At 65.1% G+C, this 113,968-nt stretch carries 106 protein-coding genes and 1 tRNA gene (1 of these 107 cut by a window edge); 50 read left to right on the top strand and 57 right to left on the bottom strand.

Going from position 1 to position 113,968, the window contains the following annotated elements:
* Positions 1-198: 198 nt before the first annotated feature.
* The 3 genes from typA to JJ918_RS01605 all read right to left on the bottom strand — a co-directional run bounded on the left by typA (position 199) and on the right by JJ918_RS01605 (position 3,863).
* Positions 199-2,061 carry a translational GTPase TypA gene (gene typA / locus JJ918_RS01595; RefSeq protein ID WP_367277619.1) on the bottom strand — a complete coding sequence of 621 codons (1,863 nt, stop codon included), beginning with the start codon at positions 2,059-2,061 and terminating at the stop codon, positions 199-201.
* Positions 2,062-2,123: 62 nt separating this feature from the next.
* Positions 2,124-3,308: a hypothetical protein gene (locus JJ918_RS01600; protein ID WP_291882425.1), complete on the bottom strand. Its 1,185-nt coding sequence runs from the start codon at positions 3,306-3,308 to the stop codon at positions 2,124-2,126.
* A 69-nt stretch (positions 3,309-3,377) separates the two neighbouring features.
* Entirely contained in the window at positions 3,378-3,863 is a 486-nt protein-coding gene (locus tag JJ918_RS01605) for a MarR family winged helix-turn-helix transcriptional regulator (protein WP_291882428.1), read from the bottom strand.
* Between the two features lie 126 nt (positions 3,864-3,989).
* Here JJ918_RS01605 and hppD point away from each other — a divergent pair, with 126 nt between their 5' ends.
* Both hppD and JJ918_RS01615 read left to right on the top strand, forming a co-directional pair.
* Positions 3,990-5,081: a 4-hydroxyphenylpyruvate dioxygenase gene (hppD, locus tag JJ918_RS01610; protein ID WP_291882431.1), complete on the top strand. Its 1,092-nt coding sequence runs from the start codon at positions 3,990-3,992 to the stop codon at positions 5,079-5,081.
* A 127-nt stretch (positions 5,082-5,208) separates the two neighbouring features.
* On the top strand, positions 5,209-5,742 hold the full coding sequence (locus JJ918_RS01615) for a VOC family protein (protein ID WP_291882434.1): 534 nt from the start codon (positions 5,209-5,211) through the stop codon (positions 5,740-5,742).
* A 67-nt stretch (positions 5,743-5,809) separates the two neighbouring features.
* Here the strand turns inward: JJ918_RS01615 and JJ918_RS01620 are convergent, their stop codons facing one another.
* Positions 5,810-7,033, bottom strand: coding sequence for a DUF2254 domain-containing protein (locus tag JJ918_RS01620; RefSeq protein WP_291882437.1), 1,224 nt, complete (start codon positions 7,031-7,033; stop codon positions 5,810-5,812).
* A gap of 198 nt (positions 7,034-7,231) precedes the next feature.
* On the opposite strand from JJ918_RS01620, the gene JJ918_RS01625 reads away from it, so the two are divergent.
* The 3 genes from JJ918_RS01625 to JJ918_RS01635 all read left to right on the top strand — a co-directional run bounded on the left by JJ918_RS01625 (position 7,232) and on the right by JJ918_RS01635 (position 9,060).
* Positions 7,232-7,933, top strand: a complete 702-nt coding sequence (locus JJ918_RS01625; protein ID WP_291882439.1) for a hypothetical protein — start codon at positions 7,232-7,234, stop codon at positions 7,931-7,933.
* Positions 7,934-7,965: 32 nt separating this feature from the next.
* Positions 7,966-8,433: a LuxR C-terminal-related transcriptional regulator gene (locus JJ918_RS01630; RefSeq protein WP_291882442.1), complete on the top strand. Its 468-nt coding sequence runs from the start codon at positions 7,966-7,968 to the stop codon at positions 8,431-8,433.
* Between the two features lie 96 nt (positions 8,434-8,529).
* Positions 8,530-9,060: a DUF4199 domain-containing protein gene (locus tag JJ918_RS01635; RefSeq protein WP_291882444.1), complete on the top strand. Its 531-nt coding sequence runs from the start codon at positions 8,530-8,532 to the stop codon at positions 9,058-9,060.
* 7 nt (positions 9,061-9,067) lie between these two features.
* Here the strand turns inward: JJ918_RS01635 and JJ918_RS01640 are convergent, their stop codons facing one another.
* Both JJ918_RS01640 and JJ918_RS01645 read right to left on the bottom strand, forming a co-directional pair.
* A complete protein-coding gene (locus tag JJ918_RS01640; RefSeq protein ID WP_291882446.1) occupies positions 9,068-9,559 on the bottom strand; it encodes an SRPBCC family protein in 492 nt (163 codons plus the stop codon).
* A 25-nt stretch (positions 9,560-9,584) separates the two neighbouring features.
* Positions 9,585-9,929 carry a helix-turn-helix transcriptional regulator gene (locus JJ918_RS01645; protein ID WP_291882449.1) on the bottom strand — a complete coding sequence of 115 codons (345 nt, stop codon included), beginning with the start codon at positions 9,927-9,929 and terminating at the stop codon, positions 9,585-9,587.
* A gap of 152 nt (positions 9,930-10,081) precedes the next feature.
* Between JJ918_RS01645 and JJ918_RS01650 the strand changes: the two genes are divergently transcribed.
* Entirely contained in the window at positions 10,082-10,453 is a 372-nt protein-coding gene (locus tag JJ918_RS01650) for a BlaI/MecI/CopY family transcriptional regulator (protein ID WP_271186179.1), read from the top strand.
* A 95-nt stretch (positions 10,454-10,548) separates the two neighbouring features.
* Here JJ918_RS01650 and JJ918_RS01655 read toward each other — a convergent pair whose 3' ends face one another.
* The 3 genes from JJ918_RS01655 to JJ918_RS01665 all read right to left on the bottom strand — a co-directional run bounded on the left by JJ918_RS01655 (position 10,549) and on the right by JJ918_RS01665 (position 14,812).
* Complete coding sequence (locus JJ918_RS01655) at positions 10,549-11,484, bottom strand: alpha/beta fold hydrolase (RefSeq protein WP_291882453.1); 936 nt, start codon at positions 11,482-11,484, stop codon at positions 10,549-10,551.
* Positions 11,485-11,597: 113 nt separating this feature from the next.
* Positions 11,598-13,901 (bottom strand): TonB-dependent receptor, encoded by a 2,304-nt coding sequence (locus tag JJ918_RS01660; RefSeq protein ID WP_291882456.1) that lies wholly within the window; start codon positions 13,899-13,901, stop codon positions 11,598-11,600.
* Entirely contained in the window at positions 13,898-14,812 is a 915-nt protein-coding gene (locus JJ918_RS01665) for an alpha/beta hydrolase (protein WP_291882459.1), read from the bottom strand. The genes JJ918_RS01660 and JJ918_RS01665 overlap by 4 nt, the downstream gene beginning before the upstream one ends.
* 83 nt (positions 14,813-14,895) lie before the next feature.
* Between JJ918_RS01665 and JJ918_RS01670 the strand changes: the two genes are divergently transcribed.
* The 6 genes from JJ918_RS01670 to JJ918_RS01695 are packed head-to-tail and all read left to right on the top strand — an operon-like array spanning position 14,896 to position 20,246.
* Complete coding sequence (locus JJ918_RS01670; RefSeq protein WP_291882461.1) at positions 14,896-15,504, top strand: TetR/AcrR family transcriptional regulator; 609 nt, start codon at positions 14,896-14,898, stop codon at positions 15,502-15,504.
* Positions 15,501-16,292 carry an enoyl-CoA hydratase/isomerase family protein gene (locus tag JJ918_RS01675; RefSeq protein WP_291882463.1) on the top strand — a complete coding sequence of 264 codons (792 nt, stop codon included), beginning with the start codon at positions 15,501-15,503 and terminating at the stop codon, positions 16,290-16,292. Before JJ918_RS01670 ends, JJ918_RS01675 begins: the two co-directional genes overlap by 4 nt.
* Before the next feature lie 23 nt (positions 16,293-16,315).
* Positions 16,316-17,818: a long-chain fatty acid--CoA ligase gene (locus tag JJ918_RS01680; protein WP_291882465.1), complete on the top strand. Its 1,503-nt coding sequence runs from the start codon at positions 16,316-16,318 to the stop codon at positions 17,816-17,818.
* A complete protein-coding gene (locus tag JJ918_RS01685) occupies positions 17,815-18,192 on the top strand; it encodes a MaoC/PaaZ C-terminal domain-containing protein (RefSeq protein WP_291882468.1) in 378 nt (125 codons plus the stop codon). The genes JJ918_RS01680 and JJ918_RS01685 overlap by 4 nt, the downstream gene beginning before the upstream one ends.
* Positions 18,183-18,557 carry a phosphate acetyltransferase gene (locus tag JJ918_RS01690; protein WP_291882470.1) on the top strand — a complete coding sequence of 125 codons (375 nt, stop codon included), beginning with the start codon at positions 18,183-18,185 and terminating at the stop codon, positions 18,555-18,557. The genes JJ918_RS01685 and JJ918_RS01690 overlap by 10 nt, the downstream gene beginning before the upstream one ends.
* 57 nt (positions 18,558-18,614) lie before the next feature.
* Entirely contained in the window at positions 18,615-20,246 is a 1,632-nt protein-coding gene (locus tag JJ918_RS01695) for an NAD(P)/FAD-dependent oxidoreductase (protein WP_291882472.1), read from the top strand.
* Between the two features lie 307 nt (positions 20,247-20,553).
* Here the strand turns inward: JJ918_RS01695 and ppa are convergent, their stop codons facing one another.
* The 3 genes from ppa to JJ918_RS01710 form a co-directional block, all read right to left on the bottom strand.
* The gene (gene ppa / locus JJ918_RS01700; protein ID WP_271186169.1) at positions 20,554-21,087 is read right to left on the bottom strand and encodes an inorganic diphosphatase; all 534 of its coding nucleotides are present in this window, start codon (positions 21,085-21,087) and stop codon (positions 20,554-20,556) included.
* Positions 21,088-21,231: 144 nt separating this feature from the next.
* A complete protein-coding gene (gene gltB, locus JJ918_RS01705; RefSeq protein ID WP_291882475.1) occupies positions 21,232-25,761 on the bottom strand; it encodes a glutamate synthase large subunit in 4,530 nt (1,509 codons plus the stop codon).
* Positions 25,758-27,179, bottom strand: a complete 1,422-nt coding sequence (locus JJ918_RS01710; protein ID WP_291882478.1) for an NAD(P)-dependent oxidoreductase — start codon at positions 27,177-27,179, stop codon at positions 25,758-25,760. Before JJ918_RS01710 ends, gltB begins: the two co-directional genes overlap by 4 nt.
* Positions 27,180-27,587: 408 nt before the next feature.
* On the opposite strand from JJ918_RS01710, the gene moaA reads away from it, so the two are divergent.
* The 6 genes from moaA to JJ918_RS01740 all read left to right on the top strand — a co-directional run bounded on the left by moaA (position 27,588) and on the right by JJ918_RS01740 (position 33,493).
* Positions 27,588-28,607, top strand: a complete 1,020-nt coding sequence (moaA, locus tag JJ918_RS01715) for a GTP 3',8-cyclase MoaA (RefSeq protein WP_291882481.1) — start codon at positions 27,588-27,590, stop codon at positions 28,605-28,607.
* 6 nt (positions 28,608-28,613) lie between these two features.
* Positions 28,614-28,865 (top strand): MoaD/ThiS family protein, encoded by a 252-nt coding sequence (locus JJ918_RS01720; RefSeq protein WP_291882484.1) that lies wholly within the window; start codon positions 28,614-28,616, stop codon positions 28,863-28,865.
* A 1-nt stretch (position 28,866) separates the two neighbouring features.
* Entirely contained in the window at positions 28,867-29,340 is a 474-nt protein-coding gene (locus JJ918_RS01725; RefSeq protein WP_291882487.1) for a molybdenum cofactor biosynthesis protein MoaE, read from the top strand.
* A gap of 14 nt (positions 29,341-29,354) precedes the next feature.
* Positions 29,355-29,840, top strand: a complete 486-nt coding sequence (gene moaC / locus JJ918_RS01730) for a cyclic pyranopterin monophosphate synthase MoaC (protein WP_291882490.1) — start codon at positions 29,355-29,357, stop codon at positions 29,838-29,840.
* A gap of 93 nt (positions 29,841-29,933) precedes the next feature.
* A complete protein-coding gene (locus tag JJ918_RS01735; RefSeq protein ID WP_291882493.1) occupies positions 29,934-32,423 on the top strand; it encodes a zinc-dependent metalloprotease in 2,490 nt (829 codons plus the stop codon).
* A complete protein-coding gene (locus JJ918_RS01740) occupies positions 32,420-33,493 on the top strand; it encodes a hypothetical protein (protein ID WP_291882496.1) in 1,074 nt (357 codons plus the stop codon). Before JJ918_RS01735 ends, JJ918_RS01740 begins: the two co-directional genes overlap by 4 nt.
* A gap of 39 nt (positions 33,494-33,532) precedes the next feature.
* Here the strand turns inward: JJ918_RS01740 and JJ918_RS01745 are convergent, their stop codons facing one another.
* The 3 genes from JJ918_RS01745 to JJ918_RS01755 form a co-directional block, all read right to left on the bottom strand.
* Positions 33,533-34,198 (bottom strand): TorF family putative porin, encoded by a 666-nt coding sequence (locus tag JJ918_RS01745; RefSeq protein ID WP_291882499.1) that lies wholly within the window; start codon positions 34,196-34,198, stop codon positions 33,533-33,535.
* A 233-nt stretch (positions 34,199-34,431) separates the two neighbouring features.
* The gene (locus JJ918_RS01750) at positions 34,432-35,772 is read right to left on the bottom strand and encodes an ammonium transporter (RefSeq protein WP_291882502.1); all 1,341 of its coding nucleotides are present in this window, start codon (positions 35,770-35,772) and stop codon (positions 34,432-34,434) included.
* A gap of 574 nt (positions 35,773-36,346) precedes the next feature.
* Complete coding sequence (locus JJ918_RS01755) at positions 36,347-36,721, bottom strand: YbaN family protein (protein WP_291882505.1); 375 nt, start codon at positions 36,719-36,721, stop codon at positions 36,347-36,349.
* Between the two features lie 428 nt (positions 36,722-37,149).
* Between JJ918_RS01755 and ilvD the strand changes: the two genes are divergently transcribed.
* From ilvD to JJ918_RS01810, 11 genes are all read left to right on the top strand, one after another.
* The gene (gene ilvD / locus JJ918_RS01760) at positions 37,150-38,883 is read left to right on the top strand and encodes a dihydroxy-acid dehydratase (protein ID WP_291882508.1); all 1,734 of its coding nucleotides are present in this window, start codon (positions 37,150-37,152) and stop codon (positions 38,881-38,883) included.
* Positions 38,880-39,908: a ketol-acid reductoisomerase gene (ilvC, locus tag JJ918_RS01765; RefSeq protein WP_291882511.1), complete on the top strand. Its 1,029-nt coding sequence runs from the start codon at positions 38,880-38,882 to the stop codon at positions 39,906-39,908. Before ilvD ends, ilvC begins: the two co-directional genes overlap by 4 nt.
* A gap of 21 nt (positions 39,909-39,929) precedes the next feature.
* The gene (ilvG, locus tag JJ918_RS01770; RefSeq protein ID WP_291882514.1) at positions 39,930-41,648 is read left to right on the top strand and encodes an acetolactate synthase 2 catalytic subunit; all 1,719 of its coding nucleotides are present in this window, start codon (positions 39,930-39,932) and stop codon (positions 41,646-41,648) included.
* A gap of 2 nt (positions 41,649-41,650) precedes the next feature.
* A complete protein-coding gene (locus tag JJ918_RS01775; protein ID WP_291882516.1) occupies positions 41,651-41,950 on the top strand; it encodes an ACT domain-containing protein in 300 nt (99 codons plus the stop codon).
* Entirely contained in the window at positions 41,932-43,521 is a 1,590-nt protein-coding gene (locus JJ918_RS01780; protein ID WP_291882519.1) for a 2-isopropylmalate synthase, read from the top strand. Before JJ918_RS01775 ends, JJ918_RS01780 begins: the two co-directional genes overlap by 19 nt.
* 16 nt (positions 43,522-43,537) lie before the next feature.
* Positions 43,538-44,494 (top strand): branched-chain amino acid transaminase, encoded by a 957-nt coding sequence (locus tag JJ918_RS01785; RefSeq protein ID WP_291882521.1) that lies wholly within the window; start codon positions 43,538-43,540, stop codon positions 44,492-44,494.
* A complete protein-coding gene (gene leuC / locus JJ918_RS01790; RefSeq protein WP_291882523.1) occupies positions 44,484-45,914 on the top strand; it encodes a 3-isopropylmalate dehydratase large subunit in 1,431 nt (476 codons plus the stop codon). The genes JJ918_RS01785 and leuC overlap by 11 nt, the downstream gene beginning before the upstream one ends.
* A complete protein-coding gene (gene leuD / locus JJ918_RS01795) occupies positions 45,907-46,485 on the top strand; it encodes a 3-isopropylmalate dehydratase small subunit (protein ID WP_291882525.1) in 579 nt (192 codons plus the stop codon). Before leuC ends, leuD begins: the two co-directional genes overlap by 8 nt.
* Positions 46,482-47,540: a 3-isopropylmalate dehydrogenase gene (gene leuB, locus JJ918_RS01800; protein ID WP_291882528.1), complete on the top strand. Its 1,059-nt coding sequence runs from the start codon at positions 46,482-46,484 to the stop codon at positions 47,538-47,540. Before leuD ends, leuB begins: the two co-directional genes overlap by 4 nt.
* Positions 47,541-47,808: 268 nt before the next feature.
* Positions 47,809-48,177: a GFA family protein gene (locus JJ918_RS01805; protein ID WP_291882531.1), complete on the top strand. Its 369-nt coding sequence runs from the start codon at positions 47,809-47,811 to the stop codon at positions 48,175-48,177.
* Complete coding sequence (locus JJ918_RS01810; protein ID WP_291882532.1) at positions 48,178-48,315, top strand: hypothetical protein; 138 nt, start codon at positions 48,178-48,180, stop codon at positions 48,313-48,315.
* 105 nt (positions 48,316-48,420) lie between these two features.
* Here JJ918_RS01810 and JJ918_RS01815 read toward each other — a convergent pair whose 3' ends face one another.
* The 13 genes from JJ918_RS01815 to JJ918_RS01875 form a co-directional block, all read right to left on the bottom strand.
* Positions 48,421-49,158 carry a DUF3800 domain-containing protein gene (locus tag JJ918_RS01815; protein WP_291882533.1) on the bottom strand — a complete coding sequence of 246 codons (738 nt, stop codon included), beginning with the start codon at positions 49,156-49,158 and terminating at the stop codon, positions 48,421-48,423.
* A gap of 154 nt (positions 49,159-49,312) precedes the next feature.
* Positions 49,313-50,647, bottom strand: a complete 1,335-nt coding sequence (locus JJ918_RS01820) for a hypothetical protein (RefSeq protein ID WP_291882534.1) — start codon at positions 50,645-50,647, stop codon at positions 49,313-49,315.
* 263 nt (positions 50,648-50,910) lie between these two features.
* Positions 50,911-51,597 (bottom strand): hypothetical protein, encoded by a 687-nt coding sequence (locus JJ918_RS01825; RefSeq protein ID WP_291882535.1) that lies wholly within the window; start codon positions 51,595-51,597, stop codon positions 50,911-50,913.
* A gap of 157 nt (positions 51,598-51,754) precedes the next feature.
* Positions 51,755-52,918, bottom strand: coding sequence for a membrane dipeptidase (locus tag JJ918_RS01830; RefSeq protein ID WP_291882536.1), 1,164 nt, complete (start codon positions 52,916-52,918; stop codon positions 51,755-51,757).
* 133 nt (positions 52,919-53,051) lie between these two features.
* A complete protein-coding gene (locus JJ918_RS01835) occupies positions 53,052-53,963 on the bottom strand; it encodes a hypothetical protein (RefSeq protein ID WP_291882537.1) in 912 nt (303 codons plus the stop codon).
* Between the two features lie 110 nt (positions 53,964-54,073).
* Entirely contained in the window at positions 54,074-55,582 is a 1,509-nt protein-coding gene (locus JJ918_RS01840) for an alkaline phosphatase (protein WP_291882539.1), read from the bottom strand.
* A 188-nt stretch (positions 55,583-55,770) separates the two neighbouring features.
* On the bottom strand, positions 55,771-56,619 hold the full coding sequence (locus JJ918_RS01845) for an ATP-binding protein (protein WP_291882541.1): 849 nt from the start codon (positions 56,617-56,619) through the stop codon (positions 55,771-55,773).
* Entirely contained in the window at positions 56,616-57,800 is a 1,185-nt protein-coding gene (locus JJ918_RS01850) for a PP2C family protein-serine/threonine phosphatase (protein ID WP_291882542.1), read from the bottom strand. The genes JJ918_RS01845 and JJ918_RS01850 overlap by 4 nt, the downstream gene beginning before the upstream one ends.
* Positions 57,801-57,807: 7 nt before the next feature.
* Entirely contained in the window at positions 57,808-58,110 is a 303-nt protein-coding gene (locus tag JJ918_RS01855; protein WP_291882544.1) for an STAS domain-containing protein, read from the bottom strand.
* A gap of 36 nt (positions 58,111-58,146) precedes the next feature.
* Positions 58,147-58,476 (bottom strand): Hpt domain-containing protein, encoded by a 330-nt coding sequence (locus JJ918_RS01860; protein WP_291882547.1) that lies wholly within the window; start codon positions 58,474-58,476, stop codon positions 58,147-58,149.
* A gap of 76 nt (positions 58,477-58,552) precedes the next feature.
* Complete coding sequence (locus tag JJ918_RS01865; RefSeq protein WP_291882549.1) at positions 58,553-59,617, bottom strand: LacI family DNA-binding transcriptional regulator; 1,065 nt, start codon at positions 59,615-59,617, stop codon at positions 58,553-58,555.
* A 107-nt stretch (positions 59,618-59,724) separates the two neighbouring features.
* Complete coding sequence (locus JJ918_RS01870) at positions 59,725-60,399, bottom strand: ChrR family anti-sigma-E factor (RefSeq protein ID WP_291882552.1); 675 nt, start codon at positions 60,397-60,399, stop codon at positions 59,725-59,727.
* Positions 60,396-60,980: a sigma-70 family RNA polymerase sigma factor gene (locus JJ918_RS01875; RefSeq protein WP_291882555.1), complete on the bottom strand. Its 585-nt coding sequence runs from the start codon at positions 60,978-60,980 to the stop codon at positions 60,396-60,398. The genes JJ918_RS01870 and JJ918_RS01875 overlap by 4 nt, the downstream gene beginning before the upstream one ends.
* Before the next feature lie 201 nt (positions 60,981-61,181).
* Here JJ918_RS01875 and JJ918_RS01880 point away from each other — a divergent pair, with 201 nt between their 5' ends.
* The 7 genes from JJ918_RS01880 (at position 61,182) to modC (ending at position 69,423) form a co-directional block, all read left to right on the top strand.
* Complete coding sequence (locus JJ918_RS01880) at positions 61,182-62,534, top strand: NAD(P)/FAD-dependent oxidoreductase (protein WP_291882558.1); 1,353 nt, start codon at positions 61,182-61,184, stop codon at positions 62,532-62,534.
* Positions 62,531-63,301, top strand: a complete 771-nt coding sequence (locus JJ918_RS01885) for a DUF1365 domain-containing protein (RefSeq protein WP_291882561.1) — start codon at positions 62,531-62,533, stop codon at positions 63,299-63,301. The genes JJ918_RS01880 and JJ918_RS01885 overlap by 4 nt, the downstream gene beginning before the upstream one ends.
* Positions 63,301-64,530 (top strand): cyclopropane-fatty-acyl-phospholipid synthase family protein, encoded by a 1,230-nt coding sequence (locus JJ918_RS01890; RefSeq protein ID WP_291882563.1) that lies wholly within the window; start codon positions 63,301-63,303, stop codon positions 64,528-64,530. The genes JJ918_RS01885 and JJ918_RS01890 overlap by 1 nt, the downstream gene beginning before the upstream one ends.
* Positions 64,531-64,677: 147 nt before the next feature.
* Positions 64,678-66,816: an EAL domain-containing protein gene (locus JJ918_RS01895; RefSeq protein WP_291882566.1), complete on the top strand. Its 2,139-nt coding sequence runs from the start codon at positions 64,678-64,680 to the stop codon at positions 66,814-66,816.
* 123 nt (positions 66,817-66,939) lie between these two features.
* Positions 66,940-67,671, top strand: a complete 732-nt coding sequence (modA, locus tag JJ918_RS01900) for a molybdate ABC transporter substrate-binding protein (RefSeq protein ID WP_291882568.1) — start codon at positions 66,940-66,942, stop codon at positions 67,669-67,671.
* Positions 67,668-68,342 (top strand): molybdate ABC transporter permease subunit, encoded by a 675-nt coding sequence (gene modB / locus JJ918_RS01905; protein WP_291882570.1) that lies wholly within the window; start codon positions 67,668-67,670, stop codon positions 68,340-68,342. The genes modA and modB overlap by 4 nt, the downstream gene beginning before the upstream one ends.
* On the top strand, positions 68,332-69,423 hold the full coding sequence (gene modC / locus JJ918_RS01910; RefSeq protein ID WP_291882572.1) for a molybdenum ABC transporter ATP-binding protein: 1,092 nt from the start codon (positions 68,332-68,334) through the stop codon (positions 69,421-69,423). Before modB ends, modC begins: the two co-directional genes overlap by 11 nt.
* Here modC and JJ918_RS01915 read toward each other — a convergent pair.
* The 5 genes from JJ918_RS01915 to eda all read right to left on the bottom strand — a co-directional run bounded on the left by JJ918_RS01915 (position 69,420) and on the right by eda (position 77,469).
* Positions 69,420-70,811, bottom strand: a complete 1,392-nt coding sequence (locus tag JJ918_RS01915) for an efflux transporter outer membrane subunit (protein WP_291882575.1) — start codon at positions 70,809-70,811, stop codon at positions 69,420-69,422. The genes modC and JJ918_RS01915 overlap by 4 nt on opposite strands.
* Positions 70,812-70,813: 2 nt before the next feature.
* Positions 70,814-73,924, bottom strand: a complete 3,111-nt coding sequence (locus JJ918_RS01920; protein WP_291882578.1) for an efflux RND transporter permease subunit — start codon at positions 73,922-73,924, stop codon at positions 70,814-70,816.
* Positions 73,921-75,033 carry an efflux RND transporter periplasmic adaptor subunit gene (locus tag JJ918_RS01925; protein ID WP_291882581.1) on the bottom strand — a complete coding sequence of 371 codons (1,113 nt, stop codon included), beginning with the start codon at positions 75,031-75,033 and terminating at the stop codon, positions 73,921-73,923. Before JJ918_RS01925 ends, JJ918_RS01920 begins: the two co-directional genes overlap by 4 nt.
* Positions 75,034-75,153: 120 nt before the next feature.
* Complete coding sequence (locus JJ918_RS01930; protein ID WP_291882583.1) at positions 75,154-76,650, bottom strand: MFS transporter; 1,497 nt, start codon at positions 76,648-76,650, stop codon at positions 75,154-75,156.
* A gap of 189 nt (positions 76,651-76,839) precedes the next feature.
* Entirely contained in the window at positions 76,840-77,469 is a 630-nt protein-coding gene (eda, locus tag JJ918_RS01935; RefSeq protein ID WP_291882586.1) for a bifunctional 4-hydroxy-2-oxoglutarate aldolase/2-dehydro-3-deoxy-phosphogluconate aldolase, read from the bottom strand.
* A 190-nt stretch (positions 77,470-77,659) separates the two neighbouring features.
* Between eda and JJ918_RS01940 the strand changes: the two genes are divergently transcribed.
* The 3 genes from JJ918_RS01940 to JJ918_RS01950 all read left to right on the top strand — a co-directional run bounded on the left by JJ918_RS01940 (position 77,660) and on the right by JJ918_RS01950 (position 80,682).
* Positions 77,660-79,573, top strand: coding sequence for a copper resistance system multicopper oxidase (locus JJ918_RS01940; RefSeq protein WP_291882589.1), 1,914 nt, complete (start codon positions 77,660-77,662; stop codon positions 79,571-79,573).
* On the top strand, positions 79,573-80,352 hold the full coding sequence (locus JJ918_RS01945) for a copper resistance protein B (protein ID WP_291882591.1): 780 nt from the start codon (positions 79,573-79,575) through the stop codon (positions 80,350-80,352). The genes JJ918_RS01940 and JJ918_RS01945 overlap by 1 nt, the downstream gene beginning before the upstream one ends.
* A 253-nt stretch (positions 80,353-80,605) precedes the next feature.
* Positions 80,606-80,682 (top strand) — tRNA-Arg (locus tag JJ918_RS01950).
* Between the two features lie 183 nt (positions 80,683-80,865).
* Here JJ918_RS01950 and JJ918_RS01955 read toward each other — a convergent pair.
* The 4 genes from JJ918_RS01955 to JJ918_RS01970 form a co-directional block, all read right to left on the bottom strand.
* Positions 80,866-82,140 carry an FAD-dependent oxidoreductase gene (locus JJ918_RS01955; protein ID WP_230382920.1) on the bottom strand — a complete coding sequence of 425 codons (1,275 nt, stop codon included), beginning with the start codon at positions 82,138-82,140 and terminating at the stop codon, positions 80,866-80,868.
* A 25-nt stretch (positions 82,141-82,165) separates the two neighbouring features.
* The gene (locus tag JJ918_RS01960) at positions 82,166-82,576 is read right to left on the bottom strand and encodes a helix-turn-helix domain-containing protein (protein WP_080620529.1); all 411 of its coding nucleotides are present in this window, start codon (positions 82,574-82,576) and stop codon (positions 82,166-82,168) included.
* Between the two features lie 137 nt (positions 82,577-82,713).
* Positions 82,714-85,365 carry a heavy metal translocating P-type ATPase gene (locus JJ918_RS01965; RefSeq protein ID WP_155043645.1) on the bottom strand — a complete coding sequence of 884 codons (2,652 nt, stop codon included), beginning with the start codon at positions 85,363-85,365 and terminating at the stop codon, positions 82,714-82,716.
* Between the two features lie 127 nt (positions 85,366-85,492).
* Complete coding sequence (locus tag JJ918_RS01970; RefSeq protein ID WP_080620527.1) at positions 85,493-85,885, bottom strand: helix-turn-helix transcriptional regulator; 393 nt, start codon at positions 85,883-85,885, stop codon at positions 85,493-85,495.
* A 342-nt stretch (positions 85,886-86,227) separates the two neighbouring features.
* Between JJ918_RS01970 and JJ918_RS01975 the strand changes: the two genes are divergently transcribed.
* Both JJ918_RS01975 and JJ918_RS01980 read left to right on the top strand, forming a co-directional pair.
* On the top strand, positions 86,228-86,494 hold the full coding sequence (locus tag JJ918_RS01975) for a glutaredoxin family protein (RefSeq protein ID WP_155043644.1): 267 nt from the start codon (positions 86,228-86,230) through the stop codon (positions 86,492-86,494).
* The gene (locus tag JJ918_RS01980; RefSeq protein WP_080622751.1) at positions 86,494-87,510 is read left to right on the top strand and encodes a 2Fe-2S iron-sulfur cluster-binding protein; all 1,017 of its coding nucleotides are present in this window, start codon (positions 86,494-86,496) and stop codon (positions 87,508-87,510) included. Before JJ918_RS01975 ends, JJ918_RS01980 begins: the two co-directional genes overlap by 1 nt.
* Before the next feature lie 72 nt (positions 87,511-87,582).
* Here the strand turns inward: JJ918_RS01980 and JJ918_RS01985 are convergent, their stop codons facing one another.
* The 4 genes from JJ918_RS01985 to JJ918_RS02000 all read right to left on the bottom strand — a co-directional run bounded on the left by JJ918_RS01985 (position 87,583) and on the right by JJ918_RS02000 (position 90,182).
* Positions 87,583-89,034: a multicopper oxidase family protein gene (locus tag JJ918_RS01985; RefSeq protein WP_155043643.1), complete on the bottom strand. Its 1,452-nt coding sequence runs from the start codon at positions 89,032-89,034 to the stop codon at positions 87,583-87,585.
* A 36-nt stretch (positions 89,035-89,070) separates the two neighbouring features.
* Positions 89,071-89,460, bottom strand: coding sequence for a hypothetical protein (locus JJ918_RS01990; protein ID WP_155043642.1), 390 nt, complete (start codon positions 89,458-89,460; stop codon positions 89,071-89,073).
* A 120-nt stretch (positions 89,461-89,580) separates the two neighbouring features.
* The gene (locus tag JJ918_RS01995; protein ID WP_080620524.1) at positions 89,581-89,973 is read right to left on the bottom strand and encodes a DUF305 domain-containing protein; all 393 of its coding nucleotides are present in this window, start codon (positions 89,971-89,973) and stop codon (positions 89,581-89,583) included.
* A gap of 14 nt (positions 89,974-89,987) precedes the next feature.
* Positions 89,988-90,182 (bottom strand): heavy-metal-associated domain-containing protein, encoded by a 195-nt coding sequence (locus tag JJ918_RS02000; protein ID WP_080620523.1) that lies wholly within the window; start codon positions 90,180-90,182, stop codon positions 89,988-89,990.
* Positions 90,183-90,346: 164 nt separating this feature from the next.
* Here JJ918_RS02000 and JJ918_RS02005 point away from each other — a divergent pair, with 164 nt between their 5' ends.
* Together JJ918_RS02005 and cueR are read left to right on the top strand one after the other, a co-directional pair.
* A complete protein-coding gene (locus JJ918_RS02005; RefSeq protein ID WP_226341156.1) occupies positions 90,347-93,076 on the top strand; it encodes a heavy metal translocating P-type ATPase in 2,730 nt (909 codons plus the stop codon).
* Positions 93,077-93,137: 61 nt separating this feature from the next.
* The gene (gene cueR, locus JJ918_RS02010; protein ID WP_080620522.1) at positions 93,138-93,587 is read left to right on the top strand and encodes a Cu(I)-responsive transcriptional regulator; all 450 of its coding nucleotides are present in this window, start codon (positions 93,138-93,140) and stop codon (positions 93,585-93,587) included.
* A gap of 90 nt (positions 93,588-93,677) precedes the next feature.
* On the opposite strand, the gene JJ918_RS02015 is transcribed toward cueR, so the two are convergent.
* Complete coding sequence (locus JJ918_RS02015) at positions 93,678-94,862, bottom strand: MFS transporter (protein WP_080622749.1); 1,185 nt, start codon at positions 94,860-94,862, stop codon at positions 93,678-93,680.
* 116 nt (positions 94,863-94,978) lie between these two features.
* Between JJ918_RS02015 and JJ918_RS02020 the strand changes: the two genes are divergently transcribed.
* The 4 genes from JJ918_RS02020 (at position 94,979) to JJ918_RS02035 (ending at position 99,020) form a co-directional block, all read left to right on the top strand.
* Positions 94,979-95,254: a metal-sensitive transcriptional regulator gene (locus JJ918_RS02020; RefSeq protein ID WP_064790834.1), complete on the top strand. Its 276-nt coding sequence runs from the start codon at positions 94,979-94,981 to the stop codon at positions 95,252-95,254.
* Positions 95,255-95,271: 17 nt separating this feature from the next.
* Entirely contained in the window at positions 95,272-96,033 is a 762-nt protein-coding gene (locus JJ918_RS02025; RefSeq protein WP_080620521.1) for a MauE/DoxX family redox-associated membrane protein, read from the top strand.
* Positions 96,034-96,054: 21 nt separating this feature from the next.
* A complete protein-coding gene (locus tag JJ918_RS02030; RefSeq protein ID WP_080620520.1) occupies positions 96,055-96,558 on the top strand; it encodes a DUF305 domain-containing protein in 504 nt (167 codons plus the stop codon).
* Positions 96,559-96,623: 65 nt separating this feature from the next.
* The gene (locus JJ918_RS02035) at positions 96,624-99,020 is read left to right on the top strand and encodes a heavy metal translocating P-type ATPase (RefSeq protein ID WP_089389385.1); all 2,397 of its coding nucleotides are present in this window, start codon (positions 96,624-96,626) and stop codon (positions 99,018-99,020) included.
* 24 nt (positions 99,021-99,044) lie between these two features.
* Here the strand turns inward: JJ918_RS02035 and JJ918_RS02040 are convergent, their stop codons facing one another.
* The 3 genes from JJ918_RS02040 to JJ918_RS02050 all read right to left on the bottom strand — a co-directional run bounded on the left by JJ918_RS02040 (position 99,045) and on the right by JJ918_RS02050 (position 100,958).
* Positions 99,045-99,389: a helix-turn-helix transcriptional regulator gene (locus tag JJ918_RS02040; protein WP_080620518.1), complete on the bottom strand. Its 345-nt coding sequence runs from the start codon at positions 99,387-99,389 to the stop codon at positions 99,045-99,047.
* A 45-nt stretch (positions 99,390-99,434) separates the two neighbouring features.
* Positions 99,435-100,469, bottom strand: a complete 1,035-nt coding sequence (locus tag JJ918_RS02045) for a cation diffusion facilitator family transporter (protein ID WP_080620517.1) — start codon at positions 100,467-100,469, stop codon at positions 99,435-99,437.
* 279 nt (positions 100,470-100,748) lie between these two features.
* Complete coding sequence (locus JJ918_RS02050) at positions 100,749-100,958, bottom strand: heavy-metal-associated domain-containing protein (protein WP_080620516.1); 210 nt, start codon at positions 100,956-100,958, stop codon at positions 100,749-100,751.
* Positions 100,959-101,341: 383 nt separating this feature from the next.
* Between JJ918_RS02050 and JJ918_RS02055 the strand changes: the two genes are divergently transcribed.
* Entirely contained in the window at positions 101,342-102,325 is a 984-nt protein-coding gene (locus tag JJ918_RS02055; RefSeq protein WP_080620515.1) for a LysR family transcriptional regulator, read from the top strand.
* Here the strand turns inward: JJ918_RS02055 and JJ918_RS02060 are convergent.
* The 12 genes from JJ918_RS02060 to gcvA all read right to left on the bottom strand — a co-directional run bounded on the left by JJ918_RS02060 (position 102,258) and on the right by gcvA (position 112,985).
* Positions 102,258-102,497: a DUF2274 domain-containing protein gene (locus JJ918_RS02060; protein WP_291882631.1), complete on the bottom strand. Its 240-nt coding sequence runs from the start codon at positions 102,495-102,497 to the stop codon at positions 102,258-102,260. The genes JJ918_RS02055 and JJ918_RS02060 overlap by 68 nt on opposite strands.
* A 2-nt stretch (positions 102,498-102,499) precedes the next feature.
* On the bottom strand, positions 102,500-103,630 hold the full coding sequence (locus JJ918_RS02065) for a TrbI/VirB10 family protein (protein WP_080620513.1): 1,131 nt from the start codon (positions 103,628-103,630) through the stop codon (positions 102,500-102,502).
* The gene (trbG, locus tag JJ918_RS02070; RefSeq protein ID WP_155043641.1) at positions 103,627-104,655 is read right to left on the bottom strand and encodes a P-type conjugative transfer protein TrbG; all 1,029 of its coding nucleotides are present in this window, start codon (positions 104,653-104,655) and stop codon (positions 103,627-103,629) included. Before trbG ends, JJ918_RS02065 begins: the two co-directional genes overlap by 4 nt.
* Positions 104,652-105,341 (bottom strand): conjugal transfer protein TrbF, encoded by a 690-nt coding sequence (gene trbF / locus JJ918_RS02075; RefSeq protein WP_080620511.1) that lies wholly within the window; start codon positions 105,339-105,341, stop codon positions 104,652-104,654. Before trbF ends, trbG begins: the two co-directional genes overlap by 4 nt.
* Entirely contained in the window at positions 105,338-106,696 is a 1,359-nt protein-coding gene (gene trbL / locus JJ918_RS02080) for a P-type conjugative transfer protein TrbL (protein WP_080620510.1), read from the bottom strand. Before trbL ends, trbF begins: the two co-directional genes overlap by 4 nt.
* Before the next feature lie 2 nt (positions 106,697-106,698).
* Positions 106,699-106,986, bottom strand: a complete 288-nt coding sequence (trbK-alt, locus tag JJ918_RS02085) for a putative entry exclusion protein TrbK-alt (protein WP_155043640.1) — start codon at positions 106,984-106,986, stop codon at positions 106,699-106,701.
* 17 nt (positions 106,987-107,003) lie between these two features.
* A complete protein-coding gene (gene trbJ, locus JJ918_RS02090) occupies positions 107,004-107,783 on the bottom strand; it encodes a P-type conjugative transfer protein TrbJ (RefSeq protein WP_080620508.1) in 780 nt (259 codons plus the stop codon).
* Positions 107,780-110,290 carry a conjugal transfer protein TrbE gene (gene trbE / locus JJ918_RS02095; RefSeq protein WP_155043639.1) on the bottom strand — a complete coding sequence of 837 codons (2,511 nt, stop codon included), beginning with the start codon at positions 110,288-110,290 and terminating at the stop codon, positions 107,780-107,782. Before trbE ends, trbJ begins: the two co-directional genes overlap by 4 nt.
* 10 nt (positions 110,291-110,300) lie before the next feature.
* Positions 110,301-110,582, bottom strand: coding sequence for a VirB3 family type IV secretion system protein (locus JJ918_RS02100; RefSeq protein ID WP_080620506.1), 282 nt, complete (start codon positions 110,580-110,582; stop codon positions 110,301-110,303).
* Positions 110,582-110,911, bottom strand: coding sequence for a TrbC/VirB2 family protein (locus JJ918_RS02105; RefSeq protein ID WP_028710779.1), 330 nt, complete (start codon positions 110,909-110,911; stop codon positions 110,582-110,584). The genes JJ918_RS02100 and JJ918_RS02105 overlap by 1 nt, the downstream gene beginning before the upstream one ends.
* A complete protein-coding gene (gene trbB / locus JJ918_RS02110) occupies positions 110,908-111,906 on the bottom strand; it encodes a P-type conjugative transfer ATPase TrbB (protein ID WP_080620505.1) in 999 nt (332 codons plus the stop codon). Before trbB ends, JJ918_RS02105 begins: the two co-directional genes overlap by 4 nt.
* Positions 111,907-112,097: 191 nt before the next feature.
* Complete coding sequence (gcvA, locus tag JJ918_RS02115; RefSeq protein WP_080620504.1) at positions 112,098-112,985, bottom strand: transcriptional regulator GcvA; 888 nt, start codon at positions 112,983-112,985, stop codon at positions 112,098-112,100.
* 127 nt (positions 112,986-113,112) lie between these two features.
* On the opposite strand from gcvA, the gene JJ918_RS02120 reads away from it, so the two are divergent.
* Both JJ918_RS02120 and JJ918_RS02125 read left to right on the top strand, forming a co-directional pair.
* On the top strand, positions 113,113-113,817 hold the full coding sequence (locus JJ918_RS02120; protein ID WP_080620503.1) for an SDR family oxidoreductase: 705 nt from the start codon (positions 113,113-113,115) through the stop codon (positions 113,815-113,817).
* Between the two features lie 4 nt (positions 113,818-113,821).
* Positions 113,822-113,968 carry the beginning of a DMT family transporter gene (locus JJ918_RS02125; RefSeq protein ID WP_080620502.1) on the top strand. It continues 792 nt past the right edge of the window, so only the first 147 of its 939 coding nucleotides appear in the window; the start codon lies at positions 113,822-113,824; its stop codon lies off the right edge, out of view.

Genomic DNA, 113,968 nt, shown 5'->3' on the forward strand with positions numbered 1-113,968 from the left:
GTGCTGACACGCCATTCCTCCCCATTTCATGGGGAGGTGGATCGCCGCAAGGCGGCGAGACGGAGGGGCGCCGCGTCAGCGGCGTTATGTTGATGCCAAGCTCCACCGCCTCCCAGCGCTCCGCGCCGGCCCCTTCGACCCGCGGCTAACGCCGCGGCCCACTTCCCCACGGGGTGGGGAAGAAAGCGCGTAAAGCCCTTACCCGGCGCGGCTGGCCTTCTTGCGCTCGTGCTCTTTCAGCCAGATCTTGCGGATGCGGATCGACTGCGGCGTCACCTCGACGAGTTCGTCGTCATTGATGAATTCCAGGGCGTATTCCAGCGTCAGGCGGACCGGCGGGGTGAGGACGATATTCTCGTCCGTGCCCGAGGCGCGCATATTGGTCAGCTTCTTGCCCTTGGTCGGGTTGGCGATCATGTCCTCTTCGCGGGCATTCACGCCGATGATCATGCCCTCATAGACTTCCACGCCATGGCCGATGAACAGCTTGCCGCGTTCCTGCAGGTTGAACAGAGCAAAGCCCAGCGCCTTGCCGTCGATCATCGAGACAATCGCGCCGTTGTGCCGCTGGCCCAGCTCGCCCTGGCTGCGCGGACCGTAATGGTCGAACGTGTGGAACATCAGGCCGGAGCCGGAGGTGAGGGTCAGGAATTCAGAGCGGAAGCCGATCAGGCCGCGGGTCGGGACGATATAGTCGATCCGCACCCGGCCATTGCCGTCCGGCACCATGTTCTTCATCTCGGCCTTGCGCTGGCCGAGGCGTTCCATGACGGCGCCCTGGTTCACTTCCTCGACGTCGACGGTGAGGCTTTCATAGGGCTCCAGCGTCTCGCCGTTTTCTTCCTTCAGCACCACGCGCGGCCGGCCCACGGCCAGCTCGAAGCCCTCGCGGCGCATCGTCTCGATCAGGATGGAGAGATGCAGTTCGCCGCGCCCGGAGACGGTGAACTTGTCGGCATCGTCCTGCTGCACGACTTTCAGCGCCACATTGTGGATCAGCTCGCGGTCGAGACGATCCTTGATATTGCGCGAGGTCACGAACTTGCCTTCGCGGCCAGCGAACGGGCTGTCATTGACCTGGAAGGTCATCGACAGGGTCGGTTCGTCGACCGAGAGCGGCGGCAGCGCCTCGACATGATCCGGATCGCACACCGTGTCGGAGATTTTCAGATCCTCGATACCGGTGAAGGTGATGATATCGCCGGCCTGGGCGCTGTCGCGCTCGACCTTTTCCAGACCGTGGAAGCCGAAGATCTGCAGGATCTTGCCCTTCACCTTGCGGCCATCGGCCTTGGCGACGGTGACGAGCTGGTTCTTCTTCACCCGGCCGCGGGCAACGCGGCCGATACCGATCACGCCGGTGAAGGAAGAATAGTCCAGCGCCGAGACCTGCAGCTGCAGCGGGCCGTCCGGATCGACGTCCGGCTTCGGCGTGTGCGCCGTGATCATCTCGAACAGCGGTTTCATGTCGGTGCCGGTCTCGCCGGCCTCGTTCGACGCCCAGCCCTGCAGGGCGGAGGCATAGACGACCGGGAAGTCGAGCTGGTCCTCATTGGCGCCCAGACGGTCGAACAGGTCGAAAGTCTGGTCGACAACCCAGTCCGGACGGGCGGAGGGGCGGTCGGCCTTGTTGACGACCACGATCGGCTTCAGGCCGCGCGCCAGCGCCTTCTTCGTCACGAAGGAGGTCTGTGGCATCGGACCGTCGACCGCGTCGACAAGCAGCAGCACGCCATCGACCATCGACAGCACGCGCTCCACCTCGCCGCCGAAATCGGCGTGGCCGGGCGTGTCGACGATATTGATCGACCAGTCACCCCAGGTCACCGCGGTATTCTTGGCCAGGATGGTGATTCCGCGTTCCTTTTCCAGGTCGTTGGAATCCATCATCCGTTCGGACACATTGGCCCGTTCGCCCAGCGTACCGGACTGTTGCAGCAATTGGTCGACCAGCGTGGTCTTGCCGTGGTCGACGTGCGCCACGATGGCGATGTTGCGCAGCTTGTCGAGGGACGCGCTCATGGGCTCTACTTTTCCTGTGGTGAAAGGGCGCGCCCTCATACGCTGTGAGGCGCGGGCTGGCCAGTGCTTATTCCGTGGCAGGGCTTATTCTGTGCCGGTTGTTATTCCGGGGCCGCGTCGGTACGGGCCGCCGTCTGACCGGGCAGACGCAGGGCCGGCAGGTAGTGCCAGACCAGGCTGGCGAGCGCCGACACAACGAGCGCAGCGAAGAAGACGATCAGGAAGACCTGGCGCGTACGCCCGGAAACCGTCACCGCGATGTCGTCCAGCGGGACGACCGAGACAAAATACCAGTCCGGACCGGCCACCCGGCTGAAGGCGATCATCTGGCCCAGCGCCTCGGCGCGCACAATGCCGCGCGGCCGCGGATCGTCGGCGAGATAGTCAACCAGCGCAGCCGGATCGACGCGGACATCATTGTCCTGTTCCGCAGGACGACCACGGGCGATCACCTGGTGATCCCGTCCCAGCATCAGATTGACGCCGCCGGCCGGCGGTTCTTCCAGAGCCCGGGCAAGATGGTCGTTCATCATCATCGAGGTGCCGAACGCGCCCAGGAGGACATCGCCGTCCAGAACCGGCTTGCGGCAGGCCGTCGCCGAACGCTCGCCGGCATCGCGATAGACGAAGCGCGACAGCTGGGTGCACTGCATCACGCCGTCCGGATTGGTTTCGCGCGAGAACAGGCGCGGATCCTCGTCCGCCTGCAGCGGGAAGTCGGCCGGGGCCTCGAACCGGTAGAATTCCAGCCGGTCTTCGCGGTCGGGCGCGAACATCACCATCCGCCGGTCGGGCGTGAAATAGTAGAGGCTGGAGAATTGCTGCAGCCAGGCCTCGCCGACCGTGCGCACGACATGCAGCCCGGCCAGATAGCGCCGCTTCTCCTCCAGGGTCATGGCCTCGCCATCACCGAGGAATGCGCCGACACCATAGGTATGGTCGCCACCGCCCAGATCGGCTCCGTCGAACAGGTCCGGTGCGCTGCGTCGGGTACCGTCGCCATGGGGCGGGAAGAAGCGGTCGAATTCGGCCTCGACCTCGTCATCGCCCAGCGTTTCGAGCCGGCGCTCGAAGGCGGTCTCGGCAGCCAGGATGAAGGTCTCGGCGCGGTCGAACACCGCCTGCTCGCGATCGCCGCGCATGCGGATATAGGTCTGGAGTGTTTCGGCCCGGGCGGCGTGCAGCGCATCGCCGAGTATGCCCTGGACGCACGTCGCCGCCACAGCGGCAAGAGCCGCTGCGATGACAAGATGCATCACAGCGATGACGAGGTTTCTGACCAGCACCGGCGCCTCCAGATATCGTCTATACACAAAGCAAAGTGGCGTGTGCGTGATATTTGATGAGCGCGTTTTTCAGCGGCTTTCGGGCGTGTCGGGCATGGCGTCCGCGAGCTGCCTGACGAGGGCACAGAAATCGGTCTGATCTGACGGCGCCAGTACCGCGTTTGCCGCCTGGGCCACGGCCTCCACGTGCGGACGCAGGCGCTGGTAAAGCGCGTCACCCTTCTCCGTGAGATAGAGATGGCTGACCCGGCCATCGACCTGCGAGGCCTCGCGCACCAGCAGACCGGCCAGCAGCAGCGCCTTGGTGGCGCGGCTGACAATCCCCTTGTCCATCGGCGTCATCGCCACGACCTCGACGGCGGTGCGGCCCGGCCGTTCCGCAATCGCCGCCAACACCCGCCATTGCGACAGGTTGAGATCGCCCTCGCGCCGCACGATCTCGGCCGTGCGCCGTGAAATCAGATCGGCCAGCACCGTGACCTGGTAGGGCCAGTAGCTGTCCAGCTGGATGGCATCGCCCGGCGCGGCGGCGGAAAGGGATCGCGGTTCGCTCATGCCGTCATTTTAGTTGCGATCACAACTTGACGCAATAGCAACCAAACGCGTATTGTCCCGCTCCAATGGGCGTCGTGACGGCCTGTCAGGCCTTCGGCGCGGAACCCCAACCCCTGGAGACGAAACATGGCAGACCTGTTCGAAAACCCGATGGGCCTTTGCGGCTTCGAGTTCGTCGAGTTCACGGCGCCGGAACGCGGCCTCATCGAACCCGTCTTCAAGACGATGGGCTTTACCCACATCGCCAATCACCGCTCCAAGGACATCGAGCTGTGGCGCCAGGGCGATATCAACTTCCTGATCAATTACGAGTCCGGCACGCCGGCCGCCTTCTTCGCCGCCGAGCACGGCCCGTCTGCCTCGGGCATGGGCTTCCGCGTCAAGAATGCCAAGCGCGCCTACGCCATGGCCCTGGAAAAGGGTGCCCAGCCCGTCGAGACCGAAACCCGCGTCTCCGAGCTGCGCCTGCCGGCCATTCGCGGCATTGGCGGCGCCACCGTCTACCTGATCGACCGGTTCGAGGACGGCAAGTCGATCTATGACATCGATTTCGAATACATCGAAGGCGTCGACCGCCACCCGAAGGGCTGCGGCTTCAACGTGATCGATCACCTCACCCACAATGTCTACAAGGGCCGGATGGACTACTGGGCGAAGTATTACGAGGATCTCTTCAACTTCCGCGAGATCCGCTATTTCGACATCAAGGGCGAATATACCGGCCTCCTGTCGCGCGCCATGACGGCCCCGGACGGTCTGATCCGCATCCCGCTGAACGAGGAGAAGTCGGACGGCGTCGGCCAGATCGAGGAGTATCTGCGCGAGTACAAGGGCGAAGGCATCCAGCACATCGCCTTCTCCTGCGACAATCTCATCGAGTGCTGGGACCGGCTGAAGGAATGCGGCGTGGAATTCATGACCCCGCCGCCGGACACCTATTACGACATGCTGGACGAGCGCCTGCCGGGCCATGGCGAACCGGTCGCCGAATTCCAGAAGCGCGGCATCCTGCTCGACGGCACAACCGAGGGCGGCGCCCCGCGCCTGCTGCTGCAGATCTTCGGTGAAAAGGCCATCGGCCCGATCTTCTTCGAATTCATCCAGCGCAAGGAAGACGAAGGCTTCGGCGAGGGCAATTTCAAGGCCCTGTTCGAGTCGATCGAGCGCGACCAGATCAAGCGCGGCGTGCTGAAGACGAAGGAAACGGAAAACGCGTAGGCGGGCCCGGGGACATGTACCTGCGGTACGTGTCCCCGACCCGGCGCGCCACCTTCCCCATCAAGGGGAAGGATGAAATTTCCCGGGACACGTACCCAAGGTACATGTCCCTCATGAGGAGACAGGCATGACCGTCAATCTCAAGCGCATCCACCACGTTGCCTATCGCTGCAAGGACGCCAAGGAGACCGTCGAGTTCTACCAGCGCGTCATGGGCATGGATTTCAAACTGGCCATCGCCGAGAACGAGGTTCCCTCGACCAAGGCACCGGACCCCTACATGCACGTCTTCCTGGACGCCGGCATGGGCAATGTCCTGGCCTTTTTCGAACTGCCCAACTCGCCGGAGATGGGCCGCGACGGCAATACGCCGGAATGGGTCCAGCACATCGCCTTCGAGGTGGAGGACATGGACGCCCTCCTGGCCGCCAAGGCGCATATCGAGGCCGAAGGCCTGGACGTGCTCGGCCCGGTCAATCACGGCATCTTCAAGTCGATCTACTTCTTCGATCCGAACGGCCACCGCCTGGAACTGGCAGCCAATACCGGTACCGAGGAGCAGATGGCCGAACTCAAGCGCGTCGCCCGTCCGATGATCGAGGAATGGAGCCAGACCAAGCGCGCACCCAAGCATGCCGCCTGGCTGCACGAACAGGACTAGGGCTCTCTCCAGCCCTTGACCCGAAACGCCCCGATGACCTCCCGCCGGGGCGTTTTCGTTTCGGGGATTATTCGAACGGCGCCGCCGCCTTCAGGACATCGACATCCGGGGCGTATTGCATGGCGGCTTCGGCCCGCACCAGCGCCTCGCGGCTCATGGCACGCGCCGGTTCGCCGAACGCCGCCTCATCGACCGCGACAAGAACGCCGAGCGCCCTTTGCAGGCTGATACCGACTTCCACCCGGTCCGCACCGTCACGGGCGACCGGACGGAAGGCATGGGTGACCAGCACGGCCGGGTCCGGCGGCGCCATGAAGACGCGGTCGGCCGGGTCGTCCGCGAGCGCCTCGAACTGGCTGCACATCCGGGTCAGAAGACGCGTCATGGCCGTGATCGCCGACAGGGCCGAGCCGCTGTCATTGACGGCGTCCGACAGCGCGCGCGAGGCGATCTCTGCCAGCATGACCAGGCCGAAGGCCGGATCCTCCTCCAGCGTGCGGCGCGGCGCGGTGATGATCTGTTCCAGCACCGCTTCGTCGATCCCGTCGCCGCCCGTGACATGGGCGGCCGGTTCGCCCGGCCCGACATAGCTGCCCGGCGGCGACAGGATGTAGATGCGCGCATCGGCCGTCTCGGCGATCGCCTGCAGGGCGGCGACATCGATAGTCTGCACATGTCCGGCCCGGGCCGGGCACAGCGCCCGCACGCCGTCCGGGATCTCGTCAAGCCGGCTGGCACCGAGATTGGGGCAGCTCTCGGCTCGTGCGAGCGCTTTTTCCGTCGCCGCCTCGATCACGGCGATCGCTTCCTCCACCCCGCCGAAGCCGGACAACCGGTCGATCCAGCGGATCAGCATCACCACGACATGGACCACCAGCAAAAGGGTCAGCGCGAGCAGGACGACAACCGCCGCCTCGCCATACAGGCCGGAATTGACGCCGATCAGGCCCAGCAGGCTGAACAGGAAGGCGCCGACGAAGGTCGAGATGGCGGTCTGGGCGGTCCGGTCCTGCGTCAAGAGAGGGCGCGCGCGGGGCGTTGCCGAATTCGCGGCGGCCTGGAAGGCGGAGAACATCGTCGCCATCGAGAAGATGGCAACGGCCAGCATGCTGGACGCCAGGATATTCAGGGTCGCGGCCAGCGCATCGATCTCGACCAGCGCGACCCAGCTCTCCGGCAGATAGCCGCCGATCACCGGAGCCACGCCGACCGCCAGAACGGCCGCCAGGGCATAGATCGCCGGCAGGAACCAGATCGATTGCCAGATGCGGCGAAGATAGAAGGTCAGCATGCTCCCCACTCTTGTGTAACGCTGCGGCCCGCGGTGGGTTCCCGCCCGCCGGCGCGAGACGGTTTGATCCGGGGGACGACATCGCCTTCAATTCCCGTTTTTCGTGCTTGCCGATCATGATACGCGTGGAGCGTGAGAACCGGGATACATCTTCGAAAGCGAAAGGCACGACGCCGTCGGCGCAACGCCAAGCCGGTGGTGGCCGGCTGGTACTCCATCGGGATCGTCTGCTCGGGCGCCTTCCTCTGGTATCTCGTCCACTATTTCGTCTTCATCAGCTATGCCTGCCGTGACTATGTCGACTGGTGGACCGCCTCATTGCCCGGCCGCCCGACACTGCTGCTCGCATCCAGCCTGTTTGCCATCACCCTGGCGCTGTGGCTGTGCGCCGACATCATCCGCCCGAAACCCGTCCGCTTCCCGGCGACGCTGCGCATCGTGCAGGCCATGCTGACCGGCAGCATGGTGCTGATGAGCGTGATGCAGTCGGGATATCTCAACCCGCGTTCTGCCGACGGACAGGTCTATGCCTTCGTTCTTGAAGACGCGACGAACTGGCCTGTCGCTTCGCTGCTTTTCCCCTCCGGTCGGGGCCTGCCACAGTATGCGGCGATCGATGTCGACTGGAGCGATCCGGCTTTCGACCGCTATCACGCACTGGAGGATCGCTATGGGCAGACCTTTGGACGATCGGGCCTGTGGTGGCCGTTTGACGTCCATGACGGCCAGCTTGAGTGCGAGGCGGAGGCCGGGCTGGCAGCTGAGTTCGAGCGCGCCCTCGCCATCTACAATATGCGGCGCGACGCCGACGTGGCGGAAGCGGAGCCGACGATCTGGGAGATCGACCGGATGGCGCGTGAGGAGAACAAGCGCGCTTCCGCCGGGTTCCCGCAAGATTGATCAACCCGCCGCTTTCCGCCAGATTCGCCGCCATGTGGCGCACCATCCTCCTCTCGGCCGCAGCGCTCGCGCTGGCGGTCTTTGCCCTGGAATGGCTGGAATACCGGTTCTGGGCGCGCACGATCGGCATCGAGGCCTTCATCGCGATTGTCGGCGCGGCGTGTATCGCCCTCGGCATCTGGCTGGGCGTACGGCTGACCCGGCAGGCCCCGCCCGCCCCCTTCGAGCGCAATGATGCGGCGCTGGCCTCGCTGGGTATCACGCCGCGCGAATACGACGTGCTGCTGGCCATGACGGCCGGCGACGGCAACAAGGCGATGGCCCGCACGCTGGGCGTTTCGCCCAACACGGTGAAGACGCATATCGCCCGCCTCTTCGACAAGCTGGAGGTCTCCAGCCGCGTGCAGGCGCTGGAACGTGCCCGGCGTCTCAGACTGATCCCCGGCACCGGCGACGCGCAAGGCGACATGGAGGGCAGCAGACCGCATCCGGACGGGTGAATTCCGCCCGATCACCCATCGGGGTGACGACGGGGCGATCCGGCAAAGGCAGGACATCCCGGTCAAGTGAACGCCAGAACCAGGGGGAAACCAGTCATGGCACACATCGTCCTCACCTTCGGCATCATTGCCGGTCTTATCGTCTCGCTTCTCATGGTCATCGGCATGACCCTCCTGGCCGGCCCCGACGGGGTCGGCTCGGAGACGGCCGGCTATCTCACCATGCTGCTGGCGCTCGGCTTCATCTTTGTGGCGATCAAACGCCATCGCGACATCAATCTGGGCGGCGTGATCCGCTTCTGGCCGGCGCTTGCGATCGGACTCGGCGTCGCGGCCATTGCCGGCCTGTTCTACGTCATCACCTGGGAGATCTATTTCAACATGACCGGCGGCGCCTTCATGGACGCCTACGTCACCGCGCAGATCGAAGGCCAGCGCGAGCGGGGCCTCACCGCCGGCGAGCTCGCCGCCCACGAGGCCAGCCTGCGCCAGTCGATGGCGCTTTATGCCAACTGGTGGTTCCGCATGCCCGTCACCTTCACCGAGATTTTCCCCGTCGGCGTGCTGGTCAGCCTCGTCTCGGCCGCCATCCTGCGCAATCCGAACGTCCTGCCACGCCGCGCTTGAGACGTCCTCAGACCGTGGCCAGGCCTGCCAGAAGGCTGTCCAGACGGTCATAGCTGGCACCCGCACCTTCCCGCATCGGGCTGGCCGCCACGATGTCGCGGGCTTCGGCACTCTCATAGGTGATGGTGATTTCGAAGGTCGTCACACCGGCCGCCTCGGTCAATCGCGTGGTGACGATGGCCGAGCCAGGATACCAACTCATGTCGAACTGCTCCGTGTGCACGATCAGGTCCGGACGCTCGATCTCGAGATAGCGCCCGCCCATCCCCATCTCTTCGCCACGCTCGGCATGGGTCCAGACATAGCGGTAGGCGCCATCCACCTGCAGGTCGATCTCGCAGACCGACAGGATCCAGCCGTCCGGTCCCAGCAGCCAGCGTTTGACGAGGTGCGGCTCCGTGAGTGCCCGGAAGACCAGCGCGCGCGGGGCATCGAACCGGCGGGTCATGACAAGCTCGCGCTCGCCCTTCGGCGCGACCTCGAGTGTGTGTCGATACATGGGATTTCCTCCAGAAAGTTTGTGATTAGTGGTCGCGGGGGCCGGGCTCGTGGCCGGCCTTCATGTCGTCGAGCAGATCGTCGAGAGCCCGGAAGCGGGCATCCCAGAGCTTGCGGAATTCCTCCAGCCAGTGCGTCGCCTGGGCCAGCGTCTCGGGCTGTATCCGGCAGGGACGCCGCGTCCCGTCACGGCTCCGGGTAATCAGCCCGGCCTTCTGGAGCACTTTGAGATGCTTGGAAATCGCCGGCTGGCTGAGCGTGAAGGGCTCGGAGAGCTCCATCACCGTCGCTTCGCCGCTTGCGAGCCGGGCGAGAATGGCCCGCCGTGTGGGATCGGCCAGAGCCGTAAACGTCGTGTCAAGATCCGACATATTTCACCATTTAGTTATATATCTTATTGGTGAAATATATGACGGGCCTGCACCCGTCAACCCGGTCCGGCCCCGATATTGCAAACAAAACCTTAACGGCCGCGCATGTTGCAATTCGGGCCGCGGCGTAGAAGGCTAAGGGGATGACGAAGATGGCGAACGAACAGGCCCTCACCGAAGACGAGCACAAGACCATGCGTATCCTGTGGGACCGCGGCGGTGCGTCTGTGGGCGAGCTGTCGGTTGCGACTCGCCGTCCGGCCGGCGAGACCCTCGCCATGCTGCAGCGTCTGCGCCGCAAGGGCGCCGTCGACCGGCACCGCACCGCACGCGAGATTGTCTATCGTCCCTGCCTCAATCGCGAGACGGCCCGCACCCACGCCCTCGGGCGCCTTCTGACGGCCGATGCGCCGGCGAATGATACCGGGCTGGGCGTGGTCGTGCTGCGCGAGTGCGATGTCGACCCGCAGGACTGGGCCGACCTGCAGGCCGAGATCGCCGAGAAGGCTGCGGCTCGCCGCTAATTTTCAGCAAAAGTGGGAACCGGTTTTGCGGTCCGAAAATGCGGCCACTCAAAAGCCGGAGCCATTTCCTTGACCGCAATGGCGATGAAATGGCGCTAGTTTTCGCTGAGGAAAGCCCGCACATCCTCCAGCGTCCGCTCGGGCGCTTCTTCGTGCGGGATGTGGCCGAGATCGTCATGGACGACGAGCTGAACATCCGGCATCGCGGCCTCGAAACGGGCTGCGTGATCGACCGGCACCATGCCGTCGCGGCCGCCCCACAGGATCAGCGCCGGCACCGTCACCCGCGCGAGATCGGCTTCGGGGTCCGGCAGGGTGAAGACCTCCAGCCGCTCGACCAGCGCCTCGCCCACGCCCTCGCCCTGCATCAGACCGTGCACACGGGCCGGCAGGTCCGGATCCATGCGCGTGGGATCGCCGAACAGCGCCGCCGTCGCCCCGGCGACAACCGGCTGCGGACCCTGGGTGAGATAGAAGCGCACGCCGACCGGCACATCGACCGGTTCCTCGGTGACGCCATTGATCGAGAAGCCGCCCGGCGCGACGAGCACCAGTTTCTCGACCCGGTCGCCATGATCGGCGGCATAGCGCCAGGCGACCAGACCGCCGAGTGAATTGCCCACCAGCGTCGCGCGGTCGATATCCATCGCGTCCATCAGACCGCCCAGGAAGTCGACCGTTTGCGGCACGGAATAGCGCGCCTGCGGATCCGGGCCGGTCAGGCCGTGACCCGGCAAATCCATGCGCACAATGCGATAGTCAGCGGACAGCGCATCCGCCCAGTCATCCCAGCTTTCCAGCGAGAAGGAGAAGCCGTGGATCATCACGATGACCGGTGCGTCGTCCGGCCCCTGGACGCGGACCCGCGCCGTGACGCCGTCGACATCGACCAGCCGGTCCTGTGCATCCCACCAGGGCGAGTCGATGACCGCGCCGGGGGCCGGTTCCGAACCGCCGCGGCCGAAGACAAACCAGGCAATCCCGGCGACCAGCGCCAGCAGAAGAAGAATGAGACCAAGCGTGCGCATCATGACGGGAGCTCCGGGCGGGAGAAAGGGAATGGCCGGCACTGCAGGGTGCAGCGCCGGCCCAGTCTGTCAGCTTTCGGGCGAGCCGGGGAGGGACCAGCCCGCCCTGGCTGTGCCTAGTAGCGGAACGCGATGGTTCCGGTGATCGTCATCGGATTGCCGTAGTAGGCGGTCAGCGTGCCCGCCTGGCCCAGCTCCGGTGCGAAGGTCGTGTTGTTGACGAAGTCATAGCCGGCGACGATGTATTCCTCGTCCGTCAGATTGCGGCCATGAATGCCCAGCTGCCAGCGATCGTCGGCGCTGTCCCACACCACAGAGGCGTTGAACAGCGTGTAGGCTTCCTGGTCGAGCGCCTCGAAGGGCACTTCGAACTGGGTGGAGTCGCCGCGATGGCTCACCGTGCCCAGCATGGTCAGGTCGCCGCCCGCGAACGGCGTCATGTAGGTCAGCGTGGCGCTGGCCGTCATGTCCGGCGTGTTCTGGATTTCCACATCGTCGGAAATGTCGACGCCGAAAGCGTTGATGAACTGGTCGTACTCACCGTTCAGCAGGCCGACAGCCCACCCCAGATTCAGATTGTCGCCCGGGGTGAAGAGATCGTCGGCAATGTCCAGCATGCCTTCATATTCGATGCCCTGGATGGTCGCGGCACCGGCATTGGTCGTCACGCCCGTGAAGGTGTCGTTGACGCCGTCATTGTCGGTATCGATACCCACCGAGCCCGGAACCTGGACGTCGGTATAGTCCATGTAGAAATAGGCCAGCGCGTGACGGTAGCGGCCGTTTTCATACTTCCAGCCGATTTCATAGCTGTTCACGGTCTCCGGATCGAAGCTCATGAACTCGAAGATTTCGGCCTCGGTGACGGTGCCGTTCTGGTCAAAGTCCGGTGCACCGGTGGTCTGGGCGCGCGGGTCGAAACCGCCGCCCTTGAAGCCGCGGCTGAAGGTTGCGTAGAAATTATTCTCCGCATCCGGCTGCCAGGCCAGCGAGATCGACGGGCTGAAATCATCCCAGGAATTGGTGCCCAGGAAGTCCGACGTGGTCGCGATCGACACACCCGCGCCACCGAAATATTCCGAGAAACCGCCCAGATAAGTGCGGCGCAGAACGCGCGAGGTGCGCTCGTCCTCGGTGTAGCGGCCACCCACCGTCAGGCTCAGCTGATCGGTCAGATCATAGGTGAAGTTGGCGAACAGCGACCAGGTCTTGGTGTCCACATCGCCATAGGTCTGGGCGTTGAGGCCGGCCAGCGTGGTGTCCAGCAGCACGTCGAACACGGTGTAGGCGCTGGCATCGAGATAGTAGTAGCCGATCACACCGTTCAGACGCTCGCTGGAATAGAGCAGCTGGAATTCTTCCGAGAACTGCTCGTTCTCGTAGATCGCCGGCACGTCGAAATCGCCTTCCGGCAGGCTGTCGAAGTCAATCGGGGTGACCGAGGCGTCTTCGCGGCTGGACAGGATATTGCGCACCGTGAAGTGCTCGTTGATTTCCCATTCCGCCGTCAGCGAGAGGCCTTCGGCCTCGACGCTCTGCGCCACGACATCCAGACCGGCACGCGTGTCGAAGACATCGTCCAGCACCGGATAGCTCGGCGTATAGCCCGGTGCGGTCGGGATCAGGCGATGGCCGCCGCGCGGATTGGACTCGTCCTCGACGCGGTCATAGGCGAGACGGAAGAACAGGTCGGCCGTCGGCTCCCATTCCGCGCTGACGCGATAGCCCAGCACGTCCTTGTTGTAGTTGTCCTGGCCGGTATAGAGATTGTCGCCGAAACCGTCGCGCTGCAGGTTGGCCACGGCGCCGCCGACGCGGAAGGTATCGGACAGCGGCACGCTGCCGGACACGATCTGGTCGAGCTGGTTATAGGACCCGACATTGACACGGGCGTTCAGGGTCGGCGCGTCCGGATCGAGACGGCTGGTGACGTATTTGACGGCGCCGCCGACCGTGTTCCGGCCGTACAGCGTGCCCTGCGGGCCGCGCAGCACTTCGATCCGCTCGACATCATAGATGTCCAGAACGGCCGATTGCGGACGGTTGAAATAGACGTCGTCGACATAGATGCCGACACCGGCCTCGAAGCCGGCAACCGGATCCTGCTGGCCGATACCGCGGATGAAGGCGGTCAGCGTCGAATTGGTGCCGCGGGAGACTTCCAGCGTGACGTTCGGCGTGACTTCCGCCACAGCCGTGATGTCGATGGCGCCGGTGCGCTCGAGCTCGGCACCCGTCAACGCGGAGACCGAAAGCGGCACGTCCTGCAGCGTTTCCTCGCGGCGGCGGGCGGTGACGGTGATGACGTCGCGGGTTTCGGCCGCGCCGGCATCGTCCTGGGCCAGGACCGGCGCCGAGATCAGCGCGGCCGAGGCGACCGTGCTCGCAAGGAGGACGGCTTTGGTGATCGTTTTCTTCATGACGAGAAACTCCCCTCGATATTTTCTGGGTGGGTGACGCCGGCCTGGACCTGGCTGGCGAATTGCTGGACCGCTTCGGCGAACTCTTCGGGTTGCTCGAGATGCGGTGCGTGCCCGGATTGGGCGAAGGCCTTGCCCTGCGCGTTCGGCAAGGTGTCGACGAGATACCGGCTCGTGGCGGGGTCATAGGCCTGGCTGGCCTCGCCCCAGGTCACCAGGACCGGCAGAGACATGGCGGGCAGGGCCGGACGGAAATCCTGTCCGGCCATGGATTCCCAGAGGGCCGCCATGGCTTCGGCGTCGCACTGGTGCAATTCCACCAGCACGCGCTGAATGAGATCCGGATCGCGGCTGGCGCGATCGCGGGAGAAGATGTGGCGCACAAAGGCCGCCGCATAGGCCGGCCAGTTCGAGCGCATCGCTTCGAGCGCGCGCTGGCTGCCGGCCGTATCCATGCCGCTGGCCATGCCGAGCGACCAGTCTTCGGTATTGAGAATGCGCGGGCTCATATCCTCGACCACGAGGCCGGCTAGGCGCGCGGATCCGTGCCGTGCAATCAGGCTCCAGAGCACCTGGGCGCCCATCGACCAGCCCAGCGCGACGACACCGGTCACATCCAGCGCGTCCAGCAGCACGACGAGATCGTCGGCGAGCGCATTGATGTCCGGGCGGCCGGGACCGGCCGGTGTCTGTCCGTGGGCCCGCAGGTCCGGAACGATAACCCGGAAGTCCTGTTTCAGGAGATCGACGACGGGATCGAAAAACCGTCCGGAGGCCGCCCATCCATGCACGAGCAGCAGGACCGGCCCCTGCCCGGCATCCCGGTAGGCCATGTCCGTCCCATCCGGCAGTGCGAGGCTTTTCAGCACCCCGTCACGGCCGGCCGGATTGTCCGAGCGGATATTCAGCACGGTTCCGACAACTCCTGGATCCTCCCCCGCATTGGCTTTCATGCCATATTGCGTGGGAAGCAATTTTGTGAAAACTGAATCATATGTCAACTTTGAACACGACCACGACGGCGAAAAAGCCGAAGACCGCGCGCGGCCAGCGCACCCGGGCGAAGCTGCTGGATGCGGCTGAAGGGGCTTTCGGGGAAGGCGGATTCCACACCACATCGATCGGCGACATCACGCGCCGGGCGTCGGTGGCTCTGGGCACTTTCTACGTCTATTTCGATTCCAAGGACGAGATTTTCCGCGCCCTCGTGGCCCATATGGGCGAGATGGTGCGCGGCTGGATCGCCGAACGCGTGAAGGGCGCAAAAGACCGCATGGAGGCCGAGCATCTCGGCCTGGTCGCCTATATCGAGTTCGCCCGCGCCCACCCCAATCTCTACCGCATCATCGAGGAGGCCCAGTTCGTCGCGCCGGACGCCTACAAGGCCCACTATGACCGGTTCGCCGAACGCTATTGCCGCAACCTCTCCGAGGCCGCCGAGCGTGGCGAGATCCGCGAGGGCGACGAGACGGTGCGCGCCTGGGCGCTGATCGGGATGAGCGTGTTTCTCGGTCTGCGCTACGGCATCTGGGATACTGAGAGCAGTGCCGAGGATATCGCCCGCAAGGCTGCCGACCTGATCCGCCGGGGTCTGGAAGCATGAGCGCCGCCGCTGCAGCCTCAACCGGCACGGTCCGGGCAGAGACGCGCAGCGGTGTGTTGCGGCTGGTGCTCGACCGGCCGCACCGGGGCAATGCGCTCGTCCCCGACCTGCTGGACGCCTGTCTGCACGCGCTGGACACGGCCGGCGATATCCGCGCTGTCGTGGTGACCGGCGCCGGACGGGCCTTTTCCTCCGGCGGCGATGTCGGGGAATTCCGCGCCCGCGCGGACGACCGCGAGGCCCTGCTGGCCTATTCGGAGCGCGTGGTCGGCACGCTGAACCAGGTGATCCTGCGCCTGCGCGACATGCCCTGCCCGGTGATCGCGGCCGTCAACGGACCGGTCACCGGCGGATCGGTGGGCCTGATGCTCGCCGCCGACATGATCCTCATGGACGCGGCCGCTTTCATCCAGCCCTATTATGCCCGCATGGGCTTTGCGCCGGATGGCGGCTGGACGGCGCTGATGCCGGAACGCATCGGCCGCGCCCGCACGGCCCGCTGGCTCGCCTTCGACGAACGGCTGGACGCCCGGGAAGCACTGGCCATCGGTCTGGTCGACCGGGTGGTGGAAACGGGCGGCATGGCTGCGGAGATCGACCGGCAGCTCGCCGCACTCGAACCGCTCGATCCCGGCCTCGCCCTGACATCCCGGCGCCTGCTCGACGCGCAGATCGCCGGTCCGGATCTGGCCGGACGGCTGGACCGGGAAAAACGCGAATTTCTCGACCGCATTGCCCGCGAGGACACAAGAGGGCGCATGAACGCCTTCCTCGCCGGCGCGAAATAACATGCCCATTCGGGAGGACTGGCATGGACATACTGACCGATATCACGGCGCGCCGCGCCGCGCTGGCGCCTGACGCGACCGCCTTCCACATCGTGGAGACCGGCGAGACGCTGAGCTATGCCGGCCTCGACCGGCGCAGCGCCTGTGCCGCCAGCCTGCTCGCCGCGGACGGGATCGATGCGGGCGACCGGGTCGCCATCCTGTGCCGCAACCGGGTGGAATTCTTCGAACTGCTGTTCGCCTGCGCCAAGCTGGGTGCCATCCTGGTGCCGCTGAACTGGCGCATGCCGGCCAGCGAGCTGGACGGGCTGGTCGCGGATTGCACGCCGAAACTCATCGTTTTTGGCGATGAGGATCGCGAGACCGCCGCCGCGCTGACCCGCACGCACAGCCTTGCCAGCCTCGATCTGGAAACCGGTTATGCCGGCCGCCGCGACGCGCTGGAACCCCATGCCGGCCGCACGGCCTGGCCGGGCGACGAGCCCTGGTATCTGATCTACACATCCGGCACGACGGGCCGGCCCAAGGGCGTGATCCAGACCTATCGCATGGCCCTGGTGAACGCGATCAATATCGGCCAGGCGATCGGCCTGCGCCCCGGCGATGCGACGCTGAACTTCCTGCCGCTCTTCCACACCGCCGGCATCAATCTTCACACCCTCCCGGTGCTGATAAACGGCGGCAAGGTGCATATCCTGCCCGGCTTCGATCCGGCCGCAACGCTGGCCCTGATCGATGCCGGCGAGCTGGATGTCTTCATCGGCGTGCCGGCGGTCTATCGCGAACTGACCCTGCATCCCGATTTCGAGACCACCGAACTGACCCGGCTGCGCCACTGGTCCTGCGGCGGCGCGCCTTTGCCGGACGTGCTGGTCGAGACCATGGCCCGCAAGGGGGCGCTGGTGTGCAACGGATTCGGCATGACCGAGACCGGTCCCACCGCCTTCCTCTCCGACGAGGCCAACGCCCTGCGCAAGATCGGCTCGGTGGGCAAGGCGCAGGTGCTCGTCGAGGCCCGCGTCGCCGGACCGGACGGCCGTGCCCTGCCGCCCGGCGAGACCGGCGAGATCCAGTTCTTCGGCCCTGGCCTCACCCCGGGCTACTGGCAGCGGCCGGAGGAAACCGCCGCCCTCTTCACGCCCGATGGCTGGCTGAAGAGCGGCGATCTCGGCCGCTTCGACGATGAGGGCTATTGCTATGTCGCCGGCCGGATCAAGGAGATGTACATCTCCGGCGGCGAGAATGTGTATCCGGCCGAGGTCGAGAACGTGCTCTGCCTCCACCCGGCCGTGCAGGAAGCCGCTGTCGCCGGCGTGCCGGACGAGAAATGGGGCGAGGTCGGCTGCGCCCACATCATCCTGCGCCAGGGTGTGAGCGTCGATGCGAAAGCCCTGTCGGACTGGTGCCGCGAACGGCTGGCCGCCTACAAGGTGCCGCGCCATTTCCGCTTCACCGACGATCTGCCCCGCACGGCTGCCGGCAAGGTCCAGAAACACCTCCTGCCCGTGCCCGAGGCGCTGTCATGAGCCGCAGGGCGACGCTGGACAAGACCTTCACCCAGGCCGATTTCGACGCTTTCGCCGCCCTCTCCGGCGACGATAATCCGATCCATGTCGACCCGGACTTCTCCGCCCGCACCCGGTTCGGCCGCACCGTTGCCCACGGTGCCCTGCTGTGCTCGGTGCTGCGCGGCCTGGTCGAGGAGATCGTGCCCGGCGGGCGGCAGATCCGCCAGTCGACCATGTATCCCGCCCCCTCGCCCGCCGGCGAAGCCCTGCGCTTTGAGGCCGAGACGACCAGCGAGACCGCCGGCTGGATCACGCTCGCCCTCACCGTGACCCGGCTGGCCGATGGCGAAGTGACCTGCCGCGGCGAAACGGAGGTGGCCCCATGCCGCTGAGCGAAGGCCTGAGCGCACAGACCACGCGCACTTTCACCCGCGCCGATATCGAGGCCCTGCAGCGCCTGACGGGTGCGCCCGACAGCGGCGCCAGCGTCCCCGAAGCGCTGATCAACGGGATGTTCTCCTATCTCCTGGGTGTCGACCTGCCCGGCCAGGGCACGAATTATCTCAAGCAGGAAACCGAATTCCTCGCCGATGCCCCGCTGGACGCACCCGTGACCGCAACGGTCGAGATCACCCGCCTGCGCCCGGACAAACACCTCGTCGACCTCGCCACCACCTGCCGCACCCAGGACGGCAAACTGGTCGCCCGCGGCCGCGCCCTCGTGCTGGCCCGCGATGTCGCCGGCGCCTTCACCTGACGCCACAACCTGCGCGCGGGATTGCGCTTTTTGCGGCGGCGTGGAAACTCGCCGCCCATGAACGCCCTGCCAAAGCCCGCCGCCCGGACCGCGCCGGACACCGATATCGTGATGATCGGCGGCGGCCATAACGGCCTCGTCTGCGCCGCCTACCTGGCGGCAGCCGGCCTGAAAGTCACTGTGCTGGAACGGCGCGACGTGCTGGGCGGCGCCGCGGTGACCGAGGAATTCCATCCCGGTTTCCGCAATTCCGTCGCCGCCTACACCGTCTCCCTGCTCAATCCGAAAGTGATCGCCGATCTCGACCTGCACCGGCACGGCCTTAAGGTCGTCGAGCGCAAGGTCGGCAATTTCCTGCCGCTGGAAGACGGCTATCTGCTCGCCGGCCCCGGCCTGACGCATGACGAGGTCGCGAAATTCTCCGCCCGCGACGCCGCCCGCCTTGGCGAATATGAAGCGCGGCTGGAAACCATCGCCGACACGCTGCGCCAGCTGGTGCTGGAGACCCCGCCCAATCTGCGCGAGGGCAGCCTGACCGGCGCCCTGCCCGACCTGTTCAAGGCGCTGGGACTGGGCGGCCGGCTGGGCGGGCTGTCGATGACCGCCAAGCGCGACCTGCTCGACCTTTTCTCCAAATCCGCCGGCGACTGGCTGGACGGCTGGTTCGAGAGCGCACCGATCAAGGCGCTGTTCGGCTTTGACGGCATTGTCGGCAATTTCGCCAGCCCCTACACGCCCGGCAGCGCCTATGTGCTGCTGCACCATCTGTTCGGCGAGGTGAACGGCAAGAAGGGCGCCTGGGGCCATGCGATCGGCGGCATGGGCGCGATCACCCAGGCCATGGCCGCCTGCTGCCGCGAGCGCGGCGTCGTGCTGCGCACCGGCGCGGCGGTGCGCGAAGTGATCGCCGAGAAGGGCCGCGCGCAGGGCGTGATACTGGAAAGCGGCGAGACGATCCGCGCCCGCGCCGTCGTCTCCAATCTCAACCCGAAACTCCTGTTCGGCGGCACCATGGTCGACGACGCCCTGCTGCCCGCCGATTTCCGCGAACGCATCGCCCATTACCGCTGCGGCTCGGGCACGTTCCGGATGAATGTCGCGCTGACGGATCTGCCGCGTTTCACCGCCCGGCCCGAACCGGGCGACCACCTCACCGCCGGCATCATCATTGCCCCCAGCCTGGACTATATGGACCGCGCCTGGGCCGATGCCCGGCGCGAGGGCTGGTCGCGCGAGCCGGTGATCGAGATGCTGATCCCCTCGACGCTCGACGACACGCTCGCCCCGCCGGGCCGGCATGTCGCCAGCCTGTTCTGCCAGCATGTCGCCCCCGTCCTGCCCGGCGGGCGCGACTGGGATGATTGCCGCGAAGATGTGGCCGATCACATGATCGCCACGGTGGAGCGCTGGGCGCCGGGCTTCTCCGATCTCGTCATCGGCCGGCAAATCCTGTCACCGAAGGATCTGGAGCGCACATTCGGCCTCATTGGCGGCGACATCTTCCACGGCGCGCTGAGCCTCGACCAGCTCTTCTCCGCCCGCCCCGTGCTGGGTCATGCCGATCATCGCAGCCCGGTGAAAGGCCTCTACCAGTGCGGCTCGGGCACCCATCCCGGCGGCGGCGTAACCGGCGCCCCCGGCCACAACGCCGCGCGGGAAATCCTGCGGGATTTCAGGCGGCGGGTGTAGGGGGTTCTTCCCCGCACGCCAGCTCCCAAAATCAATTCATCATCGCGCATTTTTCCCGGCCGCATGTCCCGCGGAGGCGGGACGGAGCGCCGGGACCAACAGGACGAACATCGTGCTGGATGCGCGTTCGCTGGGTCCCGGAACTGCAGCCTGCCTTCGCAGGCTTTCGTCCGGGAAAAACACGGGGCTTTTAGAGAGAGGAACACTCGCGCCAGCTCTTGCGCGGCGACATCTCGGCATACTTCACGAAAACAAAAAGCCCCGGCCTTTCGACCGGGGCTTCTGACTGTCAGCGTCGAGCTTTGACCTACGCGTCCGGACCGGCGCGTTCGATCGACTCGAGGATCAGCTGGCGGGCCTTGGCGCTGTCGCCCCAGCCGGTCACCTTCACCCATTTGTTGGGCTCGAGATCCTTGTAGTGCTCGAAGAAATGCTTGATGCGCATCAGCTGCGGCTGGGCGACATCGCCGTATTCCTTGATCTCGTCATAGAGCGGCGACAGCTTGTGGTGCGGCACGCAGAGGATTTTCTCGTCCAGACCGCTCTCGTCCTCCATCATCAGCACGCCGATCGGACGGGCGCGCACGACGCAGCCCGGCACCAGCGTGGTGTGACCGATGATCATGACGTCGATCGGGTCGCCATCCTCGGACAGGGTGTGCGGCATGAAGCCGTAATTGCACGGATAGCTCATCGGCGTGTGCAGATAGCGGTCGACGAAGAGCGTACCGGCGTCCTTGTCCATCTCGTATTTGACGGGCTGGCCGCCCACCGGGACTTCGATGATGACGTTGATGTCCTCGGGCGGGTTCTCACCCGCGGAGATTTTGTCGATCCGCATCGCATGCTCCTTACGGCCGGTCGATCGGGGCCAGACGGACACGCCGGCAAGCCGGAGCGCGAGGCCACGAAAAAAACTGGCGACCTCTTACGCTGTTCCCGGGCCGGAACCAATGCCTGTGCTGCACCGCAATACAGGTTTTCGTCAGGCCGAGCGGCTTTCATTGGCCGGGGTCAGACGCACACGTTCCCGCTTGACCACTTCCTCGCCGCGCAGGTGCACGAAATACCCGCGCTCGGCCTCCCAGGCCGCCAGCAGACGGGCTGCCACGACCGATCCGGTGGCCTTCGCGTGCGCCTCGATCAGCGCCAGGCAGCGCTGCTCGGCCTCGCCCTCCAGATCGAAGGCCAGCACGGTTTCCGGGTTGAGCCGGGCATCGAGCCGCCGGTCGGGATCGTAGACGAAAGCATCGCCGCCGGTCATGCCGGCCGCGAAATTATCGCCCACAGGACCGAGGATCACGGCCGTACCACCGGTCATGTATTCACAGCCGTTTGTGCCGCACCCCTCGACCACCGTCTCGGCGCCGGAATTGCGCACCGCAAAGCGCTGGCCGGCCCGGCCCGCCGCAAACAGGCGGCCGGAGGTGGCGCCGTAAAGACAGGTATTGCCGATGATGGCGTGGGCCTCGTTGGCCGGGCTGGACCCGCCATAGGGCCGCACGATCAGGGTCGCGCCGGACAGGCCCTTGCCGACATAGTCATTGGCATCGCCATCGAGCTCGATGCGCAGGCCGCGCGCTGCAAACGCGCCCAGCGACTGGCCGGCCGAACCGCGCAGGCGCAGGGTGAGATGATCCTCGCCCAGCCCGTCCGGCCCGAAGCGTGTGACAATCTCCGAGGAGGTGCGCGTACCCACCGTGCGGTCGGTATTCTTCACGCCATAGTCCAGCTGCATCTTCTCGCCGCGGTCGAAGGCCGGGGCGGCGTCGGCGATGATCTGCTCGTCCAGGCTGGGCGTGACTTCATTGCGCTGGGAGCGGGTCGAGCGGGCAGGCCGCTCCACCGCGTCGGCGCGCGACATGATCAGCGACAGGTCGAGATCGTCCAGCGATTCCGAGCCGCGCGAGACCTGGGCGAGCAGATCCGAGCGCCCGATCACGTCTTCCAGCGAAGCCGCGCCGAGACCCGACAGGATCTCGCGCACATCCTGCGCCAGGAAGGTCATCAGATTGACCACATGGTCCGGGAAACCGCCGAAGCGGGCGCGCAGATCCTCGTCCTGGGTGCACACCCCGACCGGGCAGGTATTGGAATGGCACTGGCGCACCATCAGACAGCCCAGCGCCAGCAGCGAGGCGGTGCCGATACCGAATTCCTCGGCCCCCAGCATGGCGGCAATCACCACATCGCGGCCGGTGCGGATCCCGCCATCGGCCCGCAGGGTGACGCGTTCGCGCAGCCCGTTCAGCGACAGCATCTGGTGCGCCTCGGCGAGGCCCAGCTCCAGCGGTCCGCCGGCAAACTTGATCGAGGTCAGCGCCGCAGCGCCGGTCCCGCCAACCGAGCCGGAGATGTTGATGATGTCGGCATTCGCCTTGGCGACACCCGCCGCGACGGCGCCGACGCCGGCGGCCGCCACCAGTTTCACACCGACGCGCGCTTTCGGATTGATCTGCTTGAGATCATAGATCAGCTGCGCCAGGTCCTCGATGGAATAGATGTCGTGGTGCGGCGGCGGCGAGATCAGGCTGACGCCCGGTGTCGCATGCCGCATGCGGGCGATGAATTCGGTCACCTTGAAGCCGGGCAATTGCCCGCCCTCGCCGGGCTTGGCGCCCTGGGCGACCTTGATCTCGAACTCGCGGCACTGGTTGAGGTATTCCGCGGTCACACCGAAACGGCCCGACGCGATCTGCTTCACCGCCGAATTCATATTGTCGCCATTGGGCAGCGGCTTGTAACGGACCGGGTCCTCGCCGCCCTCGCCGGACACCGACTTCGCGCCGATACGGTTCATCGCCACATTCAGCGCACCATGCGCTTCCGGCGACAGGGCGCCCAGCGACATGCCCGGCGTCACGAAACGCCGGCGGATGCCATTGATGGATTCCACCCGGTCGAGCCCGATGCCCGGCCCCAGCGGGCGCATGTCGATCAGATCGCGCAGATGGACCGGCCCCTGGGCGGTAACCGCTTCGCGATAGCGGCCCCAGGCCGAGACGTCGTTTTCCTTCACGGCGGTCTGCAGCTCGGTGATCACCCGCGCCGACAGGGCGTGCCGGTCGCCGGAGGCGCGCTGACGGTAGAAGCCGCCGATCGGCAGGCGCGCTGCGCCCGCCCAGGCCTTGCGATGCAGGTCGACCGTGCGCACTTCCAGGCCCGGCAGGCCGATGCCGGAAATACGGCTGACCACGCCCGGCAGATAGGCTTCCACCAGGGCCCGCGACAGGCCGAGCACCTCGAAATTACAGCCCCCGCGATAGGAGGAGATGATCGAGATGCCCATCTTGGACAGGATTTTCAGAAGGCCGCCATCCAGCGCATCCTTCAGCCGGCGCGCCCGGCCCTGGGCCCAGGGGTCGCCGCCCACGGTTTCCCGGCCAGCCGTGACCGTGTCAAAGGCGAGATAGGGGTTCACCGTCGTTGCGCCCAGGCCGACCAGCACGGCGGCATAATGGGAGTCGAAACACTCCGCGGAACGCACATTGATCGAGCAGAAATTGCGAAGCCCCTCGCGGGTCAGCGTGGAATGCACCGCGCCGGCCACCAGGATCATCGGCAGCGCCGCGCGTTTGTCGTCCTGGCGGTGATCGGTCAGCACCAGATGCGCCGCGCCGTCACGCACGGCAGCGACGGCCTCGGCGATCACACCGTCCAGCGCCTTGCGCAGGGTCTGGCCATTGCCTGTCGCGCCTTCGACCGGCAACAGGCAGTCGATCTCCTTGACCGCGCCGCCCATATGCTCGCGCCAGCGCTCATAGGCGCCATTGGTAAGGATCGGACTGTCGAGCACCAGCACGCTGGCGCGCGCCTCGCCCTGGGCGAGGATATTGCCGAGATTGCGGAACCGGGTCTTCAGACCCATCACCCGGCCTTCGCGCAGCGGGTCGATCGGCGGATTGGTGACCTGGGAGAAATTCTGCCGGAAGAAATGCGAGAGCGGCCGGTAGTTTTCCGACAGCACGGCCAGCGGCGCATCATCGCCCATCGAGCCGACGGCTTCCTTGCCGTCCTCGGCCATGGCGTTCAGCACCAGCTCGATCCCCTCGAAGGAGAAGCCGGCGGCGGCCTGGCGCCGCGTGCGCTCGTCATCGCTGTAGGCCTGCGTCTCGGCGCCCGGGCCGATCACCGGCTCGATGTCCTCCATCTCGCCCAGCCAGCGCGCATAGGGATGCTGCTCGCTCAGCTCGTCGAGGATTTCCTGCTCGCGGTAGAAGCGGCCGTTCTCGATATCCAGCGCGATCAGCCGGCCCGGCGTGATCGAGCCGCGCTCGACCACTTTCTCCTGGTCGATCGGCGCCATGCCGGTCTCCGACCCGGCGACCAGGATCCCGTCCTGCGTCGTGGCATAGCGCATCGGCCGCAGCCCGTTACGGTCCATGCCGGCAATCGCCCAGCGCCCGTCAAAGGCGGCGATCGCGGCCGGCCCGTCCCAGGGCTCCATCACGGCATTGCAGTATTCATACATGCGCGCCCAGCCTTCCGGCATCACATCGGCCCGCTTGGACCAGGCCTCGGGGATGAGGATGGTCTTGGTCATCGGCGCCGAGCGTCCGGCGCGCACCAGGATCTCGAAGGCCTGGTCGAGCGCCGCACTGTCCGACGCGCCCGGCTGGATCACCGGCCGCACATCGCGCTCCTCGCCGGGGAAGGCAGTCTCGGCGATGTGGATCTCGTGGCTCTTCATCCAGTTGGTATTGCCGCGGATCGTGTTGATCTCGCCATTGTGCGCCAGCATGCGGAAGGGCTGGGCCAGGCGCCATTCCGGGAAGGTGTTGGTGGAATAGCGCTGGTGGAAAATGGCGAAGGGCGAGACGAAGTCCCGGTGCCGCAGATCGTGGAAGAAACCGTCAATGTCCTGGGCGCGGAACAGGCCCTTGTAGATCACGTCGCGCGAGGACAGGGAGCAGACATAGAGGTCGCGCAGATTCTCCTCACGCGCCCGCCGCTCGATGCGCCGGCGCACGATGTAGAGCATGCGCTCGACCGTATCGATGTCGCGGCCGCGCGGATCGCGGAACAGGACCTGCTCGATTTCCGGCAGGGTGGCGCGCGCCTTCTCGCCCAGCACGGAGGTGTCGACCGGCGGCTGGCGCCAGCCATAAAAGGCAAACCCCTCGCGCAGGATTTCCGCCTCGATGATCGCCCGGGCGCGTTCGCGGGCGCCGAAATCCGTGCGCGGCAGGAAGACCATGCCGACGATGACATCGCCGCGTTCCGGCTCGTGACCGGTGCGGGCCACGGCCGCCTTGAAGAAGTCCTGGGGCACGCCGACGCGCAGGCCGGCGCCGTCGCCGGTACGGCCATCGGCATCGACCGCGCCGCGGTGCCAGACCGATTTCAGGGCGTCGATGGCCAGTTCCACAATGTCGCGGCGGGCGCGGCCCTGCATGTCGGCGATCAGGCCGACGCCGCAGGCATCTCGCTCGTCCTCGGGACGCCACAGACCCGTGCTTTCGAGCAGGGACAAGCCGGCCCGCGTGCGGGCCTCATTCCAGGTTTGGTGTGTCATTCGGCAGCTCCCAGAACCTGAAGGCGGTTCGACAGATAGCTCTCGATCGAGCGGGCGGCATCCATGCCGTCGCGGATCGCCCAGACGACCAGCGAGGCGCCGCGATGCAGATCGCCGGCGACAAAGACGCCGTCCAGGCTGGTCATCTTGGTGGCCATATCGCCATCGATCCGGCCATCCCGGTGGGTTTCCAGATCCGGCGCGCTGAACAGGGCCGGAATGTCTTCCGGCGAAAAGCCCAGGGCCGAGATCACCATGTCGGCGCCGACATCGAAAGTACGGCCCGGTTCCGGCTCCGGCGCACGGCGGCCGGACACGTCCGGTGCGCCCAGGCGCATGCCCTGGACGCGCACGGCGGTGATCGCCTCGCCCTTGGTCAGCACGGCGAGCGGCGAGGACAGCCATTCGAAGACGACGCCCTCTTCCTCGGCATGCTTCACCTCGCGGGCCGAGCCCGGCATGTTCTCGCGGTCGCGGCGATAGAGACATGTCACGGAGGCCGCGCCCTGGCGCACGGCCGTGCGTACGCAGTCCATCGCCGTATCGCCACCACCGATCACCACGACGCGCTTGCCTTTTGCCGACAGGCTGTCACCGCTGTCAGGCGCATCGCCCAGATCATTGCGATTGGAGCGGGTGAGATAGTCCAGCGCCGCGATGACACCGTCGCCCGCGCCCGGACAGGTCAGCTGCCGCGCGGCATAGACGCCGGTCGCCAGCAGGACCGCATGATGCTCATTGCGCAGATCGGCCAGCGTCGCATCACGGCCGACCTCGAAACCGGTACGGATATCCACGCCGGCCTCGGTCAGCCGGTCGAGCCGGCGCTGCACGACGGCCTTGTCCAGCTTGAAGCCGGGAATGCCGTACATCAAAAGCCCGCCGGCGCGGTCGGAGCGCTCATAGACCGTCACCGCATAGCCGGCCTCGCACAGCTTTTCCGCCGCCGCCAGCCCCGCCGGGCCGGACCCGACAATGCCGACGCTTGCGCCGCGCGGTGCGCCCGGGCGGATCGGCTTCACCCAGCCTTCTTTCCAGGCCGTGTCGGTGATGTATTGCTCGACCGCGCCGATGGTCACGGCACCATGGCCGGACTTCTCCACCACGCAGGAGCCTTCGCACAGCCGGTCCTGCGGACAGATGCGGCCGCAGATTTCCGGCATGGTCGAGGTGGCCGACGAGATCTCGTAAGCCTCCTCCAGCCGCCCCTCGCCCGCCAGCATCAGCCAGTCGGGGATATTGTTGTGCAGCGGACAGCCGGACTGGCAGAAGGGAATGCCGCATTGCGAACACCGCGACGCCTGGTCCTTGGCCTTCACAGGGTCGAACGGACGGTAGATCTCGTTGAAATCCTGCCGTCTTTCCGCCTCGGAACGCTTCTCCGGATAGGCCTGGTCGATGTCTACAAATCTCAGCAAGCGATGCCCCTCATCTGGTCACGAATTCGCTAGTGCAGCACAGACCCCGCCGCCGCACAAGATGGCGACCACGCGACCTTTTAGCACTTTTTGCCCGATATCCCGATTTGAAGGGATGCTTATGCCTTGTCAGAAACGCAATGGCACATCAACTGCAATTTTATTCCTCGACCCGGCCGGCGGCGCTGCAGCGCAACACAAGATGGTTGGACGATCTCCCGGTCACAGAGAACATTCGTTGAAACTTATCCCCGGTCACACCAGATCATGCGAGAATGGCGGTGCGCGCCGGAAAATCCTTCAGCGCGATCACACTTGCCGGAGGACGGCGTGAGGCCGGTCGTCAATCGCCGGCGCACCCGATAGGGTCAGGACCGGACACGCAAGCCAGGGCGAAAGACACAGGATTTGGACCGCACCCCCGCCTTTATCCCCGCCAGCGAGACGCTGACCGACCGCTTCGGACGCCGGATCGAATATCTGCGCCTGTCGGTGACCGACCGCTGCGACCTGCGCTGCGTCTACTGCATGGCGGAGCGGCCCGACTTTCTGCCCAAATCCGAACTTCTGACGCTGGAAGAGCTCACCACCGTCGCCGAGACCTTCATCCGCCGCGGCATCCGGAAAATCCGCATCACCGGCGGCGAACCCCTGGTCCGGCGCGATGTCGTCCGGCTGATCGAGAATCTCGGCCGCCATGTCGGCAGCGGGCTCGACGAGCTCACCCTGACAACGAACGCAACGCAACTGGAACGTTACGCCAATGCGCTCGCTATGTCGCACCTGTGTCGCATCAATGTATCACTTGATACACTCGATCGTGACAGGTTTAGACGCCTCACCCGCGGCGGCGATATCGCCTGCACACTCAGGGGAATCGAGGCCGCCCGGCGCGCCGGAATCGGCATCAAGATCAACACGGTCGCCCTCAAGAACGAAAACGAGAACGAGATCCCGGCGATGATCGAATGGGCCCATGACCAGGGCTTCGACCTCACCCTGATCGAAGTCATGCCGGTCGGGGATGTGGGATCGGACCGGACCGACCAATTCCTGCCCCTCACCGCGATCCGCGACCGTCTCGAACAGCGCTGGAGCCTGACCGATCTGCCTGACAGTACAGGCGGTCCGGCCCGCTATGCCCGTATTGCCGAAACCGGCGGGCGGGTCGGCTTCATCACGCCGCTGACCTCGAATTTCTGTGCCGGCTGCAACCGGATCCGCATGACCTGTACCGGCACGCTGCACACCTGCCTGGGCCATGATGACGATCTCGACCTGCGCGGCGCCTTGCGCGCCGGCGGGCCCGATGCCGTCGACCGGCTGATCGACACGGCGATGGCGATCAAGCCGGAAGCGCATGATTTCTCGGTCGCACGCGGCACCGCCCCGGCGGTTGCCCGCAACATGGCCCGCACGGGAGGCTGACCGCGCATGCAGATCACCGTCAGATACGTCGCCGCCCTGCGCGACCGGATGGGCCGCCCCGGCGATACGCTCACCCTCGCCGCTGACACCGCCGACAGCGAGGCCGTGATCGCCCGTCTGCGCGAAACCGATACCGCCGCCGAAGCCCTGGCGCATCCCTCTGTCCGGCTGATCCTGAACGACGCCATCGTGCCGCGCCCGGCCGCGCTGGCCGATGGCGACACACTGGCCTTCTGCCCGCCCTTCACGGGAGGCTGAGATGACGCGTATCGACACGGGCATACTGGACACCGCCCTCGACCCGGCCGCCGCCCTGGCGCGCCTGGCCGGTGCCGATCTCTCGGCCGGCGGCGTCGCCAGCTTTCTCGGTCAGGTGCGCCAGGAAGACGGGCTGACCGCGCTGGAGCTGGAACACTATCCCGGCGTCACCGAACAGGCCCTCGCCCGGATCGCCCGGACCGCCGCCGAGCGCTGGCAGCTGCACCGGGCCGTGATCCACCACCGGGTCGGCCGCATGACGCCGGGCGAACCCATCGTCTTCGTCGGCGCCACCGCGCCCCACCGCCGGGCCGCCCTCGACGCGGTCGGCTATATGATCGACCTTCTCAAGACCGAGGCGCCGTTCTGGAAACGCGTGCACACAACCAGCGGCAGCCACTGGGTCGATGCTGCGGATACAGATCGCCAGGCGGCCGATTTCTGGCTCGACCAGATGGCCAGCGAAGACGCATAGGAGCAAAGAGCACGATGAGCGGACTGACCCATCAGGACAAGGACGGACGCGTGCGCATGGTCGATGTCGGCGGCAAGCCCGTCTCGACCCGGCTGGCCATCGCCTCGGCTCGCGTCTTCATGAACCAGGCGGCCTTCACTGCCGTCCGTGACGGGGCCGGCCCCAAGGGCGATGCGATCCGGACCGCGGAACTCGCCGGCATCATGGCATCCAAGCGCACCGCCGACCTGATCCCGCTGTGCCACCCCCTGCCCCTCACCCGCGCCCGCGTCACCATCGAACCGGACGACGACGCACAGGCTTTTCTGGTGCGGGCCGAAGTCGCGACCGACGGCAAGACCGGTGTGGAGATGGAAGCGCTGACAGCCGCCTCCGTGGCCGCGCTGACGCTCTATGACATGGCCAAGGCGCTCGACAAGGCGATCCGCATCACTGACGTCCAGCTGGAGGAAAAGCGTGGCGGCAAGTCCGGCGACTATGTCCGCGGCACCGCAGGCTGATCCGCGCCCGACCCCGGCGCGCACCCATGGTGACAGGCGTCCGGCCAGTCGCTAGCGTGAGCGCCGAACAGGGGATCAGGAGACTTCAAGATCATGAAAACCGTTAGCCTTTGGCGCGCCGCCAGCTGCGCGCTCGCCTTCGCCATGGCCCCGGCCGCCCTCGCCCAGGACTGGTCGGAGGAAACCGATGGCCTTGAGCGCCGCGACGGCTTCTTCCCGCTGCATGTCGACACCGGCGACGGCCGCATCCTCGCCGAACTCTCCGAGCAGGAAGACGGTTCGCTGGGCCGCATGATCTACACCGCCCGCCTGACATCCGGCCTCGGCTCCAACCCGGTCGGTCTCGACCGCGGGCTGGGCACGTCGTCCGAAATCCTGCGCTTCTTCCGCGTCAATGACCGCGTCTTCGCCGAATTCGAGAATACCGGCTACCGCACGCTCGGCGCCGGTCCCGACGAAGCCCGCGCGACACAGCAATCCTTCGCCCGTTCGGTCATCTGGAGCACGGATATCGTCGCCGAGGACGGCGACCGCGTGCTGATCGACCTGTCCGGTTTCCTGACCCGCGACCCGGTCGGCACAGCCGGCCAGCTGTCCGATACCGGCCAGGGCAATTTCTCCATCGACAGCGATCGCAGCGCCCCGCTGACCGACCAGGCGCTGGCCTTTCCGCTGAATGTCGAGATCGACGCCCTCCTGACCCTGTCCGGCGGCGATCCGGGATCGGAAGTCCGCGCCGTCACGCCCGATCCGCGTTCGGTGACGCTGACCGTGCACCACTCCTTCTCGGCTCTGCCCGAGGCCGGCCAGTCCATCCGCGAGGCGGACGACCGCTCGGGCGCCATCACGCTCGACTTCTACGACATGGCTGCACCGCTCGACGAACCGGTCCGCCGGTCCTACGCGATCCGGCACCGGCTGGAGCGCGTCGATCCGACGGCCGAGAGCGGCCCTGTGGTCGAACCCATCGTCTACTATCTTGATCGCGGCACGCCGCCGCTTATCCGCGACGCCCTGATCGAAGGCGCGTCCTGGTGGGCCGAGGCCTTCGAGGCTGCCGGCTATGAAGACGCTTTCCGGGTCGAGCTTCTGCCCGAAGACGCCCACCCGCTGGATATCCGCTACAACATCATCCAGTGGGTGCACCGCCAGACCCGCGGCTGGTCCTATGGTGCGTCGGTTGTCGATCCGCGGACCGGCGAGATCATCAAGGGACATGTCATCCTGGGCAGCCAGCGCGTGCGGCAGGACCGGATGATTTTCGAGGGCCTGCTCGGCGCCGATGGCACCGGCTCCGGTGCGGCGGACGATCCGCTGGAACTGGCCCTGGCCCGTATCCGCCAGCTCTCCGCCCACGAGGTCGGCCATACGATCGGCCTGGCCCATAATTTTGCGGCCTCGGTCTCTGATCGCGCGTCGGTGATGGATTATCCGGCCCCGCTCGTGACGCTTGACGGCGCCGGCGAGATCGATACCTCGCGCGCCTACGACACCGGCATCGGCGAGTGGGACAAGGTGGCGATCACCTGGCTCTATGGCGAGTTCGGCGAGGGCGATACCGAAGCCGCCGCGCTGGACCGCATCCTCACCCAGGCCCGCGCCGACGGCCTGCTCTACATCACCGACCGCCATGCCCGCGGCAATGACAGCGCCCATCCCCAGGCCAATCTCTGGGACAATGGCGCCGACGCGGCGGACAGCCTGACGGAGACGCTCGCCGTCCGAGCAGCCGCGCTCGAGGCTTTCGGACCGCATGTGCTCGCCGAAGGCCTGCCCGCCAGCTCGCTGCGCGACGTGTTCTCGCCGATCTATCTCTACCATCGCTACCAGGCCGAAGCCGCGGCCAAGGCGATCGGCGGCGTGGTGTTCGACTATGAGCTCAACAGTGGCAGCCAGAACGGGCTACGCCCGGTCGCAGCCGCTGACCAGCGCCGCTCGCTGGACGCGCTTCTGGCAACACTCGACCCGCAAACGCTGGACATCACCGACCGCGTCCTGGCGCTGATGGCCCCGTCGCCCTTCTCCGACTATGACGCTGCCGCGACCCGCGAGCTGTTCGACAGCCCGGCCTATCCCGCCTTCAGCCGCACGGCTGCTGCCGGCGCCGCCGCGCGGATCACCCTCGACGCCGTGCTGGCACCGGGCCGCATGGCCCGCCTTGCCGACCAGCACGCGCGCGACAGCGGTCAGATGTCGCCGGCAGACCTGTTCGACCGGATTGAAGCGCAGGTCATGCAGACCCCGCGCGGGGAAGCCGGCCGCCTGCAGCCGGTCCGCTTTGCCGTCCAGACCGAGTATGCCGACCAGCTGCTCGACCTGGTCGCCCAGGGCTCGCCGGCTGTTGCAGCACTGGCCCGCCAGCGCCTGGAAGCCCTGGCCGCCGAAGCCCCCGGCCGGCGCGACAGCGGCGCCGAGGCGGCACACCGCCTGTGGCTGGCCCGCGCGATCGAGGCCGGACTGGACCGGTTCGACCGCGGCGAATCGCCCAGCCTGACCAGTACCGACATTCCGCCGGGCAGCCCGATCGGTGCCGACACGTGCTGGCATTGTGACAGCGCCACGCTTCTGGGACTGGGCGAGTGAAGTCGCTCGGCTCGATCCTGGCTGCGGCCGCACTGGTGTCGGCGGCGGCCTGCTCGCCTGACGCCACGCCGCCGGCCCGTCTCGATGCGCAGGTGATTGCCCAGCGTAGCGGGACAGATGCCAGCCTGCGTGGCCTCTCCGTCGTCGATGCGCAGATCGCCTGGATCGGCGCCCCCGACGGGCAGGTCCTGCGCACGACCGATGGCGGCGTGAACTGGACGCTGACCCGTATTCCGGATGCCGAGGGGCTCGACCTGCGGTCAGTCCATGCCTTCAGCGAAGACCGTGCCCTGTTCTTCACGGCGGGACAACCCGCCCGGCTCTATCTGACCGAAGACGGCGGCGCGAGTTTCGAAACGGTCTGGGAGGACCCGACCGGCGCGGCCTTTTTTGACGGGTTGGATTTCTGGAACGATCTTTACGGGATCGCCTTTTCCGATCCGGTCGACGGGCGTTTCCTGATCCTGCTGAGCGGCGATGGCGGCGAAACCTGGCAGGCCGTCGAGGACGCGCCGGAAGCCCTGGAGGGCGAGGCCGGCTTTGCCGCGTCAGACAGCGCCATGGCCCTGACCCCGTCCGGCTGCGCCTTCATCGGTACAGGCGGAGGCGCGACGGCACGCATGCTGCGCAGTTGCGATTTCGGCGAAAGCTGGAGCGTCGCCGATACGCCCCTCGCGGCCGGCCGGTCCAGCGCCGGCGTTTTCTCGATCGATGCGACCGGCGAGCGGATCGTCATCGTCGGTGGCGATTTCTCGGCTGAAGACGACCGGACCGGCAATTTCGCCTGGTCCGACGATGGTGGCAACAGCTGGGACGGGGCCTTGGAGCCCCCGCTCGGCTACCGCTCGGCCGTCACCCATCTGCCGGGCCATCCGGACGTACTGATCGCGACCGGCCCCAATGGCACAGACATTTCCCGAAATAGCGGCGAGATCTGGGTGCCCTGGGAAGCGCTGGGCGGCCATCACGCAATCGCTTTCGCGCCCGACGGGACCGCTGGCTGGGCGGTTGGTTCCGAAGGCCGGATCACACGGATCGATCTGGAACCCGCCTCGGACCCGACGGACTGACAAGAATGGCGGGCAGGACAGTCCTGCCCGCCATCTGCCTTATCCGCCGAAGGATTGCGAGATGGTGGCAAAGACGCCGTCATCACCGCCATCGGACGCGCTGAAATAGCGGATGTCCCAGCCGATATTCTCGAACACCGTGCCGGAGATACCCAGCTGGTAGTCCTCATAGTCGGCCGAGGACAAATCATCGAACCGGCTGGCGCCGACGCGGGCATCGATCGAGACAGTGTCGTTGATCGGCAAGGCGAGGCCCGTCGACACATACCAGCCCGGACCGATCTCGCCGTAGAATTCCGGCGAATAGGCCAGGCTGGCGTCCCATTCCAGCGGACCGAGCGCATGGCTCACCCCGCCGTAGATTTCGAGAAAGTTCTGGCCATCGGGACTGTCGGGGTAGAGATAGTAGATACCGCCGACATCGAAGCCGAAGCCGGCCGCTTCCCAGCTCTGTCCGATATAGAGATCCAGCTCCATGGTCGTGTCGTCGGAAAAGTCGACGCTCGAACCCCAGACGCCGGCATACAGACCGCTTTCGTCGGAGATGTCGAAGCCGCCGGAGATCGCCGGACCATCATCGGTCTGGGAGATCCCGCGGAAGACGTAATTGGTGGTGAGGGCGACATTGCCCTCGATGGTCTGGGCTGCGGCCGGACCGGTCAGGGCGGCAAGGACCAGGGCGGCTGTCAGGAATTTCGCTTTCATCTTGTTACTCCTCGTTGATGTTCAGGCCTTGCTCGGCGGGCCATCGGCCGGACGCGAGCGCAGGGTCTCGGGTGCGCGCAGCTTGACTGGCGCGGATTTCAGGGACCGCGGCGGTCCGGGTCTGGACCGGAAGATGTCCGCGGCATTTCGGGACTGGGGTTCACTCGGTTCGGCCCCGGGCAGACCGGCCGGCTCGGCGACCGCCCGGGTCGCCTCGCCAGCCGGAATCCCCGCTACTCGGCCGGGGCCGTCGGCTTTCCCGGATCGATCGCGGCGAAGATCGATCCTGCCGGATGACCCAGCTCGGACAGGTCGCCGCCGACATTCTCGGCGTCCGGCGACAGGCGGATACCCACCGTGATCTTCAGGATCAGCCAGACCACGAAGCTGGACAGGAAGACAAAGGCACCGACGGCGCCAACGCCGACCGCCTGACCGAAGAAGGAGGCTTCGGAGTTGGTCAGCGGAACCGCCATCGTGCCCCAGATGCCGGCGAACAGGTGGACCGGAATGGCGCCCACCACGTCGTCAATGCGCACGGCCTCCAGGAATTTGGCACCGAAAGTCGCGATCACCGAGCCGACCGCGCCGATGGCAATCGCCTCGAGGATGGTCGGCGTCAGGGGTTCGGCCGTGATCGAGACCAGGCCGGCCAGCGCACCGTTGAGACAGTAGGCCAGATTGGCCTTGCCGCCGCCGAGCGCCATCGACAGGAGATACGCCGTCACCACGCCGGCCGCAGCCGCCATGTTTGTATTGGCGAAAATCTGGGAAATCGCGACCGCATCGGCTGCCGAACCCATCGCGAGCTGGGAGGCCCCGTTGAAGCCGAACCAGCCGAACCAGAGGATGAACGTCCCCAGCGTGGCAAGCGGCAGGGAAGACGGCACCATCGGCGTTGCGTTCGGACCGAACCGGCCTGTACGGGCCCCCAGCAGGATCGCGCCCGCAAGTGCAGCCCAACCGCCTGTGGAGTGGACCAGCGTCGATCCGGCAAAGTCTGAGAAGCCGAAATCGCTGTCGAGCCAGCCGGCACCCCATTCCCAGGAGCCCTGGACGGGATAGATCACGGCAGCGAGCACCACGACAAAGATAAAGAAGGGACCGAGCTTGACGCGCTCCGCGATCGTGCCGGACACGATCGAGGCCGCAGTGGCGACGAACACCATCTGGAAGAACCAGTCGGACGCTGCAGCATAGCCGGTCTCGAGCGAGATTTCGGCGTCACTGGCCAGTTCGGACGGCCCCCAGATCGCGGGCATGCCGAAATACGGTGTCTCGCCGCCATACATGATCTGGTAGCCGACCAGATAGAACATGATGCCCGCGATCGAGTAGAGCGCGATATTCTTCAGGCAGATCGCGGCGGCGTGCTTGGTCCGCACGAAGCCGACCTCCAGCATCGCGAACCCGGCCGCCATCAGCATGACCAGGAAGCCGCCGATCAGGAAAAGCAGCGTGTTGAAAACGAATGCGGTTTCTTCGGACACCTCGGCCTGGGCCGGACCGGCGACCAGGGCGCCGGCCGCCAGCGCGACAAGCGCGCCGCCAAGAAGTGTCTTTCGTGTCTTCATTGTGCCAATCATTGGGATCCCCCCGCTCTGGCAACCATCCCTTGAACCGCCTGCGGGTGAGCCTCGCGCACCGGTCGCATGCGGTGAAACCGTTCTTGATTGAACGGTCCGCTTGTTCGACTCGGATCTGACTTGTGCACGAATATTGCGCGCAATAGCGAAACGCCTGCTTCGCCGGGCAAGTTGATCCCTACCGCCTTCTGGCGGCGGCGGATCCCATCAACGCGCTCTGTGGTGCGGCCGCGTCAGCGCGGCTCGTTGTTTGACAACCCTATGACACCGAATGCTGCGCTGCAACATTTTTCTTGAAGGTGGAATTTTACAGGCTTTTCGTGCGTATTTTTGGTCGCCTGACCACTCTGCGGGATATTTTCCCATTCTGGGGAAAAGAGCTGGCGGCCGTCGCCGCCAGCAGTTCAATCCACAGAGTCGCGACATGATCGGATGCCGCGGGAAAATCAGCGGCCCTCGCCCGAACCGCGGTCAACCGGTTTCATGCAATTTTTTGCCGCTATACCACCATTGCCCGGAATTGAGACAGACTGCCCGGATTTCGAGCAAGATGAACGGCGCATCAGCTTTCCGGACGCCGCGGACCGTCCGGACGGGTGAGAATGAAGGTCGCGGATGCGCCCAGAACCAGCGCCTGGATGAGTAGCAGGCGGGGGCCGACACCGACAGCCCAGCTGACCAGAAGCGCCACCAGCATGGCGGCGACGGCGAGCAGTTTGGAGCGGCGGTCAATCCCGCCATGCTCGCGCCAGTTCCGGATCATCGGACCGAAATGCCTGTGATCGACCAGCCAGTCATGCAGCCGCTGCGAGCTCCGCGCGAAGGCGAAGACCGCCAGAAGCAGAAAGGGTGTCGTCGGCAAAAGGGGAAGCGCAGCTCCGGCAATTGCCAGTCCGACGCACACACCTCCGAATGCCAGCCATAACAAGCGAACCATGATGCGTCAGCCTACCGTGAAACGCACGATTCTGCGCCTTGAAATTCCATTGCGCGGGAACCCTCCCGTTCGCTGTTTTTTGCTCACACTGACCCCGATATGCGATTTGGTGCAGAAATTTTCCAATTGAGGGGTTGCAATCATGATCGAGTGCGGTCACGCTGCAGCGCAATAGGAAACAGGAATACCCCTGTCATGTCGATGAACGCCATTGCCCAGCCGGTTCTTCCGGCCGCCGCCCTCGAGGGCGCGCGGGCAGGTTCGCTCGGCCTCCTCCTTCTCGTACTTGTACTTATTATCACCCCCATAACGGGAGTGGCGTACGCGCCTGCCGGCTAGGTAAAAACCAAAGCAAAGGCAGACACGAAAAACCCCGCTCCCGGAACCTGGGAGCGGGGTTTTTCGTGTTCGCCGCACGGAAAGCTTCGATGACACAGAGTTCGAAAAAAACGTCAGACGCGATCACAAAGGGGCCGGCCCGCGCCGCCGCTCGCGCCATGCTGCGCGCGACCGGCATGCAGGACGCCGACTTCGACAAGCCGATGATCGGCGTCGTGAACACCTGGACCACGGTGACGCCGTGCAACATGCACCTGGCGGACCTGGCCGTTCCGGTGCGCGAGGCCGTGAGCGAAGCCGGCGGCTTCCCCGTCGACTTCAACACGGTCGTCGTCTCCGACGGCATCTCCATGGGCTCGGAAGGCATGCGCGCCTCGCTGATCTCGCGCGAGACCATCGCCGACTCGATCGAGCTGGCGGTGCGCGGGCATTGCCTGGACGGTGTGGTGATCCTGGTCGGCTGCGACAAGACGATCCCGGCCGCCGCGATGGCGCTGGCGCGCATGGATGTGCCCGGCTGCATCCTCTATGGCGGCACGATCATGCCGGGCCGGCTGGGCGAGAAGGACCTGTCCGTCCAGGACGTGTTCGAGGCGATCGGTGCACACGCCGCCGGCACGCTGGACGATGAGGGCCTGAAGTCCGTCGAGAAAGCCGCCTGCCCGGGCGCCGGCGCCTGCGGCGGCCAGTTCACGGCCAACACGATGGCGACCATCCTGTCGGTGATGGGCCTGTCCCCCATGGGCGTCAACGACATCCCGGCGCCGCACCCAGACAAGCCCGCCGCCGCCGCGCGCTGCGGCAAGCTGGCGGTTGAACTGGCCAAATCCGGCACGCGGCCGCGCCAGTTCGTCAGCCAGGCTTCGCTGCGCAATGCCGCCATCGCGGCGTCCGCCAGCGGCGGCTCGACCAATGCCATCCTGCACCTGGCTGCCATTGCGGCCGAGGCGGGCGAGCCCTTCTCGATCGATATCTTTGACGAGGTCTCCGGCATCGCGCCGGTGATCACCGACCTGAAACCGGGCGGCCGCTTTTTGGCCCACCACATGTTCCTGGCCGGCGGCACACGCCTGTTCGCCCAGCGCCTGGTCGAGGCCGGTCTGCTGGCCGACACCCCCACCGTCACCGGCCGCAGCCTGCACACGGAAGCCGCCGAAGCGGTCGAGTCGAAAAACCAGCGCGTCATCAAGACCGTCGCGGATCCGGTGAAGCCCGATGGCGGTTTCCGCATCCTCTACGGCGATCTGGCTCCGGAAGGCGCCGTGCTGAAAACCTCCGGCCATTCGCGCACCGCCATGGAAGGCCCCGCCCGCGTGTTCGAGAGCGAGGAAGCCGCCTTCGCCGAGATCGAGAACAACCGGGTGAAGGCCGGCGACATCATCATCATCCGCAATGAAGGCCCCAAGGGCGGGCCCGGCATGCGTGAAATGCTGGGCGTCACCGCCGCTCTGGTCGGACAGGGCCTGTCCGAGGACGTCGCCCTGATCACCGATGGCCGTTTCTCCGGCGCCTCCAAGGGTTTCGTGATCGGCCATGTCAGCCCCGAAGCCGCTGCCGGCGGCCCGATCGGCCTGATCGAGAATGGCGACATCGTGCGCATCGATGTCGGCGCCCGCCGGATCGATGTCGACGCCGATCTGGCGGCCCGCCGCAAGGACTGGGTCCGGCCCGAGCCGAAATCCGTCGGCGGCGTGTTCGCCAAGTATGCTGCGCTGGTCTCCTCGGCCTCGCGCGGCGCCGTCACCATTCCGGCCGGAACCGACACTCCGGCCGCCCCGAAATCCACCGACAACGCGACATCCAAGCAGGAGATCACCGCATGACCGCGTCCGCTTCCAAATCGACTTCCCGGCGCGCCGCCTTCGAAGTCGACACCACCGAGTTCAAGTCCAGGCCGATCGCGGTCATCGGCTATGGCAGCCAGGGGCGCGCTCACGCCATGAACCTGAAGGATTCCGGCTGCGACGTGATCGTCGGCGTGCGTCCCGGCGGGGCCGGCGAGAAGAAAGCCAAGGCTGACGGGCTGAAGACGGCAACGCCGGAAGAGGCCACCAAGGCCGCCCATGTCATCGCCATCCTGACGCCCGACATGACGCACGAAGCCGTCTACCGCGAGATGGTCGCGCCGAACCTGGACAAGGGCGATGCCGTCCTGTTCGCCCACGGTTTCTCGGTGCATTTCGGCCGGGTTCATCCAGATCCGGATACCGACATCATCCTGGTCGCCCCCAAAGGCCCGGGCGATCTGGTCCGCCGCGAGTTCGAAATCGGCCGCGGCGTGCCGTGCCTGTTCGCGGTCAACCAGGACGCCACCGGCAAGGCCCGCAACCGCGCCCTGAGCTATACGGCCTGTATCGGCGGTGCGACGGCCGGCGTGATCGAGACGACTTTCGCCGAAGAGACCGAGACCGACCTGTTCGGCGAGCAGGCCGTCCTGTGCGGCGGCACGACCGAGCTGGTGATGGCCGGCTACGAGACGCTGGTCGAGGCCGGCTACCAGCCGGAAGTCGCCTATTTCGAATGCCTGCACGAGCTGAAGCTGATCGTCGACCTGCTCTACGAGGGCGGCATGGCGAAGATGCACGAATTCATCTCGGAGACCGCCATCTATGGCGATCTGCGCTCGGGCCCGCGCGTCATCAATGACGAGACCAAGGCCCGCATGCGCGAGGTTCTCAAGGACATCCAGGACGGCACGTTTGCCCGCGACTGGATCACCGAGAACCAGGCCGGGAAGCCGCAATACCAGGCCTTGCTGCGCAAGGATCTGGAACACCCGATCGAGAAAACCGGTGCCGAACTGCGCGCCGACATGCCGTGGCTGCAGCCCGGCGCCAATACGCACTGACGACAGGAAAGCTCCAGTATCATGACCGCCCTGCCCGCCAATGACAGCCTGACCGAAGCGAAGACCGCTCCGGCGCCCAAGACAGCCAAGCAGACCGGCGCGCACGCCGTCGTACGCACGCTGGAAGCCCTGGGTGTCGAGCGCGTATTCGGCTATCCGGGCGGGGCGATCATGCCGGTCTACGACGCCCTGACCGGCTCGAGCCTGCAGCACATCCTGGTCCGCCATGAACAGGCAGCCGCCTTCGCGGCCGACGCCCAGGCGCGCATCACCGGCAAGGCCGGTGTGTGCCTGGCCACGTCCGGCCCCGGTGCGACGAACCTGCTGACCGGCATTGCCAATGCCTACATGGACAGCGTCCCCATGATCATCCTGACGGGCCAGGTCCCGTCGGGCCTGATGGGGACGGACGCCTTCCAGGAAGTCGATGTGTTCGGCATGTCCATGCCGGTCGTGAAACACTCGATCATCATCCGCGATCCCATGCGGATTCCGGAGATGATCGCCGAAGCCTTCGAGATCGCGGAAGGCGGGCGCCCCGGCCCCGTCCTGATCGATCTGCCGAAGGATGTCCTACAAGCCGAGGCGTACCCCACCTTACCCCCAGAGCCTCGGCCTGCAGCAGGGCCGTCCCGTGCCAGTGACGCCGATGTGGCTGCGGCGACGGCCCTGCTGACTCAATCAAAACGCCCCGTTCTCTATATCGGCGGCGGCGTCGCCCTGGGCCGCGCCGTCGACGCGGTCCGGGACTTCATGGGCCGTACCGGCATTCCCGCCGTGGCGACCCTGAAAGGCCTGGGCTGCCCGCACCCCGATGCCGAGAATTTCCTGGGCATGCTGGGCATGCATGGCGGGCGCGCGGCCAATGTTGCCGTGGACGAGTGCGACCTGCTGGTGTGCTGCGGTGCGCGGTTCGACGACCGCGCGACCGGCCGGCTGGACAGTTTCGCCAAGGGTGCCCGCATCATCCACATGGATGCCGACATTGCCGAGATCGGCAAGCTGCGCGCGGCCGATGCGGCAATCGCCGGCGATATTGCCGATGCACTGGCGCGCATGGATCCGGGCTATCTGGATATCGACCCCTGGCGCGAAACCTGCCGCGAACGCAAGGCACGCCATGCCTTCCGCTATGACGCGCCGGGCAATGGCGTGTTTGCACCGGCCATGCTGAAGGAATTGTCCGAAGCGGCCGGCGACGACTTCATCGCCGCCTGCGATGTCGGCCAGCATCAGATGTGGGTGGCCCAGCATTGCCGTTTTGCGCGTCCGGAATCGCATCTGACATCGGCCGGTCTGGGCGCGATGGGATACGGTCTGCCCGCCGGCATCGGTGCCGCGATGGAACGTCCCGACGCCAAGGTCGTCACGATCTCGGGTGACGGCTCGATCATGATGAATATCCAGGAGCTGGCGACCGCGCGGCGCTACAGCGTGCCGATCCGGATCCTCTTGCTGGACAACGCCTCTCTGGGCCTGGTGCGCCAGTGGCAGGAATACTTCTTCGACCAGAATTTTTCCGAGATCGATCTCTACGACAATCCGGACTTTGCCGAGGTGGCGCACGCCTTCGGCATCGAAGCCTTCACGGTTCACAGCCGGGACGAGGTTCCCGGCGCAATCGACCGTTTGCTGAACGCGCGCGGCCCGATCCTGGCCCATGTGCTGATCGACCCGCGCGAGAATGTCTGGCCGCTGGTGCCGCCAGGCGCATCCAATGCCGACATGATGGAGGACTGATCATGCTCAACACGCTCATCATCGAACTTGCCGAAGCCGAAGGCGCCCTGATGCGCCTCATCGGACTTGTCGAGCGCCGTGGCTACATGATCGGCACGCTGGACAAGAGCGAAGCGCGTGAAGGCCAGTCCACCATCACCCTGCAGGTGACACCGCGCGATGCGGCGCGCCAGCTAGATGTGCTGATCCGCCAGATCGGACGCCTGATGGATGTACGCGCCGTCTTCACCCCGGAAATCGCGGCCGCCGAAGCGGCTCACGCCTCATATCACTGGAGACAGGCATGTCCGCCCCGAAACTGAGCCCCGTACCCAGCAGCCAGCCGGAACGGCTGCACATTTTCGACACGACGCTGCGCGACGGCGAACAGGCCCCCGGCTTCTCCATGACCGCGCCGGAAAAGCTGGAGATGGCGCATCTCCTGGCCAATCTGCGGGTCGATACGATGGAGGCCGGCTTTGCCGCCGCGTCGCCGGGCGATGCTGAAGCCATCCGGCTGATCGCGCAGGAAGTCCGGGGGCCGACGATCTGCTCGCTGGCCCGCGCGACGGAAAAGGATATCGACGCCGCGGCCTATGCGCTGGAGCCGGCACAGCGCAGCCGCCTGCACGTCTTCATCGCCACAAGCCCGATCCACCGTGAAGCCAAGCTGCGCCTGTCGCGCCGCGAGGTGATCCAGACCATCGAGCGTTGCCTGAAGCACGCGGCTGGCCGGTTCGACGAGATCGAGTTCTCGGCCGAGGACGCCCTGCGTACGGAACCGGAATTCCTGGTCGAGGCCCTGAGCTGTGCCGCCCAGAACGGCGCCGACGTGCTGAACGTGCCCGACACGGTCGGGTATTCCGAACCGGACGAAATCTATCGCGTCTTTGCCGACCTGGTGGCCAAGGTGGAGCGGCCGGACCCTGTGATCTTCTCGGCCCACTGCCACAACGATCTGGGGCTCGCCGTCGCCAACTCGCTGGCCGCGGTGAAAGCCGGTGCGCGCCAGGTCGAGTGCGCCATCAACGGCATCGGCGAGCGGGCCGGCAATTGCTCGCTGGAAGAGATTGTCATGGCGCTGCAGGTGCGGGCCGACATCTTCCCCGCCGTCAGCCATGCCGACGCGACCCAGATCTGGGCCGCCAGCCAGCGCCTGTCCCGCATGACCGGGACCGCCGTCGCACCGAACAAGGCGATCGTCGGCAAGAATGCCTTCGCCCACGAGGCCGGCATCCACCAGCACGGCATGATTGCCGACCGGCGCACCTATGAGATCATGACCCCGGAGAGCGTCGGCGTTCCCGGTTCCTCGCTGGTACTGGGCAAGCATTCGGGCAAGCACGCCCTGTCGCAGCGCCTGGCCAAGCTGGGCTATCAGCCCGATCCGGACCGGCTGAACGACATCTTCGCCCAGTTCAAGGCTGCGGCCGACCTGCATGGCGAGATCAATGATGCCGATCTGGTCGCGATGATGGAGGGGTATTCGGCCTCCGGTTCGCAATGGACGGTTCTGCGGACCGAGCTGCGCACCACGGCCGGCCGCAAGCCGAAACAGTTTGCCCGTATAGAGCTGGAACACCCCGTACGCGGCCGCATCTCCGACATTGCCTCGGGCGACGGACCCGTTGCGGCGGCCTTTGCGGCCGTCCAGCGGATCACCGGCACCGATGTCGACATCATCAGCCTGGAAACCCGCATGCGGGCCAATGGCACAGGCCGCGAATTCGTGGCCGATATCGAGGTCGAGATCGACGGCCGCCGCTTTTCCGGCCGGGCCCGCGGACCCGACATTGTAACCGCGGCCATCGACGCCCTTCTGTTCACCCTCGATCGCGGCGAAGCCTACGACCGGGCCGAGGCCAACCAACCCACCCCGGCACACGCCGTCTGATCAGGATATCAAGACCATGGCTATTTCCGAAACCGACTTCATCTGGCGCAATGGCGAACTCATCGACTGGCACGAAGCCCAGACCCATGTGCTGAGCCACGCCCTGCATTACGGCACCTCGGTGTTCGAGGGCATCCGCTGTTACGACACGCCGTCCGGCCCGGTGATCTTCCGGCTCACCGACCACATCCGGCGCCTGTTCGATTCCGCGCGCGTCTATCACATGCCGATCCCTTTCACCCAGGAGGAGATCGAAGCGGCCTGCCGCATGGCGGTTCGCGCCAATCATCTCAAGAACGCCTACATCCGGCCCATTGCCTATTTCGGCTATGGCGGGATCGGCGTCCTGCCGGGCAAGGACACCCGTATCGATGTCTGCATCGCCGCCTTCCCCTGGGGCGCCTATCTGGGCGAGGACGCGCTATCCAAGGGCGTGAATTGCTGCATCTCCAGCTGGAACCGCGCTGCGCCCAACACCATCCCGACCGGCGCCAAGGCCGGCGGCAATTACCTGTCCTCGGTGCTGATCAGCCATGAGGCCCATTCGCGCGGCTTCGACGAAGGCATCGGCCTGGACGTCAACGGTCTGGTGTCCGAAGGCGCCGGCGAGAATATCTTCGTCGTCTCCGACGGCATCATCCGCACGCCGCCGACCTCGGCCTCCATCCTGTCCGGCCTGACCCGCGACAGCGTGATCAAGCTGGCCGAGGCGGAAGGCTATGACGTGCGCGAGCAGACCCTGTCGCGCGAAAGCCTCTATGTCGCCGACGAGATCTTCTTCACCGGCACCGCCGCCGAGATCACGCCGGTGCGTTCGGTCGACGGCCATATCGTGCGCTGCGGCGGGCGCGGCCCGGTTGCCGAGAAGATGCAGGAGCGCTTCTTCGGCCTGTTCACCGGCGAGACCCCGGATCATCACGGCTGGCTGCAGCCGGTGCAGGACAATCAGATGGAGGTCCAGCATGTCGCCTGATAGCGGGCGTCCGCGATCCCTGTTCGAGAAGGTCTGGGACGCCCACCTGGTCAAGGCGGAGACGGCCGATACGCCGGCCATGCTCTATGTCGATCTGCACCTGGTGCACGAGGTCACCTCGCCCCAGGCCTTTTCGGTACTGGCCGAGCGCGGCCTCAAAGTGCGCCGGCCCGACCGCACCCTAGCGACGATCGACCACGCAACGCCGACGCTGGATTTCGCGCCGGGCGAGGCCCCGCCCTATGCCACCGACGCGGCCCGCAAACAGGTCGAGACCCTGCAGGCGAATGCGTCGGCGCACGGGATTACCCTGCATGGCTGGGACAGTGAGCATCGCGGTGTGGTGCATGTGATCGGGCCGGAACTGGGGGCGACCCAGCCGGGCATGACGATTGTCTGCGGCGACAGTCATACTGCGACGCATGGCGCTTTCGGGGCGCTGGCCTTCGGGATCGGCACGACGGAAGTCGGCCATGTGCTGGCGACGCAATGCCTGTTGCAGCGCAAGCCGAAATCCATGCGGATCACACTGGACGGCCCTACTGCGCCAGGCGTTTCGGCCAAGGATATCATCCTCGCGGTGATCGCCGAGATCGGTGTGGATGGCGGTACGGGATGCGTGATCGAATATGCCGGCGAGGCGATCGAGGCGCTCGACATGGAGGGCCGGATGACGGTCTGCAACATGTCGATCGAGGCGGGCGCGCGCGCGGGGATGATTGCCGCCGACGAGACCACATTTGCGTGGCTTAAGGGTCGCGAACATGTGCCGTCAGACCCCCATAAGTGGGACATGGCGGTGACACACTGGTCACATTTCCGCTCCGATCCGGGCGCGCGCTTCGATCATGAGGTCGTGATCGATGCCACCCGGATCCGGCCGATGGTCACCTGGGGCACGGCACCGGATACCGGCATCGCCGTCGACGCGCCGGTTCCGGCCGCGCGGTCGGCCTCCCATGCCCGCGCGCTGGGCTATATGCAGTTCGAGGCGGGCAAGCCGGTTTCCGGCGCGAAGGTCGACCAGGTCTTCATCGGCTCGTGCACCAATTCCCGCATCACAGACCTGCGCGCCGCCGCCGCGATCATGAGCGGACGCCGGGTGGCGCCAGGCGTGCGCGCCCTCGTGGTGCCCGGCTCGGTCGCCGTGCGCAAACAGGCCGAGGCGGAGGGGCTGGACCGGATCTTCATCGAGGCCGGCGCGGAATGGCGCCAGCCGGGCTGTTCCATGTGCATCGCCATGAATGGCGACAAGGGCGAGCCGGGCCAGCTGATCGTCTCCACCTCGAACCGCAATTTCGAGGGCCGCCAGGGTCCCGGCGCGCGCACCGTGCTGGCCAGCCCGGCCACGGCGGCCGCGGCCGCGATCGCCGGTCATGTCATCGACCCGGCCACGCTGATGGAGCCCGCCCATGCCTGAACGCTTCACCACGCTGACCAGCCGCACCTTCGTGATCGACCAGGAAGACATCGACACCGACCAGATCATTCCCGCGCGCTTCCTCACCACGACCTCGCGCGACGGGCTGGGCGACAAGGCCTTCCACGACTGGCGCTATGACAGTGAGGGCAAGCCGCTGGAGACCGTCGCCCTCAACGCGCTGGACACGGAAACCCACCGCATCCTCGTGGCGGGGCGCAATTTCGGCTGCGGCTCCTCGCGCGAGCATGCGCCCTGGGCGCTGCACGATTTCGGCTTCCGCGCCGTCATCTCCTCGGAGATCGCCGACATCTTCCGCTCCAATGCGGCCAAGAACGGCCTCCTGCCGATCCTCGCCCCGAAAGAGGCGCATGACTGGCTGCTGGCCCATCCCGATGTCGAGATCACCGTCGACCTTGCCGCCCAGCGCGTCGAGATGGGCAACGGGCCCGGTTTCGGCTTCACCATCGAACCCTTCGCCCGGCACTGTCTGATGGAAGGCACCGACCCGCTCGGCTTCCTCACCGCCAATGAAGACGCCATCACCGCTTACGAGACACAGACCGCATGACCTATCGCATCGTCCTTCTGCCCGGCGACGGGATCGGCCCGGAAATCACCCGCGTCGCCCGTGCCGTCATCGAACGGGCTGCCGCCCTGTCCGGCTTTTCGGTCCAGTTCGAGGAGCACGCATTCGGCGGCGCCTCGATCGACCGCTATGGCGAACCCCTGACCGACGAGACCCTGGCCGCCTGCCAGGCCGCCGACGCGGTTTTCCTGGGCGCAGTGGGCGGACCCAAATGGGACCAGGCCCCTTCGCGCCCCGAAGCCGGCCTTCTGGCCCTGCGCAAGGCGCTCGGCGTCTATGCCAATCTGAGACCTGCCAGCGTGCACCCCGCGCTGGCGGACAAGTCCCCGCTGCGAGCCGACCTCGTAGCGGGGACGGACCTCCTCATCGTGCGCGAGCTGACCGGCGGCATCTATTTCGGCCGGCGCGAGCGTACGGACAGCCAGGCCTCCGACACCTGCACCTACAGCCGCGCGGAGATCGCCCGCGTCGCCCGCGTCGCCTTCGAACAGGCCCGCCTGCGCCGCGGCCGTCTCACCTCGGTCGACAAGGCCAATGTGCTGGAAACCAGCCGCCTGTGGCGCGAGACCGTCTCGGAGATGGGCGCGCGCGACTATCCCGATATCGCGCTCGACCACATGTATGTCGACGCCGCGGCGATGCACCTCCTGCGCGCGCCGGCCAGTTTCGACGTCATCGTCACCGAGAACATGTTCGGCGACATCCTGTCCGACGAGGCCTCCATGCTGCCCGGCTCGATCGGCCTTCTGGGCTCCGCCTCGCTGGGCGAGGCCCGTCCCGGCATTTTCGAACCCATCCACGGCTCGGCCCCCGACATTGCCGGCCAGGACAAGGCCAACCCGTTCGGCGCCATCGAAGCCGCCGCCCAGCTCCTGGAATCCCTCAACGAACCCGCCGCCGCCACCCGCATCCGCAAGGCAATCAACGCCATGCACGAGGCCGGCGAATGGACCGGCGATCTCGGCGGGGATCTGACGTGTTCGGGCGCCGGGGTGAAGCTGGTGGAGCGGCTGGAGGCGGAGGCTGTGGCGGCTTAGGGCTTACTCGCCCCCATCGCCTCCCCCGGCTCAAGGCCGGGGTCGGCACTTCCCCCGCTACGCAGGGGAAGCCTTGATCAGGGCTCGCCCCGCTTGCGGGGGAGCTGTCCGCGAAGCGGACTGAGGGGGCGGCGCGGAAGCGCCGCGCAGCGCGTCAGCGCGCAGGTTTGCTCTGACAGCTCAGCCCGGACAGATCCTCACCGCAGCAGTGGCCGGATCGCGTCCTCGCGGTGTAAGCCTTCCCGCCTGGCCAGGACGGAGAGGTCTCATGGACACGATCACCGGCGGTTGCCTGTGCGGCAAGGTGCGGATCACGGCATCGGGGCGGCCCGACCGGGTCGGCGTCTGCCACTGCCTGGACTGCCGCAAGCATCACGGCGCACTCTTCTATGCCGCCGCAATCTTCCCGGAGGACGCCGTCACCGTCGACGGCGAGACCCGCAGCTATCAGGGCCGCCACTTCTGCCCCGCCTGCGGCTCTTCCGTCTTCGCCCGCACCGGAAACGAAACCGAGATCCATCTCGGCACGCTGGACAGCCCGGACCGGTTCATGCCGAGCTATGAATGCTGGGTGGATCAGCGGGAAAGCTGGCTGCCGGAATTCCCGGTCGAGGCGCGGTATGCGCGGGATCGGTAAGTGTCACAGTCTTCGCCGGACAAGGCCAACCCGTCCAGCGCCCTCGGAGCCGCCGGCAATCCCGGCGGAGACCTGACGTGCTCGGGGGTCGGCGTGAAACTGGTGGGGCGGCTGGAGGCAGAGGCTGTGGCGGCTTAGGGGGATATTGCCCTGACCGCCCTGTCTCACTATATTGCTTGCATCGGACTGGGGGTTGTTCCCGGTCGGCGACTGGCTCTGGGGCTTCCCGGAGCCTTTTGCTTTTCACGGGAATATTTTTAGCCCCCAGCCCGCAACAGCACCTGTCGGGCTGCGACGCAGTTTCGGCTCGATAATGTCCCACGCCCTGTTCGGTTGACCCCGGTCGAGAACGTACCGCCCTATAGGCCGGGCAGTGAGGTCCGCGAGCTGAAGCCCGGCCGAATTGGTCTTCTTGTCGGCGAAGACGATCTCGAAATCCGGCATCTCGCCCACATAGTTCGCACCATCTCGAATGCGCCGGAAGGCAAGCTCCAGCTCGTCGTCCTCGCGCTTGCCCCGGCGCTCGACCACGATGTGTGTGGTGAGTCCGTGCTGACCGCATCCACGCAGAAAGGCATGCGCGCGCTCCATACAGAATGTCAGTGCCATTTCGTACGGATTGGCGGGCGCTGCATAGCGGCGGGCAAGCTGGTCCTTGTGTATCGCTGCGGCCACGATAGTGAATTGAGCGTTCTGGATAAGGCGACTGAGGCCGCCCATGAAATCCTCGCGCTTGGTGCGGCTTTTCAGAAACACAAACGGCGGCTTCTGTTTGCGTATCTCATGCTCGTGCAGAACGACGATATCGTGACCAAAGTGAGCAAACTTGAAAGCCTGCACTTGCGGGGCGACAACGTTGGCGTAGTGCTCCTTGCGGAAGATGCAGAAGTCCAGCACGAACACGGGATAGTCCCGGTCAATAGCGGTCAGGGTGTGATCGCCGCTTTCATCGACATAGATGATGTAGTCGCCATACGGCATTAGACGTATCTATCCAGACTACAACCCAGTGCGAATTTTTGCCGGCTTGGAGTCAAGGCGTCACGGGCGTTCTGCCCCCAACAATCGCCTCGTCCCGGGTTCGGAAAAGGCCATGCTAGTCGTCCATCAGATCGCATTGGGCGGTCAGCTGCCGCTACTCGGCCCCGACATCCTCCACCTCTTCCTCTACGGCGCTCCGAAGTCGAGGCGCTGGCGGACGCCACGCTGTGAGCCGCTGCGCGACAGAGCCGTAAAAGTCGTTCACCACCAACTCCTCCAGCGCATCGATGAATGTCTTGCGCCCGGCAAATCTTCGTCCATCCTTCATCATCTTCATTACGACGAAAGATCCCGGCACCATGGACCGGTCAGGATGTGCGTGGCACTGCTCGTCCGCTAAAGCCTCGGCGAGTGTCGATGCCGTTTGTGGCGCCCGGCCCGGCCAATTTGCGAGAACCATCACCTCGTCACCGTTGGCGTCCTTCAGCTGTCGCAGGAGCCAGTTCAGCCGGGATCTCTGTTGCGCCTTGTCTTTGGGCGCTTCCAGCTTCATCGATACGCGGATTGTGCGGGTGTTGAGATCTGCTTCGACATCAATCGGCGCGGCAGTGTCGGGCACAACGATTGTCGCGCTTAGGCAGCACTTCTCAGCCAATTCCCGGGTATCGTCTTGCATACGCTCTCGGGGATCAGACCGGTGACGCGGGGACAACTTCAACTCGGCCGGCGCGCCGGTCTTCCGGGAGAGAAGCAGACATAGGTCTCTTAGCTCGCTGTGCCAGCTGGCGACCACACCGAGAGCTTCGGGGCTTGCCTTCGAAATGCCGGTTCCCGACCGCAGCCGATCCAACACACTGGTCCACTCCGTTCCCATGCTATCGAACCGTTTCAGACCGGCGCTGGGGTGCAGGAGAAATCTTTCAAGTTCCCTCAAAAGAAAAACGTGGTCGGCATCTTCTACATCATCGTTTAGGGCCAGGAGATTGATCGATGTGAGCAACGAAAACCACGAGAAATGTAGCAGTTCGACGCTCCTGGTTAGACGCCGATCTACGCTGATCGGACTATGCTCCGGAAGCGGCGCGAAGTCGTTCGTCATGGTTACAACAGCATCGACCCCGACTTCCTTGGCGAGCCGGAGGTACGCTTCCACCTGCTCTTGCCTTAGCGACGCATTTCCGATTTTTGCCTCGACGAAGGCCGACCAGCTTTTCTTGCCGGTGCTGACCACGATCAGACCATCGGGACGTAGCTTGTCGCCCTTTCGTTTGGGGAAAGTGACTTCTGTGTAAGCCTCGATCTTGGTTTTCACACCATGCCGGCGACCAATGGCATTCAGCATGCTCGCCCCGAACTCCGGAACCTGCGCTAGCGTAGCCAGAACGATGGAGAGCGTCCGCCCCTCCTTAGAGCTCTCAGCAAGCACCGGGAACAAACGCGCCCGCTCGCCGCGAGCCTCGAAGCCGTCGATGTCTTCCATGCGTTCCATGCATTCCCCCTTGTAGTTGTAGTCACCCTACTTACGTCCAAACCGGGCGTCTACAAGAAGCGAAAAGACGACCTGTGTAGTCCCCTGCGAAACCCGTTGAGTTCAAACAGCGTCAGACCAAGAGCACACGAGTCCGTGAACTTCTGGAGACTGAAAATAAGCTCCGCTACGCAATAAGGTCTGCGCAGTTTGCAACTATGATGCCTTCTCAGGCAGCGGGTAGGCGAACCCCAGCGCATTCGGAGCTACTTCTCCCCACAGTCTCACTCCACCGCCACCACCACCCGCGCCTCGGCCCGGTCCAGCACGCCTTGCGACAGCCCCTCCCAGAGCGCACTCTCCAGGCCGGCGTTTATGATGTCGGCCATGGAGGCGCCGGTGGGGGCGAGGTCTTCTATGTAGATTATCATCAGCTCCTCGCGCGGATTTTCGGCGTCGAGGATGTGTTTCATGGTGGCGTTGATGGTCTCGGCCGGCAGGGTGTAGCCCGCCTCGTCGAGCACGGCGCGCATCATGGCATTGTCGGAGCCCGCCTGCGGCACATCGCTTGCGCCTTCGCCGAAGCGGGCGCGGACGAAGAAATTGGCATCGCCCAGCGCGCGCTGTTCAAGGTCTGACAGGTGGAAGTCATAGCCGGCCTCCGGCAGGGACGGCAGATAGGCCTCGAACTGGATCCAGTAGAGCCGGTCGACCATCCGGTCCTCGCCTGCCTCGACGAAGAGGTGCATCTCGGCATCCACCGCATCATAGAGCGCCCAGCGCCGTCCGCCGGCATAGACCGCGCTGTCGGGCACAACGATGCGCGCCTCCGGCAGATGCGGCGAGACGAGCGTGCCCGCCGCCTCGACCTTGCGCATGGGGGCCGGCCAGGGCGCGGCGTCCGGACAGCCGGGCGCGGTGCACACATGGGTGGCGAGCGTGACGGCGAAGGCGCTGAGGGTCAGGGGCATGAGGGCATGGCTCCGTCTGCTGGATCGGTCCGATGCGGACCAGCAGACCCGGCGGGCGCGGGCGGAACCAATGAAACATCGGTAAGATAAAGGGATTTCTCGCCGCTGTGTCTCCGAGGCCCCGGTGCGCCCCTGAAGACCCGGGCCGGCCTCCCCCCTATTCCGGCAATTGCGCCCGGAAAAAACGGATCGCATTGCCGCCCATCACCTGGCGCACATCGTCTTCGCTCAGGCCGGCCGCCAGCAGGCGGTCGGTGAGGACGGCGTATTCGGATGCGTCGAATGTGGTGGTGATGGTGCCGTCATAGTCGGAGCCGAGGGCGACATGGTCGAGGCCGACCAGGTCGATGGCGGCGATTATGGTGTCGGCGACGCCGGACGGGCTGTCATCGCAGGTCACATCTTCCCAGAAACCGATGCCGATCAGCCCGCCTTCCGCGGCGATGGCGCGCATCAGCCCGTCGGGAATGTTTCGGGTGACCGGGCAATGGCCGTGAATGCCGGTATGGGAGACCACGAGCGGCCGGTCGGTCATCGCCAGAACCTCGGCCACCACGGCGGGCGAGGAATGGGCGACATCGATGATCATGCCGCGCTCAAGCATGGCGGCGACGGCCTCGCGGCCGAAATCGGTCAGGCCCGCGCCGGAGACGCCGTGCAGCGATCCGCCCAGCTCATTGTCGAAGAAATGCTGCAGGCCGATCAGCCGGTAGCCGGCCTCCCAGAGCGGTTCGATATTGGCCAGATCGCCTTCCAGCGGGTGCGCGCCTTCCGTGGCGAGGAGGCCGCCCATCGCCATCGGGTCGCTCTGCCGGGCGGCCAGCACCGCGTCGAGATCGCCGCGCGTGCGGATAACGGTGAAGACGTCGTCATTCTCGGCCAGGCGGTTGAGGCGGTCGGCATGGTAGAGCGCGCGATTGCGGATCGAGCCCCAGGTGTCGACCGGCCAGCGCTGGGCGATGGCGAGCGGGGTGATATTGTCGCTGTCGGCGGAGTTTTCCTCGTAATTCATCGAGGACGGCGTCTTGGTGACGCTGGAGAAGACCTGGAAGGCCACCCGCCCTTCGCGCAGGCGCGGCAGGTCGGTATGGCCGCGATCATGCCGCTGGGCCGGATCGCGCATCCACAGCAGCATGTCGGAGTGCAGGTCGGCGACGTCGAGCGTGGCGTGCAGGGCCTGCGCCTCGGCGGAGAGGGTATAGGGTTCGTGCGGCAGGACGAGATTGCGTCCGGCATCGATGCGCACGGGGATGACGTAGAAGAAGAGGCCGGCAGCGACCGCAATGAGGATGAGCACGCCGCCCAGAATGATCCGCTTCATCGCCATTCCCCCTCGTGAACCGTGTTCACAAGCTGTAGCGTGAAAGCCTGGTGCCAGACAAGAAAGCAGACAAGAAAAAGGGCCGCCCGGATTGTCCGGACGGCCCTTCGTGTCTGGTGTCAGCCGGGACGGCCTATTCGCTGTAGAGTTCCGAGATCGACAGCGACGCGTTGGCATTCTCGCCCTGGCGGTAGGAACCGATCCAGATGTCATAGGTGCCCGAGGCCGGATTATGGAAGGTCAGGGCGGGGTTGAGACCGCTGTTGCCGCCATCATCATTGCAGTGCCAGTTGCCGTTCGGGTCGTTGACCAGGATGGTCGTGTCCGACGAGGAGGCCGCCGACAGGATCAGCGGCAGGGAGGAGCCGGCCGTGTAGCGCAGCTCGAAGTCCGGCGCGGCGGACACCCAGCCGGCACAGCCGCTGCGCACGTCCGACGCGCGGTAGGCGCCGCCGGAGACGATGTCGACGCGATAGGGGTCGGGCGTGAAACCGGCGCGCAGATTGGCGCTGCCGAAATTGGCCGGCAGGGACCAGTCGATCCCGCCATAGCTGTTGCCGCCGCCATTATAGCTGCCGCCGGAACCGCCGAGTTCGGAGATGGCGAGAACGGCGTCGGCGTAATCGCCCTGGCTGTAGGAGCCGACCCAGATGTCGTAGCGGCCGGACTGCGGGTTGGAGAAGGTCATGCTCGGATTGAGCCCTTCACCGCTGTCATCGTCGCAATACCAGTTGCCGCTGGGCCCGTTGACGACGAGCGTCGTGTCGGAGCTGGAGGTGGCGCCGATGGTCAGGTCGAACACGGTGCCGGCGGTGTAATAGACCGAATAGTCCGGCGCATTGGCGATCCAGCCGCGGCAAGACGAGGACACATTGGCAGCCGAGCGCGCGCCGCCGGAGGTGATGCGCACCGTGTAGGGATCCGGCGTGAAACCGGAGCTCAGATTGACGCTGCCATAGGTGGGCGGCGCGGAAAAATCCTGGGCGATGGCCGGAGCGGCGCAAACCAGGACGGCCGCAGCGGCGGCAAGAGAACGAAACTGCATGACGGATCCCCTTTCACGCCTCCGGCCCGGCCACCCGCGTGCCGTCCCATCCGGTTGCGTGATCACAGTTTAGACGATCCTGCCACTGAACCACAGCTGAACGGTTATTTTTATTCCGCTGCGTCTTCGTCCCCGTCTTCGTCCGCGTCCGGCTGCCAGCCGAGCGCGGCGGAGATCAGGTGGAAGACCGTGTTCTGCTCGATCGAACCGCCGAACCAGTGCGCCCGCGGACCCGTGGCATAAAGCGCCACATCGGCCCCGGAATGGGTCTCGTCGGACAGGGCGATCGCGGTTTCCTGGCGATAGTCGGGCGCCAGCACGGTCTCGTCGTCCAGCGGCTCACCCTCATGGGGGCGTACATTGGGACCGTTCTGATAGCCCAGCGTGGTGTAGGGACGGCCGGTCTCGTCCAGCGTCAGCCGCGGCTCGGAGCCCGGCTCGTACGGATTGGCGCGGCGCACCAGGCCGAGAATGGGATTGCCGCGGCCGGGATAGCCGGAGAAGGTCATGGTGTGGCCGTGATCGGCGGTCACCACGATCAGCGTCTCGTCCAGATCGACCCGTTCCAGCGCCGTCGCGATGGCGGCGTCGAAGGCCTGCATGTCGGTCAGGGCGCGATAGGCGTTGGTGACATGGTGGGCGTGATCGACCCGGCCGGCCTCGACCATCAGCACATAGCCGTCCTCATTCTGCGACAGGCGGTCGATGGCAAAGGCGGTCATTTCCGCCAGGGAGGGCTCGTCGGCCTCGCTGCGGTCGGCCTCATAGGCCATGTGGCTGTCGGTGAAGAGACCCAGCACCGGCGCACCGGCGGCCGGATCGAGTGCCCGGAAACCGGCTGCGTCGGTGACGGCGACGCGGTCGTGCGCCTGCCATTCCGCGATCAGATTGCGTCCGTCGGCGCGCACGCCGCCCTCGGCCTCGGGCAGGAAACGGGCCCGGCCGCCGCCCAGCGCCAGCTCGATACCGTCGCCCTCATCGAAGGCCAGCAATTGCGCGGCAATGTCGACACAGCCCGCGGCGACGCCCTCCGGCCGCATGTCGCTGTCGGCTTCCCAGGAGCGGATCAGGCTGTGCGCATAAAGCGTGGCCGGCGTGGCGTGGGTCAGGCGGGCGGTCGAGACGATGCCGGTGGCGAGGCCCCGGCGTTCGGCCAGCTCGACCAGGGTCGGCGGCAGATCCGCATCGGGCGCGCAGGCGTCGAGGAACTGGTCCGGCCGCACGCTGACCGCGCCGGAGCGGGTCTTGTGACCGGTCACCAGCGCCGTTGCCGTGCTGGCACTGTCGGCGACCTGGGCGTCGGCATTGTAGGTGCGCACCAGGGCTGTGCTGGGGAAGGCCTCGAAGGAGAGCGTGTGCGTCTCGCCGTCGCCGGCCTGCTCGCCGCCATAGATCCGCGCGGCGGAAATGGTGGGGATGCTCATGCCGTCGGCGATAAAGAGGATGACGTTGCGGGCCTGCTGCGGACGGACGTCGATCGCCATGCGGCGATCCAGCTCGGCGCGCGCACGCTGCCAGTTGTCGCTGTCACTGCCGGTATCCTGAAGGGTCGCGGCGCTCGCGGCACCGGCCAGGAAGACGCCCAGGACAACCGCCGGGCCGAAGGATTTGATACGCACGTCGTGACCTCGTTCCGCTAGAGCGTGATCCGGTGAAACGGAAGCCGGTGAACCGGTTCGATCACGCGATCGCTCAGAATTCCGGAGCAGAGACGATTCCGCAGGAAACCATCCTGCTCCAGGTCGCGCAGGCCTACCGAATGCGGCCGGGAATGACCAATGAAAGTTTCAAGTCGGCGCAGCGGCACTCAGCCCGCCGGCCCGTCCAGCAGGATCACCGCCTCGACCACACTGCCCGAGCCCATATAGGTCAGCGAGGAGAAGGAGAGGGTGCGCGCCAGCGTGATCCCGCGGCCGCGATAGCCTGCACCGGCCGGCGGCCCCGTCAGGAAAGCCTCGTGATCGAACCCCTCGCCCTCGTCCTGGATGGTGAAGGCAATCATCCGTGCGCCGCGCTGGAAGGTGACGATCACCCGGCGCTCGGCATAGGCGGGATCGGCCAGCCGGCGCTCGACCTCCTCGCGCCAGGTCCCGGCGATCAGCAGGTCGCGCTTCTGTGCACCGGTGATTTCCAGATTGCCGTGCTCGACCGCATTGACCAGCAATTCCTGCAGACCGACCACGACGGCGTCGGAATTGGGACAGGCCAGCGCCAGCATGGTCGACAGGTTGCGCGCCTCGTCGAGCGTGCGGAAGACGAACTGGCCGCTCATGATCGTGCCGATGGCGGACTTGCGGCGCGCCACATCGGCCTGCAGTTCCAGCACCTGTTCGCGATAATCGCAGGCCGCCTCGAAGACCGACTTCAGCGACGCAAAATCGGTATCGCGCGACAGCACGAAGTCGGCCTGGACCTGGCTGTCGGCCCGTTCGGTCAGGAAGATCGACTGCATCGCCTCTCCGGCCCGCAGCCGGGCCGCCTTCAGGGCACCCAGATGCGCATCGTCGGCGATCACCACACCGATCTCGCCGGTTTCCGGCAGGGCGGTCTCGCCAACCAGCACACCGCGCGGCTCGCCCTGCAGATAGTCACCCAGCCGGCGCGCCAGCGGGCCGTCGGACACCATCATCCAGATCAGGTCGTCGCGGTGTTTCATGAGGCATTCAGTCCGATCAGCAGGAAGGTCAGGTCGTCGCGGAATTCAGCATCGGGCCGGCCGAAGAGACGCGTCAGCAGTCGGGCTGAGAAGGCATCGCTGCCGGCGGCCGCCTCAGCCTGTACGGCCATGGCTATATCCTCGGCTCCCAGACTGGCGTCGGGATTTTCGAAGTCTTCGTACAGCGCGTCACTGTAGGCGAACAGCCGGTCCTGCGGTCCCAGCTGTGCAGAAAAGCACTCATACTCGGCGTCTGCCAGACACCCCAGGATCAGACCGCGCCCGGACAATTCCTCCCAGCGGCCATCGCCGCGCAGGATCAGGGGCGGCGGCGCACCGGCCACGCCATAGCGCATTTCGCCTGCACCTGCGTCGATCACGGCATAGAAGGCCGTCGCGAAATGCTCGACCGGCAGGATCGGCACGAGCGTCCGGTTGAGCGCTGCCAGCCAGCGGGCCGGATCGGCCCGCTCCTGCACCAGTCCGGCGGTGATCATGTTGACCCGGAAGGCGTTGATGGCGGCCGACACACCATGCCCGGACAGATCGACCATGAAGACCGCGAACCGGGTCTCGTCCACCGGGAAGACCTGCCAGAGATCGCCGCCCAGCATGTGCGAGGCGCGGTAGAAGGCGGTCATCGCGGCGCCGCGCGGTTGCAGGATTTCAGCGACATCCTCCGGCCCGGGCAGGAGCGCGAGCTGCATCGACTGGGCCGCGCGCAGCTCGTCCTCCATCCGGTCCTGATAGCGCTGCAGCCGGCCGATCATGCGGCGGCGTTCCAGATGCAGGCGCACACGGGAGACCAGCTCGCCGGGATTGAGCGGTTTGGAGACGATGTCGGACGCCCCGACCTTGAAGGCATCGACCCGGCAGTCCGCTTCCTGGATGCCGGTCTGCACCAGGATCGGAAGATCGAGCGCCAGCCGGCCACGGATTTCCCGGCAGACCTCGAACCCGTCCATGCGGGGCATGCGGATGTCCAGGATAACGATATCGGCCGTATTCGCCGCGAGCCATTCGATCGCTTCGACCCCGTCACCGGCATAGGCAAGGCGGGTATAACCCGCCGCTTCCAGTACCGAACCGATGAGGAGCCGCGAAGACGCCTGGTCGTCGACAATCAGGATCCGGTCGCGCGCCGGCTCGTGGTGCCCGGACTGGGAGTGAGCGACGTCCATCCGCGCCTCAGCCGATCGGGATCAGCTGCTCGATCCTGGAAAGCTCGACAACCTTGGCAACCTGTCCGGAAACACCGCGCAGGCGCAGACCGCCACCGCGCTTGACGATGCGGTCATTGGCCATGATCAGCATGCCGATACCCGCCGAGTCGATCATGGTCAGCCCGGACAGGTCGAACACCACCGGTCCCGGCGCCTGGTCAGCGAGAATGCCGACGAGTTCGCGGAAACGTTCGTGATCGTCAAAGGTGAGGACACCTTCGATCATGACCACGACCGGACTTCCGGTGAATTCGGATCTGTATTCCATCGTCACTCCCCGGCCCGCCCCAGCGGCGGGCGCTCGTCAGACCGCTTCGGTCAGGCGGGTCAGGGCCACCTCCAGCTCGGCATTCAGCGCATCCCGGGCCGCACTGTCGTCCTGCTCCAGCGCAGCCGCAACCGCCGCCAGCCGGATCAGCCCGATATTGGCCGCCGCGCCTTTCAGCGCATGGGCGGTGGCATGGGCGTCGGGGCGCTCCCCGCGATCCATGGCAGCCCAGTAGGTATCCACCAGCCGCCGCAGGTCAGCCGCGAATTGCACGCTCATGTCGCGAAACACGGATTCGCCGACCGCTCCGACCAGGGCCTGGACGGCTGCGCTATCGATTTCCGGCTTGTTGCGCCAGTCGGACATGGTTCGCTCCGCGATGAAGTCCCGCAAGGGGCGCGACTTTAGTCACCACTCCAGCATGCGGGCAAGCGGCGAGCGCCTAACCGGTGCTGGCGGGTGGCGCGACGGATTCCCGCAGGACGATCTCGGATCCGATTTCATGCGGCTCCGCATGACCGCATTCCTCGCCCGCACGCGCTGCATCCAGCCGGCCGGCAAGAATCGCGACAGCCTCTGCCGCCATGCGCGAGACCGGTTGGCGGACCGTCGTCAGTTGCGGCCAGACCGCTGTTGCGCTCTGGGTATCGTCGAAGCCGGCAACACTCAGCTCGCCCGGCAGATCGAGCGCCAGCCGGTGGGCCTGGGCGATCACCGCCACCGCCATGTCGTCATTGGCGGCAAAGATCGCCGTCGGCCGGGGCGACAGGGCCAGCAGCCGCTCGGCCGCCCTGAGACCGGAGCGATAGGTGAATTCACCGGGAACAATAAGCGACGGATCAACGTCCAGGCCAGCCGCCGACAGGGCCTCGCAATAACCCGCATGGCGTTCACGGCTCGCACGCTGCCCGTCCGGGCCGCCGATAAAGCCGATGCGGCGATGGCCCTGCTCGATCAGGTGCGCGGTCATGCTGCACGCCGCGGCCCGGTCGTCCGTGACGATGCCGGGCCCGTGATCGCCGGCTTCATCCGGCGCGATGCGGATGAAGGGCAGACCGGCCGCCTCGATCGCCGCCAGGACGCCGGCATGATTGCAGACCGGCGGCGGCAGGATCATCCCGTCAAACCCGCCTGTCTCCAGCATGGCCTCCACTGTGCCGGCCCAGTCGCTTTCGCTGGCGCCGCAATTCTCGACCACGAGATGATAACCGGCTTCGCGGCAGCGGTTCAGCGCGCCGATCAGGAGTTCGGAGACATAGCCCGCGCCGGGATTGTCGTAGAGCAGGCCGATGAAATACGTGTTCGCGCGCGCCAGGTTTCGCGCGGACAGATTGGGCCGGTAACGCAGGTCGCGAATGGCGGCCTGGACCCGCTCACGGGTCTCCGGACGCACATTCGCTTCGCCGTTCAGCACACGCGACACGGTCATCGCCGACACGCCGGCGCTTTGCGCCACATCCTTGATGGTGGCACCGAATTGCTTGTTGGCCCGCGTTTTCACAGTCATCGTGTCGGGTACCGGCTCTGGCGTCCAATCGCTGACCGGATGGTAGCGCAAACGCAGCATACCCGCTTGATGCCCGGGGACAACTGCAGCGCGGTGCCGCACGGCAGTCAGAGCCCGGTGAAGACCTGGAAAGCGCGCAGCACAGGGCTTTCGAATTTCAGCTTGCCCTCGGTCAGCGCGAGACAGACGCACTCGCCACCCTCATCGATACGGATATCGTGCTCGACGCCGGGATAGGCCTCCTCGACATCACCGGGGCGGTATTCCTGGTCACCATCCCAGAAACTGCCCTTGAGGACGAGGGTGAGCTCGGAACCGCGATGGCCGTGATGCGGGATTGCGACGCCCGGCTGGGCTCGCAGCAGCCACAGCCGCTCGCCATGCTCGCCGCGCCACAGGATCGCCTTGCGCATGCCGGGGCCCAGGAAGCCCCAGCGCACCGGGGTGCCGGTGCGGGCCAGATAATCCTGCAGCGCCTGCGGCAGGCACAGGCTGTCATCCACGACTGCCGTCGCGCCGGGAAGGGCAGACGGCGTCTCGTCCTCCTCGCTGCCGGCACGCCGGAGGATATCCTCGACGCTGAAACCGAGCGGCACGTCTTCACCGTCCGACGCGTCCAGCATGGCGCCGCCGAGCGTTTCCAGCGCGGCGACGCGGCCACGGGCCTCGTCCGACAATTCCACATGCGATGCCATCATCACGTCCTGCGCCTCGGTTCCAAGCGTTCCCGCGGCGTAGTCGAGATACCAGCTGTCATCCAACACATGACCGCGCTGGGTCATTTCCATTCTCCAAGACCTTGTCTCATTTTGTTCATGGCGAGCCTGACACGGGACTTCACGGTTCCCAGCGGCAGATCGAGCCGTTCGGCAATCTCGCTGTGCGAGAGGCCTTCGGTGAAGGCCAGTTCCAGCACGAGGCGCTGATCGTCCGGCAGTCCCGACAGGGCACCGGCAACGCTCTGACCGGCCTCGGCCCGTTCATACAGATCGTCGGGCAAGGGCTGATCCGGCGGCTGGAAGTGCGGATCGTGCTCGTCGATCTTCCGGGCGCGAACCGCCTTTCGGTAGTGATCGATGTGCGCGTTCCGCGCGATCGTGTAGATCCAGGTTGCCGCCGACGCCTTGGCCGCATCAAAGCTCGATGCACGCCGCCAGATCGCCAGCATCACATCCTGCGTCAGGTCGTCGGCCAGAGCCGCGGAAACCCGCCGGTTCATCAGGAAGCTGCGGATTCGCGGCGCGAAATGATCGAACAACGCCCGGAAAGCCTGCGCATCACGCTGCCTTCCGACCCGCTCAAGCAGGCCGGCCAGCCGAGCCGCGTCGGAGATGGACCGACGACGGTCGGTATCGTGCGTCATGCGTGCCTTCCCGGTCTCGACCGTTTCGCGTCTGGCCCTTGCGGGCGGGGTGTGAAGGGCAGCGTACATGCTTCGCGATACGATTGCACCGCCCTGCCGGATCACTGACGGCCTGCGCGCCGGTCAGTGATCCGCCGCCACGCCGCCCGCGTAAACCCCGGATATGGCCGCACTTCCGGCCGTCAAAGGACAGGGCTTTCCATGACACACATGCGCGGACAGAAAATCGCCGTCATCGGTTCCGGCATTGCCGGACTGGCCGCGGCCTGGCGCCTGTCGCTGGTGCATGATGTCACCCTGTATGAAGCCGCGCCCCGGCCCGGCGGTCACGCGAATACGGTCCGCGCGCAGATCGGCGGCGAGCGCGTCGATGTGGACACCGGCTTCATCGTCTTCAATCCGCGCAACTACCCGAATTTCACGCCGCTGCTGGACTATTTCGATGTCGAGACCGCGCGCAGCAGCATGTCCTTTGCCGCCTCGCTGGATGGCGGCCGGTTCGAATACTCGTCCAATCCGGACGGCCTGTTCGCCCAGAAGCGCAATCTGGTCCGGCCGCGCATGTGGCGCATGATCCGCGATATCCTGCGTCTGCACGATCATGCCCGGCGCGGCGATCACGCCGGAGAGGTTCGCTCGCTCGACGAGTTCCTGCGCTCTGAAGGCTATTCCAGCACGTTCCGCGAGGATCACATCCTGCCGATGTGCGCGGCGATCTGGTCCTCGCCCGTCGACCAGATGCGGGCCTATCCGGCCCGCGCCTTCTTCGAGTTCTTCACCAATCACGGCCTGCTGCAACTGTCCGACCGGCCGCAATGGCGCACCGTCACCGGCGGCAGCCATCGCTATGTCGAGCGGCTGGCCGGTGCCATCAAGGGCCGCGTGCGCCTGTCTGCGCCGGTGCGTCAGATCGACCGGTCCGGTGCCCGGATCACAGTCCGCACCGATGGCGACGAAAGCCGGTTCGACCAGATCGTCCTGGCCTGTCACAGCGACCAGGCGCTGGCGCTGATCGACACGCCGGACCCGGTGGAGCGCGAACTGCTGGGGGCGATCCGCTACCGGCCCAACACGGCCGTCCTGCACACCGATACCCGCCTCCTGCCCCGCCGCCGCTCGGCCTGGGCCAGCTGGAACTATCTCGAATCCGCGCGCACGGCCGACAGCGCGGCAAAGATCAGCCTGACCTACTGGATGAATGCGCTGCAGCCCCTGCCGACGCAGACCCCGGTCCTCGTCACGCTCAATCCGGACGTGGCGCCCGATCCCGCCCATGTGCTGCACACGGACCAGTATGATCACCCGGTCTTCGATGCGGCCGCGATCGCGGCGCAGGCGCGGTTCGGTGCGCTGCAGGGACACCGGCGCACCTGGTATTGCGGCGCCTGGCTGGGTGCGGGCTTCCACGAGGACGGGCTGCAATCCGGGCTCGCCGTCGCCGAGGCGCTCGGTGCACCGGGCCGCCCCTGGGCCTGCGCTGACGGCGACACCCGCATCCCCTGGACGCAGGCGCCCGCGCCGGTTCAGCCCGCCCTGGCCGTTGCTGCGGAATGAGACCCCTTCCCGCCTCCCTCTACACCGGCGATGTCGGGCATATGCGGCACCACCCGCGCCGTCACAGCCTGCGCTACCGCATGGTATCGCTGCTGACGGACATCGATGGCGCGGCCCGCAACGACCGGGGCATTACCGGTTTTGCCTTCGACCGGTTTGCGCCCGTCAGCCAGCATGCGGCCGATCATGGCCGCGGTCATGGCGCGCTGCGCGACTGGGTGCGCAGCCGCCTGCGGCAGAACGGTATCGATTTCGAACCGGGACGCATCCAGCTGCTCGCCGCGCCGCGCGTTCTGGGCATCGTGTTCAACCCCGTCTCGGTCTATTTCTGCCACAGGGCCGACGACCGGCTGGGCGCGGTGCTGTTCGAGGTCGCGAACTTCCATGGCGGACGGCAGGTCTATGCCTTTGACGTGCCGGACGACACCGTCACACCGCTGCGCTTTGCCTGCGAGAAGACCTTTTTCGTCTCGCCCTTCAATCCGGTGGAGGGCGAGTACCGCTTCCGGCTCGACCGCGACGAAGACACGCTACGCCTGGGCATCCGGCATTATCGCGACGGGGCGTGCATCATGGGTGCGATCCTGCAGGCGGAACGGCAGGCGCTGACGACGCGTTCCCTCTGGGAAGCCCAGCTTGCCCAGCCGCTGAACACCCTCGCGACGGTTGGCGGAATCCTGTTCGAGGCGTTAAGATTGCGCCTGAAGGGACTGCGCACTTACGCGCCGCGACGGGGGAGTACGGACACACTGCCTAGGGGACTGTGATGGACTATACGACGCAATCCGCCGAAACGCTGGAAAGCCGGGCCAGCCGCCTGCAGCGCTATGCCCGGGAAAAGATGCGCCGGGCGCTATCCGATCTGACCCATAGCCGTCTGCGCATCGAACTGCCCGGCGGCTACCGTTTCGAATGCGGGCCGGCCGATGCCCCCCACCGGGCCGACTGGTCGATCCGAAAGTGGAATGCCCTTCTGCGCATCGCCGGATCCGGCGCGCTGGGCTTTTCCGAAGGCTATATCCACGGCGAGTGGGAAACCTCCGACCTGCAGGGCCTGCTTCTGGCGCTGGCCGGCGAGCTCGACAGTATCGACGCCGCCCGCGCCGGCAAGGGTCCCAGCCGCATCATCGGCAAGATCCAGCACTGGATGAACGCCAATACGCGCAGCGGCAGCCGGCGGAACATCTCCTTCCACTACGATCTCGGCAACAGCTTCTACGAACGCTGGCTCGACGAGAGCATGACCTATTCCTCGGGCATTTTCGACACGGCCGGCGACACGCTGGCCGAGGCGCAGGCCCGCAAATACCGCCGCATCTGCGAGACGCTGGGCCTGAAGCCGGGCGACCGCGTGCTGGAGATCGGCTGCGGCTGGGGCGGGTTCGCCGAGGTCGCGATCCGCGATTTCGGCTGTCATGTCACCGGCCTCACCCTGTCGCGCGAGCAGCACGACTATGCCGTCGCCCGCCTGGACAAGGCCGGCCTCGCCCACAAGGCAGACATCCGGCTGCAGGATTATCGCGACGTCTCGGAACAGTTCGACGCCATCGCCTCGATCGAGATGTTCGAAGCGGTCGGCGAGGAAAACTGGCCGGTCTATTTCGACCAGGTCTCAGCCTGCCTGAAGCCGGGCGGCCGGGCGGCGCTGCAGATCATCACGATCCGCGAGGACCTGTTCGCCCAGTACAGCAGATCCGTCGACTTCATCCAGAAATACGTCTTCCCCGGCGGCATCCTGCCGCCGGCCTCGCGGCTGGGCGAAGAGGCCGGCCGCGCAGGCCTGGTGCCCATCGACACCTGCATGTTCGGGCCGAGCTATGCGCGCACGCTGGCCGAATGGCATGACGCCTATCGGGACGCCTGGCCGGACATCGCCAGCCAGGGTTTCGACGCCCGTTTCGACCGCATCTGGCGCTTCTACCTGGCCTATTGCGAAGCCGGTTTCACGACCGGAAGGATCGATGTCGGCCAGTTCGCCTACCGCAAGCCTGACTGACCCGGCAGCCGCGTGGCTTATAAGATAATACCGGATTAGCGAGACTTTTCTGCGCTTTCGCACGTCCGGATGCAGCCCTGTCGACCCGGTGTTTACGATTCCCGTGCAAGGCTTGTCCGATAACGGATAAAAAGCCGGCGGACAGGGATGGGTCAGTCACTCGACAGTCAATTGGGGCGCTACATCAACGTCGCGACGTTGGTGAGCCTGATTGCGTCCGTGCTGGTGATCTACTTCTTCGTCGGCGCGCTCAATCGCGGCGCGGCCGAGACAGACCGCCAATTGCTGACGGCCGGCATCCAGACCACGATCCATCACAATGAGACCTGGGTCGCCGATTATGGCTGGTGGTCGGTCGCGCTCGAACGTCTGGACGCCGGGGATGTCGACGTGCTGAGCGACAGCATGGCGTCGTCCTTCTCCGACCATCTCGGCTTCGACTTCGTCGTGATGTCGCGCGCCAACGACACGCTCACCTATTCCTGGCACCGCGACAGCGGCCAGACCCCTCTGGACCACCTGCTCACCCCGGACGATCTGGCCAATCTGCGCAGCGATCTTGCGCGCGCCTATGCCGAGGGAAGCTTCATCGGCTCGCACATGCTCACCGTTCGCGGCCAGCCCTATCTCGCCTCGGTCACCCTGGTCGGCGAGTATGAGAACCGCGCCGCCACCGACCCGCTGGCCGGACCGATCCTGGTGATCGGCACCGCGCTCGATGAGCGCTTTGTCAACGAGATGCAGACCCGCTTCCTCGTCGAGGATGTCTCGCTGATCCCGATGGACACAACGCCCTCGCACGGCAGCCGCCTGCCGATCGCGGACAATGCCGGACATGCCGTGGCACAATTGTCCTGGACGCCCTCGCAGCCGGGCAATGAGACACTGCGCTACAGCTTCCTGCCCCTGCTCGCCTATATCATCGTCTTCTTCGCCGGGGCCCAGATACTCGTTCATCGCGCCCGCAAGCTGGGCCGTAGCGCGGAACGCAATGAACGCCGGGCCCTGCGCGCCGCAACGACAGACACGCTGAGCGGACTGCCCAACCGGCTGGGCTTCAACCGCTTCATCGAGGGTGAGACCGCAACGCAGGCCGCTGCCTGCGGCGAGGCGGCCGTCATCTATATCGACCTCAACGGCTTCAAGGCCGTCAATGACAAGGCGGGCCACCAGGCCGGCGACGAGGTCATCCGGATCGTGTCGGACAAGTTCCGCGCAGCCTTGCCGGACGGCGTGCATATCGCCCGCGTCGGCGGCGACGAATTCGCCTGCGCGCTCACGGGTCAGGCCTATGCCAGCCAGGCCCTGCCGATTGCCCGCGCCCTGTCGGCCAGCCTGCGCGACCCGTTCGAGATCGGCGGCCGCCATTTCGATATTGGCGCAGCCATCGGCGTCGCCTGGTCGCGGCCGGATGCCCCCAAGACGTTTGCCCAGCTGGTCAATGATGCCGACCTGGCCATGTATCGCGCCAAGGCCGACCAGCTGGAGCAACCCCTGTGCTTCGATGCCAGCCTTGGCCTGGAAAAGGATGCCCGCTGCTCGCTGGAAGCGGATATAGAGGCGGGCCTAGAGCGCAATGAGTTCCGCGTTGTCTATCAGCCGATCGCGCGCGCCCGCGACGGCAAGATCGTGTCGGTCGAGGCCCTCCTGCGCTGGGAGCACCCGACCCGCGGCGCCGTTCCGCCGGACGTCTTCATCGGCGTGGCGGAGCGCTCGCGCCTGATCCGCCGGCTGGGCGATTTCGTTGTCGACAGCGTCTGCCGCGAAATCCCGAAGCAGGCCGGCTTCACCGTTTCGATCAACCTGTCCCCGACGCAGCTCAAGGATCCGGATCTGTGCGTGCGCTATCTGGAGAAGCTCGGCGCGGCCGGACTGACCTCCAGCCAGATCGAGCTGGAACTGACCGAGACCGTGTTGGTCGACGATTTCGAACAGGCCAAACAGCGTCTGCACGAGTTCAATGCCGCCGGCTTCCGCGTCAATCTCGACGATTTCGGCACCGGCTTCGCCTCAATGGGCTATCTGCACATGCTGCCCTTCTCCAAGATCAAGGTCGACAAGAGCTTCATCGATGCCCTCGGCAAGGGCGAAGGTCCCAGTAAAATGCTGCAGGCGCTGGCCCTGCTCGGCGATGCACTCAATCTCGACATGGTCGCGGAAGGCGTAGAGACCGAAAGCCAGGCCGCCATGTTGCGCCTGCTGGGCTTTGAATACCTGCAAGGCTGGCATTTCGGCGCCCCGATGACGGCCCGTGCGCTTGCAGACCGGATGAACAATGCAGCCTGAGCGGCATTGACGAGCGCGTGATCCACCGCGCTTTGCGCTTGAACCGGACAAGCCTCTGCGAGCAAGCTGCCGCGCATGGTGCGGGCTTTCCTCCTCCGACTTGCAATCGCTTTGTTGACTGTCATGGCCACCGCCCTGAGCGGTCAGGCCCACGCCGACACCGTGCGGATCGGCGTTGCGTCCAATTTCGCCGAACCGATGCAGGCCCTCGCCGAAGTCTTTGCCGCAGGCACCGGTCACACGGTTATCGTCTCGACCGGCTCGACGGGACGCCTCTATGCCCAGATCGTCAATGGCGCGCCGTTTGACGCGTTCCTCGCTGCCGACACCGTCCGCCCGGCGCGCCTGGTCGAAGACGGCCTGGCGGTTGCCGACAGCGTACAGACCTATGCGATCGGCCGGCTGGCCCTGATGGACCTGGCGGACGCCACAGCCGGCACCCCGTCACCGCTGCAGCGCCTGCAGGCCGGTGACTACCGGCGTCTCGCCCTCGCCAATCCCGACCTCGCGCCCTATGGCGCGGCGGCGCACCAGGTTCTGGCCCATCTGGAGCTTCAGACCGCCTCGGCCTCACGCCAGGTCTTCGGCGAGAATATCGGACAGACCTATGCCTTCGTCGCCACCGGCAATGCCGATCTGGGTTTCGTCGCGCTGTCACAGATCCGGCATCCCGGCAGCGCGCCGTCCGGCCGGCATGACCTCGTCCCGGACGACTGGCACGATCCGATCCGCCAGGACGCCGTTCTGTTGCTTCGCGGGGCCGGCAACGAAGCCGCCCGCGCGTTTCTGGATTTTCTCGCCTCGCCGGAAGCCCGCGACATCATCGCCGCCCATGGCTATGAGGCGCCGGAGTGAGCGAGAGCCTGCCTGCTATCCTGCTGACCGTGCAGCTGGCGCTGGTCACGACGCTGATCCTGTTCGTGATCGGCACGCCGCTCGCCTGGTGGCTGGCGACCACACGGACCCGGTTCAAACCCGTTATTGAAGCCGTCACGGCACTCCCCCTCGTCCTGCCGCCGACGGTGATCGGCTTCTACCTGCTGATCCTGTTCAATCCCGGCTCGGCAATCGGCGGTCTGTGGGTGCGTCTGACCGGCGACACACTCGCCTTTTCCTTCTCCGGACTGGTCATCGCCTCGGTGATCTACTCCCTGCCTTTCATGGTGCAGCCGCTGCAGACCGCCTTTGAACGGGTCGGCCGCGGGCCGCTGGACGCCGCCGCCAGCCTGGGCGCTTCACCCCTGGACGCTTTCATCTCTGTCGTCATACCCCTCAGCCTGCGCGGCTTCATCACGGCGGGGGTGCTCAGCTTCATCCATACCGTGGGTGAATTCGGCGTGGTGCTGATGGTGGGCGGGAATATCCCCGGACGCACCCGCGTGGTCTCCATCGCCCTTTATGACCATGTCGAAACGCTGGACTATGCCGCCGCTCATGCGCTGGCGCTGGGCCTTGTCGCCGCCTCGCTGAGCGTGCTGGTCGCCGTCTTCCTGATCAATCGCCGGTATCCCGTCCATGCCGGATAGAACGCTCGACATCGACCTCGACCACCGCCGCGGCGGGTTCAGCCTGAAAGGCGCAGCCACTCTGCCCCTGACCGGCGTGACGGGCATTGCCGGTCCCAACGGCGCGGGCAAGACCAGCCTGCTGCGCGCGGTCGCGGGACTGGACCGGACGCGCGGCAATACGATCCGTTTCGACAGCGAAACATGGCAGGCTGGCCCCTCATTCCTGCCGGCATACCGGCGCCGGGCCGTGCTGGTCTTCCAGGATTCCCGGCTCTTCACCCACCTCTCCGTGACCGGCAATCTGGACTATGCCAGCCGGCGTGCGCCCCCGGGCGGTCACGGCCCTGATCGGGCAGAGCTGATCGACCTGCTGCAGCTGGCGCCCCTGATGACGCGCCGCACCGCGGACCTGTCTGGCGGAGAACGCCAGCGCGTCGCACTGGCCCGGGCGCTTTCGGCCCGGCCGCGGCTGCTCCTGCTGGACGAAGCCTTCTCGGCCCTTGATGCCAGCTTCCGCCAAAACCTTCTGCCTGCGCTCCGTGAAAGGCTGGCGCACTGGCAATTGCCGGCGCTGATGGTCAGCCACTCGGCCCGGGAGATGGCCGTCATGGCCGACCATGTCCTGCCCGTCGAAAACGGACAGATCGGCGCGCTCTGCGAACGGGATGCGTGGCTTGCCGGTTCCGAAGGCGGCAGCAAAGCGGGAGACGAGCCCGGCGCCGTTCTGACCGGCCGGATCACCGGCCATGACGCGCGTCTTCACCTGACAGACCTGCGTATCGGCGAGCACCGTATCGCCCTGCCGGGGCTGACGGAGCTCGCTATCGGCAGCGAGGCGCGCCTCTACGTGCCCGCCCGTGATGTCACGCTGGCCGTAGATGCCGTCGACGGGCTTTCGGTACAGAACAGACTGCCCGGAACGGTGGCGGCCATCACCGACCGGCGGGACACGGCCTGGTGCGATGTCGAGCTGGAGGTGGCGACGCAGCGCCTGTGCGCACGGATCACCCGCGCCGCCGCCGAGGCGCTCGTGCTGAAGCCGGGCGATACGGTTATCGCACTGATCAAGAGCGCGAGTCTGGCGCCCCGCCAGGATTAACTGCCGGAAGTGAGTGCAGGGTCGACCGGCGCGCCCAGCGCCCGGTGCAGCGCGATCACGGCCAGGGCATGATCGGCCTGGCTGTCCAGCAACGACTCGCGGCTGTCGATCAGGGTGCGCTGGGCATCGAGAATGTCGATGAAGCTGGCCAGGCCTTCCCGATAGAGCGCGTCGAGCTGGTCGAAGGCCTGCTCCGACGCGGTGACGGCGCGCTCGAGCTCTGCCGTACGCGCTTCGACGGCGCGGATCGAGACGAGGGCGTCCTCGACCTCGCCGACCGCTTCGAGCAGCGTCTGCCGGTAGGCCAGCAATGCCTGTTCGGCCCGGGCCTCGGCGATGTCCACACCAGCCCGGCGGCGGCCAGCATCGAACACCGGCACGTCGACCGCAGCACCGATCCGCGCGACCGTGTCTCCGACCAACCGGTCGGCCGATCCCAGATCGGCGGTGATACTGCCCGGAATGGAGAAGGCAGGATAAAGCTCGGCCGTGGCCACACCAATGGCGGCGCTGGCTGCGGCCAGATTACGCTCGGCGGCCTGCAGATCGGCCCGGCGGCGCAGGAGATCCGCCGGCACGCCCGGCGCAACGGGATCGGCAAAGTCCGGGATCGTGGTTTCCGCGGCCGGCTCCAGGCCGAGCGTGCCGGGAACCGCGCCGGTCAGGATCGCCAGATCGTGCAGGGACCGCGCCTCGGCAATATCCAGACTGCCGCGCTGGGCCCGTGTGCGGGCAAGATCGGAGGCCGCCCGCTGCACATCGAGATCGGCCGACAGACCCGCCTCGGCGCGCTGGCGCACGATGTCCAGCGTCTGCTGCTGCAGCTCCAGCGAGGTCGTCAGCAAGTCGAGCCGGGCCCGGCTGCGGCGCAGCTCGATATAGCGTTCGGCGATCGAGGCGGCGGTGACGCGTTTGACGTCCTCGATGTCGAACCGCCGGGCGGCGGCCGTCGCCTCGACCTGTTCGATCTGGCGGCGGCGCCCGCCGAACACGTCCGGCACGAAAGCCAGCGCCGCTCCGAAACCGGCGCCCGTCGAGGACGCGGCATCGCCGGAAATGTCGCCGGTGGCCGATGCATCGGCGCTCGCATCGACAGACGGCCAGTTGGCGGCGCGCTCGGACGTGGTCCGGGCCTCCGCCTCGGCCAGGCGCGCAACCGCAATCTGCACATCGATATTCTCGTCCAGCGCGGTGGTGATCAGCGTGTCCAGCTGTTCATCGCCAAAGCCCCGCCACCAGGCGGTTGCCGCAGCGGTCTCGCTGCCCGGAAGCGTTTCCGACCAGGTGTCCGGCACGCCCGGCGCCGGCGCGCTATAGTCGGGCCCGACCGTGCAGCCGGCCAGACAGGCCGCGAGCGCGGCAAGGGCAATACTCGGGACGTGACGCATGATCATTCTGCCGGTTGGGTGTCGGGGTCGTTCTCGACGCGGGCCAGTTCTTCTTCCAGTTCGACAAGATTGACCGAACGCGGTTTGCCAAACCGGGCGACACCCAGATAGATCACCGGGGTCAGGAAGAGGGTGAACAGGCCCGACAGGCCCAGCCCGCCGAACACGGTCCAGCCAATCGAGGTGCGGGCCTCGGCACCGGCCCCGGTCGACAGGATCAGCGGCAGGGCACCCAGCACCGTCGAAATCAGCGTCATGGCGATCGGACGCAGACGAATGGTCGCCGCCTCTTCGATGGCCTCACGGACGCTCTTGCCCTCGGCGCGCAGCTGGTCGGCGAATTCGACCACCAGAATACCGTTCTTCGCCATCAGGCCGATCAGCATCACCAGGCCGATCTGCGAGAAGATGTTGAGGGAGGTGCCCGTCAGCACCAGCGCATAGACCGCGGCGGCAAGGCCGAACGGCACGGTCAGGATAACGACGATGGGGCTGGTCAGGCTCTCGAACTGGGCGGCCAGGACCAGGAAGACGATGACGAAAGCGAACAGGTAGGTGATCGCCATGTCGCGCGACGTCTCGTTCAGCGTACGCGCATCACCCATCATGATCATCTCGATCCCGGGCGGCAGGGCCGTCTCGGCCAGACGCTCGATCTCGGCGACGGCGTCCGACAGGGCGATATCCGCTGCGACATCCGCCTCGACATCGATCGAGCGGCGCTGCTCGGTCCGGTTCAGCTCGGCCGCCACGCCTTCCTCGACCAGCGTGGTCAGGGCGGACAGCGGGATCAGCTCGCCGGCATTGGAGCGGACATAGAGGTTTTGCAGATCGGTCGGATCGTCGATGGCGCCATTGGCGGACTCAAGGAAGATCGGGATCGCCTGGTCGCCGACATTCAGGTCGACGAGCTCGTCACCGCCGACCATGGCGCGCAGGGTCACAGATAGCTCGTTGAGCGGCACGCCGAGGTCGGCCGCGCGGCGGCGATCGATCCGGATCGACAATTGCGGCTGGGTCGGCTGGTAGGAGATTTCCGGATTGGAGAGGATCCGGCTCTCCGTATCGATGGCCCGCTCGAGCGCCAGGGCGCCCTCATAGATCTCGGCATATTCGCGGCCCGTCAGCGCGACCTGGATCCCGCCGCGGCTGGAACCGCGCATGTCGAGGCTGCCGCGTCCGAAGACCGAGGCGCGCAGGCCCGGGATCTGCGAGAGCGGACGGCGCATCTCGGCCATGATCTCCTGCTGGCCGCGATCGCGGTCTTCCCAGTCGGCGAGGGTGGCGGTCATGAAGATGCGGTTCGGGTCCCAGCGGCCGACGATGGAGAAAACCGACGTCACCTCGCCGCTCTCCAGATAGGGCTGGACGATCGCATCGACCTGATCGGCCTGGCGCTCCATGAAATCCAGCCCGACACCGTCCGGTCCCGTCGCGAAGATGTAGATGCGCCCGCGATCCTCCTGCGGCACCAATTCCTGTTCGAGGGAGGTGAAGGCGAACACCGCCCCCAGCGCCGAAACCAGCATGATGCCGCCCGTGATCCACGGACGGTTCAGGGCGAGCCGCAACAGCTTGCCATAACCATCCGAGATGCGGCCGCCGATACGCTCAAGCGGTCCCTGCGAGCGGTTCTCCGAACGCAGCCAGAGGCGCGCGGCCAGCGCCGGCACGATGGACAGCGCCACGAAGGACGAGATCACGACAGCCAGCGCCAGCACGAAGCCGAACTCGCGGAACAGGCGGCCCGCCGTGGAGGGCAGGAAGGAGATCGGGATGAAGACCGAGACCAGGACGGCCGTCGTCGCGACGACTGCGAAGAAGACCTGGCGCGTGCCCAGGACGGCCGCGGCCCGGCGGCCCAGCCCTTTCATCTGCAGGCGCTGGATATTCTCGACCACGACGATCGCGTCGTCGACGATCAGCCCGGTTGCCAGCACCAGGGCGAGGAGGGTCAGGAGATTGACCGAGAAGCCCAGGAGCCAGATGCCCGCGAGCGCGCCGACCAGGGCGGCGGGGATTGCGGTCGATGGGATCAGGGAGGCGCGGAAGCGGGCGAAGAAGAGCCAGATGGTCGCGATGACGATCACCACCGTGATCGCCAGGCTGGTCAGGACCTCGCGCACCGAACCGCGGATGAAGACGGCGTCGTCGGAGGTGATGCGGATTTCCAGATCGTCGAAACGGTTGTTCAGGCGCTCGACCGTCTCGCGCACCCCGTCGGAGATCGAGATCGTGTTGGACTGGGCCTGACGCACGACGCCGAGCCCGATGATCTGCCGGCCGTCGAGACGCACGAAATTGGTCGCATCGGCCGGCGCAAAGAAGGCTTCGGCCACGTCGCCGACGCGCGTATTGCCATCAATGATCACATCCTTGACCCGTTCCGGCGTCGCAGCCGTCGCCTCGGCCCGCACCAGCAATTGCTGGTCTTCGGAGCGGAAACTGCCGACCGGCACATCGAAGGGCGCCTGGCTGAGCGCATCCGCGACATCGCCGACGGTCAGACCGAAACGGCTCAGGCGCAGCGGGTCGATCACCACGCGCAGGAGGCGCTGGCGGTCGCCGAACATGTCGACACTGGCCACGCCTTCAATCGACAGGAATTCCGGCACGATGTCGTTCTCGACGATAGCCGTCAGCGTCTCTTCGTCATGCGCGTCGGAGAGCACCGCCATCTGGACGATGGGATCGGCATTGTCGTCGGCCTTCACCACGCGGATCTGCTCGACCCGGTCGGGCAGCTGGCGCGCGACGCGCGACGTCGCCTCGCGGATGTCGGCGGCGGCGGAGTCCAGATCGACGCCCGGATTGAACTCGACCCGGATGCGCGAGCCGTTCTCCTCGCTTTGCGCATCGATTTCCCGCACACCGGAGACGCGCGCAACGGCCCCCTCTAGAATGCTGGTGACCTCGGCATCGACGGTTTCCGGCGCAGCGCCGGGGAAGTTCGCCGTGACCGAGACGACCGGCCGGTCGACATCGGGCAGTTCGCGGACTTCAACGCCGAACAGGGCGGCCAGGCCGCCAATGATGATCAGCAGGTTGAGGACCGCGACGAGCACGGGCCGCTTGACGGCCAGCGCGGGAAGATCGTTGCGCTGCAGGCTCATCGGGTTTCATCCGAGACGATGGGCGAACCCCCGACCGCGAGCCCGGTTTCCCGCTCGCCGACATCGACGATGCGGCTGCCTTCACGGACTTTCTGAACGCCTTCGGTGATGATGCGGGCTCCGGCCTGCAGATCGCCACGCACCAGGACATGACCTTCATTGCGCGCCACGATGTCGACCGGCACGCGGAATGCCGTATCGCCATCGACACCCCAGACATAGGAACCGCTGCCGCCCCAGATGATCGCGGCCTCGGGCAGGCGCGGATAGGACTGGCCCTCGATGGTGAAGGCGACGCGGAAACTCATGCCCGGCCGCAGCACATCGGCTTCATTGTCGATACTGGCGCGTACCGTGAAGGTGCGGCGGGTGGGATCGATCCGGCTGTCGACGGCGATCACCTCGGCCTCGACGGCAAGATCGGGATCGGCAAAGGGCGTGGCGGTGACCGTGTCACCTTCACGCAGACGGCCGAACACCTGTTCGGCCGGCGAGAAGTCGACAAACAGCACGCTGCGGTCGTCCAGCTGGGCGATGGCGGTCGTCGGCGTGATACGCGACCCCGGGTCGATATCGGTCAGGCCGACATGTCCGGCAAACGGCGCCCGCACGGTGCGTTCGTCCAGGGCGATCTCGGCCTGCTGCAACTCGATACGCGCCGCGTCCAGCGTCGTGCGGGCCTCGTCGATCTGGCTGGCGGAGATGGCGCCGGTGTCCTCGATGCGGCGATAGCGGGCCAGCAATTGCTCGGCCTCCTGCACGGAGACCCGGGCAAGATTGACGGCGAGCTGTTCCTCGCGATCGTCCAGCTGCAGAAGAATGGCACCCGCTTCGACATGACTGCCGGTGACGAAGGGAACGCCGGTCACGACACCGCCGGCTTCGGGATAGATCGTTGCCGTGGAACGGGCCCGGGCGGTGCCGACGGCTTCGATATCGGTGCGCTCGCGTGCAAACCGGACGGGCTGGGTAACAACACGGATGGCCTCATCGGCGCGCGCGCCGCCAGCAGCCGGTCCACCGGCCGAAGGCTCGCCGCCGCAAGCGGAAACCAAAAGAGCGAGCACCGTGCACAGCACGGCCCCGCGAACCGAAAATCCAGCCGTCAATCGGGCCTCCCAGCGGATTGGAGCGGTAGCGTTCCGCTATCCCATAGTCCTGTTGAACGAAGTAGGACAGGAATTCCGTCGGTCCAGTCTGAGATTCATTATCAGGAATGCGAGGCCGCGTCAGGGGGACGGCAATTCCGCCTGATCACGCGCGGCGGCGGCCATGCGGCGTGTGCGGCGTTCCATGCCCTGACTGAGGCGGGCATGGCGCTCCGGCGTCAGCGGGTAGGACCAGATCAGCGGCGCCGCCAGGCCATAGAGCACGATCGGTCCGAGGCAGTAGACCAGTCGCAGAGACAGCACGCCGATCTCGGTCGATCCCTCGACACCGGCCGAGGCGTGATAGCCCAGAAGGCCGACAATATTGAGCGACACACCGGTGAAGATCGCCACGGCGAGTTTTTCCGACAGGCCGAGCACGGCGAAATAGGTTCCCGCCCGGCGGCCGCCCGACCGGGCACTGTCGATATCGACGACATCGGCCAGCATGGCCAGGGGCAGGAATTGCAGCCCGCCAAAGGCAAATCCCTTGAGAATGAACAGGCAGAAGAAGGGCAGGTAATCGCCGCGGCCGAGCAGGAGGTTTGCCGCGCTTACTGCGCTGACAAAGCCCAGCGTCACCAGGAAGGCGCGATGCTTGCCGATCTTGCGCCCCATCCAGAGCCAGAAGGGGATCGCCGCGATACCGGCGATAAAATAGAGGAAATAGGCGGCGCCGATTGTCGGAATGCCGATGATGTCGCGGATGAAGAAGAGCGAGACGGCATTTCGCGAACTCTCCCCCGCGATCACCAGAAAGGCGATGATCAGGATCCGGCGCATCGGTCCGTTGCGCCAGAGATGGCGGAAGCCCTCGATCATCGGCACGCGCTCGCGCGCCGCGGGCGGCGGCTCGCTGACCGTCAGGATCACGATGCCGGCGAGCAAGGGCACAATCGCGACGATCGTTATGGCAAGGCCCATCATGACCGGTCCGGTCAGCGCGGCGCGGCTGGTCGGCGTGCGCTGCATGATCTCGCCGGTGAACGCACCCGAGATATCGCGCCACATCGAGGCGAAGATCTGGCCGACGGCGCCGCCATCGGCGAGGATCTCGACCACCATAGGCACAGCCGCGGCCAGGAGAAGTCCGCCCAGATAGTAGAATTCGCGGGCCGCCGTGACCTGGCTGCGGGCGTGATAATCGCTCGACAGTTCGGCGCCCCAGGCCCGGAAGGGAATCTGGATCATCGTGGCGCTGGCGAAAAAGGCCGTCAGCCAGATCAGGAAATAGACCAGGCCCGCGCCCTCCGGCGGCACGAAAAGGAACCAGGTCGAGAGCATCAGCAGTGGCGCGCCGAGCGCGATATAGGGTTTGCGGCGGCCGAAACGGGTACGGCCGCGATCGGAAATCTCGCCCATGAGCGGATCGGTGATCACGTCGGTGAAGCGGGCGACCATGATGATCAGGCCGATCACCGACAGGGACAGTCCCAGATGGCCGGCATAGTGCGCCGGCAGCCAGATCGCGAGGGGATAGCCATAGATCGCCAGAGGCAGTGCAAGCGAGCCATGCAGGAAGATCGTGGAGCGTTTCAGGGCCGGGGCGGCCTGCGACACGCCCTCCGTTTCACGCACGGGCCCGTCACCCGTCCTGCCGACAGTGTCCAATATGTCCTCCCAGACCTCGCGCGCCGCGTCATTTTTGGTTTTGGCGCTTTTTCAAAGTTTGAGTATGGCGGGGTCAGGGAGTCAAATTAAACAGGAACAATAATTTCAGTTGGCCTCACCGTCGTCCGCAAGCCGGCCGAAGGCCAAAAACGAAAATCAGGTACGCATTGCGGCGGCGGCACGGGCATTCGCCTCGATGCCGGCCCAGTCGCCCTGTTCGACCATCGCCTTGCTGGCGATCCAGGACCCGCCGACACAGACGACATTGCCCAGCGCCAGATAGTCCGGAGCCCGCTCGCGGGTGATCGACCCTGTCGGACAGAAGCGGATATCCGGCAAGGGGCCCTGCAGGGATTTCAGATAGTCCAGCCCGCCCGCCTGTTCAGCCGGGAAGAATTTCAGGAGATCGAAACCGGCTTCTGCCGCCGCCATGGCCTCGCTTGCAGTGGCGACACCGGGCAGAACCGGGATACCCGCATCGAGCAGGGCCGGAACAAGCTTAGGCGTCAGACCCGGCGACACAAGGAAGTCCGCTCCGGCAGAGACGCTCTGTGCCGCCTGCTCAGGAGTACGGATCGTCCCCATCCCGACAACCAGCCCCGGCGCCGCGGCTTTCATGGCCTGCAGGACATCCAGTGCCGCAGCGGTGCGCCAGGTCATCTCGATCACCTTGAGCCCGCCTGCTTCCAGAGCGCGGGCCAGGGGCGCCGCATCGGCGACATCGCTGACAGTGAGAACCGGAATGACGGAAGCGAGGTCGGCAAGGGCGTCGGTCGTAAGAGACATGGATTGTCCTGTCGGGCTAGGGCTCGGTTCGGGATGTTACCCCTACCATAGGACGGTGGCCAGACGCAGAAACGGCGCGGAGCAGCCGCGCCTGCCATCCGCACTGCCAATTCGCGGCCGAGCCGCCTTGACCTTCCAGCAGGGGGAGAGTGGAAACTCCGCCACCTGCATCGTCAAGGGAGTGAAGCGCGTGATCTCACGACGCCTGTTCATGGGAACGGCCGCCGCATTCGGCGGAATGACGGCGACCAATCTGCTACCGGCCTGGGCGCAGTCGAACGGCGCGGCCAATCTCGGCGGCCTGCGCCCGCTGGACGGCCAGGCCTTCGATCTGACGGTCGGCCGCGCGCAGGTTCTCATCGACGGGCGCAGCGGACCGGCGGTCACCGTGAACGGCCAACTCCCCGCGCCGCTGCTGCGCTGGCGCGAGGGCGACGATGTCATTCTGCGGGTCCACAACACGCTGGACGAAGACACCTCGATCCACTGGCATGGCCTGCTCCTGCCCTTCGAAATGGATGGCGTGCCCGGCGTCACCTTCCCGGGCATCCGGCCGGGCGAAACCTTCGAATACCGCTTCCCGGTGCGTCAGGCCGGCACCTACTGGTACCACTCCCATTCCGGCCTGCAGGAACAGCTGGGCCATTACGGCCCGATCGTCATCGAACCGGCCGGTACCGACCCCGTCGCCTTCGACCGGGAGTACGTGATCGTCCTGTCCGACTACACGTTCGAGGGCCCGCACCGGGTTTTCGACCGGCTGATGAAGTCCTCCGACACCTATAATTTCCAGCAGCGCACCCTGAGCGATTTCTTCGGCGATGCGCGCGAACAGGGCCTGGGCAACGCCCTGCGCGACCGGATGGCCTGGGGCCGCATGCGGATGAACCCCACCGATATATCGGACGTGACAGCCGCGACGCTCGACTATCTGGTGAACGGCCACGGGCCGCAGGACAACTGGACCGGGCTGTTCAATCCCGGCGAGCGCGTCCGCCTGCGCTTCATCAACGCGTCGGCCATGACGATCTTCAATGTCCGCTTCCCGGACCTGCCGATGACCGTCATCCAGGCCGACGGTCTGGATGTACAGCCGGTCGAGGTCGGCGAGTTCCAGTTCGGCCCGGCCGAGACCTATGACGTGATCGTCGAGCTGCACGAGGACCGGGCCTTCACCCTGATGTGCGAGAGCATCGACCGCTCCGGCTTTGCCCGCGCCACACTCGCACCGCGCCCCGGCATGACAGCGCCAGTGCCCGCACTGCGGCCACGCCCCACACTCACCATGCGCGACATGGCGATGGATCACGGCGCGATGGGACATGGCGGGATGGACCATGATGCAGGCGGACATGCCAGCATGGACCATGCCGCCATGGGGCACGGGAATGCCGCACAAAGCGCAATGAATCATGGTGCGATGGGCCATGGCTCGACGACGCACGGCGCCCCGGCGCCCGAGACCACAGGCCCCCAGCGGCACGACCACCCGGCAGGCCCGGGTGTCGTCGGCCTCGCCGAAGCGCCGGTCAGCCGCCTGCACGAGCCCGGCGCCGGGCTGGAGAATGCCGGCCACAAGGTGCTGGTCTATACCGACCTGAAGGCCCTGACGCCCAATCCGGATACGCGCCGCCCCGGCCGCGAGATCGAGGTGCATCTCACCTCGAACATGGAACGCTATATGTGGTCCTTCGACGGGGTGCGCTTTTCGGAAGTCGTCGACCCGATTGTCTTCCATGAAGGCGAACGCCTGCGGATGACCCTGGTCAACGACACGATGATGCCCCACCCCATCCACCTGCACGGCATGTTCTTCGATGTGGTGACCGGCGCCGACAATGACCCGCACAAGCCGCGCAAGCACACGATCACCGTCAAGCCGGGTGAAAAGCTGTCGCTGGACATCACCGCCGATGCGGTGGGTGACTGGGCCTTCCACTGCCACCTGCTCTACCACATGCATGCGGGCATGATGCAGGTCGTCTCGGTCCTGCCGGACACCGCGCCGGCGGCACGGCCCGACCCGCATGCCGGCCATCACATGGCACCAAGCCCGGCGCCGGAGCCCATGCCGCACCACTCCGGTCATGGGGATCACCACTGATGCGCATCCTTTTGCCGACAATCGTCGCGGCTGCATTTGCCGTCTTCTCCGGTACCGCACTCGCCCAGACCCAGGCCGACGCCTATTATCCGCCCGAGGAGATGGCCGCGGCGCGTGCCATGCTGCGCCATGAGACAGGCGGCGCGCGGCGCGCCTTCTTCCGCACCGACCGGTTCGAAATCCGCCAGCAACGCGACGATGAAGAGGCCCTCCTGTGGGATATCGACGCCTGGTATGGCGGCGCCATCCATCGCGTGTGGCTGAAGAGCGAGGCCGAGTATGCGTTCGATCACAACGAATTCGAGGAGCTGGAAGTCCAGGCGCTCTACAGCCGTGCCATCTCGCCCTTCTTCGACCTGCAGACCGGTATCCGCCACGATTTCGAACCGGACGCGGGCCGCACACATGCCGTGCTCGGCCTGCAGGGCGAGGCGCCCTACTGGTTCGAGATCGATGCTGCGCTCTTCCTGTCCGATGAAGGTGAACTGACCGGCGCCCTCGAGACCGAATACGAGCTGCGCCTCACCCAGCGCCTTATCCTGCAGCCCCGCGCCGAGCTGACCTGGTCGGCCGAGGCGATACCCGAGCTCGGCGTGGGATCCGGCTTCGGCACGATCGAGACCGGTCTGCGCCTGCGCTATGAGATCCGCCGCCAGTTTGCGCCCTATGCCGGTGTCGAATGGAGCCGGCAGCTGGGAGACACGGGCGATTTTGCCAGAGCCGCCGGCGGACGCACCGACAACACCGCCCTCGTCGCCGGACTGCGTGTCTGGTTCTGATTTCAGAACCGCTGACATCGGCCTGCCGACGGCCGGAGCAAGCCAATTGCACTTGCTCCGCGTATCGGCTAAGCCTCCCCGTCTCGCGCACCCATAGCTCAGCTGGATAGAGCGCTGCCCTCCGAAGGCGGATGTCAAGTCCGGCAATGTGAACGAGTGAGTAAAAAAGTAGAAGTAAAACAGTAACTTGCGGGCTTCGATTTTTGGGGTTAACACTCGCTCGAAAACCGCGTAAGCACTGCGTAAGCAGTAGGCACCCATAGCTCAGCTGGATAGAGCGCCACCCTCCGAAGGTGGAGGCCTCAGGTTCGAATCCTGATGGGTGCGCCATTCTCCCCTAATCGTTGATTGCTGGTTCTTCGAAACGGGCAGAGAATCTCCCGTGCTGCGGCGGATGGCGAGAATGTCAGCGGGAAATTCACCAGCGAACGATAATCCCTTTCTCGCAAGCTAGTCTCTACGGTGAAGGTGACATCGGCCAAGGTGCCTAGGTCAAGCACCTGCTCCATAGTTTTATCGGGGCGGAGCCGCAGACTTCCTGAGCGAACAGGACCAATCGACTAGCTGTGTGCGAACATGCTCGGGACGAAAGCCAAGTCCGATGAGGCGGCCGGTCAGCCGGGGCAACAGTGGCGACCGGGCAATCAGGCGCATGAAGAGAGGAGGCTTCGGACTTCGTGCGCTGTCTGCCTCACCCGCACGCTTTCGGCTGCGCATCATCAGTTGTAGTTTTTGGGTCGCTCTGGTTGGAAAGGCGCGTCGGCGCTGCACGGCCTCCAGCAAGCGCGTTTTCATTCGTCCTTCGCGCAAGGCTTCAGCCAGTAGGTTGGCCGTCGCTATAGCGTCCTGAATAGCGAGGTTCACACCAACGCCGCCAATCAGCGACATGGCGTGTGCGGCATCCCCGATAAACAACAGGCCGGGTTTCCACCACGTCTTCAGGCGGTCGATCCGAACGCTCAGCAGATGCACGTCATCCCAAGAGCGGATCTCCTTGAAGCGGTCCGCAGGCAAAGGTGCGACCTCAGCGATCCTTGCGCGAAGCGCACCAATTCCGCCGTCCTTCAGCGCGTCGACGGTCCCCTTGGTGATGACGTAGCCGCACTGCCAGTAGTCGCCTCGGTCGATCAGAACCAGCCCCTGTCGCGGGCCGGCATGGCTCATCGCTTGCTGGGGATCGCCGGCCTTTTTCGAGACCTTCATCCATAGAATATCTGTGGCCGTGCCAAAGCTCTGAACCTCAAGTCCCGCAGCCTTGCGGGTGGCGGAATTGCGTCCGTCGGCACCGATTACGAGATCGGCATCAAGAACCAGATTGCGGTCGCTCTGGCGAGCATTCACGCCGACAACTCGACCTGCTTCCCAACGGAGCGACGTTATCTCGGTCGACATCAGCAAGCGGAAGCGCGGAAATCCCGCTGCCTTCCGTGCCAGAAAATTCAGGAAATCCCATTGGGGCATGAAGGCGATGAACTTGGCGCGCGTCGGCAGTTTGGAGAAGTCTGCGATCGTGACCTTGCGTCCTTCGATCTCAGCGTGGAGCTGATAGGCTTTCTGATGGGGAAGCGTGAGAAGTTCGTCGAGATAGCCAAGCTCGTGCATTGCTTCGAGTGTCGAAGGATGGATGGTATCTCCACGAAAATCGCGCAGGAAGTCCTGGTGCTTCTCGATGACCGTTACGTCGACCCCGGATCGGGCCAGAAGGAGTCCGAGCATCAGGCCGGCCGGTCCCGCCCCCACGACGACGCAGCTCTGGCTCCTTTCCAGATTGGAATAAAGGTATCTCAACTCCATACCTCCTGTCGTTTCGAGGCTAGTGGAGGGGCTTATCCGCATGATCTGTCGCCGTGCTGCAGCAATAGGGCGCGTCGTCCCCATCGCTCTCGCCTTCGGCGACCCGCTTGATCACCTTTTCAAGGTCTTCCAGTTGAGCGATCTTCTCCTCGACGGAAGCGAGCTGCTGTTTTGCGATACGGAGTGCCTCGGGCGAACGCGAGGCCGAGACGTCGGCTAGATGAAGCAGGTCCCTGATCGCATCGATGTCAAACCCGAGATCCCGCGCCCGGCGAATGAACAGTAATCGTTTGACCGCATCATGATCGTAGCGTCTCTGATTGCCCTTGTTTCGCAAGCCCTCGGGCAAGAGACCGATCTGCTCGTAATAGCGGATCGTTGGAATCTTGACCCCCGTGATCTGGGAGAGTTTGCCGATGCCCAGGTCCATGGCTGTTGTCCTTTCTGAAGGGTGGTGCCAGTTCATGAATGGGTTTTCCGAGCGCGATGTTCGCCGTTGCTACGATTGGTTCCGGCCGGGCAAAGCCGCCCGTCAAGTTTGACGGACGGCTTCTTCGACGGGAGGGATCAGTAGCTCTCGGCTGGTATCAGGGGGCGTGAAGACGTGCCGTCGTCACGTTCGTCGTCGGTCGACTTCGCCCCCTTGAAGCGCAAGAGCCGGAGCGCATTCAGCGTCACGATCGCGGTGGCGCCGGTATCGGCGAGGACTGCGATCCAGAGGCCGGTGATCCCTAGGACGCTGGTAACGAGAAACAGGCCCTTCAGCGCCAAAGCGAAGACGACGTTCTGATGGATGTTGGCCATTGTCGCACGGGACAGCGCCACAAGATGGGCAACATCCGTCACTCGGCTCTTCAGCAGGGCGGCGTCCGCCGTCTCGATTGCCACGTCGGTTCCGCCGCCCATGGCGATCCCGACATCGGCGGTTGCGAGCGCAGGGGCATCGTTGATTCCATCACCGACCATAGCCACCTTGGTCGTTCGTTTCATCTCGTTCACGAGATCGAGCTTGTCCTGCGGCAGAAGCTCGGCGCTCCATTCGATACCAAGACCCTTGGCGATCGCCTGAGCGGTGCGCCGATTGTCGCCGGTCAGCATCACGGAACGAACGCCCATCGCTTTGAGCCGGGCAATCCCCTCGGGCGCGTCTCGCCGCGGTTCGTCGCGCAAGGCGATCAGGCCGATTGCTTCCCGCGTCCCCTCATCAAAGAGGACGGCAACGGTGTTGCCGCGATCTTCGAGCCCTTCGATTGCGCTCTGCTCGTGCTTACCGATCACTACCACGTTCGCGGCATGGCTCGGGGAGCCGACGGCAAGGCGGCGCCCGACGACCGTGGCATGGACTGCCTTCCCGGCCGTCGCAGAGGCGTCCTGCGCCGGAGGGACCGCTATGCCGGAAGCCTCTGCTCGGTTGATGATCGCCTTGGCAAGCGGATGGCTGGAACCCGTCTCGACCGCTGCCGCCAATGCGATGACGTCCTTCTCCTCGTTCTTGCCGAAGGCCACCGTTTCGGTGACGCGCGGCTTGCCCTCAGTAAGCGTCCCTGTCTTGTCGAAGGCGATAGCATTCACCTTGCCGATGGTTTCGAGGGCGTTGCCGCCCTTGATCAGCAGGCCGCGGCGGGTGCCGACGGCAAGGCCCGAGGCGATCGCCGCAGGCGTCGAGAGAACGAGCGCGCAGGGACATGCGATCAGCAAGAGCGCGAGACCGCGATAGATCCAGGTGTCCCAATCGCCGCCCATCGCCAGTGGCGGCACGATGACGATCAGCGCAGCGATCAGCATCACGGCCGGGGTATAGTAGCGGCTGAAATTCTCGATGAAACGTGCGGTAGGAGCCTTGGCGGACTGAGCCTGCTCGACGAGCTGGATGATGCGCGAGATCGTGTTGTCGGCAGCGGCCTTTTCGACGCGAACCTTGAGAACGCCATCGACATTGATGGACCCAGCATAAATGCTCTCGCCCTTGGCTTTGGCGCGCGGGACCGATTCTCCGGTGATGGGCGATTCGTCGAGGCTGGAAGTGCCTTGGACGATCTGTCCGTCGGCCGGCACTCGGTCGCCGGGCCGCACAAGAACAAGGTCGTTCACGCGCAAGGAAGTCGCCGGGACGCTGCGCTGAGCGCCGCTGGGATCAAGCAGAATTGCGGTCTTTGGCACCAGCGACGCAAGGGCCTTTATGCCAGCGCGAGCGCGTCCGGCTGCAACGCTTTCAAGCAACTCGCCGACCGCGAACAGGAACACCACCGCAGCCGCCTCTTCGGCCTCGCCGATCACCAAGGCGCCGATCGCGGCCACGCTCATCAGTGTCTCAATCGAGAATGGCGACCCTGACGTCGCGAGAGCAAACGCCTTGCGGGCGAACGGCAGGACGCCTGCGACGACGGCGAGTGCAAAGATCCACTCTGCATAGAGGGGGATAAACTGGGCGATGAGGTAGGCCGAGCCCATCAGCAGACCGAGGCCGATGACGTGCTTGCCCTTGCGAGTCTGCCACCAGCGTTGATTGCGCATGGCTGGCGCGGGCGCAACGTCCACGGCGACGTCGGACGAAGACGAAAGTTCGCGTGTGTTGGATACCCCGAAGCCGAGGCTCTTGATGGTCCTTTCGATGTCGGCAACCTTGGTGCCCGAGCCGGGAACCAAGTTGAGTTCAAGCATTTCGGTCGTGAAGTTCACGCGAATGTCGGAAACATCGGGCATTCTTGCAAGTGCGACTTCGATCTTGCCGACGCAACTCGCGCAATCCATGCCCTCGACCCGCATCGAGACATTGGGCGGAGATGTCGGATCTGTGCGCGAGACCGGCGTTTGCGCGAGCTGACCATGATCGTGGCCACCGCAGTCGCTGTGATCATGATGATGCGCATGGTGGTGATCGTGCCCATGATCATGCTCACCGGAGCAGCCGCTGTGGTCATGCCCGCTGTGCGCTTCGGAATGCCGGGCGGGCGTCGATGGAATGACGGCGGGCGGTAGCTCGGTCACATCGAAGCCGAGCGCGCGGATCTTCCTGGCGATGTCGTTCGACGTCGTTGTGCTGGCCGTATCGCGGGAAAGCTGCAGCGTCTCGGTGGCAAAATTGACGGTAACGTCAGTGATGCCTCCCAGACGGTTCAGTGCAGTCTCGATCTTGCCGACGCAACTTGCGCAATCCATGCCCTCGACGCGAAAGCCCAAGCGCTCACCGCCGCTAGGTGCTGAAAGTCCCGTTGTCATTCCGATCTCCTTTCTCACCACGCGGTGGGCGCGTGCGCAGGCCCCGCATGGCCACGAAAGGAGTCAATACCACGATTGAACAACTATTCAAGCGTATGTTGATAGTATCGGCTTTCGCGGTTTCAGATCACTCCTCGGCGTGATCCTCGGAGATGTGCGTCGCCATGTCGTGGAGAACCTGACGGACATGCTCGTCGGCGATCTCGTAAAAGATCTGCTTGGCCTGGCGCTCGCCCTTGACGAGACGGGCACCGCGCAGCAGGCGCAGATGATGGCTGACCAGGGATAGGGACAGGTCGATTTTCTCCGCGATCTCGCCGACCGAAATCGGACCGGGCATGCAGCTCAGGAGGATTTTCAGCCGTGAAGGATCGCCGAGAAGCCGGAAGGTTTCCGCCAGGATCGTCACCTCGTTCTGCGAGAGCGAGGAATGGTCGAGGTGGCTGCGTGTCTCTGTTGCGCTCGGGGTTGCGGCCTCGGCCTGCTTTTCGACCCGTAGTTTCGGTTTACCGGCAGTCATCAGCGATTTTCACCTGTGTCTTGAGGCGGTTCACGCCCGTTTGATGGCAACGTGTCGGCCACGTCGATTTGTCTCGTCCAATCTACCGGAAGGCTGCGCGATCTCAATGCGCAACAGGCCCGATACTTCCCGATCAGCGAGTCGGAGCGATCGTAGCCGGCACCACGTCAGTCTTCATCTGCTGATGTCGTCCTGCGCTTCGGAAATTTCGACCCCGGAGCAAGAACAGCCTTGACCTTACAAGCGCTGGAAGCCGCACGCTGACGGCAATCCACTCTTCCGGGAGGCCGTTTGACGGTCTGCCGGAAGCCAATCCACGTCTAAAGCAAGAAGGGCAAGGACATGCCAGAAGCCAACACGCCACACATCCTCATCTATACGACGCCGACCTGCCCGGACTGCCATGCACTCAAGCGTTGGCTGGCCCAGCAGGGTCTCGCCTATGAGGAGCGTGACCTGACCGACCCCAAGATCGCCGAGGAGGCACAGGCACGCACGGGTGTCAGGGTCGCTCCTATTACAATCGTAGGGTCGGAAGTTTTCTACGGAACCTTCCCAAGCCAGAAGCCGGGACTCGTCAAGGCTCTAGGTTTGACCGGGAGTGCATGATGACGACCAGGTTCGTTGATATTCGGCAGGCACGGGTCAGTCTGGAGGTCCAGGAGGGACAAACCATCCTCGACGCAGCACTTGCCGCAGGCATACCTTATCCCCACGGCTGCCGTTCCGGCCGCTGCGGCTCGTGCAAGTCACGTCTGATCGAGGGCGAGGTGGAACTGCTCCAGCATTCTCGCTTCGCCCTCAGCGAGGAAGAGAAGGCCGACGGCCTGATCCTGGCATGCCGCGCGGTGCCGCAGACCGATGCGGCTGTCGCCTGGCTTGGCAGCGATGACGATGATGCGGTTGAGGCTCCTCGACGGGTGGAGGCCATCGTGTCCGGCCTCGATGACCTTACCCACGACATCAAACTGGTGCGAATCTCGCCTGTGGATGGCTCCCCGTTGCTCTTCACGGCCGGACAGTATGCCCAGGTCGGATTCGATGGTGTGCCCGCGCGCAGCTACTCCATGGCCAATCGTCACGGCGACGACAGCCTCGAATTTCACATTCGCAAGGTTCCGGGCGGCGTCACCTCGCAGCACGTCCATGAGGCACTGAAGGCCGGTGACAAGCTGACGCTCGAATTTCCACTAGGCTCCTCCTATCTGCGCCAGCATCATTCCGGCCCGATCCTGTGCATCGCCGGCGGTTCCGGTCTGGCGCCGATCAAGTCGATCGTGGAAACAGCCCTTGCGCACGGCATGAAGCAGCCGATCCATGTCTACTTCGGCGCACGCGGCGCGCGTGATCTCTATCTCGTCGAGCATTTCGAGACCCTGGCGGACCGCCACAACAATCTCAGCTTTACGGCTGTCTTGTCCGATACACAGGTAGCCCCCCATCGGCACGGGTTCGTGACCGACGCGGTGGCCGAGGATCTCGCGGACTTCGACGGGTGGAAAGCCTATGTCGCAGGCCCGCCCCCGATGGTTGATGCGGCGATGGCAATGGCATTTGCGCGCGGGCTGCGACCCGAGGACATGCACGCCGACGTTTTCTTCACGCCCGAAGGGCAGGAAGGCTAGTCGCCTCGTTCAATGAAATCAGGCGAGAGCCTGCGCTGCGAGGAATCGCGGCGCAGGCTTTTTTCATTCATTTCAGGCGGATATGCTGAGCTCGGTCATCATGCCGGTCTGGAGATGCGGCATATGATGGCAGTGCAGCATCCAGCGCGCCGCCTCTCCGGCGTCGAGCGCGACGGTCACCATGGCCATCGGAGGAACATAAACGGTGTCGCGCCGTGCCCCATCGAAGCGCTTGCCGTTGATGTCCACGACCTGGAAGACATGGCCGTGCAGATGCATCGGATGCCCCATCATCGACATATTGTGAAACATGATCTCGACCCGCTCGCCCGTCTTTGCAAGGAGGGGCTTGTGATCTCCCCAGACCTTGCCGTCGATGGTCCAGACATAGGGCTGCATCGAGCCGCCCAGCATAACCATGTGGCTGCGCTGTGGCGCACGCGAGGGAAGGCCGTCCGAGGCGCGCAGCTTCAGCTCTTGCGACAGGTCGATGTCGAACGCAGGCGCATCCGCTTCGCCAAGCGCCGGGATCTTCTCAATGGTCGCGCCGGGCGTGGCGAGGATCAACCCCGTGCGCTCCTTCGACCCCTCGCGCGACGCAAGCACGGGCCACGCCCCTTCACCGGCAAGCTCCAGATCCAGATCGAGGCGTTGGCCCATGGCGATACCGAAACGACTGCCTTCGAGGCCCGCGATGGCATGGCCGTCGACTGCCACGAGTCTCGCAGACAGCCCACCCGTATCGATCCAGAAAACAGTGGCCGAGGCGCCGTTGATCACCCGCAGCTTTACCCGTCCGCCCTTCTCGACCATGATGATCTCCGGGTCGGACAAGGTGCGGTCGTTGGTCAGGTAGGCGTCCCAATTGTAGTCATTCAGATCCATGGCCATGCCCTGCATCGAGGACATATCCATCTGCATGCCTGAATGGTCCATCGAGGCGCCGGGGGCGGCGTGGCCTCCCATGGCGCTCATATCGTGGCCGCCGCCGTGCCCGCCGGTGATCTCCTGCATGACCTCTTCGGGCGCCTTGAACGAGAAGTCATGGAGAAACATCACGACTTCCTGGCGGTCGGCCGCCACGTCTTCGGCGCTGCGCACGATCAGCGGCGCGGCGAGCAGGTTCATCTCCTGGAGCGGGATGTGCGCGTGCATCCAGTATGTGCCGGGGAGCGGCTCGTAGTCATAGGAGCGCGTTTCGTCGGGTTGCAGCATCGGCTGTGGCAGATCCGGGACGCCATCCTGCTCGTTGGGCGGGATCTGGCCATGCCAATGGATGAGGGTCGGAACATCCAGGCGATTGGTAAGACTGGCGCGAAAGCGTTGGCCTGGATTGAGAACCAATCCCTGTCCACTCGGGCCTTCCAAGCCGAAGACTATGGCGGCGCGTCCATTGACGTCCAGCACCCGTGTCGCGGCGCTGAGCGATATGGCGTTTTGCGCCATGGCAAAGCGCGGTAGAGCTGCTGTGGACAACGTGGCAGCGCTTGCGGCAAGAAAGCCGCGTCGTGAAATAAGTGTCATTTTCGGTCTCCTGGGAGAACTATGCTCCCTCTGAGTTCAGATCGGCGTGCGCTTATGCAGCCACTGGTTTTCAGCGAGACTGGGATTGGGAGGGCGTTCATTCCGTTCGGGGCCGAGACCGGCGAGGTTCGTCGTCTCCGGTAGTGCCCAACGCGCCGAGGTAGGCTGAATCGCATTTCCGGGCTGGTCAGACACGAACCAAGAGCCCATGCCAGAGCATACGAAGTAGCAGAAGCCATCGCTTCCGGAACAGATTCGATCTTCCTGACATGCCTCGGGAGAGGAGTATGCGGTGCGATGCGGCGCTTCGTGTTTTGAGGCGATCGTTTGGGAGACGGTGGCCATGCGGGCGCCGTGCGCCGGCACAGCCAACGCCACCGTGACGAAGGAGAAGATCATCAGCACTGCGATGAACAGACGACGCATCGGCGTCAAAACTCCTTGTCAGACAACATTCCGCGCATCCTTGGCTGGATGAATCTTATATGTCGCAACCGCCGCCGCGCATCATTGCTGACGCACCGCGGCGGTTCCTACATATCAAAATCACTGGCCGCGCGCGGCGAGCCATTCCCGCATCATAGCGATCTCACCTTCTTGGGCCGAGATCACCTCCTCGGCGAGTTTGCGGACCTCGGGGTCAGTGCCGTATTGCAGCACGATCCGCGCCATGTCGATCGCGCCCTGGTGGTGCGGGATCATGCCGCGCATGAAGTCGATGTCGGCGTCGCCGGTGAAGTCGACTGTCATGTCGGCGTGCATACGGTTATTGGCTTCGATGTAAGCCTGCGTGGATGGGTTGTCGGAGGCCGGCATCGAATGCCCCGGCATGTCGTGGCCTTGCATGGTGGTATCCGTGTTCAGTTGGCTTTGTGCGATGGCGAGGCCGGCGCTGATGGCGAGTGCGCCGCCAATGAAAATCGGGGTCAGCTTGTGCATGATCTTGCTCCTGTTCACTTCACGGTCGCCGGATAGCCAGCCTCTTCGAGAACCTGCCGAAGGGCTGCCGGGGTTGCGGTCGTCTCGACCTTGACCATCCGCTGGGCGGGGTTGGTATCGATCTTGGCGGTCGGATCGACCGACTGGATCGCCTTGGTGACGGACTTGGCGCAACCGCCGCAGGTCATGCCTTCGATCTTGAGTTCCATGAGCTTTCTCCTTTGGGTTCGGTTCTCATGGTCCTCAAGTTGGGGTTTCCAACGATGGTAAGGTCAAGAGGAAACGAAAAGGAATTTTTACCCTTGACCTTCCCATCGTTGGAAGGAGCATATCAGTGTCCGAACTCGAATTCTGACTTAGAAAGGAGGCGGCAATGGATGCCCCTGTTCGAGCTGCGGACAAGATGAATGCAGCAATTTCCCTGCCTATCGAGGGCATGACCTGCGCATCCTGCGTCGGCCGTGTCGAGAGAGCCCTGAAGGCCGTCCCCGGCGTCGCCAACGCGGTCGTCAATCTGGCGACCGAGAAGGCCAGCATCACGACGAACGACACGGTTGATCGCATAGCGCTCGTCAAGGCGGTCGAAAATGCTGGCTATGAAGTGCCGGCCAGCTTCAGTGCGCCGAAAGCTGCCCTCCTTGAAGTGCCGATCGAAGGCATGACCTGCGCTTCTTGTGTGGGGCGGGTGGAAAAGGCCCTCAAGGCCATCCCCGGCGTTGCCAATGCCGTGGTCAACCTCGCTACCGAGAAAGCCAGCATCACGACGAGCGGCCCGGTGGACCGAGCGGTCGTCGTGAAGGCCGTGGAGGACGCAGGCTACGCGGTTTCGGCAAGTTTCACCGCGCCGGCGGCGGCTTCGCTTGAGGTCGCGATCGAGGGCATGACCTGCGCCTCCTGCGTGGGACGTGTCGAAAAGGCGCTCAAGGCCGTGCCGGGCGTCACCAACGCCGTCGTCAACCTCGCCACCGAGAAGGCCACCGTCCAGGGAACCGCCGATGCTGCGGCCATCGTCGCGGCAATCGCGAACGCGGGCTACGAGGCCAAGGTGATCGCGGCGGCGACCGGGGCGGGCCAGGCCGAGGTCGATGACCGCGCCGAGAAGAAGGAAGCCGAACGCCGTGAGCTGACCCGCGATTTCACCATCGCGGCGGTTCTGACCGCGCCGGTCTTCATCCTGGAGATGGGGTCGCACCTCATTCCGGGCGCGCACGACATGATCGCCGCGACCATCGGCATGCAGAACAGTTGGTATCTTCAGTTCGTGCTGACGACGCTGGTGCTGTTCGTGCCCGGCATCCGCTTCTACGACAAGGGCCTCCCGGCGCTCTGGCGGCTGGCTCCCGACATGAACTCGCTGGTCGCCGTCGGCTCGCTGGCCGCCTACCTCTATTCGCTGGTGGCGACCTTCGCGCCGGGCTTCCTGCCCGCTGGGACGGTGAACGTCTATTATGAAGCCGCCGCGGTTATCGTCACCCTGATCCTGCTCGGCCGGTTGCTCGAGGCCCGCGCCAAGGGGCGCACTTCGGAAGCGATCAAGCGGCTGGTCGGACTTCAGGCCAAGACCGCGCGTGTCCGCCGCGACGGCAAGACGGTCGATCTGCCGATCGATTCGGTGCTGTCCGGCGACATCGTGGAGGTCCGCCCCGGCGACCGTATCCCGGTCGATGGTGAAGTCATCGAGGGCGAAAGCTATGTCGACGAGTCGATGATCACCGGCGAACCGATCCCGGTGTCCAAGACGAGCGGCAGCGAGGTCGTGGCCGGAACCGTGAACCAGAAGGGCGCCTTCGCGATCCGGGCCACGGCGGTCGGCGGCAACACGGTGCTGTCGCAGATCATCCGCATGGTCGAGGAAGCACAAGGGTCGAAGCTGCCGATCCAGGCGCTGGTCGACAAGGTGACGATGTATTTCGTGCCGGCGGTCTTCGCCGTCGCCGCCCTCACCTTCGCTGCATGGCTCTATTTCGGCCCGTCGCCTGCGTTGACCTTCGCGCTGGTCAATGCCGTCGCCGTGCTGATCATCGCCTGCCCCTGCGCCATGGGTCTGGCAACGCCGACCTCGATCATGGTCGGCACCGGCCGGGGCGCGGAGCTGGGCGTGCTGTTCCGCAAGGGTGAAGCGTTGCAACTGCTGAAGGATGCCAAGGTGGTGGCCGTCGACAAGACCGGCACGCTGACCGAAGGCAAGCCGGCGCTGACCGACCTCGAACTGGCCGCCGGCTTCGACCGGACGACGGTGCTGGGCCTGGTCGCAGCCGTCGAAGCCAAGTCGGAACACCCGATTGCCCGCGCCATCGTGGATGCGGCCGAGGCGGAAGGCATTGCACTGCCCGCCGTGTCGGACTTCGAGTCGGTGACCGGCTTCGGCGTGAAGGCCGTGGTCGACGGCAAGCGCATCGAGATCGGCGCGGATCGCTACATGGTCGAGCTTGGCCATGACGTGGCGGGCTTCGCCCAGGTTGCCGAACGTCTGGGCAACGAGGGCAAGTCGCCGCTCTATGCGGCGATCGACGGCAAGCTGGCGACGATCATCGCCGTGGCCGACCCGATCAAGGAGACGACGCCGGCGGCGATCAAGGCGCTGCACGACCTCGGCCTGAAGGTCGCGATGATCACCGGCGACAACAAGCGCACGGCCAAGGCCATCGCGGCTCGCCTGGGCATCGACGAGGTGGTGGCGGAGGTGCTGCCGGACGGCAAGGTCGACTCGATCCGCCGGCTCAAGGCCGAGCATGGCAAGGTCGCCTTCGTCGGCGACGGCATCAACGACGCTCCGGCGCTGGCCGAGGCGGATGTGGGTCTCGCCATCGGCACGGGCACGGACATCGCCATCGAGGCGGCGGACGTGGTGCTGATGTCGGGCAGCCTGACCGGGGTGCCGAACGCCATCGCGCTGTCCAAGGCGACGATCGGCAATATCCGGCAGAACCTGTTCTGGGCCTTCGCCTACAACACGGCCCTGATCCCGGTCGCCGCGGGTGCGCTCTATCCGGCCTACGGCATCCTCTTGTCGCCGGTCTTTGCCGCCGGCGCCATGGCCCTGTCGAGCGTCTTCGTCCTCGGCAATGCGCTCCGGCTCAAGACCTTCAAGGTCCAGGGCTGATGAAACCAGACAGCCGATCCTATATTTAGGGTCGGCTGTCCTTACATATGGGAGATTGTTCATGAACATCGGACAGGCAGCAAAGGCATCGGGCGTTTCGGCCAAGATGATCCGCTACTACGAGCAGACAGGTCTCATCCCGGCTGCTGATCGGAAGGACTCCGGCTACCGCGATTATTCGGCTACCGATGTCCACATGCTGCGCTTCATCCGCCGCGCGCGCGACCTCGGTTTTTCGGTGGCCGAGATCGGCGACCTGCTCAACCTCTGGCGCGACGAGACGCGACAGAGCGCAGAAGTGAAGCGCTTGGCGCAGGGCCATATCGACGCGCTGGAGAGGAAGATCGCGGATATGCAGGACATGGCCCACACGCTCACCATGCTGGTGAACGCCTGCCAAGGGGATCATCGGCCGCATTGCCCGATCCTACAGCGCCTTGAGACCGATCAGGACGATGAAGATCTTTCGATCCGGCCTCGGTCCGGCGCGGTCAATCGCTCGCTGCAATAACCGCATGCCCAAGCAGCCTTTCGGCTGCGAGGGCGCAGAGCGAGGACCTGACCCGGTGCGTCCCCGCCAAAATGGCGGGGACATTGCGTTTCAGGCTTGCGGTTTGCGTGCCGCTTGCCAGAGCAACGGCACGAGGATCAAGGCGACCGGCGGAAACAATAGCCAGTTGATTGCCGCCCAGCCCGAGTTGTGCAGGACGCTGCCTGCCAGAAACGAGACGGCGGCGGTCGTGCCGAAGACCATGAAGTCGTTTGCGCCCTGCGCCTTGGCGCGCTCGCCCGGCGTATGGCAGTCTGTGACCATCGCCGTCGCTCCGATGAAGCTGAAATTCCAGCCGATGCCCATGATGGCCAGAGACCCCCAGAAATTGATTAGCTCAAGCCCGGCCAGCGCGACGATGGCCGAGACGGCGATGAGCAGCATCCCCGCCGCCGTCACACGCTCCTTGCCGAAGCGTGTCATGAGGCGGCCGGTGACGAAGCTCGGCGCGAACATCGCCAGTAGATGCCACTGGATTCCGAGTGCTGCGCTGTCGACCGAATGGCCGGTATTGACCATCGCGATCGGTGCGGCCGTCATGACGAAAGCCATGAGGCCGTAGGAGACGACGCCGGCCGCGACGGCAAGCATGTAGCGGGGCATCATCAGGATCTGGATCAGGGAACGGCCGGAGCTTTCCGACGCGGATTGCGAAGCGGATTGCGGCGTGCGCAGCATCAACAGAATCGGGATCGACAACAACGGAAGCGCCGCCTGGCTGAGGAAGCTGCCGACATAGGGGGTGCCGGGGAAGGAATCGCGTGTCCAGATGACGAGCTGCGGACCGATTACAGCCGCGATCAGCCCACCGACCATCACCCAGGAGATTGCTCGTGCCTTCAAAGCGCCTTCGGCAGCATCGGCGGCAGCGAAGCGATAGCTTTGGACGTAGGAACCGTAGAGACCGGCGGTAAAGCAGCCGACGCAGAACAGTAGGAACGACGATACGAAGATGCCAAACGCCGCGATGAGTCCCGCTGCGAGGCCGAACAACGCGCCGAACAGATAACCGCCACGGCGCCCCCAGGCGCGCATGACGAAGGCGGCGGGCAGCGTGCCGATTGCGAGGCCGAGACCGAAGAGACTGACCGGCAGCGTCACCCATGCGGGGTTGTCGGCAAGCTGCTGGCCGACCAGGCCGCCGAGCGACATGACGATCGGCGCGCTCGATCCTCCGAGCGCCTGCGCGGCAGTAAGGACGGTGATGTTGCGCCGGACAGTTACCGTATCGTCCATTGGACCTCCCACGATTATTTGCTTCGACGTTGACATGCCGGCAAAACTCTTGGGTTTTGCGGGAACCAAACTTTTGCTCTAACGTATATATACCCATACCGGGTAGGGGTAGCTGGATGTGCAACAAAAATTCCAAGCAGATCATCGCGTCGCTCAACCGGATCGCCGGGCAGGTTCGCGGTGTCGGCCAGATGGTCGAGGACGAGCGATACTGCATCGACATTCTCAACCAGATCCACGCGGTTAAAGCCGCGCTCTCCAAGGTGGAGAACCAGGTGTTGCGATCGCATGCCGCCTGCTGCGTCGAGGAGGCGATCGCATCGGGCGATGCAGACCTTCAGCGCGCCAAGTTCAATGAACTGGTGGAGGTGTTCGCGAAAGCGAAACTTTAGATCGAAGGGATCAGACTATGGCGACCCATGCAGCCAAACGCGCCGAACTTCATAGAATGGTGATGGAAAACCATACCTGCCCCTACGGGTTGAAAGCGCTCGATCTGCTCAAGCGGGAAGGCTACGAGGTCGACGATCACCATCTGACGACCCGCGCGGAGACGGACGCCTTCAAGGCAAAGCATGATGTTCAATCGACGCCGCAGACCTTCATAGGCGGCAAGCGGATCGGCGGTTACGATGATCTCGTCCGGTTCTTCGGCGGCAAGGTCGAGGACAAGGATGCCGTTACCTACAAGCCGGTGATCGCGCTGTTCGCGATGGCTGCCCTAATGGCTTTGGCCGCGAGTTGGGCGGCGTTCGGGAACCTCGCGACGGTCCAAGCCGCCGAATGGCTCATCGCCATCGCGATGTGCCTTCTTGCCCTTCAGAAACTGAAGGACGTGGAAGGCTTCGCGACCATGTTCCTGAACTACGACCTTCTGGCGCAGCGATGGGTCCGATATGCCTACATCTATCCCTTCGCGGAGGCGCTCGCCGGCGTCCTGATGATCTCCGGTGCCCTGATGTGGGTGTCGATCCCCGTCGCGCTGTTCATCGGCGGCATCGGCGCGGTCTCGGTGTTCAAGGCGGTCTATATCGACAGGCGCGAGCTGAAATGCGCCTGCGTCGGTGGCGACAGCAACGTGCCGCTCGGCTTCGTGTCGCTCACCGAGAACCTCATGATGATCGGCATGGCGGTCTGGATGATCTTCAAGCCGATGGGCATTGGACACTGACAACCGCGAAAGGACGATCAAATGGCGAGCGACCACACGGCTCATGGCGGGCATTCGGGGAATAGCCACGGCTCCCATGGCCGTCCCTATCTGATGTTCTGGATCAACATGATCCTCGGCCTCATCGTGATGTATGTCGTGATGTTTTCGATGATCGACGGCTGGGGCGACTTCCGGAACAATCTGAACATGCTTTACATGGCGATAACCATGTGGGCGCCGATGGGCATCTTCATGCTGGCGACGATGCCGGGCATGTTTCCGAACCGCAGCGTGAATATTGTCCTCTATGTGCTTTTTGTCGTCCTTACCCTGGGATCATTTTGGGCGACTCGATCCCAAGCCATGATCGATGACCGCCAGTTTATCGACTCGATGATTCCGCATCACTCGGGAGCCATCTTGATGTGCAGAGAGGCCAACCTGTCGGACGCCGAGCTTCTGGCGTTGTGTGAAGAGATTGAGGTCGCCCAGCGTCGCGAGATCGAGCAAATGCAGGCGATTGCTGGCCGGCTGAACGATTAGTCGGGGCTTGGTTCGCATGCGGTGGCAACCTGCATGCGGGGAGATAAGGGAAGCGGAGGCTTACTATGGTTCACGACCATAACCATCATCAAGGCGCCGCCCATGCCCATAACAAGGGGCACGGTGGCGGATCGGGCCATCACACCGCGACTGCGGAGGCAAGCGATACTGTGAAGGACCCCGTTTGTGGGATGTCCGTGGACCCCACAACGGCTAAGCACCGAGCCCAATACCAGGGCGCGACGTATTATTTCTGCTCCGAGAACTGCCAGACCAAGTTCATGGCCGATCCGGGCAAATATGTTGGACCATCGGAACCGACCCAGGCAGCGGTAGTGCCGGAGGGCACGATCTTTACCTGTCCGATGCACCCCCAGATCCGTCAGGTCGGTCCAGGATCATGCCCGATCTGCGGGATGGCGCTGGAACCCGAAATGCCGACGGCCGAAACCGGACCCAGTGCGGAACTGGTCAACATGACTCGACGGTTCTGGGTGGGTGCCGCCCTTTCTGTTCCGGTGGTCTTCCTTGGGATGGGCAGCGAACTTTTCGGCCTGCATCGTTACATTCCTGGCCAGATCAACAACTGGCTGCAACTCATACTGGCGACGCCGGTGGTGCTGTGGGCAGGCTGGCCGTTCTTTCAGCGCGGCTGGGCGTCCGTGGTGAACCGATCGCTCAATATGTTCACGCTCATCGCGATGGGCGTAGGCGTTGCCTGGATTTACTCCGTGGTGGCAACGCTCGCCCCCGACCTGTTCCCGGAAACGGCGCGGATGATGGGAGACACCGTTGCGGTTTACTTCGAGGCGGCCGCGGTGATCACGGTGCTGGCGCTGCTCGGCCAAGTGCTGGAGCTACGCGCGCGCGAACAGACCTCGGGCGCGATACGCGCGCTTCTTGACCTGGCTCCGAAGACAGCCCGACGTATCCGGCCAGATGGCACCGACGAGGAGGTGGCGGTCGAGCATATTGCCGTCGGCGACAAGCTTCGTGTTCGCATGGGCGAGAAAGTTCCGGTGGACGGGACGGTGCTGGAGGGGCGTTCGGCCGTCGATGAATCGATGATTACCGGCGAATCGATGCCGGTCACGAAAGAGCCGGGTGCAAAGCTCATCGCAGGGACCATCAATCAATCTGGCGCTCTGGTCATGGATGCGGCTCGCATTGGTCGCGATACCATGCTTTCGCAGATCGTCCAGATGGTGGCGCAGGCGCAGCGGTCCCGCGCCCCGATCCAGCGCTTAGCAGACCAGGTGTCCGGCTGGTTCGTTCCACTGGTCATCGTTATCGCCTTGATCGCTTTTGTGGCCTGGACCCTTTTTGGCCCGGAACCCCGGTTGAGTTACGGCCTGATTGCGGCTGTTTCTGTTCTCATCATCGCCTGCCCATGCGCCCTTGGCCTTGCAACGCCGATGTCGATCATGGTTGGCGTCGGCAAAGGCGCCAATCTCGGATTGCTGATCAAGAACGCCGAGGCGCTCGAAAGGCTGGAGAAGATCGATACCCTCGTGGTCGACAAGACCGGCACGCTTACGGAGGGGAAACCGGCCGTCACGGCCATCGTTCCGGTCGATGGGCGGAGCGAGACGGAACTTCTTCAAGCCGCGGCGAGCCTTGAACGTGCGAGCGAACATCCGATTGCACAGGCTATTGTCCGTGCCGCGGTGGAGAAGCAGCTCGCACTGTCGGAACCCTCGGACGTCGACTCTCCTGTCGGTCGGGGAGTCTTGGGAACCGTCGCCGGTCAGCGCGTGCTGATCGGTAGCGCCAAGTTTTTGGAGCTGGAAGGCGTTCAGCCGGGCGCAGCGGCGATCGAGGCGGACGTCATTCGCTCACGCGGGGCCACCGCCGTCTTGGTCGCCATCGACGGCCGGCCCGTCGGCGCCATCGGCGTGGCCGATCCCATACGATCCACTACGCCGGCAGCGCTGGAAGCCCTCCGAAAGGACGGCATCCGCGTGGTCATGATGACTGGTGACAATAAGCTCACGGCTCAGGCGGTGGCAAAAGAGCTGGGCATCGCCGATGTGGAGGCCGAGGTGCTTCCAGAACGCAAGAGCGAGGTTGTTACACGTCTTCGCAAGGAAGGCCGTATCGTCGCCATGGCGGGCGATGGGGTGAATGACGCCCCAGCGCTTGCGGCTGCCGATGTCGGCATAGCGATGGGCGGAGGAACGGATGTCGCCATGGAATCCGCGGGAGTCACGCTGCTAGGCGGTGACCTATTGGGGATCGTGAAGGCGCGTCGCCTGTCGGGAGCGACAATGCGCAATATCCGGCAGAACCTGTTCTTCGCATTCTTCTACAACTCGGCAGGCGTGCCGGTGGCGGCCGGGTTACTGTATCCCGTGATGGGGCTGCTGTTGTCACCGGCGCTTGCCGCACTGGCCATGGCGCTCTCTTCGGTCAGCGTCATTGCCAACGCTTTGCGATTGAGAACTACCAAGATCGACATTTAGTGTCACAGGCCAGCGAAGGGCTGCTCAAGAACGAGGACCGATGATGTCGCGTTTTGGGTCGCCTTCCCTTTCCTCACGCGCATGCGAGAGCATGTCGAGCAGAACGTCACCGACATGCCTGTCGGTGACCTCGTAGAACATTTGCTTCGAGTGGCGAACACGGGTCACCAGGCGCGCGCCACGAAGAAGACGCAGGTGATGGCTGACGAGCGACTGCGAAAGCTCCAGCGCCTCGGAAATATCGGTCACGGATTTCGGACCGTCTTCGCAGTGCAGGAGAATCTTCAGCCTGCTGGGATCACCCAGCAGGCGGAAGGTTTCAGCGAGAAAGTTCAACTCTTGGGACGAAGGGGCTTCTGCGATATTCATGTCGAACCTTCCCGATCAACTGAGTGAACCATCAGGCGCGACCGATCAGTGCGAATGACCCGCATGGGATAGCGCCGCGGTGTTCGGCTCCTCCAAGGTGCAACTGGCTACTCCGTCCCAGTCGATGCCGATCGTCGGGTGTTCGATTTTGAACTTCGTTTTCAGTTCGGCTTCGACCTGTTTCATGACGCTGCGAACATCGACGCCTTCCATCGGCTGCACCTGAAGCGTCGCCAGCACACGACCGGAGGTCAGCGACCAGACATGGATATGGTTGACGCTCTGGATACCAGGAACAGTCTTGAGAAGATGCTCGGAGATCTTGTCGGCGCCGGCGTTGTCAGGTGCGCCTTCGAGCAGGATATGCAGAGTGTTCTTGAGCAGGCTCCATGCACTGCGCAGGATCAGCAGAGACACGAATACCGACAGGATGGGGTCGATAGGAGTCCAACCCGTATACCAGATGACGACAGCGGCGACGATCGCACCCACCGAGCCGAGCAGGTCGCCCATGACGTGCAGGACAGCGCCCTTGACGTTGACGTGTTCGGAATCTCCGCGCGTCAGATACCAAAGCACGAAGAGGTTCACGAGCATGCCGATGATGGCTACGACGAACATCGAACCAGCGAGGACCGGCTGGGGCTCCTGGAACCGTTCGATAGCCTCATAGACGATAAAGCCGACGATGCCGAACAACGTAAGAGCGTTGACCAGGCCGGCGATCACCTCGAAGCGGGCATAGCCGAAGGTGCGCTGGCCGTCCGCGGCCCGCCGACCGAGGCGGAAGGCGACATAGGCGAGGCCGAGCGCGATTGCGTCGGTCAGCATGTGGCCGGCATCGGCAAGCAGCGCGAGCGAGCCCGAGATCACGCCGCCGACGGCCTCCACGATCATGAAGGTGAAGATGATGAAAAAGGAAATGAGGATTTTGCGCTCGTTGTCCTTCGTGACTGTCGGGACATGCGAGTGGTCATGATCGTGATCGTGACCATGATCGTGGCCGCCGCCGTGGTTATGGTCGTGCTTGGAGTGGTCGTGACCGTCATGGTCGCTGTGGGAGTGTGATGAGTTTGCCATTGCTCGTTTCCGGTTGCATCAAGTCAACACTTGAATAGTTGTTCAAGTGTATGCTTGTCAACCAGCCGTGCGAATTTTTTTGCCATCTGCCCGAAGCCTCTAGGACCGACGGGTCGTGACGGCGCACAGGGCAATGCCGACGCCTTCGACGTTGAAGATCTGGCTGATCCTAGAAATCAAAATGGGCAGCCCGAGGACTGCCCATTTTGACACTGCAATGAACCGGGGGACACCTACGGGAGCAGCTTGACGCTCATGATCAGTGGGCAGGAGGTAGCATCAGGCGGCTGCCGGGGCGCCTTCGGCCGGATAGCCCGCCTCGGTGAGAACGGCACGCAGGTCCGCCTCGGTCGCGGATGATTCAACACGGACCTCACGCTTGGGCGGATCAGTCTCGATCTTCGCGGCGGCATCGACGATTTGCAGCGCCTTGGTTACCGACTTGGCGCAACCGCCGCATGTCATGTTGGGAACGGTGAAGAGATACATGGAGGGCTCCTTGATTTGAGTCCTCTGGAAAATGGGGCTTTCCACCGTTGGAAGGTCAAGGGGCAAAATTCAGAAACTTTCTGCTTGACCTTGCCACCGTTGTAAGCCGCAAGCATCCGTCATGCCACGACCGCAATCCTCAAGCGCCACGGGCTCGTTTTGAGACTTCGGCATCTTGACCTGGCGGTGGCATCGCCTCTCTCGATTATCTTCCTCTTTCATACAAATATTGAACAGTTGTTTATGTGTTCAAATGTTGTATGATCTGGCTATGACCCGCTACGCGCGATACGTCTCGTCATCGCGTGAATGCTCGACAATCGGAGAGGGACAGTTGGCTTGCCTATGGTCCGAGAGCATATGATCCGGACGGCGGCCCTCGGATGAAGGAGACCGCCAAGTTCCCTGACTCCATCGAGCTTCGTCACCTTCGCTACTTCATAGCCGCTGCCGAACATGGCAGCTTCCGAAAGGCAGGGAGTTCGTTAGGACTATCGCAATCGGCAATCAGCCGTTGCATCGCCGATCTCGAAGACAGGATGGGCGCGTCCCTTTTTCACCGGCACGCATGGGGCGTGTCGCAGACCTTTGCGGGGCAGCGTTTCCTTCATCGCGCGCGTCGGGCTATCAAGACGATAGACGAAGGCGCTCACGAAGTTGCCGCCGCAGGACGATCCGAGCAGGGACGAGTGCGGATCGGCATCTATTCGTCCATCGCTTCGGGCTTTTTGACAAAGCTGCTGGCAAGCTATGGTCGGTCTCATAAAGACGTCAGGATCGAACTGATCGACGGCGATCCTGCCGAACACGTCGCGGCCATCCGCCAGTTCCGCCTCGACGTCGCCTTCCTGACCGGCGACCGGGAATGGCCTGGATGCGACCGGGCGCCTCTGTGGTCCGAGCGGGTTTTCGTTGTGCTGCCCGATCTCCACCCCCTGGCGGCTTTGGACGAGGTGATGTGGGGAGATCTCGCCGATGAGCCCTTCATCGTCAGCGAAGCCGCGCCGGGCCAGGAGATCCATGACCATCTGGTGCGGGAGTTGGCGGACCTCGGCCGGCATCCCGAGATCCAGGTTCAATCGGTCGGTCGGGATAACCTGCTGCCGCTGGTGGCGATCGGCCAGGGTCTGACGCTAGTGAGCGAGGCCATGACGGTGGCCGCGCTTCCAGGCATCACATACCGACCCATCGCCGCCGAGGTGCTTCCATTTTCGGCGGTCTGGTCCCCGGCGAACGACAATCCCGCGTTCCGCAGGTTGCTCTCCATGGCAAAGGCGGCGTCTGCCAAGGCTATGAGGCTCAAGCAAGCGGCTTCGCAGATTGGGGCGAGCGACGTGCTTTTGCGAAGCCGCGATCTGTCGCAATAAATCGCTCCAGCATCGGCACAATGAGCCTGACGGGATCGGCGACGGGCTGGCCGCTCTCGCGGGCCAGCACCTCGGCATAGGCGACCAGATCGCGGTGAAGCGGCGCGGGCAGCTCCACCGTCACCTTGACGGGCTTGTCGTCGAGCAGCGGGCCGAGTCTCAGCTTGGTCATGATCAACCTCCTGCCGGCTCGAATACAAGGTCGCGGGTCACGATGATCCTGACCGGGAAGCCCGGCCGGATGGTCAGCGTGGGGGCAACCTGCAACTGACGTTGCACGATCTGTTGGCCCGCCTGATTGACGGTATCCTGTGCGCCGTCGCGGATGGCCCGGATAAGCCGGTCCTCGTCGCTGGTCGCCAGCTCCGCGCCGACCGCGAGCAGCGTGGAGAGGCCAGCCGCTTTCATCAGATCCCACCAGTGGTAGTCGATCCCGTCCTCAAGGCCGGCATAGCCGCTGGCGTCCGCGCCCGGCAGGCGCTCAAGCACGATGGAGCGTCCGCCCGGCAGGATCAGGCGATTCCACACCAAGAGCACCCTGCGCTGGCCGAAGGTCACGCCATCATCATATTGGCCGATGATGCGCGTTCCCTGCGGGATCAGGAGCAGCGAGCCGGTGGGGCTGTCATAGACGTTCTCCGTCACCTGTGCGGTGATCTGGCCCGGAAGGTCGGAACGGATGCCGGTGATGAGCGCGGCCGGGATTACGGCTCCGGCTTGAAGGATGTAGGGCGAGGCCGGCGGTGCGACGCGATCCGGAGCGACGGTCTGCCGGTCCACCGGCCCGTTGAGGAAAGCGGTATGGCGATTCTGGCCCGCCGTTCCGTCCGGTTGTCCTGTGAGCCCAGCCAGTCCGGGCATGGCTGTTCCGGCCGGACCTCCCGTGCGTGGGCCTGACTGGAAAAATACGTTGCTCAACCGTGCGGCTTCTTCTTCCGCGAGGCGGCGTTGCTCCTCGGGATCGACGGCAGGGGTTGTGATGGCAGGCGGAACGATCGGCTGTCCCCGATTTTGTGCATCGAGGATTGGCCGGCCAAGGTCGCCCGGCAATGCCGGCCCCAGGATCGGGCCAGTATAATCGCGCGGGAGACCGGCGAGGCCATCCGCAGTGGGACGGTTCTCGGTTGAGTAGAGTTCGCCTCCTCCCGGCCCCGCCTCGCGGGTCTGGAGCGCATAGATCAGCGCTCCCCCGACGCCGAGAAGCGCGGCGGCGCCGACGCCTGCCAGCACCTTGCGGGACAAGCGGGTGACGCGGGGCGGCTCGGCGCGCAACCGCATGGGCGCGGCGGTGTTGGTATCGCTCATGAAGGCGATCCTCCCGTGGTCGCGTCGGCCGACTGGGTAGCGGCCTGTCTCTGCTCGATACGGACGATTCTGACCACCTGCTGGCGGTCACCGCTGCCAAGGCGCAGTTCCGCCGCGCCGAACAGCCTGTCGACGATCAGGACATTTTGGTGGATGCGCGAATTGACGATCTGCGGTTCGCCGTCGGAACCGAGAACGAACAGGGGCGGCATCTCGCCCTGCACGATGCCGCGTGGGAAGACGACATAGACGCGCCTGCCGTCATCGAAGACGGAGACTGGACGCCATGGCGGGCTGTCGCCTTGCACCTGCAAGGCGTAGCGATAGTTCCGCGCGGCCTCGGCCGGGATGACGGGGACCGACGGCGCGGTCGCTCGGCTGCCCGGCGGCGGTGCCGGATACGCCCATGCCACGGCAGGCATATAGAGCGCTTCGCGGGCGCGAAGTTCGATCATGTAGATGCGCCGGTCGGTGGTGATGACGAGGTTGGTCGAGATGTCCGGCCGGGTTGGCTTCACCAGCACATGCACTCGGCGCGTCGGACCGCTTCCGCTCTCTGTGTCGCCGATCACCCACCTGGCCGTGTCGCCGGCGGCGATCGGTCCCGCGCCGGTCAGGTTCTCGCCCGGCTCCAGCGCGATGGTGGTGATCTGTCCGACGGCGGCATAGACTTGGTAGAGCGCACCTTCCGACCAGGGATAGATCTGTATGGCATTGTAATAGCCTTCGCGACGCGGCTCGACACGGGCGGCGGCATTGGCGTTCTCAACGCGGCCGGTGGCCGTGCCGGCAGCCTCGCCGCCCCGCGCCACATTCCAGGTGGGCGGCACATGCAGCGGCCTTGGGCGTGCATCGGTGATGGGAGCCTGCGCGGACGGAAGAGGCGGGACATCGGCGTCGTAGCTGAATTGCGGTGTCCGGTTGGTGGCGCAGCCAGCGAGCATGGTCGCGGCAAGCAACAAAGCCGGAAAACCGAGTTTACGGAAAACCGGAAAAGCGGGTTCACTCAAAGACGTGCGGATCATTGACTCATCTCCCGCGACCAGTTGATTGCGTTGACATAGATTCCCAAGGGATTGGCGCGCAGGCGCTCGGCGTCACGCGGCGGCTGGATGACGATGGTGAGGATCGCGGTCCATCGCTCGGTGGTGGAGAGCTGGCCGTTTTCGTAGTGGCGTTCGGTCCAGGCTACGCGGAAACTGTCCGGGGACGCCCGGATGATGCTCGACACCTCGACGGCGACCTGCTGGCGGCCGACGCGCGTGAACGGGTCGTTGGCGCGGGCGTAGTCGTTGAGCGCCACGGCGCCGCGATCCGTGGTCCAGTCATAGGCCCTGAGCCAGTTCTGACGGACAATGATCGGGTCAGCCGGAAGCGAGCGGACCTGTTCGATGAAGCGGCCGAGATGGAATGCGATCTGCGGATCGGTCGGCCGATAATCGGCGGTAGCGGGGGCAACGGTCTGCGCCTGGCCGAGATTGTCGACTTGAACGACCCAGGGCACGACGGTTCCGCGCGCAGATTGCCAGACAAGAGCGCCGGCGAACCCGACCGAGAGGATCAGCGAACCGAACGCCATGTAGCGCCAGTTCCTCGCCTGCACGCGGGCCGAGCCGATGCGGTCGTCCCAGACTTGCGCGGCGCGCTGATAGGGCGTTTCGGGTTCCGGCACCTTGCCGTAATGGGTCGTCGGTCGTTTGAAGGTGTTCATGTGCGGTCACTTTCGGAAAGGCTGACTGAGGAGCCGCCACCGTGGCTGTCGCCGGACCGGACGGCATGGGCGGCAGCGGTGACGCCGTGGCTCATCGCCCGGCTGCGGCGCATCTGCTGCGCCCAGGCCGGTGGACCATCAGCGGCTGAAGGAGGTGATTGCTCGGGCGACGGGGCGCCCCCGACCGTGCCCATGGACGAACTGCCGCCGGACGCCGCAAATCCGGCCCTTGCGCCATCGGAATAGCTGGACTTCATGCTGTCGGCGGCATGGGAGGCTGCGCGCTTCAAAGGCGAGATGGCAGCCGAGCCTGCGGCGCGCGCCACACCGCCAAGGCCGGAAGCGACCCCCGCCGCGCCTGACCCACCCATGGAGCCGAGGGAATAGGCAGACGATGCTGCGCCGGCGGCTGAGGCCCCGCCGCGTGCAAGTGCAGCACCGCCCGAGAGTGTGGCACCGCCCCCCCGCGCGGCGAGCATGGTCGCACCACCGGCAGCGATCGCGGCACCGCCGACAGCGAGGCCAGTCCCGACGGCAGCGCCAGCACTGAGTTGCGGGCCGCCGGAGACGAGGCCGGTGGCGATGCCGGGGCCGAAGATGCCGAGGCCGAGAAGGGAAAGGGCTGCCAGCACGATCGCCATGGCGTCGTCGATGGTCGGGGTCGCGCCGCCGAAGCCGGCGGTGAACTGGCCGAAGAGTGTCGAGCCGATGCCGATGATGACGGCGAGGACCAACACCTTGATGCCGGAAGAGATGACGTTCCCCAGAACCCGTTCCGCCATGAAGGCGGTCTTGCCGAACAGGCCGAAGGGGATCAGCACGAAGCCCGCAAGCGTGGTCAGCTTGAACTCGATCAGGGTGACGAAGAGCTGGATTGCCAAAATAAAGAAGGCGAGGATAACCAGTGCCCAGGCGAAGAACAGGCAGAGGATCTGCACCAGGTTTTCAAAGACGGCGATCCAGCCCATGAGACTGGAGATGGATTCGAGCAGCGGCCGCCCGGCGTCGAGACCGATCTGGGCAACGCGGCCGGGGCGCAGGAGATCTGCGGCCGAAAAGCCTGTGCCGGAAGCCATGAGGCCCAGCCCGGCGAAGCTCTCGAAGACGATGCGTGCGAGGCTGTTCCAATTGCCAATGATATAGGCGAAGACACCGACAAAGATCGTCTTCTTCACTAGGCGCGCGAGAATGTCGTCGTCGGCGCCCCAGGCCCAAAACAGGGCGGCGAGCGTGACGTCTATGACGATCAGCGTCGTCGCGATGAAGGCAACTTCACCGCCGAGCAGGCCAAAGCCCGAGTCGATGTAGCTGGTGAAGATACCGAGAAAATTGTCGATGACCCCCGTTCCGCCCATGATTATCGCTCCCCATCCGGGCCAGGCGTCGACTGCGCGGGCGACCGTCCGAGGAAGCGGTCGCGGGTTTCGGCCCAGATCGCCAAGCATTCGGCGTCATTGGCCGCCGCCTCGCCCATTTCCTGACAGCGACGCTGCCCCTCGCGCAGGAGATCGACCTGTCGCGTCTGCAAAGGAACGGAAGGGGCCGGACCGGCTACATCCTCGCGGTTCATCTCGATGATCGCCGCCGTGATGGCGACGGCTACGAATACGATGGCTGCGATCCGGGCCAGCACCTTCCCCTCCATGATGGGCCTCCCCGGCGTCAGTTGAACATCTGGGCGTTGCCGGGCTGGTAGCCCGAGCCCGGTGTCAGGAAGCGTTCGCGCTGGATGCGGCCCTGTTCGGCGGCGGTCGCGCGTTCGGCTTCCATCAGGGCGTCGGCCCGGCCGTTGGCCGAGATGACCGCGATCAGGTCGGAAAGCTGCTGCGACTGGAGGGCGAGAAGCTGATTGCCGGCTTGGGTGGCCTGAAGCGCGCCGGTCGCCCCTTGGCTTTCGCCGACGAGCGCGGACATCTCCGCGCGGTTGCTGTCGATATTGCCGACGACACCCGCCTGCACCCGCATCGCGTCCTGAAGACCCCCGACGGTATTTTCCCAGCGGGTTCGGGCATCCGCAATGAGCTGCTGGTCGGTGGCCGTGAGGGAAAGGTTGCCATAATCCTGCTGGAACATCTGGTCGATGTTCTGCACATCGAAGGCGATGTTCTGGGCCTGCCCGAGAAGCTGCTGGGTGCGTTGGACGTTCTGCTGAAGCGCCTGAAGCGAACTGTAGGGCAGGCTCGCGAGGTTGCGGGCCTGGTTGATCAGCATCTGCGCCTCGTTCTGGAGCGAGGTGATCTGGTTGTTGATCTGTTCCAGAGTGCGGGCGGCGGTCAGCAGGTTCTCCGCGTGGTTGGTCGGGTCATAGACGATCCGCCCAATGCCGAAGAAGGCGTGGGCCGGTGTCGTGAACATCGGGGTCAGCGCCAGCGGTGCGGTGAGCGCAAGGGCGAGCGCCGAAGCGCTGGCGATGCGGGTGAGCCGGGGAATTGTGCGCGTCATGGGGTAATCTCCTCTTCTTCCAGGATGAGTTCGATTTCGCCGAGGTCAGCGACCGTCGGCGGCAGGGTCTCGCTTTCGGTCGCGAGATTGGTGAGGTCCGGGATGAGATCGGCGGCCCAATCGACGTCGCGTGCCCGGAGCCAGGCCGAGAGGAACCCGTCGCCACCGTGTTCAGCGAGGATTTCGGTGATCAGGGCCTGATCGGATTTGGCCGAGGCGGCGCAGAGCGCCAGACCGACCTCCGACAATCCAAGATCGAACAGGCGGTTGCCACGCCGCGACTGGCAGTAGTAGTCCCGCTTCGGAGTCGCCCTGGCCAGGATTTCGATCTGGCGATCATTGAGGCCAAAGCGGCGATAGATCGCGGTGATCTGGGGTTCGATGGCGCGCTCGTTCGGCAAGAGGAGTCGCGTCGGGCAGCTTTCAATGATGGCCGGAGCAATGGCGGAATTGTCGATGTCGGACAGCGACTGCGTGGCGAAGATGACGCTGGCGTTCTTCTTGCGCAGGGTCTTGAGCCATTCTCTGAGTTGGTCCGCGAACCCTTCGTCGTCCAGCGCAAGCCAGCCCTCGTCGATGATCAGCAGCGTAGGTTGCCCACCCAACCGATCGCCGATGCGGTGGAAGAGATAGGAGAGGACGGCGGGCGCTGCGCCGGTGCCGACGAGGCCCTCGATTTCAAATGCCTGGACATCGGCCGAACCGAGATGTTCGCTCTCGGCGTCGAGCAGCCGACCATACGGGCCGCCGACGCAATAAGGCCGTAGCGCCTGTTTCAGGTCGTTGGACTGGAGCAGCACGGCAAGGCCGGTGATGGTGCGTTCGCCGACCGGGGCGGAAGCAAGCGAAGTCAGCGCCGTCCAAATATGTTCCTTGACGTCCGGGGTGATCTGGATGTTCTCGCGCATCAGGATCGCGACGATCCAGTCCGCAGCCCAGGCGCGCTCGGAGGTCTGGTGAATACGAGCCAGCGGTTGCAGCGAGACGGAAGCCTCGGCCGCATCGGTCAGCTCGCCGCCAAGATCGTGCCAGTCCCCTTGCATGGCGAGGGCGCAGGCGCGGATGGACCCCCCGAAATCGAAGGCAAAGACCTGAGCGCGCGGATAGCGGCGAAACTGCAAGGCCATCAGCGCCAGCAGCACGGATTTGCCCGCGCCGGTCGGTCCGACGACGAGGGTATGGCCCACGTCGCCCACATGCAGGGAAAGCCGGAACGGCGTCGATCCCTCGGTCCTGCCGTAAAGCAGTGGGGGTGCGCCGAGATGATCGTCGCGTTCCGGCCCCGCCCACACGGCGGACGAAGGGACCATGTGGGCAAGGTTGAGCGTCGAGACCGGCGGCTGCCGGACATTGGCATAGGCATGTCCGGGCAGGCTGCCGAGCCAGGCGTCGACGGCATTGACCGTCTCGACCATGACGCTGAAATCGCGGGACTGGATGATCTTTTCGACCAGCCGCAGCTTTTCGTCGGCGCGGCGGGCGTCCTCGTCCCAGACGGTGACGGTCGCCGTGACATAGGCCATCCCGGCCATGTCGGCGCCGAGTTCCTGCAAGGCCATGTCCGCGTCGGCGGCCTTGTTCGCCGCATCGGTATCCACGAGCGCAGATTGCTCGTTGGTCATCACCTCCTTGATGATCGCCGCGATGCTCTTGCGCTTGGCGAACCATTGCCGCCTGATCTTCGTCAGCAGCCGGGTCGCGTCGGTCTTGTCCATAAGGATGGCGCGGGTGGACCATCGGTAGGGAAAGGCCAGCCGGTTCATCTCGTCGAGCAGGCCGGGTGTGGTGGTGCCCGGAAAGCCGGTGATCGTCAGAAGCCGGAGATGTTGATTGCCCAGTCGGGGTTCCAGGCCGCCGGTCAGCGGCTGATCGGCCAGCAGCGCATCGAGATAGACCGGAGTTTCGGGCACGCGGACGCGATGCCGGTTGGTCGAAATCGTCGAGTGGAGGTAGGTCAGCGTGCCGGCGTCATCGAGCCATCGGCACTCGGGCATGAAGCCGTCGAGCAGCGCCAGCACGCGGTCGGTGCGGTCGATGAAGCCGCGCACCAGTTCCCAGGGGTTCACGCCCGAGGTCTCGCGCCCTTCATACAGCCAGGACTCGGAACGTGCGGCATCTTCGGCGGGCGGGAGCCACAGGAAGGTCAGGAAGTAGCCAGAGACGAAATGGCTGCCCTCCTCCTCGAAATCGGCCTTCCGCTCGGCATCGACCAGCGCCGAGGCCGGATCGGGGAAGCGGCTTGCGGGATAGCTTGCGGCTTCCGACCGCTGTGCTTCGACAAAGATGGCCCAGCCGGAGCCGAGACGGCGGAAGGCGTTGTTCAGCCGCCCGGCCACCGCGACCAGCTCGGCCGCGACGGCGGAATCCAGATCGGGACCACGGAACTTCGCCGTGCGCTGGAACGAGCCGTCCTTGTTCAGCACGACGCCGGAGCCGACCAGCGCCACCCAGGGAAGGTAGTCGGCAAGGCGTGAGGCGGTGCGACGGTATTCTGCGAGATTCATCATGGCTCGTGCCTCACACCGAAAGATGGCCGGGGATGCGAAGATGGCGGCGCGCGACCTCGACGAAGAGCGGATCGCGTTTGGCGGCCCAGACGGCGGCGATGTGACCGACGGCCCAGATCAGGATGCCTGCAAGCCATAGCTGAAGGCCGAGGCCGACGGCGCCAGCCAGCGTGCCGTTGAGGATCGCGACGGATCGGGGCGCCCCGCCGAGCAGGATCGGCTCGGTCAGGGCGCGGTGAACCGGCACCGCGAAGCCCGGCACGGTATCGAGGGCCTCGAAGCTCACGGCCATCAGACCAGCGCCCCCCCGCCGAAGCTGAAGAACGACAGGAAGAAGCTCGATGCCGCGAAGGCGATGGAGATGCCGAAGACGATCTGGATCAGCCGCCGGAAACCGCCGCCGGTATCGCCGAAGGCCAGTGTCAGGCCCGTGACGATGATGATGATCACCGCCACGATTTTCGCCACTGGACCTTCGACGGATTCGAGGATGGATTGCAGCGGCGCCTCCCAGGGCATGGAGGAGCCGGAGGCCCAGGCCGGGGACGTCATCAGGCTCACCCAGGCGAAGGCCGATGCGGTTGCGATATGGTGGCGGATACGGAAGGCACGACGGATCATGCAGGTTCTCCAGTGTTGTGAGTGGTGTCGGGTTCTGAAAAGGCTGAGGAAATTCGGTAGTCTCCGTCCGGCCCGAGCCCCTCGACGCGGGCAAGCTCGGCAAGGCGGCGGGCGGAACCGCGCCCGGAGAGGACGGCAACAAGGTCGATGGTTTCCGCGATCATCGCGCGCGGCACGGTGACGACCGCTTCCTGGATGAGTTGTTCGAGGCGGCGCAGCGCGCCGATGCCGGAACCGGCATGGATCGTTCCGATCCCTCCGGGGTGGCCGGTGCCCCAGGCTTTGAGCAGGTCCAGAGCTTCGGCCCCACGGACCTCACCGATCGGGATACGGTCGGGGCGCAGGCGCAAGGACGAGCGCACCAGATCGGACAGAGTGGCGACACCATCCTTGGTCCGCATGGCGACCAGATTGGGCGCCGCGCATTGCAACTCGCGGGTATCCTCGATGATTACGACCCGATCCTGCGTATTCGCCACCTCGGCGAGCAGCGCATTGGTCAGCGTGGTCTTGCCGGTGGACGTGCCGCCCGCGACCAGGATGTTCGCGCGCGACTGGACGGCGGCGCGGAGTGCTTCTGCCTGATCCTCGGACATGATGCCGGCCGCCACATAGTCATCGAGGGTGAACACCGCGACGGCGGGTTTGCGGATGGCGAAGGCAGGCGAGGACACCACCGGGGGCAGCAACCCCTCGAAGCGCTCTCCCGATTCCGGCAGCTCCGCCGAGACCCGTGGGCTGCGCGCATGCACTTCGACGCCGACATGGTGGGCCACCAGCCGCACGATGCGCTCGCCATCGGCGGCGGACAGGATCTCGCCGGTATCGGCCAGCCCTTCGGACAGCCGGTCGACCCAGATGCGCCCGTCGGGATTCAGCATGACCTCGACGACAGACGGGTCTTGCAGCAAGGTTGAGATGGCAGGCCCGAGCGCCGTCCGGAGCATACGCGCGCCGCGGTCCACCGTTGCCTGTTTGTGGTTGATGCCTGCCATCTCGTCCCCGTTCCACCGGGGAGGCGAGAGACGATCCCCGGATGGGGATGACTAAAAGAGACCCAAATCGGGTCGTTTCAACAAGTTTCGACCGTCGTAGTAGCGTAGCGCGCAAATACAGGAGAACGGCGGTGACCCCATCTAGGACCAAGCCTGAAAGCAGCGCCTTGGTCCTTGTCAGGTGATTCGGTTCATCGCGCGGCGGTCAGGAGCCAGCTCCGCACATCCGCTGTCGGTTCAGGGTGGCGCGGCTTGCGCGGCGAAACCAGGTAGAAGTCCGAACCGACGCGCAATTCCGTCGCGAAGGGGCGCGCGAGGCGGCCTGCATCAATATCGTCCTGCACGAAGAACAGGCTCGCTAACGCCAGACCCTGACCGGCGACAGCCGCGTCAACGGCGAGCGATGTCTGGTTGAAGCGAATGTTCTTGGCTGAGGCGGTCACGCCACCCGGATAGGCTCGTTCGAGGAACTGTGGCCAGAAATTATGTGCGTCGTGTAGGAGCGCATAGCGCGTGAGATTGTCGTCCTCGTCGGGCGGACCGAGCTTTTCGAGGAGAAGCGGGCTGGCAACTGCGACGATCACCTGCTCGAACAGGAGTTCGGTGTTGAGGCCCGCCCCGAAGGGTGGCCGCCCATAGCGCACGGCGATGTCGACCGCATCCGTCTGGAAGCTGGAAAGCCGATCCGTGGCAAGGATACGAAGGTCTATATCCGGGTGTGTGGCGGTAAAATCTGGCAGGCGCGGGATCAGCCAGCGTGATGCGAAGGTCGGCGTGACGCTGATGGTCAGGTGCCTGGGTTCCGGCTTCAGCATTTCGGTCGCCTCGGCGATCAACTCGAACGCCCGGCGGATATTGGCAACGTAGCTGCGGCCCGCCTCCGTCAAGGCCAGCGTGCGTGGCTGGCGCTCAAACAGCTTCAGCCCGAGTTCGGCTTCCAGCCCGCGAATCTGCTGCGCGACCGCCCCTTGCGTGACGCCCAGCTCCTCGGCCGCGAGCCGGAAGTTGAGATGCCGCGTCACGACCTCGAATACGCGCAGGCCGTTGAGCGAGGGGAGTCGAGGGAAACCTTCCGGCATAGGATAGATTTTCTACAGAGTGATGGGAGTGGAACTGGTTCGTATCCCGTTTCAAAGGATGATACCAATCCATAGTGCCTCCGTATAGGCGGCTTCCACGATCAATTCTCTTTCAGAGGCCACGGATATGACAGTAGAAAAAATCGCAATCATCACGGCTGGCGGTAGTGGAATGGGCGCGGCTGCTGCGCGCCGGCTGGCGGCAGATGGGTTCAAGGTCGCGGTTCTCTCGTCCTCTGGCAAGGGTGAGGCACTGGCACAGGAACTCGGGGGCTTCGGCGTCACGGGCTCGAACCAGTCGAATGACGACTTGAAGCGCCTCGTCGACGGCACCCTTGAGCGTTGGGGACGTATCGACGTGCTGGTCAACAGCGCCGGCCACGGCCCGCGCAAGCAGATCCTCGAAATCACCGACGAGGACTGGCACGCAGGGTTCGACACCTATTTCCTGAACGTCGTGCGGCCGGCTCGGCTCGTCGCTCCGACCATGCAGAAGCAGAAGGGCGGCGTCATTATCAACATCTCGACGGCCTGGGCCTTCGAGCCGAGTGCGATGTTCCCGACCTCGGCCGTTGCTCGTGCCGGGCTCGCATCTTTCACCAAGATCTTCGCCGATACCTATGCGGCCGACAACATCCGCATGAACAACGTGCTGCCCGGCTGGATCGACAGTCTCCCCGCGACCGAGGAGCGCCGCGACGGCGTGCCTTTGAAGCGTTACGGCACCTCCGAGGAAATCGCGGCGACGGTTGCCTTCCTCGCTTCCGATGGCGCGGCCTATATCACTGGCCAGAATATCCGGGTCGACGGCGGCGTCACCCGCGCCGTGTAAGCCCATGAAGAAAACCGCCTGGCTTGCCTTCTGCTTCCTCGGATTCATCTGGGGAAGCAATTTCATCTTCGTCAAATGGGCAGCGGAATACATCACGCCGGCTCAGATCACGCTGCTGCGCGTGGTCTTCGGCTTCCTCCCTGTTTTTCTG

The organism is Maricaulis sp. (assembly GCF_017642925.1).
In the GTDB taxonomy this organism is placed as follows: Bacteria; Pseudomonadota; Alphaproteobacteria; order Caulobacterales; family Maricaulaceae; genus Maricaulis.

Coding starts and splice junctions, on each gene's coding strand:
- moaC (WP_291882490.1), top strand. CDS start 29,355: ATGAGCGGACTGACCCATCAGGACAAGGACGGACGCGTGCGCATGGTC.
- JJ918_RS01855 (WP_291882544.1), bottom strand. CDS start 58,110: ATGGAATACAGATCCGAATTCACCGGAAGTCCGGTCGTGGTCATGATC.
- JJ918_RS01805 (WP_291882531.1), top strand. CDS start 47,809: ATGGACACGATCACCGGCGGTTGCCTGTGCGGCAAGGTGCGGATCACG.
- JJ918_RS01720 (WP_291882484.1), top strand. CDS start 28,614: ATGCAGATCACCGTCAGATACGTCGCCGCCCTGCGCGACCGGATGGGC.
- eda (WP_291882586.1), bottom strand. CDS start 77,469: ATGTCTCTTACGACCGACGCCCTTGCCGACCTCGCTTCCGTCATTCCG.
- JJ918_RS01675 (WP_291882463.1), top strand. CDS start 15,501: ATGAGCGCCGCCGCTGCAGCCTCAACCGGCACGGTCCGGGCAGAGACG.
- modC (WP_291882572.1), top strand. CDS start 68,332: ATGCCGGATAGAACGCTCGACATCGACCTCGACCACCGCCGCGGCGGG.
- JJ918_RS01965 (WP_155043645.1), bottom strand. CDS start 85,365: ATGACAACGGGACTTTCAGCACCTAGCGGCGGTGAGCGCTTGGGCTTT.
- JJ918_RS02040 (WP_080620518.1), bottom strand. CDS start 99,389: ATGAATATCGCAGAAGCCCCTTCGTCCCAAGAGTTGAACTTTCTCGCT.
- trbL (WP_080620510.1), bottom strand. CDS start 106,696: ATGGGCGGAACGGGGGTCATCGACAATTTTCTCGGTATCTTCACCAGC.
- JJ918_RS01680 (WP_291882465.1), top strand. CDS start 16,316: ATGGACATACTGACCGATATCACGGCGCGCCGCGCCGCGCTGGCGCCT.
- trbF (WP_080620511.1), bottom strand. CDS start 105,341: ATGAACACCTTCAAACGACCGACGACCCATTACGGCAAGGTGCCGGAA.
- JJ918_RS01870 (WP_291882552.1), bottom strand. CDS start 60,399: ATGACCCAGCGCGGTCATGTGTTGGATGACAGCTGGTATCTCGACTAC.
- JJ918_RS01735 (WP_291882493.1), top strand. CDS start 29,934: ATGAAAACCGTTAGCCTTTGGCGCGCCGCCAGCTGCGCGCTCGCCTTC.
- cueR (WP_080620522.1), top strand. CDS start 93,138: ATGAACATCGGACAGGCAGCAAAGGCATCGGGCGTTTCGGCCAAGATG.
- gcvA (WP_080620504.1), bottom strand. CDS start 112,985: ATGCCGGAAGGTTTCCCTCGACTCCCCTCGCTCAACGGCCTGCGCGTA.
- JJ918_RS01605 (WP_291882428.1), bottom strand. CDS start 3,863: ATGAGCGAACCGCGATCCCTTTCCGCCGCCGCGCCGGGCGATGCCATC.
- JJ918_RS01630 (WP_291882442.1), top strand. CDS start 7,966: ATGTGGCGCACCATCCTCCTCTCGGCCGCAGCGCTCGCGCTGGCGGTC.
- trbB (WP_080620505.1), bottom strand. CDS start 111,906: ATGGCAGGCATCAACCACAAACAGGCAACGGTGGACCGCGGCGCGCGT.
- JJ918_RS01980 (WP_080622751.1), top strand. CDS start 86,494: ATGACGACCAGGTTCGTTGATATTCGGCAGGCACGGGTCAGTCTGGAG.
- JJ918_RS02020 (WP_064790834.1), top strand. CDS start 94,979: ATGTGCAACAAAAATTCCAAGCAGATCATCGCGTCGCTCAACCGGATC.
- JJ918_RS02005 (WP_226341156.1), top strand. CDS start 90,347: ATGGATGCCCCTGTTCGAGCTGCGGACAAGATGAATGCAGCAATTTCC.
- JJ918_RS01775 (WP_291882516.1), top strand. CDS start 41,651: ATGCTCAACACGCTCATCATCGAACTTGCCGAAGCCGAAGGCGCCCTG.
- JJ918_RS02030 (WP_080620520.1), top strand. CDS start 96,055: ATGGCGAGCGACCACACGGCTCATGGCGGGCATTCGGGGAATAGCCAC.
- JJ918_RS02055 (WP_080620515.1), top strand. CDS start 101,342: ATGAAGGAGACCGCCAAGTTCCCTGACTCCATCGAGCTTCGTCACCTT.
- JJ918_RS01880 (WP_291882558.1), top strand. CDS start 61,182: ATGACACACATGCGCGGACAGAAAATCGCCGTCATCGGTTCCGGCATT.
- trbE (WP_155043639.1), bottom strand. CDS start 110,290: ATGATGAATCTCGCAGAATACCGTCGCACCGCCTCACGCCTTGCCGAC.
- JJ918_RS01885 (WP_291882561.1), top strand. CDS start 62,531: ATGAGACCCCTTCCCGCCTCCCTCTACACCGGCGATGTCGGGCATATG.
- JJ918_RS01650 (WP_271186179.1), top strand. CDS start 10,082: ATGGCGAACGAACAGGCCCTCACCGAAGACGAGCACAAGACCATGCGT.
- JJ918_RS01820 (WP_291882534.1), bottom strand. CDS start 50,647: ATGGAACGCATGGAAGACATCGACGGCTTCGAGGCTCGCGGCGAGCGG.
- JJ918_RS01975 (WP_155043644.1), top strand. CDS start 86,228: ATGCCAGAAGCCAACACGCCACACATCCTCATCTATACGACGCCGACC.
- JJ918_RS01725 (WP_291882487.1), top strand. CDS start 28,867: ATGACGCGTATCGACACGGGCATACTGGACACCGCCCTCGACCCGGCC.
- JJ918_RS01830 (WP_291882536.1), bottom strand. CDS start 52,918: ATGAAGCGGATCATTCTGGGCGGCGTGCTCATCCTCATTGCGGTCGCT.
- JJ918_RS02060 (WP_291882631.1), bottom strand. CDS start 102,497: ATGACCAAGCTGAGACTCGGCCCGCTGCTCGACGACAAGCCCGTCAAG.
- JJ918_RS01635 (WP_291882444.1), top strand. CDS start 8,530: ATGGCACACATCGTCCTCACCTTCGGCATCATTGCCGGTCTTATCGTC.
- JJ918_RS01960 (WP_080620529.1), bottom strand. CDS start 82,576: ATGGACCTGGGCATCGGCAAACTCTCCCAGATCACGGGGGTCAAGATT.
- JJ918_RS01690 (WP_291882470.1), top strand. CDS start 18,183: ATGCCGCTGAGCGAAGGCCTGAGCGCACAGACCACGCGCACTTTCACC.
- hppD (WP_291882431.1), top strand. CDS start 3,990: ATGGCAGACCTGTTCGAAAACCCGATGGGCCTTTGCGGCTTCGAGTTC.
- JJ918_RS01655 (WP_291882453.1), bottom strand. CDS start 11,484: ATGATGCGCACGCTTGGTCTCATTCTTCTTCTGCTGGCGCTGGTCGCC.
- ilvD (WP_291882508.1), top strand. CDS start 37,150: ATGACACAGAGTTCGAAAAAAACGTCAGACGCGATCACAAAGGGGCCG.
- ilvC (WP_291882511.1), top strand. CDS start 38,880: ATGACCGCGTCCGCTTCCAAATCGACTTCCCGGCGCGCCGCCTTCGAA.
- JJ918_RS02035 (WP_089389385.1), top strand. CDS start 96,624: ATGGTTCACGACCATAACCATCATCAAGGCGCCGCCCATGCCCATAAC.
- JJ918_RS01860 (WP_291882547.1), bottom strand. CDS start 58,476: ATGTCCGACTGGCGCAACAAGCCGGAAATCGATAGCGCAGCCGTCCAG.
- leuB (WP_291882528.1), top strand. CDS start 46,482: ATGACCTATCGCATCGTCCTTCTGCCCGGCGACGGGATCGGCCCGGAA.
- JJ918_RS01750 (WP_291882502.1), bottom strand. CDS start 35,772: ATGAAGACACGAAAGACACTTCTTGGCGGCGCGCTTGTCGCGCTGGCG.
- JJ918_RS01845 (WP_291882541.1), bottom strand. CDS start 56,619: ATGAAACACCGCGACGACCTGATCTGGATGATGGTGTCCGACGGCCCG.
- JJ918_RS01815 (WP_291882533.1), bottom strand. CDS start 49,158: ATGCCGTATGGCGACTACATCATCTATGTCGATGAAAGCGGCGATCAC.
- leuC (WP_291882523.1), top strand. CDS start 44,484: ATGTCGCCTGATAGCGGGCGTCCGCGATCCCTGTTCGAGAAGGTCTGG.
- JJ918_RS01990 (WP_155043642.1), bottom strand. CDS start 89,460: ATGCGTCGTCTGTTCATCGCAGTGCTGATGATCTTCTCCTTCGTCACG.
- gltB (WP_291882475.1), bottom strand. CDS start 25,761: ATGACACACCAAACCTGGAATGAGGCCCGCACGCGGGCCGGCTTGTCC.
- JJ918_RS01895 (WP_291882566.1), top strand. CDS start 64,678: ATGGGTCAGTCACTCGACAGTCAATTGGGGCGCTACATCAACGTCGCG.
- typA (WP_367277619.1), bottom strand. CDS start 2,061: ATGAGGGCGCGCCCTTTCACCACAGGAAAAGTAGAGCCCATGAGCGCG.
- JJ918_RS01835 (WP_291882537.1), bottom strand. CDS start 53,963: ATGCAGTTTCGTTCTCTTGCCGCCGCTGCGGCCGTCCTGGTTTGCGCC.
- JJ918_RS02000 (WP_080620523.1), bottom strand. CDS start 90,182: ATGGAACTCAAGATCGAAGGCATGACCTGCGGCGGTTGCGCCAAGTCC.
- JJ918_RS02015 (WP_080622749.1), bottom strand. CDS start 94,862: ATGGACGATACGGTAACTGTCCGGCGCAACATCACCGTCCTTACTGCC.
- JJ918_RS01780 (WP_291882519.1), top strand. CDS start 41,932: ATGTCCGCCCCGAAACTGAGCCCCGTACCCAGCAGCCAGCCGGAACGG.
- JJ918_RS01995 (WP_080620524.1), bottom strand. CDS start 89,973: ATGCACAAGCTGACCCCGATTTTCATTGGCGGCGCACTCGCCATCAGC.
- JJ918_RS02065 (WP_080620513.1), bottom strand. CDS start 103,630: ATGAGCGATACCAACACCGCCGCGCCCATGCGGTTGCGCGCCGAGCCG.
- JJ918_RS01985 (WP_155043643.1), bottom strand. CDS start 89,034: ATGACACTTATTTCACGACGCGGCTTTCTTGCCGCAAGCGCTGCCACG.
- JJ918_RS01695 (WP_291882472.1), top strand. CDS start 18,615: ATGAACGCCCTGCCAAAGCCCGCCGCCCGGACCGCGCCGGACACCGAT.
- JJ918_RS01865 (WP_291882549.1), bottom strand. CDS start 59,617: ATGACTGTGAAAACGCGGGCCAACAAGCAATTCGGTGCCACCATCAAG.
- ilvG (WP_291882514.1), top strand. CDS start 39,930: ATGACCGCCCTGCCCGCCAATGACAGCCTGACCGAAGCGAAGACCGCT.
- JJ918_RS01755 (WP_291882505.1), bottom strand. CDS start 36,721: ATGGTTCGCTTGTTATGGCTGGCATTCGGAGGTGTGTGCGTCGGACTG.
- JJ918_RS02045 (WP_080620517.1), bottom strand. CDS start 100,469: ATGGCAAACTCATCACACTCCCACAGCGACCATGACGGTCACGACCAC.
- JJ918_RS01785 (WP_291882521.1), top strand. CDS start 43,538: ATGGCTATTTCCGAAACCGACTTCATCTGGCGCAATGGCGAACTCATC.
- JJ918_RS02105 (WP_028710779.1), bottom strand. CDS start 110,911: ATGATCCGTCGTGCCTTCCGTATCCGCCACCATATCGCAACCGCATCG.
- JJ918_RS01615 (WP_291882434.1), top strand. CDS start 5,209: ATGACCGTCAATCTCAAGCGCATCCACCACGTTGCCTATCGCTGCAAG.
- JJ918_RS01875 (WP_291882555.1), bottom strand. CDS start 60,980: ATGACGCACGATACCGACCGTCGTCGGTCCATCTCCGACGCGGCTCGG.
- JJ918_RS01920 (WP_291882578.1), bottom strand. CDS start 73,924: ATGAGCCTGCAGCGCAACGATCTTCCCGCGCTGGCCGTCAAGCGGCCC.
- JJ918_RS01685 (WP_291882468.1), top strand. CDS start 17,815: ATGAGCCGCAGGGCGACGCTGGACAAGACCTTCACCCAGGCCGATTTC.
- JJ918_RS01660 (WP_291882456.1), bottom strand. CDS start 13,901: ATGAAGAAAACGATCACCAAAGCCGTCCTCCTTGCGAGCACGGTCGCC.
- JJ918_RS01825 (WP_291882535.1), bottom strand. CDS start 51,597: ATGCCCCTGACCCTCAGCGCCTTCGCCGTCACGCTCGCCACCCATGTG.
- JJ918_RS01620 (WP_291882437.1), bottom strand. CDS start 7,033: ATGCTGACCTTCTATCTTCGCCGCATCTGGCAATCGATCTGGTTCCTG.
- JJ918_RS01970 (WP_080620527.1), bottom strand. CDS start 85,885: ATGACTGCCGGTAAACCGAAACTACGGGTCGAAAAGCAGGCCGAGGCC.
- trbJ (WP_080620508.1), bottom strand. CDS start 107,783: ATGACGCGCACAATTCCCCGGCTCACCCGCATCGCCAGCGCTTCGGCG.
- ppa (WP_271186169.1), bottom strand. CDS start 21,087: ATGCGGATCGACAAAATCTCCGCGGGTGAGAACCCGCCCGAGGACATC.
- JJ918_RS02120 (WP_080620503.1), top strand. CDS start 113,113: ATGACAGTAGAAAAAATCGCAATCATCACGGCTGGCGGTAGTGGAATG.
- JJ918_RS01745 (WP_291882499.1), bottom strand. CDS start 34,198: ATGAAAGCGAAATTCCTGACAGCCGCCCTGGTCCTTGCCGCCCTGACC.
- modA (WP_291882568.1), top strand. CDS start 66,940: ATGGCCACCGCCCTGAGCGGTCAGGCCCACGCCGACACCGTGCGGATC.
- trbK-alt (WP_155043640.1), bottom strand. CDS start 106,986: ATGGAGGGGAAGGTGCTGGCCCGGATCGCAGCCATCGTATTCGTAGCC.
- JJ918_RS01945 (WP_291882591.1), top strand. CDS start 79,573: ATGCGCATCCTTTTGCCGACAATCGTCGCGGCTGCATTTGCCGTCTTC.
- JJ918_RS01850 (WP_291882542.1), bottom strand. CDS start 57,800: ATGGACGTCGCTCACTCCCAGTCCGGGCACCACGAGCCGGCGCGCGAC.
- leuD (WP_291882525.1), top strand. CDS start 45,907: ATGCCTGAACGCTTCACCACGCTGACCAGCCGCACCTTCGTGATCGAC.
- JJ918_RS01645 (WP_291882449.1), bottom strand. CDS start 9,929: ATGTCGGATCTTGACACGACGTTTACGGCTCTGGCCGATCCCACACGG.
- JJ918_RS02025 (WP_080620521.1), top strand. CDS start 95,272: ATGGCGACCCATGCAGCCAAACGCGCCGAACTTCATAGAATGGTGATG.
- JJ918_RS01670 (WP_291882461.1), top strand. CDS start 14,896: ATGTCAACTTTGAACACGACCACGACGGCGAAAAAGCCGAAGACCGCG.
- JJ918_RS01640 (WP_291882446.1), bottom strand. CDS start 9,559: ATGTATCGACACACACTCGAGGTCGCGCCGAAGGGCGAGCGCGAGCTT.
- JJ918_RS01890 (WP_291882563.1), top strand. CDS start 63,301: ATGGACTATACGACGCAATCCGCCGAAACGCTGGAAAGCCGGGCCAGC.
- JJ918_RS01915 (WP_291882575.1), bottom strand. CDS start 70,811: ATGCGTCACGTCCCGAGTATTGCCCTTGCCGCGCTCGCGGCCTGTCTG.
- trbG (WP_155043641.1), bottom strand. CDS start 104,655: ATGATCCGCACGTCTTTGAGTGAACCCGCTTTTCCGGTTTTCCGTAAA.
- JJ918_RS02100 (WP_080620506.1), bottom strand. CDS start 110,582: ATGGCCGTGAGCTTCGAGGCCCTCGATACCGTGCCGGGCTTCGCGGTG.
- JJ918_RS02050 (WP_080620516.1), bottom strand. CDS start 100,958: ATGTATCTCTTCACCGTTCCCAACATGACATGCGGCGGTTGCGCCAAG.